This window comes from Pseudoalteromonas sp. Z9A4 (genome assembly GCF_011378845.1).
Lineage (GTDB): Bacteria > Pseudomonadota > Gammaproteobacteria > Enterobacterales > Alteromonadaceae > Pseudoalteromonas > Pseudoalteromonas arctica.
On record NZ_WTLA01000009.1, the window covers coordinates 57,672 to 143,044 of the forward strand.

The window sequence follows — 85,373 nt, forward strand, 5'->3', positions numbered from 1 at the left end:
TAAAAACGCTTCTTGAGGCACTTCAACATTACCTACTTGCTTCATACGTTTTTTACCATCTTTTTGCTTTTTAAGTAGCTTTTTCTTACGACTCACATCGCCACCGTAACACTTAGCAATTACGTTTTTACGTAACTGTTTTACCGTAGTACGTGCAATAACGTGTTGCCCAATAGCTGCTTGAATCGCAATATCAAACATTTGACGAGGAATAAGCTCTTTTAATGCATCAGCTAATTGACGACCACGAGACTGTGCACCATCGCGGTGAACAATAATCGCAAGTGCGTCAACACGCTCACTATTGATTAAAATATCAACACGCACCATATCTGATGTTTGGAAGTGTTTAAAGTTATAATCAAGCGATGCAAAACCACGGCTTGTTGATTTTAATTTATCAAAAAAGTCCATTACCACTTCAGCCATAGGTAGCTCATACGTAACAGCTACTTGCTTTCCGTGATAGGTCATTTTTGTTTGGCTACCGCGTTTTTCAATACACAAAGTAATAACATTACCTAAGTATTCTTGTGGTACCAAAATATTAGCTTCAACAATCGGCTCACGAATTTCTAAAATATCGTTTACTGCAGGTAAGTCAGACGGGTTATCAATCTGGAATGTACCTTCTTTAGTAACTATCTCATAGATTACCGTAGGTGCCGTTGTAATTAAATCAATATCGTATTCACGCTCTAAACGCTCTTGAATGATTTCCATGTGTAGCATACCTAAAAAGCCACAGCGGAAACCAAAACCTAATGCAGTTGAATTCTCTGGTTCAAAGAATAACGACGCATCGTTTAAGCTTAGTTTATTAAGCGCATCACGGAATGATTCATACTCATCTGATGCAATTGGGAACATGCCTGCATAAACCTGAGGCTTAATTTTTTGAAAACCAGGTAAACGAAGTGGAGCCGCATTTTTTTGATGAGTTATAGTATCGCCTACTGGAGCACCATGTATCTCTTTGATGCCAGCAATAACAAACCCTACTTCACCGGTTCTTAAAATACCGGTGTTAGTTTGCTTAGGCGTAAATACACCCACTTGGTCGGCAGTATGTATATGCTCGTTCGACATTATTTTTATTTTATCGCCAGTACGTAATTCACCGTGCTTAATACGCACTAGTGATACAACGCCTTGGTATGGGTCAAACCAAGAATCGATAATAAGTGCTTGTAGAGGTCCATCTGTATCGCCTACTGGCGGCGGAACATCTCTAACAATCATTTCAAGAACTTCGGCAATACCTACACCCGTTTTAGCGCTACATTGCACTGCATCAAGGGCATCAATACCAATAATTTCTTCAATTTCTTCTGCAACGCGCAAAGGATCCGCTTGCGGTAAATCGATTTTGTTAAGTACTGGAATTACTTCTAATTCCATTTCAATAGCAGTGTAACAGTTAGCTAATGTTTGTGCTTCAACGCCTTGGCCTGCATCAACAACGAGTAGTGCACCTTCACATGCAGCTAAAGAACGCGATACTTCATACGTAAAATCAACGTGTCCTGGAGTATCAATGAAATTAAGTTGATAAGTTTCGCCATCGTTCGCTTTGTAATTCAACGTTACACTTTGCGCTTTAATGGTAATACCACGTTCGCGCTCAATATCCATTGAATCCAAAACTTGTTTTTGCATTTCACGGTCGGTTAAACCGCCACAAACTTGGATCAAACGATCTGAAAGGGTCGATTTACCATGGTCAATATGGGCGATGATCGAAAAATTACGGATATGCTTCATAAACTGGATTCTATACTTCTATTTTAATGGACTAAATATGAATACCTAAGTGACTTGAAAATACTTGCTGTAGGATGCCATAAGCTCAGTTTGTAAATTACAAACATCACCAATGCTTTTTAATATTGATTAAAACCATTTTATTTATTGAATAACAATAAGTTAAATTTATTTAACTTATATAATTCAGCTAGATAAAATAATTTAAAAAACCACTATTCCCTGTATTTCCAAGTTACTTTGGTATAAAACGGCAATTTTACATTTAATTGGCGTCAATCACCATCTATTTGAGTTAAAGGGATACTAATTGGGTGAATTTTTATAACTTTTATATCGTGCTTTAGCGATTTCACGCGAGTTTTAGCTATAAAGAAACCAGTAACACCACCTAAAGCTGCAGCTAAAATTTGCCAACCTTCACAAGCCATAAATAATTGCGCTGCAATCAGTGCAAAAACCAGACTTAAAAGCAGTGGCAGTATGTATACCGCAAATGCATGCTTAACGACGTGACTATCATCAAGTGACAAGGTTACCTTTTGTCCTACTTCAACAGAGGATTCAAATTTATAAGGGAAGGTTTTTTTTGCAGTGCCAAACAGCTTACCAAACACTTGTGAGCCGCAACGACCATTGCAGCCTTCACAAGCTTGTTTTTGTTGTGCTTCTAAATGAGCAATGTGGCCATCGAGGGCCACAACAGTGAGGGTTTGTTCAATCATAACAATCCTTACGAATCGTTTATAATGCGCGGGTAACTGACTCAGCAATCGCTTTTGCGGTCATACTCGGTACATTACCAACAACCGATACATCAAAATTACCGCCATTATGCACATATACTGTCGTTGCACCAGAGGTTAGTGCACCACTTAAACGCTTACCCGGCAATGGACGCTGAATAAATACCGAAATTTCAACAAAACCATCAGAGAACAAGTAATAGTCTGTTAATTCGTTATTTAAATCGAGCTTATGTCTGTCTGATTTTAGTAATTCAAAGCCATCCGGTAACCAACTAATTTGCCAGTTAGTAGCTGTACTGTCTTCGTTTATAAGTGCATCGTTTGGTAAAGGCGTTGGAAAGTTTCGATTGAGCACTTCAAGTAACATACCTGCTGGCTGCTCTGTCACACTAATGTGAGTAAGCTGTAACTGCTCTAAGGCCTCACCTTCATGGTTAACGTACGCGGCTTTTAGTAATAACGACGACTCCATATCCAGCCAAATCCAATAATTATATTTATACTCGTCTTTAGATTCTATGCGAACTAGTTGTGCAGCACGCCCTGCAATACGACCTTTACCGCCTAGTACAAAATCATAGTGCGCGCTTAAGCGATCTATATCTTTAAAAAGTACTTCAGGGATTGGACCCGCTATTGAATCTGTTTTTAGGGAGTATGGTTCTGACTGAGGTTCAAAATAAGTAACTTGGTTGTCAATACGGACCATTTCAAGCCCAGCACCGTTAAGTAAACTTAAATGCTCAAGTTCTGTATCACCTTGTAAAGCATGCACCCATCGGTAGGGTTCCATTGTTTTACCTTTGACAACCACAAACGAAGCGTCAAAATTACGGGTGTGAACGGCATTAGCCATTTTTAGTAATAAATCTTTGGCAGGATTTGTGTCGTTGGCAAATGCATTAAAGCTTACTACCAACGACAGAACAAAAGTGATTACTTTCATTTAATTAGTTTTTTTCCTCAGACGCTTTGGTATTAGTTTGCGCTGTTTCTAAAGAATTCGCAACTCGTGCTTGGCGTTGATGCTCAAGAACTAATGCACCAATGCGTTGTTGCTGTAATTCACGTAAACCTTGCTCTGCATTTTCAAGCGCAGGCTCAGATGAGTAACTTACTGGCGATGCCATACCTGTCAGCGGTGTGGTTTGTAGTAATGGAATTTCGCTTTGTTGCTCGTTGTTACTTTGAGGAAGCGTATTAACTCCCACAATAGCAAACATTGCCACACTGGCTGCAATTGCTAGTTGAGCAACGGGTTTGCGCCAATTAAAAGCCACTACTTTATTATCTTGTACCGTCTCAGTGATTGCTTGAGGCTGTGTTTTTGACTGACTAAAGTCAGCATAAACAGGCTCGCTTTCAAGTGCTAATGCAACGCGATCGCTAATATCAATATGTATGTCGTTATTATTTTTTTGAGCACGCATCGCATCACCAATTAACGCATAACGGCCAAACGTAGTTACATCTTGCTCTGCAATTTTTGCATCAGTCAGATGTTGCTCGCCATCAAGTAATGCCGATAACGCTTCGTTATCTAACTTGTTAAGGTGTGCTTTTGTCATACTAAGACTCGCCTATTAATGGGTTTAATTTGTTATCTATTGCTTCACGGGCACGAAATATACGCGAACGCACAGTCCCGACCGGGCAATCCATTACCACTGCTATTTCTTCATAGCTCATCCCTTCGATTTCTCTAAGGGTGATTGCGGTTTTAAGATCTTCAGGCAAACTATCAATCGTATTAAAAATAACAGCGCGTACTTCTTCGCTTAAAAGTAGGTTTTCAGGAGATGCATTAGATCGCATTGAATCTGCACAATCATAAAACTCGGCATCTTCAGCGTCTATATCATTTGCTGGCGGCTTACGCCCCTGGGCTACTAAGTAATTTTTAGCACAATTAACGGCAATACGGTATAACCACGTGTAAAAGGCGCTGTCACCTCTAAAGTTTGGAAGTGCACGGTAAGCTTTAATAAAAGCCTCTTGTGCTACATCAGCAATATCGCCTTGGTTTGATACATAACGTGAGATCAAACCTGCAATTTTGTTTTGATACTTCTTTACTAATAGGTTGAAGGCGTTTTTATCTCCTTGCTGGACCCTTTTTACTAGCACTAAATCTAATTCCTGCTCGCTCATTCGAGCCGGTACTCCTATGTCTGATTTTTGCTTGTTATTCATATTGTCGTCATTGTTCACAAATACTCTGACCTCTTTATGAATAAAAAGTTCTGCTTAATATTATTTTTTTATAAAATAGATGATAAATAACGGCGCTAAGCCTTTAAAATCACTACGTAGTAGTATGACAAATATGGTACAACTACAGATATTAAAAACAAATATTGCTCTATACGAGCATTGTAACCGCAAAGTACCTCTGACATGAACCAAAATAAACATCACATTGCAGATGTCGCTATTATAGGTAGCGGCGCAGCAGGCTTATCACTTGCATTATCTCTAGCTAATTATTGTAACGTTACCGTGATCAGTAAAGGAGCGCTTACAGAAGGTTCTACTTTGTATGCTCAAGGTGGTATAGCAGCTGTATTTGATAAACAAAACGACAGCATAGAATCTCATGTTGAAGATACACTCGATGCGGGCGGCGGTTTATGCGACAGAGACGCTGTTCATTATACTGCCAGCAATGCTCACGATTGCCTACAGTGGTTAATCGACCAAGGTGTTCCCTTTGATATGGAGTTTGATAGCAAAGGAAAAGAGCGTTTTCATTTAACACGTGAAGGCGGTCACAGCCATCGTCGTATTTTGCATGCAGCCGATGCTACTGGCAAAGCTGTGCAAACCACGCTTATTAGCCAAGTTAAAATTCATAAGAATATAACGCTCTTAGAGCAATACAATGCTATTGATTTAATTACAGATAAAAGCGCCGGAAAAACAGGATCACACATTGAAGGTATGTATGTGTGGAACAAAAAAGCTAAAAAGGTAGAAACCATTTCAGCTAAATTTGTTGCTCTTGCCACTGGTGGCGCAAGCAAAGTGTATTTGTATACATCTAATCCAGATGTATCAAGTGGTGATGGCATTGCAATGGCATGGCGCGCAGGCTGTAAAGTTGCCAATATGGAATTTAATCAATTTCATCCAACGAGCCTTTATCATCCAGAGCTACAAAACTTTTTAATTACAGAAGCTATGCGCGGTGAAGGAGCTTATTTAAAACGACCTGATGGCACTCGTTTTATGAAAGATTTTGACAGTCGTGAAGAACTTGCTCCACGCGATATAGTGGCACGCGCAATCGATTTTGAAATGAAGCGTTTAGGTGCTAATTGTGTTTATTTAGATATTAGCCACAAAGATAAAGACTTTATTATTGAGCACTTTCCTACTATTTACGCAAAATGCCTAAGTGTAGGGCTTGATATAACAAAAGAAGCAATCCCAGTTGTACCTGCTGCGCATTACACTTGTGGTGGCGTAATGACCGACTTTAACGGTAAAACAGATCTCGATAACTTGTATGCTGTTGGCGAAGTCGCTTACACAGGCCTACATGGTGCAAACCGTATGGCAAGTAATTCATTATTGGAATGTATTGTATTTGCCCACGCTGCAGCTAAAGATATTTTAAGTAAAATTGAACATGCACCAGAGCCAATGGCTCTACCTCATTGGGATGAAAGCCGTGTTAGTAACTCTGATGAAGAAATTGTTATTACCCATAACTGGCATGAACTACGTTTATTTATGTGGGATTATGTAGGTATTGTACGCTCTACTAAACGCTTAGAACGTGCACTGCATAGGGTTGAGTTGCTGCAGCAAGAAATACATGATTATTATGCAAACTTTAGAGTAAGTAATAACTTGCTTGAGCTTCGTAACTTAGTACAAGTGTCAGAACTCATTATTAGAAGTGCAATGGAGCGAAAAGAAAGCAGAGGCCTACATTATACTATTGATTACCCTGAGCAAAATAAAAATCCAACACCGACTATTTTGACTCCAAAACGCAATTAACCGCGCTTAAAGTAGCGCGTTTTAGACGCGCATAGCTTTGTTCATTAACACCATTGGCTGAAATTATAAGCCAATGGTTGTTACTAAAACCTTTAATATGTAGCCATATATTATTGCCATAAAAACGGCTTTTTTTACTAATTTCACCCTGAATTTTTAAGCCCTCTCCCTCAAACCTAAATAGGTTGGGTTCTAGTATTATAACGCCATGATTTGGATGAATTGCCAACACTTTTTGCCACACTAAAAAGCCAGCTAATATATTAATTATCAAACAAAAAAGCATAGCTAGTAGAGAATCTAAAAATAAACATAATATTAAAATGAGCATGCAAAAAAAGACCACAATAGGTTTGTGGTCAGCGTTATTATTAGTAACTGTAAACCTATACACGAACTCGGTCTAAGATCAGCGAAACCATACCGTTTAACTGCTCATCTTTACATTCTTGATGACCCATAAACCATGCAAATAAGTCAGGGTCTTCTTCTGTTAGCAAACGCTGAAAAATAGCCTGTTGCTCTGCGCTTAAAGAGTCGTATGCTTCTTCAACAAACGGCATAAACAAAACATCAAGCTCTAACATGCCACGACGGCAAGCCCAACGAATACGTGCTTTACTATGAATTTCAACCATTTTAAACCTCATACTTAATTGACTCGAGTTTAACAAACACAAGCCTATTTAGCAGCTATTAATCTCTCATTAAAGAATAAACCCGCACCAATAAGCGCTTGTCTGTACCATACGTAACAACTGCGTTATTATGTCACTTCATTTATATTGCAAAGAAGGTTTTTATGTCGAGCGTTTATGCATGTCCGTTATCTCATCAACTTATTAGCCTCTGCGGTGCTGATAAATTATCTTATTTACACGGGCAAATCACTCAAGATCTAAATAAATTAACCAGCAGTAATTATTTGTGGGCTGGCCATTGCAGCGCTAAAGGTAAACTTTGGGGCGTATTTAAATTATTTTCTTATCAAGACAGCTACTACCTTACAGGCAGCGAAAACGAAGTAGAAAAATCGTTAGCTGAGCTAAAAAAGTATGCCGTATTTGCAAAAGTTGACATTAGTGCATGCTCAAAGCGATTAATTGGTCTCATTGGTGATGATTTATCGGGTGTACTCGCACAACTTGATATTAACTTTGAAGGTGATGCGAGCGCGTGTGACTTTGAAAACGGTAAAGCACTAAAATTAGCTGATAACCGTATTTTATTGATGGTCGATAGCCAGTTTAGTATGCCTGATGACGTATCTACACTTGATAACGAAGCTCCTTGGCAACAAGCATCTATGCTTGCAGGTGAACCTCAGTTAAGTGCAGATGCAATTGGCGAGTATGTTCCTCAAATGGTAAACCTACATGCTATTGGCGGTATAAGCTTTAAAAAAGGATGTTATACCGGTCAAGAAACTGTGGCTCGCATGAAGTACCTAGGTAAAAATAAGCGTGCAATGTATATAGTCTCAGGTCAAAGCGAAGGGATACTTTCAGAGCCCGATTTAGAAACCCAATTAGGCGAAAATTGGCGCCGTGCGGGTAAACTTATTGCACAAAGCTTTAATGAACAAACAAATAAATTAACAGGCCTTGTTGTGTTGCCAAACGATACTGATGTAACTCAGGTACTTCGTGCAAAACACACACCTCAGGTGGAGCTAAGCATTCTGCCTCTACCCTACTCTCTTGAAGATGAATAAATAGGAATGACTATGATCGTTGCGGCAAACAAAGTGGTAAAAATGCATTATTCGGTAATGGATAATGATGGCAATAGCATTGATAACTCGTTCGGTGGTGAGCCACTACACTTTATCATTGGCACAGGCTACTTAATTTCAGGCCTAGAAAATGCTTTGCAAGGTAAACAACCAGGCGACACACTTAGCGTAAAAGTTGAACCTGATGAAGGTTATGGCGAACGCCACGATAACCTAATGCAAGCTGTACCTAAGTCGATGTTTGAAGGTATGGAAATTGAAGTCGGCATGCAATTTCGTGCATCAACAGATGATGGTGACCAATCAGTAATGATCATCGATATCCAAGATGAAGAAGTTATTGTAGATGGTAACAACCCACTTGCAGGCATAACACTTAACTTTGATGTAGAAATACTAGAAGTACGTGATGCAACCGAAGAAGAACTCACTCATGGTCATGTACATGGTGAAGGTGGGTGTGGTCACGACCACTAATACACTGTTAAACCAAGTAAAAAAGCGCCTAGGGCGCTTTTTTTATATCATATTGTTGCGCTTAACCGTTTCAGTTTTTGCCTTACTAGGCAGCGCGATTGATACATTATTTTCTTTTAGAGCGGCTAGTAAACCTTTTTGATCGTTTGTGCCAACTCGATATAAAGTGCCATCTTTAAGCGTTAGCTGTATTGCACTAAAGCCAGATACTGTATACACCCAACCATCGTGAGTAATTCGCATACCAATACCGTGCCTGTAAGAGTTTTGAACTGCCTTAGCTTCTATTACTTCGCCAAGCTCAATGCTTTGCCCTGCAACGCCAGGACCAAACGCCCAGCTAATTTTTTTATCATCTACTTTTACTGTTAGACCATGGAACAAAAAGCCCACCAGCACTAAAATCCCAGCAAATATCATTAAAGGTCCATCAGCGCCTAACAAGTTCCATGCAAGCGCTACAAAACCGCCTATCCACGCTAATACAAAAAAGATAAACACCGCATACTGTTTATGCTGATACATAATATTCTCTAAATTAAATAAATACTTAAAAGCTGTACACCAATGTAGCACTCAGCTCCGAGTCAAACTTGAGTTTATCATCTTCGGGTTTTGAATTATAACGATACATGTAGGCAAATTTAAGCGATACGGCACCAATCACTTGACTAATAAGCGCCGTTTCCGATTTTAAGCGAGAATTAAGCCCTGAAAGCGACTGCTCTATACTCACATCTTGATTAAAACGAGTACGCTTGGAAACCAAACGTTCCCACTGCATTGCAACACGTACTAAATAACCAGTTTTATTAACTTCATCTTCGCTCACATCCGAATCTTCATCGGCTACTGAACGGTACAAACCAGGTCCTATATCAATGTCTACTTTGTTTTTAGAGCCTTGATATACACGCGCACCATAGCCTGTCGCCACCGTACTTTTGAAATCAAGTCCACTAAATTCATCTTCTTCGTAATCACCGTAAATAAAAAATGAGGAGTTTTTAACACCTACTTTATAGTTACCTTGTGCTGAAACGAAGATACGGTTTGCAGTGACATCTGTTTCATCTGTTTCATCATTATGATCACGCTTGTAAAGGGAGTCTATTTTGAATTGATTCCGCCAATTTTCAAAGTCTTGATATAAATTCCCTTTGAGCTTAAAGCTAGTTGAATTGGTATTCCCTTTGCTTAGAATAAAGCCAAATTCAGTGTCACCGTAGAACATGTCACCTTGATGTAACTCATGAATTTCTTCCTCAGAGAGCTTGCCATATTCATGAAAATCCTCAAAGGGATCAACCGCCCAACAAGGGCTACTAATCATCACAAGAATTAAAAATAAATACTTAAGCACAGCACTCTCTCTGATACACAGTTACAAAAACAAGTAAAATATATTTACTCTGTTTCTTTCCATAAGATATGACAAAACGGAGCATCTTTATCAAGGCTAATCAAAATCTTAGCAAACAAAACATCATCATTTTCGAATTCTAAACCAACCAACACCTGAATAAAATGCTCTGGCTCTATCTCAAGGGCTACAAAGTCTTGCCACTGTTCATCTGGCTCGTCTTCTTCAATGAAGCCTAGGTCTTCTCTAAACTCATTAAAGTCTTCAACATCTTTTTCACTCAAGTTATTTGGCGCTAACTCTAAAAAAATATCATAAGCTTGGTGAGTAGCTTCTTCTACCGTATATAAACGTGGACCCGACATATGTGCTTAACCTTAAGCTTTTAAGTTGCGCTATATTATCAAATATCATCATCATTTTGATAAAAAAAAGCTTAAAACACTGACTTTTTTGTAACCGAGTCATGCTTTATTCAGTATATAACTAAAACGACGAGCAACAACTAAACTAATCTACTGAATATAAAGATTAATTTTTATTTTTTGGTTGAAAATAACAACGTGAAATATTTTTATCATCTTAGGTTCTAATTGTTTAGCTTTTTATCATCTAAAACCAATCCTTTAAGACTACGGCTTTAGCAATAAATTCCATTTATTTAAAAAATACCGTAACTTTACTTAATTCTTATAACAACATAAGCTCAATAAACAGGTCAGAGGAGTGTGTAATGATAAAACTAGAAAAACAAAATGGCATTGCAACCGTCACGCTTAGCAGAGCAAAAAAACAAAATGCATTAAGCTTTGAAATGTTTGTAGAGCTACATAAAGCCATTAAAAATATAAAAAGAGATCGCAGTATTCGTGCTGTGGTAATAAAAGGCGATGGCGAGCATTTTTGTGCAGGTCTTGATATATCCGCAGTAATGGCTACACCAATGAACATAGCAAAATTATTGTTTAAGTGGTTACCTGGTAATCAAAATTTAGCGCAAAAAGCAGTATTAGGCTGGCAGTCACTGAGTGTGCCCGTTATTGCACAAATTGATGGCAACTGTTTAGGGGGTGGTTTGCAAATAGCTTTAGGGGCAGATTACAGGGTTGTTCATATTGATGCCAAACTTGCCATTATGGAAGCGCGTTGGGGATTGTGCCCCGATATGGGAGCGAATGTAATGATGAGCAGTTTAGTTAAGCGCGACCAAGCACTTTGGCTTGCAAGCCACGCAAACCAAATCACAGCACAACAAGCAAATGAGCTAGGTTTGGTTACTCAGCTTACCGATGATACTCAGCAAGCAACGCAAAACATGCTCGATACATTACTTGAGCGTTCACCAGATACGCTTGCTGCTATTAAACGTGTTACACAACTTAGCTATAAACCAAACCAACGAAAAATACTCGCTAAAGAAACCTTCAGCCAAATTCGCTTATTGCTAAACCCAAACACTAAAAAAGCAATTGCTAAAGCAAAAGGAAAAGCGGATATAACCTACGCAAATATAAAGCACTGGTAGGCTATTGCACAATGCATAAAAGAGTTTGATTTGTTAAAGTTAAGCTCTTATCTTTTCTGTGAGCCAATTTGATGAAATATCTGCTCAGTAGCGCTATTATTTTACTATGTTTAGCCTGCGCTAAACTCATTATGCACTTTATTGGTGGAAGCTTTCCTGCACCGTTACTCGCTATGGTTATTTTATTAGTTTTACTCTTATCGGGTATTGTAAAAGAGCAACATGTAAAACCATGCGCCTCCCCTATTTTAAATATTATGCCTATATTTTTCATTCCTGCGGGTGTGGGATTTATTGAACATCTCGGCCTTATAAAGTCGCACTGGGCATTTTTAGCCTCAGTTGTGGTGCTAGTCCCTATAACTACCTTGTTGCTTGTTAGCAGTGTAATTGCGTACTTTAAGGGAAGAGAAAATAATGACTGATTTTACTTTTTCCGCTATTTCAGAGCTACAGCCTAATTTATGGTGGCTAAGTATTCCTTTTATTATTGTATTGTTTTTAGCACTAAGGGCCGTAAACCAAAGTATAAAAAACAGCGTATTTAAATCGCTCACTAACCCCGTATTTTTAAGTATTAGTATTATCGCTTTATTACTAATTAACCTAAATCTGCCTTATACACAATTTGCCTCGCACAGCAAATTATTAAGCTGGTTATTAGAGCCCGCGATTGTGGCTTTAGCACTTCCTTTATATCAGCAGTTTACACACGTACGAAAAAATCTATTGCTCATAGTCGCAACATGTAGCTTAGGTATTGTTAACGCAACCGTTGTGGCATTTTTGCTAAGCATATTATTTAATGCGCCTGTGCAGCTAAGTGCATCTGTTGCCGCACTCAGTGTCACAACCCCAATATCTTTAATTGTTACTGACTCATTAGGGGGGATTAGCTCTCTTGCTGCGGCTTTAGTTATTTTTATTGGTTTACTAGGCGCTTTATTTGGCTTTATGCTTTTTAAACTCATTAATATTTTTAATCACGAATCTCAAGGTGTTGCCATGGGCACAGCTTGTCATGCAATTGGGACTGCTGCTGCTATTGCTGAGCATCCAAAAGTAGGCGCTTACTCCTCAGTTGCAATGGCGCTAAGTGCTTTATTAACAGCAATTATAGTGCCGCTGTTATATCCATTTTTAGTCAACATTTTGCTATAGTTGGAAAAATACAACATAGCCCTAACATAGAGCGCTTTATGATCAGTTCTGAAATCGAACAGTTTGAAAAATATTACACCATGCTTACTGAGTATATGGTTACCTACAGTATGCAAATTGTTGGCGCTATTTTTATCGTCCTCATTGGTTTGTGGATAGCACAAAAGCTTGCCAAATTTGTAGCCGCGTTAATGACCCGCCATAACGTTGACATTACGCTTACTAACTTTGTCAGTAGCGTGGTAAAAGTACTGCTAATTGTAATGGTTATAATTATTGCACTTGGCAAAATAGGTATCAGCGTTACGCCATTTGTAGCAGCCATTGGTGCTGCGTCTTTAGGTGCAGGTTTAGCATTGCAAGGAATGCTCTCTAACTATGGTGCAGGCCTTGCGATTATAGCCACTCGACCTTTTGTTGTTGGTGATACTATTGAAGTTAAAAATGTAAGCGGCCAAGTTAAAACTATTGAGCTTGGCTACACTATTTTAATCAATGAAGAAAAAGTAGAAATTACCATTCCAAATAAGCACATAGTAGGTGAAATACTTCATAACTCATTTAGTTACTCATTGGTCAAAGGTGAAATAGATATAGCCTATAGTGCTTGCTCTGATAACGCGATTAGTCTCATTGAGGACGTACTTAAAGCACATGAATTAGTTGCACAAAATCCGTTATCACAAGTGGGTATTGAACGTTTTGCCGATAGCGGTGTTACAATAAGCTACCGATATTGGGTGCCTACTACTAAAATTATCGAAACTAAGCTGGCTATTAACGGTGGTGTTTATAAAGCAATTAATAATGCTGATATTGAAATCCCATTCCCTCAACGCGTAGTTACCATAAATAAAAGCGATATAGAGTCATAAAACTCAGTGGGTAACTCAATATTGAATTACCCACATCAATAAACCACTTTTACTGCGTAAAAACTCTTTATCTGTTTGTTATTTTATCTGTAATATAAAGACTTGGTTAAAAAAGTCGGCAAATCACTCGCTTTAATTACATAATAACAATAATGAGCAATTATGAATCGCAGCCCTTTTTATTTAGGTGATTGGCAAGTCAACCCCCTGTCAAAGACTCTTCAGCGTGCAGAAAAAACTAAACAGTTAGAACCAAAAGCCATGGATGTATTAGTCCATCTGTGCTTACAAAAAGGCGAAATTGTTACGAGTGACGAGCTATTAGATCAATGCTGGAAAAATGTTGAGGTAGGCGATAACCCGCTGCATAAAACAATTACGCAGTTACGAAAAGCCCTTGGTGATAAAGCAAGTGAGCCCACCTACATAGAAACTATTCGCAAACGTGGTTACCGCGTTATTGCAAAACTAGAGTTTCCTCTAGCTGAAGACATAAAAACAACTGAAAACACATGGCAAGGAGGCTCTCCTTTTTTAGGGTTAAGCGCCTACAACCCAAGCGATACACACCTATTTTTTGGCCGCAATCAATCTATAGAAACGTTACTCAATAGAATATCGAGCCAAGTTAAATTTGGTCGCGCGTTTTGTTTAATACTGGGTCCAAGTGGCACAGGTAAATCATCACTTGTTAATGCGGGTATATTGCCTAAATTACTTGATGAGCGAGGCTATAATGGCATTGGGGTTATTTCTTATAGCCAACTCGACTTTGCAGATGTTCATAAAAATAGACTTTTTTTAGATTTAGCTTCTACATTGCTTGATTGGGATATAAACGGCCTTCCTGTGTTTGAAGGATTAAGCGCGCAAACACTGGCAGAGCAACTAGAATTGACAATCGATGGCGTAATCAACTCCATACAAATTGCACTTAGCAAAGCCTCTACACAACTTAAAACACCACAGTTATTTTTATTTATTGACCGCTTAGAAGTACTGCTTTCTTCTCTTTTATTTAGTAGCGAAACACGCAGCCATTTTTTATCGGTTATTGAGCGCTTAGCAACCTCTAAAACAGTGATTGTATTTAGTGCGTGTCGTAACGACTTTTATCCTTTAGTGGTTGAACAACCCAGCCTAATGGCAGGTAAAGCTCATGGCGCACACTACGATTTAACACCACCAAACAGGCACGACCTACAACAAATTATTCGCCTGCCAACGTTAACCGCTAATTTAACATTCTCGAATGACCCAGAAACCCAAACGCCACTGGATGAAATACTTTGCGCCGATACAGCCAATAATCCCGATGCACTGCCCATGCTGCAATACACATTGCAAGAGCTGTACTTGCAGCGCAGTGATAATAACGAGCTACTGCACAGTGTTTACACAAAACTCGGTGGTATTGAGGGAGCCATAGGCAAAAAAGCAGAAGATATATTTATTGACCTCAGCAACGAGCAACAACAGCAACTAAAAAGCGTGTTATCACAACTGATCACTTTAAATCCAGATGGTAAAACCATTACGAGCCGCGCTGCCCGCTGGCACGCATTAACCAACACAAGCCAAGAAGAGCTTGTGCAAGCCATGGTAGAAAGCCGTTTATTTGTATCACACTTACAAAATGGCGAAGCCTGTTTTAGTCTTGCTCACGAGGCACTATTACGCCAATGGCCTCGTGCAAAAAACTGGATTAATGACCATAAAGATGCACTAGCAATAAAAAGCCGCTTACAACACCAAGCACAAAACTGGATTAATGAAGGTAAAAGTAATGCTTACCTTTTGGCGCCGGGTAAACCACTGCAAGAAGTTATTTCACTACTCAACGATAATGTATTCGAGCTTGACGATAACGAACATGCACTTATTAAAAGATCCATTAAAAGCACTAAAACTAAAACAAACATAAAACGTGGCACAATATTTTCACTCTGTTTACTCACATTTATTGCGTTATTAATGAGTTTCACCAGTTTTAAAGCACAACAGCAGGCACAGCAAAAGCGACTTGAAGCTGAAAATTTGCTCGGTTTTATGGTCGGTGATTTTGCCGATAAATTACGTAGCGTAAAGCGAATGGACTTACTTGACGGTATTAGTAATAAAGCACTTGAGTATTTTACTAATCAAACTGACGAATCAGGTTCACTTTTTAGCTTTAGCGATGATAAAGCACAATTTAACAACCGTTTTCAGTACGCACAAACTCTTGAAGCAATGGGAGAGGTAGCTTATTCACGCGGTAAAACCGACGAAGCCTTCACCGCCTTTGAAAATGCCCGCACCCGCCTTGAGGCATTATTAAAAATCCAGCCAAACAACTTAGAGCTACTCACGCTTGCGGGTGCCAATGCCTTTTGGTTAGGGCAGCTTAGTTACGATAAAAGTGATTACGCCGCCACTGAGCCATTATTTAAAAAGTACCACTCTTATAGCGAAAAAATGTATTCATTAGCACCCAATGATTTTAACTCGATTATGGAATTGTCATATTCACATAATTCACTGGGTTCTTTATACACAGAGAAATTTGACTATATAGCCGCGAAAAAAAGCTTTACAGAGTCACTTATGCTTAAGAATAGGGCCATTGAACTAAAACCGGATAGTAAAAATTTATTACGTGATAAAGCAGATACAATCAGTTGGCTTGCAAAAACTGAAGGTAACTTAGGTAACTTTAATGTCGCAATGAATATGCTGGAAAATGCAGTTTCTGTGGTGAAAGAAATGACTAATCACTACCCTGATGACGCCAGTCTTTTTTATATGTCAGCAAATATACATATGCAACAAAGTTATTTACTAAGTTATTTACCTGATAAAAAAATGGCCTATTTAAAAGCTCGCTTTGCGAATGAAATTATAAATGAGGCTTTAAAGCAAGATCCGGAAAATAATGAATTTCAACATATGTATTATCGCTCATTAGCGCAATTGATAATGTTGTCTTATGACAAAAAGATTGATTCAAGGACAGAAAAAATTATTAGCTTCTTAAAATCACAAGGTCTTAATAGTATCAATTCTATCAATACACAAATTAGTCTAATTCACTATTTTATTGACAGAAACTTCCCCCTTAAAGCGCAAGAGTTATTAACGACCCTTGAGAATGATGGCGAATATAAACGGTACATAACCAATAAAATGAAAAATAGAGATAACTTAGCCCCCATAAATATAAACCTACTCAAAGCTAAATTAGCTGCGACCAGTGAACAACGAGAGCAATTTTGCTTAAATGTGCTTAAAGCTATTACTAAAACAGTAAAAATAAACCAAAGTATTCACGTAAAGTACCCGCAGGTACAAGCGTATACCTGCTTAAACCGAGCAAACGAAATACCAACAATAACAGCAAGCCTGTTAAAACTAGGCATTACTGACTTTAAACTGTAAAACTAAATACAAAGGAAATTACATGACTACGACTATAAACAAAGTCGACATTCAAGTGCATATTGAGTTTAACGATAAAAAAGAGGCTATTTTTAGCTACACAGAAAATGGCAAAGCCGTTGATGGCGGCGGTACAGTAAGAACCGAAACTGCAGGTACTTACACTTTAACTCCTGCTGCAGTTGGGCTAGGCTTTTTTTTCACAGGAGCTACAGTTACTGATAAAATAGGAACATGTGCCCAAGACTTCAGTTATGCACTTAGTGATAACCACCAAGCAATCACTATCACCGATACAGCAAAAAACTCAGGCACTGCGTGTTTAATATTTAACGTTGAATGTAATGATAAACCTTATTCAAGCCCTGACCCACAAGTTATAAATAAAAAAAAATTAATCAACAACGATTAATTATTGATTTTAAATTGCACTGGGCTGATTTATTCCTGTGCAATTTATTTAAACCCAAAAAATAAACATTAAGAACAACAACTTAGAAAGGAAGGTTACCGAAAGGTTTCAAACCCATAAATTAAATAAACTACTAGACATAAAGTTTCATTAAGAATAAAAATGAGCAACACCATGTCTAACAATAATGAAAATAGCAGAGCAAACAACACCGACAACGCTGTATCTGCATTAATGAGCAGCATTTCTAATACCGTTAACAATGAAAAAATAAGTGCAATTATTAATGTCACTAATGTCATGGCCGATGCTATTTTTATTGTTAATGCAGATGGCGTGTTTGAATCAGTAAATCCCGTTGCAGCTCGTTTTTTTAATGTTACGTCTGACTCGTTAATAGGTAAAAAATGGCAAGATTGTTTACAAGAACAGTATCGCGATGACTATGAATACATGTTTGAAAGTTGGAAAAACAACTATCAAACACCACTCAATCATGGCCCGAAAGAAGTTAAAATAATAAAAAACAATGGTAACTGTTTAGATATAGAGCTCTCAATTTCTTGTATACCCGCATCAACTACAAACAATATCCCTCTATTTATTTGTATTATGCATGATATTTCTAGGCATGTTAAAAAGTATAAAATACTCGAAAACATAGCCAAAATAGATCACCTTACAGGCGTCGCTAATCGCTGCACTTTAGAAAAGGCGATTATTAAAAATTGGCAAGAATGCATAGTAGACAAACAGCCTTTGAGTTTTATCTTGATCGATATTGATTTTTTTAAACTGTTTAATGATAATTTTGGTCATGTAAAGGGTGATAAATGTTTGCAAAAAGTAGCTCAAACAATTGAAGACTGCCTCCCCTCAAAAGATAGTTTAGTAGCACGCTATGGTGGTGAGGAGTTTGCTGTTGTATTACCCCGCTCACATGTCTCAAATGCAGAAATGATCGCAAAACGTATTCAAGAAAAAATACTCAACATTAATTTTAGAGATATTGGTTTGCCAGCGAATGTAAAGATAAGTGTAAGCCAGGGTTTAGCGTGTGAATACGATAATCAGTACAGAACATCTGAGGCATTAATATGCGCGGCTGATACGGCTTTATATAGAGCGAAGTCGGAAGGTCGTAATAAATTATGTATAAGGTGATGTACTAACTATTTGGTATAGCCTTTATCTACTAAAATAAAAAACCGCAATTGCGGTTTTTTATTACTTGAGAAAAGCTTAAATGTCGATTAGCAGCCCTTCGTCTTTTTTAATCTTTTCGATCACCATATAAGTATGATGAGTGCCCACGCCGGGAATATCGACTAAGTCGCCAAGAACTTGTCTATATTCTTCCATATTAGAAACGCGGATTTTTAATAAATAATCATAACCGCCTGCCACCATGTCGCATTCAACGACTTGTTGTATTCTTAGTATATGCTCTCTAAATACCTTAAATACTGCTGTATTTGAAGCAACAAGCGACACTTGAACATGTGCTACTAAGCTTTGATTAAGCTTTGCTTCGCTAAGCTTAGCGTAGTAGCCTTCAATATAGCCTTCTTGCTCTAATCGTTTTACACGATCAAGACACGGGCTTGCACTCAAATTAACCTGTTTTGCGAGGTTAACATTTGAAATTCTGCCGTTCTTTTGTAGAACGTCTAGTATGGCTAAATCAATACGATCTAGCATGCGTAATCTATTTGGAATTGTCATAACAGAATTTTATGCGGATAAGTTAAATTTATGCCCTGTAAATTATCGTAAAACGCGAAATTTAACCAGCATATTCTGCTGAAATTTAATTAGAATGCACTCACAATATCACTGGTAATTTATTGGTAATTAATTTTACTTTAATTCTTAACACTCCTGAGGGTTGCTTATGTTATTCAACGGCGATTTAACAACGATTTGTCCTATTAGACAAAGAATCCGTGACTTCTACCGCATAGATGAAAATGCGGTTATTGATCATATTTTACCGCTTGCAGAAGTAGGCGTAAAAGCACGAAGTCGTGCCTGGGAAAGAGCCCGCCAGATTGTTTTAAACATTCGTAAAGAGCAAGATGGGCAAGGCGGTGTTGATGCGCTTTTAAATGAATTTTCACTCTCTAGTGAAGAAGGCGTTGTATTAATGTGTTTGGCCGAAGCGCTGCTTCGCGTACCAGACAAAGCAACTCAAGATGTACTGATTCGTGACAAGTTAGCGAAAGGTGATTGGAGCTCTCATTTAGGCAGCAGCGATTCTTTATTCGTAAACGCGTCTTCTTGGGGATTATTAGTTACCGGTAAAATGGTTAACTACACAGACAAAACGAAAGAACAACAGTTCGGCATGCTTAAAAAGACCATTGGTCGTTTAGGTGAGCCAGTTATTCGTAAGTCTGTAAATTTTGCTATGAAAATTATGGGTAAGCAATTCGTTATGGGTCGTACCATTGACGAAGCAATTGAACGTGCTGCCGATACAGAGCAAAAAGGTTATGTATATTCTTACGATATGCTAGGCGAAGGCGCGCGCACAATGAAAGATGCGAAGCGTTACTTTGACAGCTACATGAATGCTATACACTCGATTGGTAAAGCGGCAAATGGTCGTGGTCCAATTAAGAGCCCTGGTATTTCAGTTAAGCTTTCTGCTATTCATCCACGTTATGAGTTCACTCATAAAGACCGTGTGATGGAAGAAATAGTCCCTAAGTTAAAAGAACTTGCGCTTGCTGCTAAGAAATACGATATCGGCTTTACCGTTGATGCTGAAGAAGCTGACCGTTTAGATATTTCATTAGATGTCATTGAAGCGGTATTTAGTGATGAAGATCTTGGTGATTGGCAAGGATTTGGCTTAGCGGTTCAAGCGTACCAAAAACGCGCTATTTTTGTAATTGAATGGCTAACAGACCTTGCAACCCGTGTTGGTCGTAAAATGATGGTACGTTTAGTTAAGGGCGCGTACTGGGATACTGAAATCAAAACCACACAACAAGATGGTTTAGAGCATTTCCCTGTATTTACTCGTAAAGCAACAACCGATGTTTCTTACAAAGCATGTGCAATTAAAATGCTTGAAGCGCGCGACGTACTTTATCCACAATTTGCTACACATAACGCTTACACTGCCGCGACTATTTTAGAAGTAGCGAAAGGCGACAACACCGGTTTTGAATTTCAACGTTTGCACGGTATGGGTGAATCATTATTCGACCAAATCGTTAACGAAGAAAAAATTCAATGTCGTGTATATGCCCCAGTTGGTCAACACGAAGACCTACTTGCTTACCTTGTTCGTCGTTTGTTAGAAAATGGTGCTAACTCATCATTTGTAAACGCGATTGTAGATACAACAAAACCTGTTGAATCATTACTACCAGACCCTGTAGAAACACTGCAAGGCCTGCGTAACAAGTACAATACGCAAATCAAAATGCCAATTGATTTATACGGTGAAGAACGTGCTAACTCTAAAGGCATGGATTTAACCGATATTAATGTTATTACCCCTTTCAAAGAGAATCTTGAAACATGGTTTAATGAGCACTTAATTGAGCAAAGCCAAGTACCAGAAGGCTCATTGGCTGTTAAAAACCCAGCAAATCACAAAGAAATCATCGGCCACGTTAAGTTACAAACTGGCGAAGAGATGAAAGTATTACTGGCTAACGCTGAAGCGGCACTTAAATCATGGTCACAAACACCAGTAAAAGAGCGAGCTAATTTACTGCGTCGCGTTGCTGACATTTTAGAGCGTCATCATGATGAACTAGTCGCTATCTGTATTAAAGAAGCGGGTAAAGTAGCGCAAGATGGTATTGATGAAGTACGTGAAGCGGTTGATTTTTGTCGTTACTACGCAGCGCGCGCTGAAGAGTTATCTAAAGATGAGCGTTTTGAAGCCCGTGGCGTTATTTTATGTATTAGTCCGTGGAACTTCCCGCTTGCAATATTCTTAGGTCAAGTTGCTGCTGCGATTGTTACAGGTAACACTGTAATTGCCAAGCCTGCTGAGCAAACAAGTTTAATCGCCCTTCGTGCCATTGAACTAATGCTATCTGTTGGTTTACCTGAGCACGTTGTTCAACCTGTTATTGCTCGTGGTTCTGAAGTAGGTAAAACAATTGTTCCTGATGAGCGCATTCAAGCGGTTATGTTTACAGGTTCTACTGAAACAGGCACATTAATTTCCCAAACACTTGCTGCACGTAACGATATTCAAGTACCGTTAATTGCAGAAACAGGTGGCCAAAACTGTATGATTGTTGACTCAACGGCGCTTCCTGAGCAAGTAGTTGACGATGTGATCAGTTCTGGTTTTCAAAGTGCTGGCCAACGTTGTTCTGCTCTTCGTGTTTTATTCATTCAAGATGACGTAGCAGATGGCATTATCGAAATGCTTAAAGGTGCTCTAGCTGAGTTACACATTGGCGATCCATCGTTACTATCAACTGATGTTGGTCCTGTAATTGATGAAAAAGCACTTAAAAACTTAAATGAACACGTTGAGTACTTAAAAGGTAATTCTATACTTCATTACGAATGTAAAATTCCTGATAATACTCAAAATGGCGCATACTTTTTTGCTCCTCGTTTATACGAAATCAAAGACTTATCAGTACTTAAACGTGAAGTATTTGGCCCATGTGTTCATATTGTTCGCTTTAAATCGAATGAACTTGATGATGTGATGGATCAAATAAATAACACGGGCTATGGTCTGACAATGGGTGTTCATTCACGTATTGAAGAGCGCTGTGAGTACCTTGCTAAAATGTCACGTGCAGGTAATGTTTACATTAACCGAAACATGATCGGTGCCATTGTTGGTGTGCAACCGTTTGGTGGCCGTGGTTTATCAGGTACTGGCCCTAAAGCCGGTGGCCCTAACTACCTACAACGTTTAGTAAAAGAAAAAGCATCACCAGATAACGTACAGATGACTAATCTAACGCCTGACGAACTTGATTTACACCACTACAGCGGTGCGAATGAGCAAGTTAAAAAGCTAATGATTAACTCAATGCGCGATGAGAAAATTTGGCGTGCAACACCACTGAATGACCGTGTTTCGGCTGTACGTCAGTTGCTTGCTAAAATCGCGACGGTAGAAATTATCGACGATTTAGCAGACGACTTAGCATTAACATTATCAGAAGCACGTGCACAGCTTAACCGCCTTGAAAAGCACATGCGTAAGTTTACTACCCTGCCCGGGCCAACGGGTGAGTCTAATACACTTCATCTAGAAGCACGTGGTTGTGTAGTGTGTTATGCAGATAAGAGCACATCATTTAACTTCTGGGCATTGTCTATCATTACTGCTATTGCCGCAGGTAACACCGTAATTACGGTAGCGTCTGAGTTATTTTATGATGAAGCCGTCGCTTTTAAAGATAAATTTATCTCTACAGGGGTTGCTGAAGGTGTTTTCCAGGTAGCTAAACCTAACCAGTTACAAGCTATTTTGGCTCACCCTCATTTAGCCGGTGCGGTAGTTGCTGCTCGCTCGTCTCGCTTAGGCTACTTTAGCCAGCAGCTTGCACAGCGTAAAGGTGCAATTTTACCAGTAATTAGCTCTGAGTATTACGATACGTTAATCAAACGTCTTATTACTGAAAAAACAATCAGTATTGATACAACAGCATCAGGTGGTAACACATCACTAATGACGCTTGTTGAAGACGATGAATAAGCGCTCTAATACTATTTAGCTTATTTTTTATAAAAGGCACTGAAAAAGTGCCTTTTTTATTAGATAAAAATGAATATATTTGTTAATTTAGAGAGAGATTAGCAACCGAAGTTGAAAAATTGAAAACTATTCCTATCTCAAAGCTACTACCTGGTATGTTTGTGCAAAGCGTTACGAAGCAAACAGGCTCTATTAAAGTCACAAATCAAGGCTGGGTTAAAACGCCTGAGAGTATCGATAAGCTTAAAAAGGCAGGAATTTTAGAGGTAATAATAGATCCCAATAAAACACTCATTGATACAGTCCTTGAAAAAGATCCAATCGCGATACCTCAAGAAAAAATAAAACGTGACCCTTGGCAAAAGACGCTGAGTAGCGAGCAAGAAATGGGGAAAGCAAAAAAGCTCTACGATGAAGCAAAAACACTACAACTAAAAGCATTTAAAGATATTGAAGCAGGCCGTAATATAGATATAGCTCCTTTTAGAGAGCTTGCGAGTGGCTTCATGGACTCTATTTTTAGAAATCAAGATGCGCTAGCATGTCTTACGCAAATGCGTCAAAAAGATGCTTATCTTCTAGAGCATTCTATTAATGTTTCGATTTTAATGAGTATTTTTGCAAAGCATTTAGGTATAGAAAAAGAAATTATAGAGCAGCTAACAACAGGAGCTCTTTTGCACGATATTGGTAAAATAAAAATCCCTGATGAAGTACTTAATAAGCCAGGTCGTTTTACTGAAGCTGAATTTGAAATAATGAAAAAACACTCTCTTTTTAGTAAGGAGATTTTAGAAGAGGCCGGCTTAACCGGTATTGCTGTTGATATAGCTGGTATGCATCATGAAAGATTGGATGGCAAAGGCTATCCGTTTGGTAAGAAAGGCGACGAGATAAGTCAGTACGTACGTATGGCGTCAATTGTAGATGTGTATGATGCACTTACAGCTGAACGCGTCTATAAAGCGGGTATGGAGCCAATTAAAGCATTCAAAATTTTAAAAGAGGGGTGTCCGGATAGTTTTGATACTGGTCTACTCACCAAGTTTATTCAATGTATTGGTATCCATCCTGTAGGGACGTTAGTTAAACTGTCTAGTCAAAAGGTGGGGTTAGTGATTGAAAGCAACCCAGCTAAGCCGTTAAAGCCGGTGGTTAAAGCATTCTATAGTGCTAAACATAGCCGCTATACGCAAATACAGAACATTGATTTATCAAGCAAAAAAAATTCAGATACGATTGAATGTGCTATTAAACCCAAAGAATATAATATTGATTTAGAGCGTTTTTACAAAAACTCTATTTTACCTTAGGCATATAAAGCTACTTCATTAAAATGATTAATTGTATATTGAAGTAGCCTCAATAATTTTTATTCAGGCCAGTCTTGTAGTGCTTTGAGACTAAATTCATAACCATCAAAATCAAGTACACTTTGCTCAGGTGTAATCTCTCTTACAGTTAGAACACCAATGCTCTCCCCTTCATGTAACTCTCGGCCATTTAGCTTGATCCAACGCTTATCAGCACTCGATGAATAAATATGCGCTTGATATTTAATACTAGGTAACATTGATTGCAAACCATCAGGTAGCAATTCTACAGGCTCAACACGTGATGACGTTTTTGATGCGTGGGTAACCTCATAATCTTGGTTTTTTTCGACATCTTGTATAGCTTGCGCAAATGCATTTTTAAGCGTTGTAGGCACTCCATCAAGCTCAGGGTCATCCGTCTGTTGAGATTGGGTGCTGCCATTAATTGGCTTACCCAGCACTTTATACTTACTCATATCTAATTGAGCTGATGCCGTATTTTGACTTTGATTTTGCCCAAATGCCGAAACGTTTTGTGTATTATTTGGATTATAATTATTTTGTGGATTAAATACTGGCTGATTATAACCTATTGCGCTCGTGACCTGACTCGATGGCATAGGGATATATTGCCCATTAGGCGTTAGTAACATTTGCTGTACACCATTAGGTGTTTGCACATGTACAATTTGCCCTTCAATCGTCGCAGTATTTGTTGGGGCCACTTTAGCGGGTTCTAACTTAGCTACTTGCTGATTTTCAGCTTCAGCATCTTCCTCTTTAACTTCTTTGTTAGGCGATGATTTTTCGCTTTCCACCACCTTAATTACAGCGGGTTCCGCTGCGTTTAATAAAGTAGTACTTTGAAACCACTTTCCGGCGGTAAAGCCACCAGCTACAGCAATAAAAGCAGCTAAGCTTGTACCAAATACTAATGCTAATCGTCTATAACGCTTAAGTGCTTGCTGTTGCTTTAACTGCTCAGATTGTAAGTCGTACTGTTCAGCACTCATATCTGATTGCTGCGACTGCTTTAGCGCATCTAATAAATAAGACATAACTTACCTAACTATAAAATAAATGAAAGCCCAATACCTACGGCAAATAAAGCAGCGAATGCAAGGCTATATGATACAAATGATGTTCCCTTGTTCGCTTCGTTAACCGGTGCTACAAAATCCATGGGTAATGACTCATGTGCTGATTTTTTTATTATATCGCTATCAACTATCAACTGCTGCTTTGCAAAAGTCCCAACTAAAGCACGCTCACATACCAAGTTCATTAATCTTGGCACACCGCCAGTTAATTGATGAACAGCTTGCATGGCATCCATCGAAAAAATTCCTTTATCACACCCTGCAACATGTAAACGGTGCTTTATGTAAGCAACTGTTTGGCCTTGCGTAAGTGGCAATAAATGATAACGAGCTGTTATTCTCTGGGCGAGTTGCCTTAATTCATTGCGTTTTAAAAGCTCTTGTAGCTCAGGTTGACCAACCAATACTATTTGTAATAATTTTTTATGATCGGTTTCTATATTTGTCAGCAAACGTAATTGCTCAAGCACGTTAGGGGCCAGTAATTGTGCTTCGTCAATAATAAGTATCGTGTGCCCGCCCGATTTATTATTAGTCTCTAAATGCTTTTTTATAATATCGGTAAGGCTTTTTAGCGTAGCATTACTGGCATCGTAATTAATGTCGAGCTCATCACAAATACTGGCTAATAACTCCAGCTCTGAAAGCGCTGGATTATGGATCATCGCTACTTGAGTGTTTTCAGGAAGCTGCTCTAACATACTGCGGGTAATTGTCGTTTTACCAGTACCTACTTCACCTGTTAATAATACAAAACCACCGTCTTCACCTAATCCATAGGTAAGGTGTGCTAAGGCTTCTTTATGTCGTTCACTTAAAAATAAGTAATGAGGGTTGGGCGAAATCGAAAAAGGTTTTTCGTTCAGGCCAAAATAGCTTAAATACACCGTGATGTTCCTTCGTAATTAAATCACGGCCTATAATGGCAAAAAAACGCGCTTAGTGACAACGTTGTAAGCGCTTTATTATTGAAATAACGTAAATTTATGTAAAACAAAAAAATGCAGCGGTTTAAAGCTGCACTTTCATCTATCTAATCTTAGTATGTACTTTATTCTTCGTAGCGAACTAACCGTAAATACACATTACTGGTTTTAGCATGCAAGCTATTCAACCCACTATCAAATTGATAAACCCACGCAGAGCTCATAGTGCTCACACCTGATGTATTTGACCAATAGTTTTGAAGCTTAGTGCCAAAAAACACCTCTTCATTAATACTCGGCTCGGTGCAACTGTGCTCTAAAATACTCGCCAGTTCTTTAATGTTAGGCATTTGCCAATCATAGTAATCTGCGGTTGTATCATTTTTAGCACCACGTAGTGCTTCTTGCCAAGTAAGAGAAGGTGTAGAGCCTTCACAAAGCTGCGTCTCTGTATTATAAGTTTGCCCATAACTACAGCGTTGCCACATTAAACCTGTTTCGGTATCAGACACGGTACCATCAGTATTTATTGTAAATCTATCTGTCGGTGTTGTGGTATCTACACCATCGTAGCAAGTTTGCGCCGCTGTAATATTAAAGCTCAAGCTTATAGTTGTTAGTGCATAGAGTAATTTCAATTTCATTATTTTCTCCTAACGGCTTCTAACTAAACGTACATAAGCGGCATTTTCTTTTGGATAAGCAAGGTCATTACCATCACTCATGTCAATAATGTACGCTTGCGATAAACTTGTACCATCGGCTGCAGTTTGCGAGGTCCAATAAGGTAAATTAACGCTGTTTATTGCACCAGAGACAGGGATATTAGGAAAGAAACTTTCATCTATTAATACTCTTTGTCCTTGCTTACCATAATCAATTAGGCCTAGCAGTTCATTATAAGTAGGTACTCGCCAATTTGTACCTCCACAAAAATCAAGCGCATTAACTTCATCAATATAAGTTCGTAAACCACAGTCCGTATTACTAGGACAAGTTGTATTTGCCCCACCTGCAGTTGTAACTCCTGACGTTGTATCTCCTATATCCCAAATATAATGATTTTGTCCATCTCGCAAAACCGTACTTGGCACTACACCCGATGCAGCACTTTTTACTTCCCAAACTAAACCAGTTAGATTATCGCGAATACAGGTAAAGTCACTACTATCATCACCAACTTCATCAGCAAATTCATTTAGTTTTGTGTAATCGAATGCTAAATTACCTTTCCCTGCTTTTTCAAGGTCATTGGCGTAACTATCACGGCCTAGTTCAGCATCTTGTGCTGGGAAGTCTTCGTCACCGCAATTAATACGTTGCGCGTTATTAAAGCACTCGCCAACACCACTGTCGTTTATAAGCCCGAGTGCTTTTGGTGATACATCAATAAATAAAGAGTCTGTATCGTTACGCCCTTTTGAGTCAGTTACCGTTACTTCAAAGCTCAATGTGGTTTGTGTATCTACATCAGAGGCAATAAATGTCGCTGTACATTGGTCACTATTGATTAATGTTTCAGCATTACCGGTAAGTTGTTGCCATTTACACTGATAGGTATCGGTAACAGTTTCGCTATTAGTTGCATCAAGCGTTACTTGTTCAAACTCTTCGACATTTTTATCAGCGCCCGCATTTGCATCCACTAACTCATTTGTTTTGTTAAGGGTCATTGAATATTGAGTACTCGCCTCACCACCTTCATCATCAGTGACCGTTAGCTGCCAAGATAAATTTGCGTTACTTTCAAGCAATGGATGAGAAAAGCTAAGAGTTGACTCATTAAAGCTGGCAATATCTAAATCAGGACCTGATAGCAGTTGCCACAAATAACTATCAATTTGGCCATTATCATCAGGATCGCTCGACTCAAGGCCGCTCAAAGTCACTGTATCTTTGTATACAGAAGGAAGTGTTTCAGGAGATGTTTGGGTAACAACAACAAGTGGGAGTTGATTATTAGAGCTCACTAAAATAGAAATATCGTCACTAACAGCGCTACTACCCGTACTTTGATAGCTTACTCTTAAGATTATTACACTGTCAGTTTTCACATCAGGTGCTTTCAATGTTTGCTCAGCGCCATCAAGCACAAAGCCATCTAAGCTTGGGCCGCTAACTTGCTGCCATGTGAACGTACCATCAGCGGGGGAACCTTGTGCTGTGATAATAAATTCGCTTTTTTCAGTGATTTGTAAATCAATACCAGCATTAACAGACGTTTCTACAACTGTATTATTGCTATCACCACCACCGCCACATGCACTCAGTAAACCACAAAAAATGAGAGAAATTGAAGCAAACGCTTTCATACGCAACACCTTGTTATGTCAAATAATTACTATGGCGTAATTATAAGCAATAAAGGTGCCATCAAAGCGTTACATGTAGGCATCTTGATGGATACGCACAAATAGCTTTGTGCCTACCTTGCTGTAGTCAACTTTATACTCTCGCCCATCTAAAGCTTGAATAAAAAGCAACTGTTTCTCTTCTCCAAATACATCGGCGCTAGCCACATGAACCAGTTCTAGGTAGCGTTCTTTTGCATCGCGACGGTTCTTAGGAAGTTCTTCTTTAAAAGGCTCTAAACCATGTTGCGTTACTTTAATTCGAGGATGAATTTCAGAGTTTATAATTACTAAATCATGCTTTCTATCTTTATGTATTATGGTGTTTCTACCACTTTTTAAAAAGGCTCTGTCTTGGCTCATTTTCTTTCCTACAGCCGCAGCTTAATTATTAATTTGCGACGCTATAAACTGACTAGGTTCGCGCTTCCACTTATTTAAGTTAGCACTGAATACCCAAATATCTCTATCTAACACACTGGCTGGTAATAATAAATCGTAACCGGTTAACAGTTGAAGGTGCTTAGTCCTGTTAGCAAACATAGCTATAAGCCCAGTATAGCTTATCCCTTTATGGGATGTATAATGTGTATCTTCTATTAGCCATTCTGATGGGCAATTACCATATTTGCAATGTTTTTGAACAACTTGCATAAATAAGTTGCGCTGCTCTATTAATAACTTTCCGGCAATTCGAGGCGCTATACTTGTTAAAAAGTCATCTATGTCGTTTACCTTAACACCAACCGCATTTAATTCTAAATAATCAAAGCCATCTTCTACTTTGGGTATACCACTGTGATGAAAGTTACTGTGAGGCATACACCAAGCTCCGTACTTATGGCAATAAATGAGCTCAGATTCACTTAATATAAGGCTATGATATGGCTCTTGGGTTTTTAAAAAGCCAATAAAGATAGCAGCAAGGCACAAACTCACTAAAAAAACTTCAAGGATACTGATCTCCCCTGGCCTTAGTAAATTAAATAGCATAATAAAGACTAAGCCTATTGCACCTGCAATAAGCACCTCAATTGCGTTTCGCGCACCTTGTGCCCGAAACTTAATGACATTGTTAGATTTATCCATGTTGGTAAAACATCATATAAAAAACAAACATAATAATAGCCCAAATTATGAGTTTTCTTGTTGTTATACATAAGTTACAGGTGGTTTTAAATTTCATACATTACCGCTTTTTCCTCAACAAAATAGGAACAATGAATAAATCTTATTTACTTTTACGCTTAACGCACAAATTTATGAGACACATAACCGCCTTTTCCCGGTCTTATTTCGTACAATACATATAATTAATTTTCAGGTATGAAAACGATGTACTCAAGACAGTCAGGTAAAGCACTTTTTCCATTTATTATTACGTTACTACTAATATTTAGCGTTTATTTATATTTACCCGCTAGCCACGGCGAACAAGCCGATTTATCACAAATGTCTACTCAAGTAACAGCTCATACTGTTACTTCTCAGGAAAACGCAGTGATGATAGAAGCGATCGGTAGCGCGCGTGCAAACCAAGCAATCTATATAAAAAGTGCGCAAAACGATTATGTCACAGATATATATTTTAAAGACGGCGACTTAGTCAGTAAAGGACAAAAGTTAGTACAGTTACAGAGCCAACAAGAACAGCTTGCAGTTAAAGAACTTGGCATCAACTTACGTGAAGAACAACGCCAGTTAGATCGCCTTACCGAACTTTCACGCTCGCAATCAACGGCAAAGTCGTTACTTGAGGAGCAGTTATCTCGTGTTGATGCCACTGAAGCTCAACTAGAAAGCGCTAAAACTAAATTAAACGAAATGACTATTAGTGCGCCCTTTTCAGGCCTGTTAGGTAAGCGTGAAATATCAATAGGTGCCTACGTAAGTAATACAACAATAATCACAACACTTGATGATATTAGTATTATTAAAGTTGACTTTAAAGTACCTGAAAAATATTTAGCACAATTAAATATGGGCATGAAAGTGCTTACGCAAAACGATGCCTATCCGGGGCAAACATTTAACGGCAAGGTAACGCATATTAGCTCGCGTATTGATTCGGTAACACGCAGTGTTGAAGTAACAGCAAGTTTTGCTAATAAATCAGGATTACTTCGCCCTGGTATGTTACTAAATACAGCACTTGAGCTAAGCAGCAACCAAGCTTTAATGGTGCCAGAAAAAGCGGTTATACCTTTGCAAGACAAACACTTTGTTTTTCAAATTCAAGATGGGATAGCTAATAGAATTGAAGTGCATGTTGCTAGCAGAAATAATGGCTGGGTTGCTATCGACGAAGGCCTAACTGATGGCGAGCAAATTGTTACTGAGGGGCTAATAAAAATTCGCTCTGGAAGTAAAGTAAGCGTAAAGGGGTAATACGTGAAAATTACTGATACTAGCGTTAAACGCCCCGTTTTTGCCATAGTAATTAATTTACTGCTTCTTACTTTTGGACTGGTTGCGTTTACTATGCTGCCACTTCGTGAATACCCGGATATTGAAACGCCGATTGTAAATATCAGCACTGAATACACAGGTGCTTCTGCCGAAATTATAGAAACCAAAATAACGCAAATAATAGAAAATCGAATTTCGGGTATTGAAGGTATTAAAAGTATTGACTCATCGAGTCGTAATGGGCGTTCAAACATTACCATTGAGTTTGATATTAACCGTGATATAGATGCAGCATCTAACGATGTACGCGAACGTGTAGCACGTGCACTTGATAGTTTGCCTGATCAGGTACGCCCGCCAGAAGTATCTAAATCAAATAGTGATGAAAGCCCTATTGCATGGTTTGTATTAAACAGCGAAACAATGGACTCGTTACAGCTATCTGATTACGCGCAGCGTTTCATTGTTGATCGTTTAGCTGTGGTAGATGGCGTATCTAATGTGCGTATTGGTGGTGAGCGTCAATACGCCATGAAAATTTGGCTAAACCGTCAAGCAATGGCTGCACGCGGTATTACTTCAAGCGATATTGAAAATACACTGCGTACAGAAAACGTTGAACTACCCGCCGGCGAAATAGAATCAATAGATCGTGACTTTACCGTGCGTACTGCTCGTAGTTATAAAGATCAGCGCGATTTTAAGAATCTGGTAATTAAACGTGGTGATGAAGGTTACTTAGTACGTTTAGGTGAAGTTGCCGATGTACGTTTAGAAGCTGCCGATGACGAAAGCTTATTTCGTGGTAACGGGCGTAATATGATTGGCTTAGGTATTGTAAAACAAGCTAAAGCAAACACACTAACCGTAGTAGATAACGCACGCAGCGAACTTGAAAAAATCAAACGCAACCTACCTGAAGGCACCACAATTCAAGACAGCTACGATTCATCTGTATTCATTAAAGAGTCTATTAATGAAGTTTACAGCACACTTGCCATCTCTATGGGTTTAGTCGTACTCGTTATATTTTTGTTTTTAGGCAATATACGAGCAACGCTTATTCCTGCGGTCACCGTACCGGTCGCACTTGTTGGTAGCTTTATGTTTTTATTGGCAATGGGCTACTCAATTAACTTACTAACTTTACTTGCCTTAGTACTGGCCATTGGTTTAGTAGTAGATGATGCCATTGTAATGCTTGAAAACATTCACCGCCGTATTGAACTGGGTGAGCCGCCGTTACTAGCTGCATTTAGAGGCGCGCGTGAAGTAGGTTTTGCCATAGTAGCAACCACTCTTGTACTTATATCTGTGTTTGTGCCATTAGTATTTATGGATGGTCGTATAGGTGCATTATTTACTGAGTTTGCTATGGCGGTAAGTGCTGCCGTATTTTTCTCAAGTGTTACAGCGCTTACTCTCGCACCAGCCTTGTGCTCAAAAGTACTTAAAGTATCAGACAAACCAAATAAATTTAGCCAATGGATGGACCGTCAATTTACTAAAATTGAAATAAGTTACCGTAATTCACTCTCCACTAACATAACCCGTAAATGGGGCTTAATGGTGAGCTTATTATTAGCTGGCTTTGTTAGTTACTCATTGTTCTTACAAGTTCCTTCTGAGCTAACGCCAAAAGAAGACCGTGGTACATTCTTTATTATGATGAGCGGCCCAGAAGGCGCAAGTTACGAGAACAATGCTGCTAATATGGCTAAAATTGAAGAGCGCTTAATGCCTTATTCGCAAGCTGGTGAGCTAAGTCGCGTACTTGTTCGAGTACCTGGTTGGGGTGGCAGCGGCGGTGTTGCGATTGTGGGTATGGCCGATTGGGATAAACGCAAACGCTCAACATGGGAAGTAATGGATGAAATAAGCGGTAAAATGCAGGAAGTTACCGATGTTCGTGCATTTGCCATTATGCGCCGTGGTATTGGCGGTGGTGGCTCATCTCGCCCTATTGAGTTTGTATTGCAAGGTAATGATTATGCACAACTAGCCGATTGGCGTGACCGTATAATAAAGCGTGCTGAACAAAACCCTGGTTTAGTAAGAATCGATCATGATTATAAAGAAACCTTCCCGCAGTTTTTAGTCAGCATAGATAAAAACAAGGCTGCTGATTTAGGCGTTTCGGTATCTGATGTAGGCCGTACACTAGAAACAATGTTGGGTCAGCGCCGTGTTACGACCTTTATTGACCGTGGTGAAGAATATGATGTGATTTTAAAAGGGACAAAAGAAGATTTTACCAATCCTACTGATATTTCAAATATATACCTTAAATCACGAAGCGGTGAACTAGTTCCACTTGATAGCCTTATCAGCTTAAAAGAAGAAGCAACCGCATCGCGCTTAAACCGTTACAACCGTATGCGCGCAATTACATTAAGCGCCAACTTAGCCGACGGTTATACACTTGAGCAAGCGCTTAACTTTTTAAACGAAGTAGCCGCGCAAGAAAACGATATAGATGGCGCAGTAGATTACAAAGGTGAATCGCAGCTTTATTACGAAGGCGCATCAGCGATGACCTACGTATTTATACTTGCACTCACCGTTACCTTCTTGGTACTTGCTGCACAATTTGAAAGCTTTATGCACCCATTTGTAATTATGCTTACCGTACCGCTTGGTTTAATGGGTGCTATGTTTGGGCTTTGGGCTACAGGACTTACCTTAAATATTTACAGCCAAATAGGTATTGTCATGCTCATAGGCTTAAGTGCTAAAAATGGTATTTTGATTGTGGAATTTACTAACCAATTACGCGATAAAGGCGTTGAGTTTAGTGAAGCAATACTACAAGCTGCTACCCAGCGCCTTCGCCCAATAATAATGACCTCACTAACAACCGTTATGAGCTCTGTTCCTTTGGTTTTTGCCTCTGGCCCCGGCGCCGAAAGCCGTATGGTAATTGGTGTAGTTGTGTTTACAGGGGTTATTGTATCTACCCTGCTGACTCTTTTTGTTGTACCTGCTGCGTATTATGCTCTATCGAAAAATACACAGTCACCTGAGTTTTTACAACAAAAGCTGAATAAACAAGCTGCTGATAAACCTTTCGAAGAGATCTAATCTCTTTATTGCGCCGTAACCTTGTTGTTGCGGCGCATACAATTTATGCTCGCCTTTAAACTCCATATACATTTTAGGAATACTTATGAGCTCAACAACGCAAGTAGCAACATTTGGTGGCGGCTGTTTTTGGTGTATAGATGCAGCATTTAGACGTGTAAATGGCGTATTGGATGTGAGTTCTGGCTATACCGGTGGCGAAACCGACACCCCTACCTATAATTCTGTATGCTCTGGCAAAACCGGGCACGCTGAGGTTGTTAAAATTGAATTTGATACTACTGTAGTTAGCTTTGAAACACTGCTAGCAATGTTTTTCACTTTGCATGATGCAACACAATTGAATCGCCAAGGTAACGATATAGGCACACAGTATAGAAGCGTTGTTTATTATCACGATGAAGCTCAACTAAAGCAAACCAATGAAATGATAGCTCAACTGCAAAGCCATGTGAGTGAGCCAATTGTGACAGAAGTCAGCCCTGCCACTACGTATTATCCAGCAGAGCATTATCATCAAGATTACTATAACGAAAACCCACAGCAGGGTTACTGTAGTATTTTAATAGCACCTAAATTACATAAGTTTGCAACCGTATTTAAAGAGTTCTTAGCTGATTAATACCAATCAGCATAAGTATAGAAGCTATTTAACGATAATAAAATTGCGCTCTAACTAGGCAAAAATTTTATATCTAGTGGTTCTAAATAAAAATTTATAACGACGTTAGCGTATGATTTAATCGGTTAAACTGTTTAGAGGTCTATGCAAATTGGTATAACTTAAAAGTAAACAGAAAATGCAAAAAGCCCGATAACTTATCGGGCTTTTGTATTTTTTATAACTAAATAATAAACTTAGAACTGGTAGCTAATCCCAGCAAATACTTGTCTGCTGGGTGCGCTGTAACCTAAAAGCTCACCACTTGCGGCAAAGCCAATACCCGCAGTGAAGTACTCTTTATCAGTTAAGTTTTCAATACGTGCATGTAGCGCTAGATTATCTAAAAGCTGATAGTTAGCAGCAATATTAAACACAGTAAACGCTGCAATTTCTGTATCGTAGTATGAAATTGAATCGCGAGATGAGCGATATAGCATGGTTAGATTGGCGTCAAAATATCCCCAACTTTTAGTAAGTGTATAATTAAATGCTTCAGATGGACGACGCGCTAACTCTTTACCCGTAGTTTCATCTTCTGTATCTAAGAAACTTAAGTTAGCGTTATGTTCAAATCCTAATGCGCTAAACTCAGCACTAATTTCAACCCCTTGCATAGACACACGCGCAACATTTGAAGGGACATATTTTCCCAAATTAGCGTCATATTGGTTTTCAATTAAGTTTGTAATATTATTATCAAAAATAGTAATATCGTAACGACCCCATTTTGTTGTAAGCGTAATGCCCAGCTCATTATTCACAGCCTCTTCGGGCTTAATATCGCTGTTACCTACATAATAGAGGCTATTCGTTACAAACGCGTTCACCAATGATGGTGCTCTAAATGCTGTACCGTGACTTGCACGAACACTAATATATTTATTAGCTTTATAACCAACACCTGTGCTATATGTATTAGCGCGACCGTGGTAATCGTAATCATCGGTTCTAATAACAGCACTAGCAAGCCATATGTCATCGTCATAAAAAGCACCAATAAATAATGCTTTATTATCGCGTTTTTCATGTAATGAAGTTGCTGTAGAACCGGATAAATCTTCTTGTAATAAATTAACACCGCCACTTAATTCTAGTGTTTGAGTTAAAGTATATAGACCACGATATTCTGCTTCAAAACGTTCAGTACTATAAAAAGTATTTACTGCAGTCCCTGTTTGCTCATTTTCTTCTTGCGATAAACTGACTGAAACACCTTGATTATAATTTTGAGAGCTTTTTTCCCAACCTAATTTAGCTATATAGTTTTCAAAATCATAAGCGTCGCTAGAGTATGCCGAGTCGTATTCACCCTCACCTTCACTATACTGTGCTTGTGCGCTAAATTGACCCAAATCTTCAGTATGATAGCTTAAGTTAAAACCAATATTTTTATTTCTATAGCCATCATCATCATGATCTTTAGTAATTGCAGCAGTAGGGTCTTTTTCAGTAACATCAAAGCCATCTGTTTCTTCATAACCTGCATTGTATTTAAAGCTCAACGCATCTTTAGCTACCCCACCTGCTAGCTGATAGTTTGAGTAACTATTGCTACCAAATGTTGCAGATAAGGTATTATTAATTGCATCACGAGTAATGATGTTAATAACCCCTGCGATTGCATCTGAACCATAAATGGCCGCGCGAGCACCTTTGATAACTTCGATACGTTCAATGCTATTAACAGGGATATTAGTAAGCGACACACTCCCCGAAGTCGCATCACTTATCCTAACACCATCCACCAAAACCAATGTGTATTTTGCCGACGCGCCACGTACAAATACATCCGCTTTTTGCCCAAAGCCCCCATTACTTACAATATCAAGACCAACAACTGTATTTAAAAGAGAGGGTAAGTCGCGTACGTTGCTTGCTTCTATTTCTGCACGCTCAATAACATTTACACTTGCTAAAACGTCATTGATTGATTGCTCAAATTTATTAGCTGTAACGGTTATTTTTTCAATTGATTGCTCTGCGCCAGACACAGAAAATGAAAGCGCAGCAGAAATAGCAACGCCTAAAGTTGTTTTGTTTAACATGATGTCCCCTACCTTTGCCCACCGCAAAGATTTAAGTAAGTAAGATTGCATCAAGGCCGGTCTCCGGACTCAGTAAGCACATCAAAATATGCAATACTTTACCGTTGCGGGGGCAGTGTTGGGCTTGTAGTCATCATGAAAACGCACCAACTTCCCGATTATCCTGCTAAAAAAATCATTACATGAAGTGGCTAGCAAGCACCTTGAAAATATGTCGCTATTGTGAGTATTTTGTTTACAAATGTCAATGGACGTCTATATAGCTAAAGCTAGATTTACCTATGATAAATACGAAAAATAACCTCACAGAAAAAAAGCCAAACATTACTGTTTAGCTTTTATTAATACATTCAACACACTCGTTAGCTAGGTTCTAGCAGGTGCACTTTAGTCACGAAAGTTTTTAAACTGAAAAGGCTGACCTAGCTCAGCGCTGCGCACTACTTGCATAGCCTCTTGAAGATCGTCACGTTTTTTACCCGTTACACGTACTTCTTCGCCTTGAATAGCAGCTTGAACCTTAACTTTAGAGTCTTTAATGGCTTTAACTACTTTTTTAGCCATGTCCTTTTCGATACCTTGCTTTAAGCCAACGTTACGAAATACATTTTTACCTGCACGGGTAATATCTTGAAGCTCTAAGCTTGATACATCCATACCACGCTTAGATATTTTGTTAGCTAAAATATCAAATAATTGCATAACCTGAGAGTCTGCTTCAGCTTTAAGCTTAATTGTTTTGTCATTTAGCTCAATAGATGCATCAACGCCTCTAAAGTCAAAGCGAGTCTCTAGCTCACGATTTGCATTATCAACTGCGTTTTTAGCTTCGTTCATTTCTACTTCAGATACAATATCAAATGAAGGCATTGGTTTGCTCCTAACTATTTAATCTTAATTTTATGTGGTAATTATAACGCTAAAATTATAAATCTTTACATTTTTCTGCATCTTGTTCAGGTGCGATATTAAATTAGTTTGATATACTTGCGCCTCTTTTTTAAGCGATTTTAGGATTTGTCGTGACAAGGCGTGTTTATCAAGCAATTTTTTTAATCAGCATAGTAGCTTTTACCTTTTTATTTGCCAAAGAAATAAAAGGTGGCGTTGTAAATTTATTTCCTCATGTTGATAAAGTCGCCCATTTTGGGATTTTTTTTATACTAGCCATAATAATGGATAAAGCGTTTAAGCTTCCTTTATATGCGCAAATACTTTTATTGGCAGGTTATGGTGCCTCTATAGAAATAATGCAAGACGCACTTCCATATAGGCAAGCATCACTCGGTGATTTTTTTGCTGATTTTGCAGGTGCCGCAAGCTACTTTTTACTTAGAGTAATTTTTACACCTCGAAAAAAGAACCCATATGGCTAATATTTTAATTGTCGGCGATGGTGCTATTGGCTTGTTACTTAGTCATTTTCTAAGTGCGTCGCATAATGTCAGTGTTTTAACTCGCAAAAGCCCAACAAATACCCGCTTTTATAGTCGAGGAAAGGGCGCATCAAAAAAAATTGACGCACAATTTATTACATTAAATCAGCTAAATAAAGCAGCTGAATTTGATGTTGTTTTATTTACCGTTAAAGCCTTTCAAGTACTTGATGCATTTACGCAAATAAAGCCATTTTTACCAAATCATTGCTCTGTTGTACTTTCGCATAACGGAATGGGTAATGTTGATGAGGTAAATAGCCAACTAAGCACTCACCAAGCACTCTACTTTTTAACGACAAGCATAGCGGGCTTTAAATCAAACCAATACATTGTGCAGCACACTGGTGAGGGACAAAGTGTTATTGGTGCTTGTAATGAATTAGCTTTTCAAAATAGCGCGCCAATAGCTGATATTTTTAAAGTGATACCCAGCCTAAAGTTTACTAATAACATTCAGCAGCTTCGTTTTGAAAAACTACTCGTAAATATTGCCATTAACCCATTAAGCGCTTTAAGTAATGTAAAAAATGGTGAGTTACGCACACCTAAGTACAACGCTATAATTTTTAATGCACTCACTGAAGCATGCAATATAGCAAACGTACAAGGGCTTAATATCCCATTGATTAAAGCACTAAATACCGCTTATAAAATAATGGAATTAACGTCTGACAATTACTCTTCAATGCAGCAAGACGTAGCGCATTGCAGAGAAACTGAAATATCAGCTATATGTGGCTATATTAGCCAACAAGGTAAACTTTACGGTATTCCTACACCTTACAATGATGAGTTGTTTGTCAAAATTCAGGCAAAAAAAAGCGTGGTATAAACCACGCTTATATTAATTCTTAACTTTAAGACGACAAACCTTATGGGCGGTAAACTTTTACCGTTTCAAAGCCTTGTTCGTGCAGCATAAGTGCCTGTAGTTGGCTCATTACGCCTCTATCACAATATAAATAGTAGTCAGTGTCTTTTGGTAAATCACCAAACTTAGTCGCCAGACGGAAGAATGGTAAATGCACCACTTCAATACCATCAATAACTAACGGTGCAGCTTCTTCTTCCTCTGGTGAGCGAATATCAACTACCACAGAGCCTACAGGTAAATCAGCAACCGATTCAGCTTCTTTAAGTTCTTGTTTGGCTTCAACGTCAATATCACGCACATCCATTATACGTGCGTTGTTTACAACGGTATCAAGTACATCAAAGTCGAACTTTTCTTCTTCACCAAGAATAACGTCTATTTTGGCTTTAACCGTTGGCTTTTTAGAAATAACACCACAGTATTCAGGCATTGTTTCTGCCATTTCGGCCGTACCAATTTGACGAGCAATATTAATAATTTCTTGCTTATCGTGTTGAATAAGCGGCCGTAAAATAAGCGTTTCAGTAACACGGTCAATCACGCTTAAATTCGCTAATGTTTGACTAGATACTTGGCCAATACTTTCGCCAGTCACAAGTGCTTGAATGTTTAACTTTTGCGCAACCACACTCCCTGCGCGCATCATCATACGTTTAAGTACAACACCCATTTGGCTGTTTTCAACGTTTTCTAAAATTTCAGCAACAACAGGTTCAAAATCAACCGTTACAAATTTAACTTTATGTGTAGAGCTGTATTTTTTCCATAAGTAGTAGCTTGCTTGCTTAACGCCAATTTCGTGCGCTGCGCCACCTAGATTAAAGAATAAAAAGTGTGTGCGTGCGCCTTTACGAATCATTTGGTAACTTGCTACGCCAGAGTCAAAACCACCAGACATAAGCGAAAGCACATCTTCTTGAGTTGGCAGAGGAAAACCAGCCATACCAAAATGTGTATGAGAAACAATGTAAGCTTTATCGTCTTTTACTTCTAGGCGTATTGTTACTTCTGGGCGGCTAAGCTTTACGCTTGCGCCTTCGATATGTTGATTTAATCCACCACCAACATAACGCTCTAAATCAGTTGAGGTAAAATCGTGTTGCCCTATGCGCTTAGCACGAACACAAAAGGTTTTACCCACAATAGTATGACCAACTAAAGCGATGGTTTTTTGATAAATATCATCAAGAGTTTCGAATTGTGTTTCGGTTACTTCAATAAATTGAACAATGCCAGGGATGCGTTTAAGGCTATCGATAAAATCAAGGCGAACTTGCGCGTCTTCAAGCTTTGTAACAACTGAAATGTTATCCCAGTTATTTCTTACTTGTACTTTTTCGTCAACACGGCGCAATACAATTTTAATGTTATTTTCTAACACTTTAGTAAAGCGTTTACGGACTGAACGGCTTTTAATGGCTATTTCAGGGTGTAGTTTGACGATAAATTTAAGCATAGTTCACTCTTAGACTGCGGGAATTCGCGCTCCCAGGCATTTGGCGCGGGATTATAGCAAAAAATTCAGCGCCTAGGAAACAGCCTATTACTATCGATTAAACTACAGCTAGGGCCTGTTGCGCTAATTCAGTATATTTTTCACGTAGCAGGTTCATTTTATCAATGCTTTTATCGGTACTGTACGCTCTAAATAATGTAAGTACTTTTAAAATGCCATGATATATATCTTGCTCGGCTAGTGTGCCACTTGGTCTACGCGCTTTAATGTAAGGCGTCCAAAAGCTAACCGTTAATTTTAATGTATGCGCTAATTCAATTACATCTTGCTCATCAATAGCAATCATTTCACTATCGCGTAAGCCAATAATTATTTTACGAACTTGCTCTAACAACTCCAACTGAAAATCAATATAAGCTTGTTTTAAATCAGCATCTCTAGAGAGAATATCCCCGAGATTGTCGTAAAAAAAATGATAGCGCCACATCAGCTCAAATAACGAATCTAGGTAAGCCGTTAAATGATTAAATGCATCATCATCTTTATTAATAGGTTTAAAGTGAGTATTTAAATGATCGCGATACAGCGCAAAAATATGACGGATAATGTCTTCTTTATTTTTAAAATGATAATAAAGATTACCCGGGCTCATCCCTAAGTTTGATGCAATATGATTTGTCGTTATTGCACGCTCACCATTTTCGTTAAACAACAAAATACTGGTGTGTATTATTTTATCCTTGGTATTCATATGCTAATACTCAAATTATCTATAGGCTACATTACACTCAAAAGAGGTAAACAGTATAAACAAATATGAATCATTAAAACACTCCCACCATGGACTGACCTGTTTAAAGAAAGTAAGTGTTTATATGCTTTTTTAGCTAGGCTGCTTTGTGGCATAAACACTGTTAAACTAGCGCTAAAATAATAAATAGTGAACATTATGAAAGTTATTGCAATTTACCCTGGCACCTTTGATCCACTAACTAATGGGCACACAGACCTTATTCAACGTGCAGCTAAAATGTTTGATACTGTATTAGTTGCCGTTGCTAATAACCCAAGTAAAAAACCCTGCTTTAACCTTGAAGAACGTGTTGAGCTTGCAAACACTATTTTAAGCCACATAGATAATGTTAAGGTAATTGGTTTTTCTGGTTTATTGGCTGACCTTGCGCGCGATCACAATGCTAATGTGCTTATTCGCGGTATTAGAGCGGTATCTGATTTTGACTATGAATTTCAATTAGCTAACATGAACCGCCGCCTGAACCCTGACTTAGAAAGTGTATTTTTAACACCCGCAGAGCGAAATTCATTTATTTCATCAACGCTCGTTAAAGAAGTAGCACGTCACAATGGTGATGTAAGCGAGTTTGTAGACCCTGTAATTGTCAAAGCTCTAAAAACTAAACTGGGCTGTGGTGCCCAATAGCACTTCGAATTAGCACATAACTTATATGCGCTAATTCGGCTTTGGTCTAAATAATGGTTTTAATTTTTTAATTAACCAAACTAGTTTTAGCAAGACTTTATTTATAATTAGTATTAATACCATAGTAAAGTCGAAAGTACATACCGAATGTGTAAATGGCCCAAAACTAATGGGGGCTGGCTTTTTACATAATGCTCGCCAAGGTAATAAAGTAGAATCAAAAATAAAAACAATTTAAGTGAGGAGTCGCTGTGCAAGCGTTCCATACAAAGACTTGAAGTATAAGAAACCAGCATAATGAGTGATAACTGTAGCAGGTTTTTATCTGCCTTATTTATACTTGCTGATAGATTATATAAAAATGAGATTAAAAAGAACCAAGTAAATAATAGTCCTATATTATCGCCTAAATCGACAAGGCTCCAAAGTAGATCAGCCACCAACCGTCCTTTTCAAACTAGTAATCAAACCATTTTTTAATTTCATCAAACATAGAAAATCTTTGTTTATAAAAAATATAGCTACCATTATAAAATCCACAGCGTTGATCCCAATTGCGTAAGCATTCCAAAGCCACCAATAACTTATATTATTTAATATATAGATGTCGTAATGCATGAAGAAATGTAAAGCTGAGTTTATAGCTAAACCAGTAATAATATATAGATGGGTAACACCATCATGCCAAAGCTGCCTAAGAAAAATAATAACTAAGAGAGTTAGAATATCGGAAAACAAAAAATCTAGATAAGTTACCGTATCCATATTTGTAAATATACTAAATGAATATGAAACACTCATAACCAAAGACAAATACACTCTTTCTTTATTGAGCTTATTAATCGAATGAGTAAGGGAGTACAAAAAGGCCATAAGGAATCCCCATTGTACAAGCCCTCCAATGTAAAACGATACTGTTGGACTAACTATAAGTTCACTCATTATTTTTAATATTTTTGGAATTTAAAGTAATAATTTTAAAAGGTGACATTTGTACAAATTTTTTATTCAGTATCAGCGAAAGCATCATCAATATATCTATTAAAGTACTCCCAACAGAATAAAAGCTCCAATACCACCACTCATCTAAGTGGTAAAGAATATACAGATCGTAATGCATTATTGATGCGAGAAGGCTATTAATAGCTAAACCTATTAGAATAAAATTAGCACTTGGGCAATATTTAATAAGGTCAATTTTTTTAAAAAAAGTATTGCTACTATGGTAAGTAAGTCATATAAAATCCAATCTAAATAAGGATCATTCAATATAGTAAAGTATCCACTCAAAAAATATGAACACAACATAATGCTTGATGTAATGAGAAGGGATTTATTTTTAATATTGACACTAGATACTAAGCAATACAAAAAGGCCATTAAAAAGCCCCATTGTGTAAAAGCATTTACATAATCTAGGAAAGCACCTGTAAAGTACATTCTAAACTAAATTACTTTGCGGGTATCGTTTGAGTTGAAGTAGCTGAGGATTTTGTTCTTTAATTTATGAAGACCGAGGAAGTCTCTATCTACAATTAGTACAACAATCATAACTAAGTCCATTAAGTTAACTGTATATGTGTAGGCATCCCATAAAAACCACGGTTCTCTATTCTCAAAAATGTATATATCGAGATACATACAAAAGAAAAAAATCGAATTTATAGACAATCCAATAATTAAATATAAAAAAGAAGGGGTTGTTTTATTTATTATTTTATAAATACACATGAGTGCAGCAATAGTAACAATATCGTAAAAAGCCCATTCAATATATACTGAATTCCTCATAGATAGCCATGTATAGAAGTAATCAGACAAGGTGTAAGATATCATCATAATAAATGAACTGAGCAAAAGGGTTGTACCCCTTTTAACATCTAATGAGTATACGAAGACATTAAAAAAGAATGTCATCAAAAAAGCCCACATCGTAAAAGCAGACAGTGAGAACAACCCAAAAAACTCAGTTAAAATCATTTAAAACCTTAAAATATTACTTTGGTCTGGTAGGCACTACGGTACCACCGGCACGCTGTAAATCAGCACTCGCAGCACTCATCGCTTCTGGAGAGAAGCTTACTGTATCAGATTGCAGGGTTTTAGGGCTAGCAGTTTGTTCCATTGCAGGCTTTAATTGTTGTGTTTTGTTGTATGCTTGCATTTGTACTTGGCTATTAGCTGAAACTTGCATGTGATTGATCCTTGTAAAAGTTTTAATTATATTTGGTGCAACTTTTAACCACATTATTATGTAGATAAATGCATCACCTGTTTAAAGTAGTGATAGCTATTTTGCTATCTACTTTATACAAAGCAACCAATGTGCCAACTTATTTTGACGCGCTAAATATACCTATAAAATATTTATACAACCAACCAAGCAAATAAAACAAACAAAAAAACTCAGACCAGACCAAATTACTGCAGACATAAAAAAACGCACAGGGGTAACCGTACGTTTTTTGTATCCAGGGAGTTTAAGCTACGTATTTACACGGGATCTCCGTACTTTTACTTAGCTTTAAAATATATTCCATTGCTACCTCGTCACAATTTTCTTTACGAAGGCATAATTCACAATCTTTCATTACTTTTTCAGGCAGGCTCTCTTTAGAGCAAAACGTAAAACGCTGCTTTTCAAAAAAGTCAGGGACACGTGTTAATACGATTACCCGATTTAGCGCCAATTTTTTGGCTTTAACTAATAAGTGCTCAACTAACTGCCTACCCTGCCCTGAAACAGCGCTTTGAGGGTCTATACCCAATGAGCGTATTTCAGCAAGACCAGTATCGTATATATACAACGATGCACACCCAGTTACTCTGCCGTTAATTTCAGTTACAGCAAACTCATTTATAGAATGCACCATATCACTTTTAGCACGCGGTAGGTTTTCGCCTACGGTTGCCCAGTGTTGAACCAATTTAGCTATTGATTCAACATCATCTAAGTTGGCATCACGAACCGTTATTTGCTGTTTTTTTTTCGCTTCTTTTATTGCATTTGTTACTTGCTCAATAGACGTGCCGCCAAGCGCTTGACGTGCTTTTATACACGCGTCAATTTCAAGTACAGGATAAACATCATCCTCAAACACGTCGCTTACAGATTTATATTGCTCAAGCGAAAGATCTTCAAGTGTTTTGCTTTCGCTAATAGCAAGCTGAACTAGCACACCTACAATATGATGCCCTTCTCTAAAAGGTACGCCTTTAGCAACAAGGTAATCGGCAAGTTCAGTTGCATTTGCATGACCCCCTTTAGCTGCGGCAAGAGTGCGATCGCCTCTTACCTTAACGCCTTTAATACAAGCTTGTGCCATGTGAATACACGCAAGCCATGTTGGCATTGCGTCAAATATGCCTTCTTTGTCTTCTTGCATATCTTTATTATAAGCAAGTGGCAACGCTTTTAACGTCATCATCATCGCGCTAAAGGCACCAAACACACGTCCAGTTTTACCACGAATAAGTTCTAATGCATCTGGGTTCTTTTTTTGTGGCATGAGCGATGAACCCGATGTCACGTTATCTGCAAGCTCTATAAAACCAGCTTCACCAGAGTTATAAAATATTAAATCTTCTGACATACGTGATAAGTGAATCATCGAAATAGAAGCACAGCTTAATAACTCTACAACAAAATCGCGATCAGACACGCCATCAAGACTATTTTTAGTCGCGCCCGTAAAACCTAAACCTTGTGCAAGTATTTGGCGATCAATTGGATAAGCAGTACCGGCTAATGCACCACTTCCAAGTGGGCAAAAGTTCATGCGTGCTTTTGCATCTTGTAAGCGGCTTTCATCACGCTCTAGCATTTCTACATAAGCCATACACCAGTGACTAAATAATACTGGCTGAGCGCGTTGTAAATGAGTATAACCAGGTAAAATTGTACCCAGTTCACGCTCAGCTAAAGATACAAACTCACCTTTAAGTTGCTCAATTGCTTTTAAAATATGCTCTGCGGTATCACGACACCATAACCTAAAGTCAGTGGCTACTTGGTCATTACGGCTTCTGCCTGTATGTAATTTTTTAGCTAAATCACCTACTTTTTCGATTAATGCAGCTTCAACATGCGAGTGAATATCCTCTGCACCCGATGTAGCTACAGCGAGTGGATCAGCTTTTACTTCTTCAAGTAACTCATACAATGCTGCAACAAGTTCTTTGTGCTCATCACTCGTTAACACATTTACTTGCTCAAGTGCGCCAGCCCATGCCACAGAGCCAATAATATCTTGCTCTGCTAACTGGTAATCGAAGGGAAGAGAGTCGTTAAATTGCTTAAACGCCTCATCTGGACCCGTAGAAAAACGTCCGCCCCATAATGCCATGAAATCTCTCCAAACCCTGTAGTGCCCCTTTTAAAGGGGCGTAATAATTTACTTTTTAGCGAGTGCTGAAATTCTGCTTGAAAGCGAGAATAAACGAATAAAGCCTTCAGCGTGTGATTGGTCGTACACATCGTCTTCACCAAATGTAGCGAATGCTTCGCTGTATAAGCTATTTGGTGACTGCTTTTGTACTGCAGTTACTTGACCTTTATATAGCTTAAGTACCACTTCACCTGTTGCCGCTTTAGAAAGTGCTTCAGCACCGGCTAAAATAGAATCTTTAAGCGGCGTAAACCAACGGCCGTCGTATACTAAATGCGAAAACTCACCGCCAAGTACTTCTTTCCATTTACGGCTTGCTTTATCAAGCACTAGCTCGTCAATGGCTTGAAGCGCAGCCATAATTACTGTGCCACCTGGTGTTTCATAACAACCGCGTGATTTCATGCCAACTAAACGGTTTTCTACAATATCAACACGTCCAACACCATGAGGCGATGCAATATCGTTTAATTTAACCAAACAATCATAAGGTTTAAGCTCTACGCCATTTACAGCAACCACTTCGCCTTCAACAACTTTTAATGTTACTAGTTCTGATTTATCTGGTGCTTGCTCTGGAGAGTTAGTCCAAGTCCATACTTGTTCAGTTGGTTGACACCATGGGTCTTCAAGCTCACCACCTTCGTGCGAAATATGCCATGCGTTAGCATCACGGCTATAAATTTTTGTAGCAGATGCTGAACACGGAATGTCACGCTCTGCTAAATAATCAAGTAATGATTCACGGCTCGATAAGTCCCACTCACGCCATGGCGCAATTACTTTTAAATCAGGGGCTAGTGCTGCAAAACATGATTCAAAACGAACTTGGTCATTACCTTTACCAGTACAACCATGAGAAAGTGCATCAGCACCTACTTTACGCGCAATTTCAACTTGTGCTTTAGCAATAATTGGGCGCGCCATAGACGTACCTAATAAATAAGTACCTTCGTAAATTGAGCCCGTTTTAAGCGTTGGGTAAATGTAATCACTTACCATTTCATCTTTTAAGTCAACTACGTAACATTCAGATGCACCAGACGCGATTGCTTTAGCTTCTACGCCTTCAAGTTCTTCAGCGCCTTGACCTACATCGGCAACAAACGCGATTACTTCACAACCGTAGTTTTCTTTTAACCATGGCACGATAGCCGACGTATCAAGACCACCAGAATAGGCTAAAACAACTTTTTTAATTGAACTCATAGGTGTTCCTTAACAAAATTTGGATTTAGTAATGTAACTAGCAAAGCATTTTGCGCATGCATGCGATTCTCTGCTTGTTGAATAATTTTTGATGCTGGACCATCCATTACCTCAGAGGTAATTTCAAATTCACGGTGTGCCGGTTGGCAATGTAATACCGTAGTCGCACCTGTTTGATCTAGCAATGCCTGATTTAATTGATAAGGCATGTATTTTTCTTTTACTTGCTCAAGCGGCGTTGTATCACCCATTGATACCCATGTATCTGCGTATACAACGTTTGCACCAACTGCAGCTTCAACTCTATCGCTCACCATGACTGATGCGCCATTCATTGCTGCAATTTGCTCTGCTTTTTTTAGTATTTGTGAATCTGGCGAACACCCTTTTGGTGTTACAGCAACAAAGTCAGTACCTAGCGTTGCGGCAAGTAACATCAATGAATGAGTTACGTTATTGCCCTCACCTAAGTAAGCTACTTTAAGCTCACTTACATCGCCATGTACTTCTTGAAGCGTTAAAAAGTCAGCAAGTGCTTGGCAAGGGTGGTACAAGTCACACAAGCTATTTACCACAGGTACCGATGAATATTCACCTAACGTGGTTAATGTGCTGTGCTGATTTACACGCGCCACAATACCGTCGGCCCAAGTAGAGATATTAAGTGCAAAATCTTTAATTGATTCACGTGCACCCATAGCGCCATTTTGCTGATCTAAATAAACAGCATGACCACCAAGGCGATTAATACCTATATCAAACGATAAACGTGTACGTAAACTTTGCTTTTCAAACAATGTTACGATTGATTTACCCGATAATACTTGGCTGTATTTTTCTGGCTTTGCTTTTATATCTTGCGCTAACTTTAATAAATTAAGTGCGCCTTCTTGGTCTAATTCTAAACCCGTTAAAAAATTCTCAAACATAATAAACCTATGGTGTAATCTTTGTTCCGACATGCTCACCTTGCAGCAGAGCAGTTAAATTTTCTGGCTTTTGCCAGCTGGAAATATACACACCGCGTCGTAAATGTTGGGCAGCGTGAAGGCTGGTCTTAACTTTGACCTCCATCCCGCCCACAATTACTCCATCTGTAATTAAAGTATCAATGTGTTTTGTGTCAAGTTGATGTAACGGTTGTTTATTTGCGTCAAGTACCGCTTCTACATCCGTCATAAAAATTAGTTCTGCATTTAAATTACTGGCAATAGCCGCTGCAGCTTCATCTGCATTTACGTTGTACCACAAGCCTTGTTCATCAAAGCCGATAGAGCTAACAATTGGCAAACGTCTAATTTTAAGTAAATCGTTGATGATAGAATCGTCGTTACTTGTGCATTTACCTACTAGGCAAAGCGCTTTTAATTTTTGAGTTGCAGTAACACCTGCCTCAAAAAGGCTTAATCCAACCGGTTTATGCCCTGCGCTTATAGCCTGTGTCATTAATTGTTTATTAGCGCAACCTGCAAGTGCGCCAACTATATAAGGCATTTGCTCTGCGGGACTAATACGTAACCCTTGGTGTTTAGCACTGGCAAAACCCGCTTGCTTTAGCCATGTATCTACTAAAGAACCACCGCCATGCACAATGACAAACTCATCATTTTTTTGCTCACTTAGCACATCAAATAATGCTTTTGCTGCATTTTCTGCATTAAGTACTGCACCACCGAGTTTAATAACCCACGTTTTTTTACTCACTTAAAACGCTCCTTTTAAGCCGGTAGTGTGATCTAAATTCATAGAAATATTAATACACTGCAAAGCTTGTCCAGCAGCGCCTTTTAATAAGTTATCAATAGCAGACATTACAATTAACTGTGTGCCTTGTTGCTGCCAACCAATATCAACAAATGGTTGCTTAGCAACACCTTTAATTGACGGTATTTTATCGCCTAGCAAACGAATTAATGGCTCGTTAGCAAGTACTTGATAAGCCGCTGTAACGTTTTCCTTGGTAACGCCTGGCTTAAGCTGTACATAAATAGTTTCTAAAATACCGCGCGCAAAGCTACCTAAATGTGGAGTAAATAATACTTTGTGGCCAAGGTGTTGTTCAATTTCAGGACCGTGGCGATGGTTAAACAAACCATAAGGGGTAAGCGATACTTCACAAAAGTGAGTACCTACACTCGCTTTACGCCCAGCACCCGTAACACCCGATACTGCATTAATAATAATACTTTCGCTGCTCAATAAGCCGGCTTGTTTAAGTGGTTTAAGTGCATTAAGCGCAGCAGTTGGGTAACAACCTGCAACAGCTATTAGTTTTGCGTTAGCTATAGCATCATGGTTCCACTCAGCTAGACCGTAAGCGGCTTCATTTAAAAGCTCTGGATGTTGATGTTCAAAACCATAGTAAGTAACGTAGTCGTCATTGCTTGCTAGGCGATAGCCACCTGATAAATCAAATACCTTTTTACCCATAGCTAAAAATTGCGGCGCTAAATCAACACTTACTTTGTGATCGGTACATAAGCATACGTAATCAGCATCACTTTGAATGTCATCAAAAGCTGATACGCTAAGAGGAAGTAAAGGGCAGTCTAGTAAGCCAAGGTGCTCTGGGTATAAATCACTTAGCAATTTATTTTTATCTAAGCTACCCTCAGATACATAACAGCCTGTTAAAGTTAAGTTTGTATGCTTAGCAACTAAACTTGCTAACTCTGCGCCGCTATAACCGCTTGCGCCAATAATCACTACATTCATTTGTTACTCGTTATCTTAAAATTAGTTACTAGTTATCTATAATGTTCGCTTAAACTAGCTTAGACGCTAATTAAGTCTTTTTTATTAATGAATTTTGATTATCGTCGCATTCTTTTCATGGCGTTACTTACAATATATTTATGCTTAAAAAGTGAATTGATATTCATCATAAATACTTTTATATTGTTATGCAATTAAATTGAATACTTATTTTGGATTTTTTTATGCCTTTACCTTCGTTTATTTCCATGTACCAACAATTGATTGCAGCCCCTTCTATTAGTGCTATTGAAGACAACCTGTGTATGAGCAATAAAAATGTAATCGAACTCCTAGCCAGTTGGTGCGAAACACTCGGTTTTACGTGTGAAATTATAGAATTAGAAGGAGGTAAGGGACGCTATAATTTATTAGCGAAACGCGGAGAAGGTGATGGCGGACTAATGCTAGCTGGTCATACCGATACAGTGCCTTTTGATGACAGTCGTTGGAATCATAATCCGTTTAAACTTACCGAACTCGATAATAAATTGTATGGATTAGGAAGTATTGATATGAAAGGCTTTTTTGCCTTTGTATTGCAAGCAATTAGTGAGCTTGATGAAAAGCAGCAAAATCAGCCTATTTTAATACTTGCCACAGCCGACGAAGAAACAACAATGGCTGGTGCACAACAAATATGTAAGCATCCCAATTTAAAACCTGCGCGCTGTATAATTGGTGAACCTACTGATATGACACCAGTATTTATGCACAAGGGCCATATGAGTACAGCAATAAGAGTAGTTGGTCGCTCTGGCCATAGCTCCGATCCCGAACGTGGCCTTAACGCCATTGAAGTTATGCATAAAGTAATTACAAAATTGATGATCTTAAAAGAGCAATTAAAGCATAAATATTCAATAGAACACTTCGAAATACCTTACCCTACATTGAATTTGGGTAATATTCATGGTGGCGATAACGCGAATAGAATTTGTGGTTGCTGTGAAATGCACATAGATATGCGCCCATTACCGGGTTTAAGCATTAAAGAACTACAAGCATTAGTACACGATGCAATGAAAGAAATTAATGATCAATACCCTAATGCAGTGAGTGTTATTGATTTACACGAGCCCATTCCGGCATTTAGTGGCAGCACCGACAGTGCTTTAGTAAAAATGGCTGAAAAAATAGCGGGACAAAAAGCAGTCGCGGTAAATTACTGTACTGAAGCTCCTTTTATACAACAACTTGGTTGTGAAACAATTGTAATGGGCCCTGGCTCAATTAACCAAGCGCATCAACCTGACGAGTTTTTAGCGATGGAAAAAATAAAACCATCACAACAAATAATCACCGACATAATAAAAGCAAACTGCTTTAGCAATCAGAGCCACTAACTGCTTATAACAACACAAATAATAAAGGCGCCAATTGGCGCCTTTATTAATACAGAACTAAGGCCTAATCACCTTTAACTTCTAAATTAATAAACTTAACTAGCTCTTCAGGTTGCCCTACTAGCATCATAACTTGTTGATTAATTTCCATCATGGTTTTGCCTTCAGGTAGCTTTGCAGATACGCTGAATGAATTTAAACCTTTAGCAAAGCTAGTTAAAGCTTCAGCTATGTCTTCAGTAACAGGCGCTTGTTGCAACTGCTGATCTAACATCATTTGCATTTGCTCTAGCGTCATGCCCTGCTTTTCAAGCTCACTTGATAGTAAGTCTTTTAACTTACCTTGGTTATTTAAGGTAAAGCTAACATTGCGCGGCTCTAACTTACTCATTGCTTGCATAACAAGTGTTTGCTGCTGTAACTCTTGCTCATAAGTAAGTGGCTGGTTACCCGCTTCTTGCTGCGCTTTACTAATCGCTAATGAAGCATCCATTAATGCTTTTGAATTAGCCAAGCCCATATCCATATTAAAACTAACAATGTCTTTTGCATCAAGCTTAACTACTACATCGCTATTGCCAGACTCTTCATCGTAATCAAGTGATGAATGTAAGTCGTAACTTGCCGACGCTAGCATTTCGTTTGTATCTGCAGGTAATTTTGATACAAAGTTTTTATCAAACTGAAAGCTTTTTACATCAAACGATGTATGAGGTGATATTTTATCTGGCTCGTAACCTGTTATTTCAATGCTTTGAATATTAGCAACATTGTCGCCCTCAGGGCTTATTACTTCCATGTTTGTTATTTCTACGCTTTTTGAAATAACACTTGCCGATAAACCAGCATATTTAAATGTAGCGCCAGTTTGCTCGCTTACTAGAGCAAGTTGCTTATCTACTTCTGCACGCACTTCTTGTGTAGCTACATAATTTGCATAGCTCACGCCACCAACGCCCGCAGCTACAATCGCTGCAACTATTACTAACTTTTTCATGTTATTTCCTTATTCTATTCTTTGTGTAAACCGAGTTTTATTAAGAGTAACATTACACATTAACACCCGTAAGTGTTAATTAATCAAACTAAGTAACTCGTGCACTGTTTTTACTGGGATAATTTTAGCGCCAAGCCCTTCCATTGATTTATGATAATTACGAAATGGGATATATATTTCAGTAAAACCATGCTGAGCGGCTTCTTTAACGCGCGGAACACCGCTATCGATTGGGCGTACATCACCGTTTAAACTCAACTCGCCCATAATACAAGTGGTTCGCGGTACAACAAACTCATTTAAGCTGCTAAGTAGCGCGGTAACCAATGCTAAATCGATACAGGTTTCTGTTTCATCAATTCTTAGCCCGCCAACAATATTAAAAAAAGTATCGTGAAATATTTTAGTTTTAGTGTGTTTGCGTAATATACCGGTCAGCATTTTTATACGATTCATGTTTAAACCAACGCACACACGTTGCGGAAACTCAGCCTCGGTTTCGGTAGTTAAACATTGAATCTCAAGTAGTAAGTTACGGTTGCCTTTACGTATACAGGTAATTGTAGAGCCTGGCGAATCAGTTGTAGACCCCGATAAGAATATTTCGCTCGGATTATCAACGCTTAACATCCCGCGTTCGCACATTTTAAAAATGCCAACTGTATCAATATCGCCAAAGCGGTTTTTATTTGCCCTAAGGGTACGTATTTGCCCATCGTTGGTGTCTATATGTAGCAGTGCATCTACAATGTGTACCAACGTTTGCGGGCCCGCTATTTCATTATTTTTATTTACGTGAGCAATAATGAACATGGTTACATCGTTTTGCTTACAGTATTGAGTTAATGCTTGGGCGGCACTTTTTACTTGCGAAGGCGAGCCTGGGCTACCATTTGCCGTTTCGGTTACAACTGCTTGAATAGAGTCGATTACAGCAAACTTAATCTTATTTTTTTCGAGCTCTTCAATGATGGTTTCAACGCTCGTTTCTGAGAGTAAATAAAGCTCGTCAGGGTTATAGTTTAATTTTAAACGGTTAACCCTGTTTTTAAACTGCGATAAAGACTCCTCTGCCGTACAGTAAAGTGACGGCATACGTTGCGACATTCTCGCTACTAAATCAGATAATAGAGTGGTTTTACCTGCACCTGGGTCACCCGAAATTATATTAACAGAACCGGTAGTTACACCACCGCTTAGCACGCGATCGAGCTCGCCTATTTCAGTTAGCTGTTTTTCGGCCTCTGATGTAGCAATATCATTGATTTTTTTAGAACCACCACCAGCGCCGCCAGCATAACCGCCTACATTCGCTCGAACTGATGTTTTTTTACTTTGCCCTGCTGAAGGTTTAAATTCTGCTAATGTGTTCCACGCACCGCAGCGGCATTGACCCTGCCAACGTGGGTAGTTCATGCCACATTCGGTACACACAAACTCTATTTTTGCCGCTTTAGTCATTTATAACCTTATCTACGATTCTTTAATTTTAAAAACATTTACTGTTAATAACTTATTTTGCCACTTCAAGCATTTATTTAGCAACAAACTCTTGCCTGCATAAAAATCTAACGCCACAATCATTAAATACAAATGATGTTTCTTTTTAGCGATAATTTAGGGCATACTTTTTGCTTTGAAATAGTTTAAAGTAACTTGCCAACAAAATGGCATATACCACATAATAATAAACTTTAAATGATCCTTACTGAAATAACCTTAATCATATTAACAAGATATAACAGTTTAGTATTTAATGGGATTTCTAATAAAGAGACATAACAGTATACCTACTTTTCAATTAGACGGTGATAGTTTTATAAATGACTGATGACATAATGCTCAAACATGAAGACCTCGTGAACGAGTTAAAAACATATTTAGGCAATACTAAATTTGACTTAATTTTCAAATCAAAAACAGGGAAATTAACTAAACCTGAGCAATTTCTGATGAAAATGGAGATGTCACGTTTATCTCAGCCAGTGGAACGCTCTATTGACTTACGTGGCGCGGTTAATGGGACTGTAAAATCCTACGAGCACGATGGTAAGCAACACTTCATGGATGATGCAGCTATTGAAGCATTTGAAAAGGCACTAAAGCAATATGGTGGATACACTTTGGCGGTTTACGAAGCCGTACTAAATACAAAAAACCATAACCGTAATATTCAAAGTAAAGAGCAGCAGCAAGCACTAGACAGCTTATTAAGTATCAATGTAGTAAAATTTGCCTCTTACGAAAGCCGTTGTGAAGAACGGATGAATTACTCAATAAAAGTAACAATTGAGTATAATAATAAAAAAGATATATCCGCTAGTACCTCAGATATTTCTTTAAGCGGCTGTAAAGTAAAGCTCGCTAAAGAACATATTATAAAAAAAGGTCAACTTATAGCAATGCGTCTAGTTGGTCTTGAACAAGATTTTGAATTAGGTTTAAAAAATGGAATTCAGTATGAAATTGTTGCTATTGAGAACAGAACATCTGAATTCAATCATGTTAGATTAAAGCGTACCTATATAGAAAAAAATGATGTATTCGATAACTTTTTAAACAGTTTTATCAATGGCAATAAACGCCGCTATAAAGTAAATCTAGATAACACACTAGATGCTGTGATTTCTAAAGGTTACGAACAGTTTTATATTCCACGTGTAACATCGCTATATGTATTTTTAAGTGAAAAAGATGAACAACTTTATCCTAGCCTTAATTTAACTACTGAAAACAACATTTTTATTCAACGCTACTTTACTGATGAAAGAAAGGTGTCACGTTTGTACAGCGTGCTAAACCACAAGCGTGTGAAAAAAATACTTGTTCAGCCTACGGCTATAAAAGAAGATTACCTTTATACATTTACCCATATTGTACATGGGAAAATTTATTATTATTCAGCGACCCGTAATGAACTTAATAATAATGCTGAATTAAGAAAATTATTTTTAGGCCTAGGAAGCCAAAAAGAAAATTGGCAGTGCTTTAAAATTCAAATTATGCCAAGTCACCCTGCTGATTCATATATTCCTTTATCACTGCCAGATAGCGTAAACGCAAACATTGCAAAACTAAATAGCCCTCCGATCCCACGCGTTGAAGGTCTTATAAAAAACGTTAAATATTTAGTTATTTTAACAAGTATTGGTAATACCGTAGAAAAACAAAATTATCAAAGAACCGATTACGATAAGTCACTTGTTAACCAACTAAAGTTATTTGGACATACAAAACACAAAGCTCCTCCACATTTAGATACAGTCGCCCTTGAGTATATAAATTTACGCTCACAAAAACGCTACCTTCACCGAACGTCTGTAGAAATGAATATTAATGGAGTGACTATTCTCGGTCATACTCGAGATTTTTCAGTAATGGGCTTGCATTTAGAGTGCGAAAAAGCTACCACATTTAACAAAGGTGATATTGCGTTACTCTCATTCCCAGAGCTACAAAAGATAACAAAAAACTACAATCTAAAAGAGTTAAAATACGAAGTTATGGCCGTTGGGGAAACGCTCGTCACATTAAATTTAAAAGCAAATAAGGAAGCAAACTCCGAGCATATTGGAATTGATTTTTTCACCCAACTAATTGAAAAAAACAAAGATAAGTTAAAAGCGTCTGAGGAAGAACCTAAGGTTGAAGGGATCTCTACGGCTTTAAGGAATATGGTTACTAAAAGTATTTGCCAATTTCCTTTATATCTAAATAGAGAAGCTGCTCATTTTAAGGTTGGCGCTGTAGGTTTTGGCTTATACGCAAGCCCACTCCATACAATTTTGCAGAATTTTGGTTTACTAAACAATAAAACAGACTTATCAAGTATATTAAGTAAAGAAGATATTCTTAACGTTATTACCCCAAATATAAAAGATCGTAGTCGAAAAGATATACCTTTACCATTCACCCTTATTCTTAACTTCAACCCTCGCATAGGCAACATTGAAGATGCAATTACAAGCCAATGTATATTCGGTGAAGATTACCAAAAAGGCTTTATACAGATAAAAAATGGTATAAAGTCTGAACTTATTTTCGTTATGCGTTTGTTTATGTCGCGCACAGGTCGCCCCGATACTGACTATCTTTCAAATGAGCTAAAATACGTAAGCCAATATGCAATGCATAAAGCAAAAGATTTAGAAGAGGCATTATGGGCAGTTGCGGGCGTGGGTGACATAGTAGATATAACAGAAGAAGCTTTAAGCCATTTAGAACTTGAAAAAGAGCAAGTTGAACAAATGGGCCGCCGTAAACTAATCTGGTTAAACCGCTTGCGCTAAGCGGTTTAACTCTATTTGTATTATGGTGTTGGCTCTTTTACTAACGGAATAGCCAGCATGTACAATAATTGCAATAGTGACCCCTCACAAATAGCGGCTTGCGCTTGCTCAACTACTTTTGGCTTACCATGTACAGCAACTCCAAGACCAGCTTGAGCCATCATTACTAAATCGTTTGCGCCATCACCTATAGCTACTGTTTGTGTTTTTTCAAGTCCTAGCTTTTGCTGAAGTGACTCTAAAAAAACCGCTTTTTGCTGCGCATCTACAATTGTACCCAGTACCTTACCTGTTAACTTATCGTCTTGAAATTCTAGTACATTAGCGTGTACTTCATCTAAATTAATAAGCTCTTGTACGCGCTCTGCAAAAGGCATAAAACCACCAGAAGCTATTGCTAAATACCAATTGTGTTGCTTTAAAATTTGGCACAGTACCTTAATACCAGGCATGAGTGGTAATGTACTTTTCAATTCTTCAATTAAGCTTTTTTCAATACCTTCAAGCTTAGCCACACGCTGATTTAAACTCTCACTAAAATCAAGTGTACCTGCCATTGCAAGCGCAGTTACTGAAGCTACTTCATCGTATACATTCGCAAGGCGTGCTATTTCGTCTATGCACTCAATAGTAATAGCTGTTGAATCCATATCCATGACCAACAAACCAGGCTCATATAAATTAGGCGGCGTAGCAACTTGCACTAATTGACAATCTAAAGTGTTTGAGAACTCTTGTAGCACTAACGGATTTATAGCTTGATCGGAATTTTGCGCGTAAAAACACAATGCTGGAGCTAATCCTAAATCTGGTTGATATTGGCATATAGCACTAACTGTTTGGTTATGCGTAGCTAAAAAATCAGTAATGCTCGCGATATGCTTTTCTTCAAAATCCCCCGCAAACGCGATACTAAATAACCCAAATTTTTTCTCAGGAACATGATCGAGAGGTGTAAATATACCACCACTATAGCTAAACCATTTATTTAGAGTTAAGTGTTGTAATGGTTGCTCAGCAGCTGGCTGTGCCATGTTGATTTGCGACATGGGATCTCCGTGTTTATTTTTATTTTCCTGATAGTTGAAATATCAAACTTGGTATTCTCAACACTAAATTCGCCATCAGGTAGGGTTTAAGGTTATAGTTGGTATAGTTGTAACATCAAATCAAAATGCTGTCAGTAGCATAAACGGTGACTATGAAAAATAACCATCTTAAAAATCCAATATCTCCATCTCAAAGAAAGCGACTTGCTCGCTTAATAATTGCGGCTGGCTGTTTTGTATTACTAAGCTGGGTGGGTGTAAATAGTAGTTTTCAGAGTCACCAGTTACTTTACGATAGCGCCGGTAGCACTGCAAAAAGTCTCACTCAATTTATGGCTTTAAATGCTAAAACACCTTTAATTGAAAAAAACAAACCACGGCTAAATGCAATTTGTAACGATATAAGTAAAGATGAATTTGTCCTTTCAGCTACCATTTACGATCAACAGGGTATTTTATTAGCCAGTAGCGATAATTGGCAGTCGTATCATATTGATGGTCAACTTTCCGACTCAACGCCTGGTATAAGTAAGTTAAAAACACCTTTTATGGAGCCTGTAATAAGCAATGATGACCGTCCTATAGGCTTTGTGTCGGTTACTTATTTAACTCGCGCCGCGATAGCTAAAAGCCACAATCATTTTCACGATTTAGGTCGGCAAGTACTATTAATGCTAGTAATTGCTTGTATTTTTACGTGGCAATTAGGCCGAGGGTTAAAACGCTGGCAAGTAAACCGTTATATGCAAAAAACATCTGAGCAAGAATCGTAAAGCTGTTTTGCAAGCGCCTCTCTTTCGCTATGTGGCTTTAAATCACATAATGCGTTAAACACATCAGGTATATGTAATGGCGTGTTAACTTCACCCTGATAGCCGCTTAACGGCATTGAGGGCGAATCGGTTTCAAGCACTAAGTGCTCTGGCTCAATAGCAGCAATAACAACACGTGTTTTAACTGCACGTTCATAGGTAATAACACCGCCTACGCCAAGCTTAAAGCCTTGTTTAATATAATACTGCGCTTGTTGGATTGATCCCGAAAATGCATGAATCACTCCCCCATTTTTTGGCTTACACCGTTTAAACGATTGCGCAATTAAATCATGGCTTTGTCTATGGTGCACAATAAGCGGTAGGTTAAGCTCGTTAGAAAGCTTTATTTGCTGTTCAAATAAATAAGTTTGTTTAGAAAGGTTTTCAATACTTCGATCAAGCCCGCACTCTCCAATTGCAACCAGCTGATGCTTATTTTCAGTCGCAAAATCAAATAACGCTTCTATGTGCGATTCTTTATGTTGCTCTAAAAAGTAAGGATGTAGCCCTGCGGCTATTTTTATACTTGGGTAGGTTGCTTTAAATTTTATGAGAGTATGCGATTGAGCAAGCGTAATACCCGGCACAACAAACTGATTAACTCCCTTTGCTACACACTCGTTTATGAGTGATTCACGATTCGAATCAAACTCGCTAAAGTCGAGGTGGCAATGAGAGTCAATAAATTGCACGGTTACTTACTCGTCTATTTATTAAGGGTTTAAGCGTGTAATTTGCCAGCTATTATCTGCTTGGCGCTGATATATAAAGCGGTCATGCAAACGATGCGCCCCGCCTTGCCAAAACTCAATTTTAGTAGGTACTACACAATATCCGCCCCAAAAGTCAGGCAATGGAATTTCACCTTTAGCAAACTTGTTTTTCATGTTAGCGAAGGTTTCCATGAGTACTTTACGTGATGACACCGGACGACTTTGCGCTGACGCCCACGCGGCTAATTGGCTTTCTTTAGGACGAGATAAAAAGTACTTTGCCACAGCAGAGGTAGGCAATGGTTTAGCCTCGCCATACACAATAACTTGGCGTTCCATGTGGTGCCACGGAAAATGCAGCGATATTTTATTATTACCTTTAAGCTCTTGCGCTTTACGCGAGCCCGTATTAGTAAAAAACACAAAGCCGTTATCATCCAAATGCTTTAAAAGCACAATGCGCTGTGAAGGTTGACCGGTTTCGTCAACGGTTGCTACAACCATTGCTGTTGGATCGGGTAGTTTGCTTGCCACTGCATGCTCAAGCCATGTTTCAAACTGCTTGAATGGATCATCTTGCAAGTTATCTTCGCTTAACGCGTCTTGCAGGTATTCACGGCGGATATCTTCGAGTTTCATAACAAATCCTTTAAATAAAGCCTTAGAAAAGAGCTTAGAGTAGCGAGCTTAAAACAATAGATGTTGAGTAGTAACAAATATTAAGATTCAGGTGTATGCGATAGCAATAAACATAGAGTCTCAGGTGTATCGTTGGGTTTCGTTTCACTCAGCCCAACCTACAATGTAAAACATTACATCTGCAAGTGTAGGAGTGCTAGCAAGGCGGTAAAACTATTTATGCCAAGGAGCATACGGTTTGTATGTGACTTAGGCTAAATAGTTTTACCAACGCAGCTAAAGCGAACTACACACAGCAGAAGGTTCACCTAAGTAGTTTAGCCTAAGACAAGGCGTCCAATCCGGCTTATCCCTATGAGCATACGGTTTGTATGTGATTAGGGTAAGTCGGATTGGATAACGCAGTATTAGGTTAAAATACGACGGTGATTACATTTGCTCCATAACTTCGATGCCTAGCAAATCTAATCCCGTTTCTAATGTTTTAGAAACCAAATTACACAACACTAATCGGCTATCGCGCACGCTTGGCTCTACGCCTTCTTTAAGTACTGGGCAGGCTTCGTAAAATGTCATGTATAAGCTTGCTAGCTCATATAGGTAACCACATAGTACGTGCGGTGTTGCTTCGCTGATCATTAAATCAAGTACTTCTTCAAGCTGTAGTAGCTTAAGCGCTAGTGCTTTTTCTTGAGGCTCAATAATTGCAACATTTGAATTTAATGTAGCTGCATCAACGCCTGACTTACGGAAAATACTGCGTATACGTGTATAAGCATATTGTAAATAAGGAGCGGTTGCGCCTTCAAAGCTTAGCATGCTGTCCCAGTTAAAAATGTAATCGCTGGTACGGTGCTTAGAAAGGTCGGCGTATTTAACTGCGCCAATACCTACTTTACGTGCAATCTCGCTGCGATCGCTATCACTTAAATCCGATTCACGTTCAGCTAGTTTTGCAGCTGCACGGTTAATTGATTCTTCCAATAAGTCAGCAAGTTTTACTGTGCCGCCAGTACGTGTTTTAAATGGTTTGTTATCGGCGCCCATCATGGTGCCAAACGGGCAAAACTCGTAACTTGTTTCGTCTCGTAATAAACCAGCTTTACGCGCTGTAAGCTCTACTTGATTAAAGTGTAGATTTTGACGTGCATCTACAAAAATTAAGATACGATCAGCACCTAATTTATTTGAACGGTAATCACATGCCGCTAAATCTGTTGTTGCATATAAAAACCCGCCGCCAGATTTTTGTACGATAAACGCAGATGGTTCACCATCTTTGTTGGCAAGCTCATCTAAAAACACAACTTGCGCGCCTTGCGACTCTACTGCAATATTTTTATCTTTAAGTAGGCTAATAATGTCGTTAAGTTCTGCGTTGTATGCGCTTTCAGCCATAATATCGGCTTGAGTAAGCGTTACATTTAAACGTTTGTATACTTCTTCAGAGTGCTTAACTGAGGTTGCTATAAATAGTTTCCAAAGTTTTTCACAGTGCGCGTCGCCGCCTTGTAATTTAACAACGTAATTACGTGCTTTATCTGCAAAGCCTTCTTCGTCGTCAAAGCGTTTTTTAGCATCGCGATAAAAGGTTTCTAAATCAGCAAGCGCTACCGAATCTAAATCTACACCTTCGCTAATTTGATCTTCTAAATGCGCGATTAACATACCAAATTGCGTGCCCCAATCACCCATGTGATTTTGACGTACAACCGTGTCGCCTCTAAATTCAAGCGCACGCACAATTGAGTCACCAATAATAGTTGAACGTAAATGGCCTACGTGCATTTCTTTAGCAAGGTTTGGTGATGAATAGTCAACAACTACTTTTTGCGGGTTAGCATGCTCGTTTACAGCAAGTTTTGCATCACTGTTAGCTGCTTTAACGCTTTGCGCTAAAAATTCAGGCTTTAAATGAATATTAATAAAACCTGGGCCAGCAATTTCAGTCTTTTGAGCAATATCGCTTACATCAAGATTATCTATAATTTTTTGCGCAAGCTCACGTGGGTTGCTTTTCATTTTTTTAGCCGCGCCCATTGCTGCATTAATTTGGTAATCACCAAATTGTGGACGTGTGCTTTGTGTTACTGCTGGGTTTGTATCTTCAGGTAAGCCTGCGCCCGCCATAGCGGCAATGGCTTTTTCGATTAAAATAGTACGAATATTCATATTTTTTACCTTTGTAAGCCCGCCAAAGCAGGCTTTCAGTTAACTGTAGTCAGTCGATTCTAGTTTTCGCGAGTGTGGTTAAATGTCACTTCTGGGTAACGCTCTACTGATAAATTAAGATTTACACGGCTCGGCGCAATGTAAGTTAAGTTATCGCCACCATCGAGTGCTAAATTACTTTCGCACTTACGCTTAAAGTCTTCAAACTTTTTCACATCGCCGCTGCTTACCCAACGCGCTGTATTTACGTTTACACCTTCGTAAATAGCATCTACGTTATATTCGGCTTTTAAGCGCGCTACAACTACATCAAACTGAAGTACACCTACTGCGCCCACAATTAAATCGTTGTTTATAAGCGGTCTAAATACCTGCACAGCACCTTCTTCAGAAAGCTGTACTAAGCCTTTTAATAATTGCTTTTGCTTAAGCGGATCGCGAAGACGAATACGGCGGAATAATTCAGGCGCGAAGTTAGGGATACCACTAAATTTAAGTTTTTCGCCTTGCGTGAATGTATCACCAATTTGAATGGTTCCGTGGTTGTGCAAACCAATAATGTCGCCGGCGTAAGCGTCAGCCGCGCGCTCGCGGTCGCCCGCCATAAAGGTTACCGCATCAGAAATGCTCACTTGCTTGCCAATTCGCACGTGATTCATTTTCATGCCTTGGCTGTACTTACCCGATACAATACGCATAAATGCAATACGATCACGGTGTTTCGGGTCCATGTTGGCCTGAATTTTAAATACGAAACCGGTAAAGTTCTCTTCAGTTGCAACAATAAGTCTGTCTTCTGTTTCGCGCGGTAATGGCGTTGGAGCCCATCTAGTCAAACCATCTAAAACGTGGTCAACACCAAAGTTACCTAGTGCAGTACCATAATAAACAGGCGAAAGCTCACCAGCTAAAAACAGATCTAAATCAAATTCGTTTGATGCGCCAATAACAAGCTCAAGCTCATCACGTAATTGCGCAGCTAAATCTTCACCAATCGCAATATCTAGCTCAGGGTTATCAAGACCTTTAATTGTACGAACTTCTTGAATTTTATGACCTTGACCTGATTTGTATAAAATAGCTTCGTCATTGTGGATATGGTAAACACCTTTAAAATCCTTACCACAGCCAATTGGCCAAGTAATAGGCGCACAGGCAATTTTTAGTTCTGTTTCAACTTCGTCTAACACTTCCATTGGGTCGCGAATTTCACGGTCACATTTGTTCATAAATGTAACGATTGGCGTTGTACGCAGGCGTGTTACTTCCATTAACTTGCGGGTACGATCTTCTACACCTTTTGCTGCATCAATTACCATTAAACACGAATCTACTGCGGTTAATGTGCGGTAAGTATCTTCAGAGAAATCTTCGTGCCCTGGTGTATCAAGTAAGTTAACTAAAGCGTCTTTATACGGAAACTGCATTACAGAGGTAGTAACTGATATGCCACGCTCTTTTTCCATTTCCATCCAGTCAGACTTTGCATGTTGGTTAGAACCACGGCCTTTTACAGTGCCGGCTCTTTGAATAGCTTGTCCGAATAACAATACTTTTTCGGTAATAGTTGTTTTACCAGCATCCGGATGAGAGATGATAGCAAAGGTACGTCGTTTATTAATTTCACTCAGAAGATTTTGATCTGCCATTAAAAAATTTCTTTTAGTTTGTATACGGATATTATCCACTTTAAGTATGCTGAGCTTTCAAGGCTTAAATAATACCAATTGCATTAAATTAGTGATCTATTATAACGATAAAAAACAGTGCAATAACAAGGCAAAATTATGACACGGAGTTGTTCTCTATGAATAACTTTTAACGTAGTTAGTGAGTTATTTAATACGCTGAATGATCATATTTTAATATAGTTGGTATAAGGTAACCTCGAAAGCTCAACACACCATCAGAAAAGCCCTAAATTGGCCCCTCACATGCGATCCGTTATGTTAATCGTAATTAAAGACTATTTTCGCTGATCTTGGCCTTATAAACAATCAATGGTTAGTTATTAGCTGATCTTTTTTATTAATATGGATTTTGGGAAGCCTAACTGTAAATGAGGTACAAAAAGATTAAGTAATAAGCTAAATAGTAGGAGCAGTACACAATACACCAAATCTCTACACACCATTATAATTATTAAGCCTTGCTCGAAAACATAACCTAGTAGGCCAGATAACAGCCCAGCGTTAATCCACTGGTATTTGTAACTAAGAGTAAATTAGATAATTCAATTTTAAGTGATACCACTTATTTCTAAAAAAATGACTTTAAAAGATGTAAATGTATGTAAACTTTTTAGAACAACTAAATATCTGTTATAAGTCTGTAACTTGTTAAATTAAAATAACTTAATGACATAAAAAAACCTCAACATAGAGTTAAATACCATACAGTTAATGGTTGTAATTTAGCCACCAAGACCGCCGTAAGCTTGTGTAATAAAGTCGTAACGCATATTATTGATAGATTGCATGGAGGATAAGTCGTTTGGTCATGAAAACCAGTAAGTTAAGTATTAGATTATTGTGGTATATAACACCCCTTGTTATTCTACCTTTACTATTTTTAGGTGGCTTTACGCTCACCAATGTAACTAATTCAACACAGAAACAAGCTGATTTAATAATGAGCCGTTTTGTTGAACAGCAACAGCAAAAAATATTCAACTATATCGACTCTTTTCACTCTACAGCAAAACTACTTTCCACCTCGCCAGTACTTAGCGATTTTTTAACAAATGACATTCGCGCCAACGGGAATTACACCCGAAAACTTGGTGCGCTTATGGATGTATTTGCCAGTTATAGTGAAGCCTACCCAGATATAATTAGCATTAATCTAGTTTCAACAAGTGGGAAAAGCGATGCCTACTATTCTAACAACCTAACAACAGCACCTAAAAGCTATCCATTTTTTAATCAAGTATTGCAAAGTAATTTAAGTAAGCAGCAATTTATGATTCAAAAGGAGGATGGCACTACTAGTTTGTATTTTATTCAACGAATTTATAGCGTTGATTACTATTTAAAACGCCCACAGCAACTTGGTTTTATTGTAATACATATAGAGCCTTCAATACTTAACTCCAGTATTTTAGAAGCGCCATATAACAACACGCTTAATTTAATGTTAACCAAAGACGGTAAAATTTTATTTAGTTCTGACTACAATATGCGCGGCCAATACATAAGCGAATATGAACTTAACCAAGTACACGACCTCGCCGATATCGGCATGCTTTCAACTATTGAGCTTTCAAGTATAGATAAAATAGAGCGAATGATTTTTGCCGTACAAATGCCCGGCGGATATTATTACGTTTCGACCATTCCCAAAGGTGTGCTTTATCAATCAGGTAAAGCGATAAGTTTAATAACTGGGTTAATTGTTATTATTTCGGTGATAACCCTACCAATATTAATTTTTGTAGTAGTACGTAATTTATTACTTAACCCAATTGAGTTACTAGGTGCAGCAAGCCACCGTGTGGGGGATGGTGATTTGTCGGTGCACTTGCCTGCACATACTAACGATGAAATGGGGGTTTTGTTTAACGACTTTAATCACATGGTTAATCAAATAAGACACTATCAACAACAGCTTGAAGAGTATAAGCACCATCTTGAAGACAAAGTAGAAAGTCGTACTAAAGCACTTGAAGCCATGAACAGCCAACTAGAACTTGCAATTGGCCAAGCCGAGCAAGCTAATCAGCTCAAGAGTCGCTTTTTAGCAAATATGAGCCACGAAATACGTACGCCGCTCACGGCTATTATGGGCTTTACAGAACAGTTGCTTCACAACGATAAAGTAGCTAACGACAAACAACATCTCAGCACTATTTTACGTAATTCAAAACACTTATTAGAATTAATAAATAACATACTCGATTTATCTAAAATTGAAGCTGAAAAGCTAGCAGTTGATTTATCAGTATTAAACGTAGTACAGCTTGTGCACGACATTGAATCAATTATTCGACCACTGGCACAAGAAAAAAAATTAACCCTTAATATCGACTACCAACTACCGCTACCTCGCAGCATTTATAGTGATGTGACCCGCTTAAAACAAATACTTATAAACATTGCTAACAACGCTGTTAAATTTACCGAAAATGGCAGTGTAACTATTTGTGTGCATTATTTAGAAGCGAGTCAAAGGCTTGAATTTGTAATTAAAGATACCGGCATTGGTATGTCTGAGCATCAAATAGAGCGTGTATTTAAACCGTTTGAACAAGCCGACGCCACTACCACGCGTCGTTTTGGTGGTACAGGTCTAGGGTTGTGTATTTCTAAAAACTTAGCACTGTTACTTGGTGGTGATGTAAATCTTGAAAGTGAAGTGGGTGTTGGTAGCCGCGTTACAATTAGGGTAGCGTGTCAGTTATCTGATGATCAACCCATGCTTGAATTCTTAACGCAAGACAGCCAGTTAATACCAGAGAAAGACCCTCTATTATCGTTTGCGACTAATAGCTTCGACGCCAATATATTAGTTGCCGAGGATAACCCAGATAACCAACTATTAATTAAATTATTACTGCAAACCTGGGGTCTTGAACCCGATATTGCCAGTAATGGCGCACAAGCTGTAGAAATGGCGCTCGTAAACGACTACCAACTTATTATTATGGATATGCAAATGCCTGTAATGGGTGGGTTAGAAGCGACTAAAATGCTTCGTCATGCAGCCTACGATGGCCCTATCATTGCTCTTACTGCCAATGTAATGAACCATGATATAGGGACTTATCTAGAAGCGGGTTGCGACAAAGCACTTGCTAAACCCATTGATAAAGATGCTCTTGAAAATGTACTCGTAAGCTACCTGCACCTTGAAAAAGATAATCAAAATAAATGGGATAGCTTATTAAATAGCGAAAAGTTTCAGCAAATTGCTGATAATTATTTAGCTAACTTACCTACATATTTAAAAGAAGTTAAAGCTCTGCACAATCGTGATGATTGGGAAGCATTAAGAGGCATAGCGCACAATATTAAAGGTAGTTCTGGGTGCTTTAACTTTGATAAAATTTATCAAAGCGCTGCGGCACTTGAAGAGAACTTAAAAAGTAACAATAAAGTGCCAAGAGACGAGCTGGTAAATGATTTAATAGCAGCAATTGAGCAAGCAATTAGCGACAAAGTAAGCTAAAAGTTAACTTGCATAGCGGTGCAATTACTCTGTTTTTAGCAGCTCTGTATTTTAAATGCCAATTACCGACTTTAATTATGAAAAGTTTAAACCTAGCGCCATACCCATTAAAATAGCGTCTTCAAAGCCATTTTTAGCAGGGTTATCACTTGGGTAGTAGTTTTTACGCACTGACATTTCAGCAAAGCCTGCGCGCTCGTACAGAGCAATAGCACGCGTATTTGATTCGCGTACTTCTAAAAAGAGGTTTTCAGCATTTTGCTGCTCACCATATTCAATAAACTGCGCTAACAACTGCCTTGCAATACCCTTACCCTGGTGACTTGGTGTTACACAAATATCCATAAGTGTAAAATCAGGCCCTGCTTTTTCACCAATATAAAAACCAATCATGCTCGCCTCATCAAATGCGGCAACATTAAAATAGCGCCCACCTATACATGAACCCATTGTATTTAAAGTCCACGGATGACTATGACACGCTGTTTCGATGGCCATTAATTGAGGTATTGCAGTTTCATCTACTGATTTAAAGTTTATCAAGGTGTTCACTCATTAAAGCCCATAAAGCACGCTTCTCAGAGGCGTTGAGCTGTGGGGTTGGCAATGTAAGCTTATTGTCGTTTAATTGCATCTCACTGCCCTGTACAACGCTATTTATAATAATAGGCTCTGCACTGAGTTTAATGTCTGCAAGTAGTTGCTCATTTAGCGTTAAAGAACTAGCTATCGTGCTTTGCGATAAAGTATTAGCTTGATCATTTATTTTTGGACAATAATGCTGATTGAGTTCAAGATTTTCTATATCAAAAATAGCTGCGTAACGTGGATGCATAACAACTCAGTAGATTAGACATTTGAACAATATAAGAAGTAATAAAAACGATGTAAAGAAGAAATGGCAGGGGCGGAGAGATTCGAACTCCCAACCATCGGTTTTGGAGACCGCTGTTCTACCAATTGGAACTACGCCCCTGCAATGACGACGAATTATAGAGAAGTTTCGCCAAAGGTAAAGAGAAAAATCACTCTTTTAGTTTAACTGCTTTTTAAATAAACAAAACGACGAATTAGCATGCTAATCCGCCGTTTTTTAATCACTTAAAATTAGTTAATTAAAACTAAAATTAATTATTCCCATTCGATAGTTGCAGGTGGTTTACCTGAAATATCGTAAACAACACGAGAAATACCATCTATTTCATTAATGATACGGTTTGAAACCACACCTAAAAACTCATAAGGTAAATGTGACCAGCGCGCTGTCATAAAGTCGATTGTTTCCACACAACGAAGTGATACAACCCAATCGTACTTACGTGCATCACCCATAACCCCTACCGATTTAACAGGTAAGAATACAGTAAACGCTTGGCTTACTTTATGGTAAAGCTCAGCTTTGTGAAGCTCTTCGATGAAAATCGCATCAGCGCGGCGTAATAAATCACAGTATTCTTTTTTGATTTCGCCAAGTACACGCACACCTAAACCTGGTCCAGGGAAAGGATGACGGTAAAGCATATCGTACGGTAAACCTAGCTCTAGGCCAATTTTACGTACTTCATCTTTGAATAATTCACGTAATGGCTCAACAAGGCCCATTTTCATGTCATCTGGTAATCCGCCCACATTGTGGTGAGATTTAATAACATGCGCTTTACCAGTTGCAGATGCCGCTGATTCAATTACATCAGGGTAAATTGTACCTTGCGCTAACCATTTTGCATTTTTAAGCTTTTTGGCTTGCTCATCAAATACATTAATAAACGTGTGACCAATGGCTTTACGTTTATCTTCTGGGTCTGACTTACCCGCTAGATCATTTAAAAACTGCTCTTCAGCTTCAACTTTAACAATGTTTAAGCCAAATTTATTACCAAACATGTCCATTACTTGTTGGCCTTCGTTTAAACGAAGTAAACCATTATCAACAAATACACATGTTAGTCTTTCGCCAATTGCACGGTGAATAAGCATAGCCACAACCGATGAATCAACACCACCAGAGAGGCCTAAAATAACTTCGTCATCGCCAACTGTTTCTTTAATACGCTCGATAGCATCATCGATAATTTTTGCAGCAGTCCACAGTTTTTCACAGCCACAAATATCAATAGCAAAACGCTCTAATAAGCGCTGACCTTGATGCGTGTGCGTTACTTCTGGGTGAAACTGTACGCCATAAAAACGTTTTTCTTCGTTAGACATTGCAGCATGTGGACAAGTAGATGTTTTAGCTGTTGTTGCAAAACCAGCTGGAATATCCATTACTTTGTCGCCATGACTCATCCATACGTCGAGTATGCCGTTGCCGCCATCGGTAATGCTGTCTTCAATTGCATCAAATAATGCACAGTTGCCTACTTTTTCTACTTGTGCGTAACCAAACTCTTTTTTATCCGAGCTGTGTACACTTCCGCCAAGTTGAGCTGCCATTGTTTGCATACCGTAGCAAATACCTAGCACAGGCACGCCTGCATTAAATACATACTCAGGAGCGCGCGGGCTGTTTTCAAGTGTTGTTGATTCTGGACCACCAGAAAGAATAATACCTTGTGGGTTGAACTCGCGGATTTGCTCTTCAGTCACATCCCATGCCCAAAGTTCACAGTAAACACCAATTTCACGCACACGGCGGGCGATTAATTGAGTGTATTGTGAACCAAAGTCTAAAATGAGAATTCGTGAATCGTGAATATCTTTGCTCATGGAGTATCTCGTAAAGTCTGATGCTAAATGCCGCTTTGAATACCAATTTTATTAAACATTACTAATTCTTGCAGGCTAAATAACTCTCTAACCACGTTAAAAACTTCTTATTTAGAAGAAACTAAAAATCGAAATTTTTGCCTCGTTATTGAGCCATTTATCTGTCGCAATAATTGACCACTTTATTAATGCAATTGGTATTTATATAAACGACTAAAAAGAGGGCTTGCAAAGCAAGCCCAGTATATTAAATTAATTACGCTGCTTAACCTAAGCGGTAATTTGGTGCTTCTTTAGTGATTTGCACATCATGAACGTGCGACTCACCCATACCTGCTGAAGTAACACGTACAAATTGTGGTTTTGTATTTAGCTCTTCAATTGTTGCACAACCCGTTAAGCCCATAGCGCTTCGTAGGCCGCCCACTTGCTGATGAATAATCGTTGCAATAGGACCTTTGTAAGCTACGCGACCTTCAATACCTTCAGGTACTAACTTGTCTGCTTCGTTTGATTTTTGGAAGTAACGATCTGATGAACCTTCTTTTTGATCCATCGCGCCTAATGAGCCCATACCACGGTAAGATTTGTAATAACGGCCTTGGTATAATTCAACTTCACCTGGTGCTTCTTCAGTACCAGCAAGCAGTGAACCCACCATTACACACGATGCACCAGCAACAAGTGCTTTAACAATATCACCAGAAAAACGAATGCCACCATCAGCAATAACAGGAATGTCGCGACCTTTTAAGCCTTCAACAGCATCTGAAATAGCGGTAATTTGTGGAACGCCACAACCGGTAACAATACGTGTAGTACAGATAGAGCCTGGGCCGATACCTACTTTAACTGCGTCGGCACCCGCATCAGCAAGTGCAATCGCACCTTCAGCTGTTGCTATGTTGCCTGCAATAATTTGTAAGTCTGGGTACTCTTTACGTGTTTTAGTAACACGGTCAATAACACCTTGAGAGTGACCATGCGATGTATCGATAAGTAAAACATCAATACCCGCTTCTACTAATGCAGCAATACGCTCATCAGTACCTGCACCAACACTTACAGCTGCACCTACACGTAAACGACCTTGGTCGTCTTTACATGCGTCAGGTTTGTCTTGGGCTTTTTGGTAATCTTTTACTGTGATCATGCCTTTAAGTTTAAATTCATCATCAACAACAAGGATTTTTTCAATGCGGTGTTCGTGCATTAAGCCTAAAATTTCTTCGCGTGCTGCGCCTTCTTTAACGGTAACAAGCTTTTCTTTTTTAGTCATAACGGTAGAAACAGGCTGTTCAAGCTTAGTTTCAAAACGCATATCACGACTAGTAACAATGCCTACAAGCACATTATTGCTATCGGTAACCGGAAAGCCTGAAAAACCTTTTTCGTGCGAAAGCTCAATTGCATCTGCAATTGTTAAATCGGCAGTAACCGTTACAGGGTATGAAACAATACCTGCTTCGTAGGTTTTAACTTTACGTACGTTTTTCGCTTGTTCTTCAATAGTCATGTTTTTATGAATAAAACCAAGACCACCTTCTTGCGCAAGGGCAATAGCTAAACGAGCTTCTGTAACAGTATCCATAGATGCTGAAATAAGCGGCAAGTTAAGTTTGATACCACGCGTTAAGCGAGTTGAAATATTTGCCGTGTGTGGCAAAACAGTAGAATGACCAGGTACTAAAAGTACGTCATCAAAGGTAAGAGCTTCTTTAGCGATTCTAAGCATTTTGGCAACTTCTCACATGTGGATCTAAGATAAGGAATTGCGGCCAAATTTTAACAGCGTTGTTGGCATGAGTAAATAATATTTCGCAAATATTTATGATAAAGTAGTGCAATAAATAGTTTTAGGTTGTTTTTTATGTTTTCGAAGCCTTCGCAGGCGGTTTACACCGTTTCACGCCTTAATAGAGAAATTCGCACAATCCTTGAGCAAGGTTTTGCATCTTTAGTGCTCACGGGCGAAATTTCTAACTTTATTACCCCTGCATCTGGACATTGGTACTTTTCGTTAAAAGACGATAAAGCACAAATTAAAGCCGCAATGTGGCGAGGCAATAATCGCAACCAAAGCTACCGCCCTGTAAATGGCGCACAAGTTACAGTAAAAGCGCGTGTATCGCTTTATGAACCTCGCGGTGACTACCAGCTTATTGTTGAGCATATGGAACCCGCAGGCGAAGGTCAGCTAAAACAAGAATTTGATGCGCTTAAAATGCGTTTAGCCGCCGAAGGATTATTTAGCTCTGCTCACAAACAGCCATTACCCCAAAATATTAATCGCATTGGTGTTATTACCTCAGCAACCGGCGCTGCTATAAAAGATATTTTAACGGTGCTCAAACGCCGTGCACCGCAGCTAGAAGTCATTATTTACCCTGCTATGGTACAAGGCAAAGAAGCGCACGTGCATTTAATTAACCAAATTGAATTAGCCAACACTCGTGATGAAGTAGACGTACTTATTTTAGGGCGAGGCGGCGGATCACTTGAAGATTTATGGTGTTTTAATCACGAACAGCTCGCCCGCGCTATTTTCAAAAGTGAATTACCGATAGTAAGTGCGGTAGGCCACGAAATAGATACCACTATTAGCGATTACGTTGCTGATGTTCGTGCAGCGACTCCATCAGCCGCAGCTGAGCTTGTAAGCCCAAATACGCAAGAGTTACACAATAAGGTAACGCAATTAGTTAATCGTTTATCTAACGCGTTTAAGCACGGTATTGCCGACAAACGCGCACTAGCAACGCAGTTACAGCATCGTCTTAATTTGTGTCATCCGCGTAATCAGCTCAATCAAAAATCACAACGCTTAGATGAGCTAAGCATTGCACTGCAACAAGCTATGCGTAATCGTTTATACCAGCAAGAACGCACACTCAATAACTTAACGCCGCGCTTAATGCGCCAATCACCCGACAAAAAACTCGCTACAGCAAGCCATCAACTTACGCAAATACAAGCAAGGCTTAATCAGGCTATACAACATCAATTGCAACAAGCTAATAATAATTTGGCGTTACAAGCGAGTAGATTAGACTCAGTAAGCCCACTCAACGTATTAGCACGTGGTTACAGCATTACAAAAAATGAGAAAAACAAAGTGGTTAAATCGGTAGGAGATGTAAAAGCTGGCGACACGCTAATTACAGAATTTGTTGACGGCGTGGTGCACTCACAAGTACATAGCTAAGGCTGTTAAAAAACATTATAAAGTGCGTATACTTATTCTTTGATACTTACTACAAACTCTATTTTCTCGTCGTTAGAGCTTGATGTAGTTAGCTTAAATTGCTGCCACCAGGGCATTGCTGTTAGCTTATCGTTAAGCTCACGCCACTGCGCATGTCCTTGCTCATTACTTTGCTCATTACTTTGCTCAGCAACAATCACAAATTTACACAGTGTTTGCTTGCACTCCAAATCACTTAACTGTGCTGAGTTACTCAAGTTGCTGGTAATTAAAAAATCGGTAAGCGCCGTTTCTATTTCATAACTCCACTGAGTATTTTCACTTTCATTATCAAATTTTTCATCAAGTTGCTTAGAAAAATCAACATCATCTAATTGCGCTAACTGAGTTGACTTTAATTGTTGTTCGGCACGCTTTAGTTCCTTGGTTTTAACGGCAAGTTCGTCGGTAAGCGTACTTATTTGCTGAGTATACTCTTGTTCAACAAATTGCCGTGTAGCATTTTGGTTGGCCGTAATTAAAGCGCTATTTAGGTTTGAGTCATTGCTAACATCATGACTACTAAGTTTATTATTGCTACTGACTTTAATAGTAACATTCTGACGCGTATTTTCTGACTGAGGATATGCGTCATTAGATATTTTATTAAAAAACAAAAAGTAACTACTAGCCAACCCCACACCAGCAATAAAACTTAGCAACATTGAAAGTGAGTTACTTTTATTAGACATTATTTTTACCTAAGGCTACAGCATTGCGCTAGTATGCGATGCGTTTTCTGGCTCTTGTTGAGTCAAAAAGTTTTGGTTCATACTTTGTGCCGGACACTCACAATCCGGTCGACCAATAATTTTAGCTGGTACGCCAACAGCGGTTGTATGTGGTGGAACATTGCTAAGTACAACAGAGCCTGCACCAATTCGTGCGCCCTCACCTACTTCAATATTACCAAGTACTTTAGCGCCGGCGCCAATTAACACGCCCGCTCTAATTTTAGGATGACGATCGCCCTGCTCATTACCCGTACCGCCAAGCGTTACAGATTGCAAAATTGATACGTTATCTTCAATTACTGCTGTTTCACCAATAACAATACCAGTTGCGTGGTCAAACATAATGCCTTTACCTACTTTACATGCTGGGTGAATATCGACCCCAAACACTTCAGAGTTACGGCTTTGAATAAAGCGCGCTAGCTCTTTGCGGTTTTGTTGCCACAAGCAATTAGCCAAACGGTGCGCCTGAATAGCATGAAAACCTTTTAGATTTAATATAACCGTAAGATAGGTTTCTGATGCAGGGTCGCGGTCTTTTACTGCTTTAATATCCTCAGCAACAAACGAGAGCATACGGTCACATTTTACAAATGCTTGGTCGAACAATTCGCGGATAGTGAATGCAGATACCACCGCATCAGCCAACTTATTAGCAACAATAAAGCTCAATGCCGAACCTAAACAATCATGATTCAAAATGCATGAATAAACATGACTTGCTAATAATGGTTCACGTTTTACTACATCGTTAGCTTCGTCGCGAAGCTGTTGCCAAATTGCATGACGCATAATACTGCACTGCCTTAAGTTGATATAAAATAGCCTTTTCCCAAGTCTAACGGATTTAACCACTAAGGTGTTAATCCCTTAGTTATTTGTTCTGGTTATTAGGTATAACTGTTTATTAAGTTTCATTATTAAATAATAAAAATGCCTCGGTGCTTATAGCACCGAAGCATTATTTTAACGCTTAAAAACCACTTAAATTATTGAAATACTTTATCGACTTTCATCACTTCAATATTTTTTGCAGGAATTGCTAATTTATAATCAGCAATTACTTTATCCTCAGCAACCAGCTCAGCAGGTTTATTGGTGTTATAAACCATTGGCGATGTTTGCTGCGATGCTAAACGTTTTTGCATATCAGCGCCGTCTGCGGTTATAAACACATATTGAACATTGTCTGTTTGTAAGTTTTCTTTAATAACGCGATTAACATCAGCAACGCTTAGCGTTTTAAGTTTGTTAGTTACGTAACTTACAAAGCTATCTGTGTTGTAAAATTCGCTATCAAGTGCGTAACCTAATTGGCGGTTTTGACTTGCAACCATTTGCGGCACAAAGTTAATTAAAAAGTTACGCGTGGCTTCAAAGTCATCTTCGCTCATACCATTTTTAATTAACTTATCTAACTCAAACAAGGCGGTACGTGTTGCAAAGTGCGCATCGTTATTAGAGCGAAGTGGGCGTAACCACACTTGAAATATTTGCTCAGAGCGCCCTAGGTTTGCATCAGGCTTGGTTTGAAACATACCACGTGGGAAATATTCAATGTATGCGTAATCGCCATAGTTCATGCCGCGAGTTTCACGAATGCGCTCATACAAAAAGCTGTTAGAACTACGGTGCTCACCAAAGTACGAACGCACAAGCCAAAGGGCTGTCCAGTCTTCGCTACTTCTTATTGTATCAATAGGAAAACCAAACGATACCGCAGTTGATTGCGCCGACTTTTCTACAATAGTTGCATGATGACCTTTAAGTACTGGTGCATCAGGAATACTTAAACGGCTTTGCTCACCCTTTGGTAACGTTGCAAAATCGCTCATCATTTTAGCTTTAAGGTTTGCAGGTACAGCCCCAATTAAGCCAACCGTAAGTTTAGATTGCGTAAGCTCACTGTTATAAAACGCTTTAACATCATCCAGTGTCAGCGCTTCTAAATCCGAAATGTCACCGTAGTTGTAACTTTCGTAAGGATGATTTTTGTAAAGCGCACTGTAGAGCACTTCTTTGCCTAGCTCTTCATCATTAGAGGCTTTTAAGCCAGACTTAATGCCGTCAATCATTTCTTTTTTAAGGCGCTTAAAGTCATCGTCTCTAAAGCCTGGGTTTAGTAATTGATCGCTCACAAGTGTATACCACTGCGCCGCATTATCTTTATGAATACGCCCTTGGAACGACAGCATTTCTTTATCTATTTGATAACCAAAACTACCCGCAAGCGGATAAAGTGCTTTTTGAATATCTTTATAGCTTGTCGCCTCTGAGCCACCTTGTGCAAGCATAGCCGCAGTTAACGCAGCAACACCTTTTTTGCCTTGTGGGTCGGCAGCCGCACCGGTATTGAATAAAAAGTTAACATCAATTAATGGCGAGCTATTCGTTTTATCAAGTACTTTAAATACAGGTGCCGCAGGTGCTTGTTCAAGCTTTGCAGTAAGCGCATTTAAATCAACTTCTTGCTCAAAACCTGGGGCTTTATCAAGTGCCGACATTGTTAATGTGGTACGTGCGTTATCAGTAAAGTATTTATTAGCAACGGCTTTAATATCTGCGCTGGTAATGTTATCTGCCGATTTATACAGCTGGTTTATAACCTCAGGATCGCGCTCAAAATGCATGTAGCTGGCAAGGGTTGATGCAATCGCTTGCGACGAGTCTAAGCCATTTATAAAGCTGTATTTAAGGTTCGATTTTAAATCACTCAGCTTTTGCTCATCAACAAGCTCAGTGCGTGCTTTTGCATAAGTTCGGTTAATGGCATCGCGCGCAGTGGCTAAATCGTCTGCGTTTTCTACTTTAACAAATACGTGTAATAAACCCGGATCTTTTGTCTCTGGGTTATAGGTAAACATTTGGCTGGCAATTTGTTTGTCGACCACTAGCTCTTGATATAAATCTGAATTACTAGAAAAATAAAGCTGTGAGATTAAATCAAGCGCCGCTCTGTCTTTTTTAGCAGGCTCCCACGCAGCGCCTTTGTAGGATACAAGTAACCAATGCCCTGGTAGCGCTTCATCTTGCTGGTGCAAATATTTTGGTGCTTGTTGAACAGGCTCTGCTTTAATATCAGCAACATAGTTACCCTTTTTCCAGCTGCCCCAATGCTTTTTAACCATTGCCATTGTTGCTTGTGGGTCTACATCGCCCACAATAACAAGTGACACATACTCAGGCTTATAAAATTTAGCAAAAAACTCTTTACCGTACGCCATTTGATCAGGCATGGCTTCTATGTCTTTAAAAAAGCCCATAGTGGTGTGTTTATAAGTATGCTTATCAAACGCTTCTTCGCGTACAGCGCTTAATAATTTACGAATTGGGCTCGCGTTGTTTTTTAAGTACTCACCTTTTACCGTTTGTGCTTCGGTTCTAAATTGCTCTTCGGTGTATGTTAAGTTTTGAAAAATATCAGCTTCAAGCTCAAGTACTTTATCAAGATGCTGCTTTGAAAAGTTTAAATGGTAGTTTGTAAAATCGTTTGTTGTATAGGCGCGGTTATCAACACCTGAATTTTTTAATATGTCTGAGTACACATCTTCAGGGTATTTTTGTGAGCCTTTAAACATCATGTGTTCAAAAAAGTGAGCAAAGCCTGTTTTGCCCTCTTCAACTTCGTTACGCGATCCAACCGATACCGGAATTTGCAGCGACACTACATCAGGGTAATCAGTTTTAACAACCATGACACGTAAGCCGTTTTCTAGCTCTTCAATTAAATAATCTTGCGAAAAAACACGATCATCAGCTTTATTTACTTGTTCTTGTTGTGCTGTTGTTTGCGTGCTTTGGTTTTGTTGCATGGCGCAACCTGTTAACGCCAGCGATACCGCTAAGCTGGTTGCTAATAATTTAAATTTCATTGTTGTCCCTTTTTAAATTGAGCAAATTTGTTGTCAGATTTAACTCTTTAATTATGCCCCAAAGCCAATAAATATAAGAGCCCCAAGGGAATTTATTATGTAAACAACTGTGTCAATTATAAATTATGGGAACAGGCCCTATGAATAAACATCATGTTAGTTGAAAAACTTTCACTAAATAAATCTATCTAGACGTCTAAATGGCTGCTATATTAAATCCATCAAAACAAACTTAGCTGGAATGAGGATTATGGCTTTATCACTAAAAGAGAAGATAGTGGACACCAATCAAGGTGTTTATCTTATTGGTACTACCCCGCCTAAAATTGGCACCGATAAAGCGCAATTAAAAACCATTGCAGAAAAGCTATTAGGTCGCTTACACGAAATTGAATACGACGGCGTGATAATTTACGACATTCAAGACGAAAGCAGCCGCACTAATCAAGACCGCCCATTTGCGTTTAAACAAACCGTTGATCCGCGTGAATACAGCCATTTACTTCGTAATTTATCTGCACAAGATGTGATTACTTATAAAAGTGTGGCGCAGCGTGGCGTAGGCGAATTTAAAGATTGGCTAAGTGAAACTAAAAACGACTACGATTTACAAAATGTTGTTTTAGTAGGTAGCCCGTCATCGATAGGCGATATAAAGCTAAGCCTGCCAGATGCGTATAAAGCGATGGCTGAGCAATCAGATGATTTCTTTTTAGGTGGCGTTACTATTGCCGAGCGCCATTCAAGTAAACGAAATGAGCACGAACGATTAATAGAAAAAACAGCACAAGGTTGTCAGTTTTTTATATCGCAAGCTGTTTACGACGCACAAGCGACTATAGAGCTAATTACTAGCTACGCACGTACATGTAAAGCACAAGGGATTACACCTCAACGTATTATATTAACGTTTACCCCGTGCGGCGGCGAAAAAACCTTAGACTTTATGCAATGGTTGGGTATCTCAGTGCCAGAGGCAACTAAATGGCGCATGCTTGATGCAGACAATACATTAAGCGAATCAGTCCGTATTTGCCGCGAAAACCTCGACTTAATACTTAAAAGCTGTGCGCATTTAGATGTACCTCTGGGCCTAAATATTGAAAGCTTAACAAACCGTAAAGAAGAAATTGACGCGTCAATTAACTTATACCGTTTATTAAAAGCCATTATGGAATTGAACCTTGCGGAAAAGCTAATAGCTTAAAGGCTAGGTAAGAGCTAATTAACACCCTTCTTGGCAAGCCTAATGGCTTGCTTTTTTATGTCCGTTCTTTGAAAAATTAATTAATAAATACAAGTAAAGATTTGCAGCTTAAGCTATTTATTGAAGGTGTTTTTGGTTATTACTCTCAAGCCTTTTTAAGGCAAACCCCATAGAGGAGCACATAACACCAAAAATTATTCCCTCATTAGATATAAATCTAATGCTAGGGACGTTTCAAATAAGCTTATTATTGCTAAGGAAAAAATAAAACCCATCGCAGAAGAAACCAACCAAGTTTGTGTGGCATGAGTCATGACGAACCTCCTTTTATTATTGTGCTTTTTTAGCGAGCTTATACGCTTGTTTATTTTTATACATTGCGTGGTCTGCATCATTTAATAGCGCTTCAAAGGGCTGCTTTTGTTTATTAGTAAAACTATAACCAATACTAAGCGATAAATCGCAAACGTCTTCTTTGAGTAAAGCTTTTGAATACTCAGAGGATATTTTATCCATAATGTAGTTAATTTTACTCTTATCGCTTACTTGCATTACTGCAACAAACTCATCGCCACCTAAGCGTCCTACTATATCAGCATCTCTTAAATGCGTTTTTAGCGTATCTGCCAATATAATTAAGGCTTTGTCGCCCACCTCATGTCCGCAGGTGTCGTTTAATTTTTTAAAGTCGTTTATATCAATAAACAAACAGCATACGTCAAAGCCTAAACGCAGTGCTAAGTTAAGTTTTTGTTGAGCGAGTAAGCTAAGTGCCCGGCGGTTATAAATATTCGTTAATGAGTCTAACATGGCTATTTCGCGCATTTGCTCATAGCTATACACAAGCGCTAAGTCGTCTTCAATTAAATCACGTAGTTGTTCTATGAGTTCAAAATATTCATCGGTATAGCTTGTTATTTTAGTGTCTTTTAAACATAACGTGCCAAACACTTCGCCTTCAGGCCAATGAATAGGTAAACCTAGGTAGGATTCAACACCGTCTTCAACGACTTCTGGTAGGGTATTCCATGTATCGTTATTACTTGCATCATTAACATATAATGTATTGTTAGTTTCAGCTACGTGGCGACAAAACAGAGGAGTTTGAGGAGGGAGTATAGGGTTGGTCTCAAAGTTAGATCCACCCTCGTTACTTCTAATAACAACGCGATAGCCTTTGCTTGTTGCCTGAACTATATAACCAGACGGGGCTGAAAAAAGCCCCGTTATAAGGTCGATTGTTTTTTGCCATTTATGCAAAGATATTTGGCCATCAATACCAGAAAATGCCCATTGATCAATTTCAAACATTGCTTTACCTCGGCTATTTAGTAGCTCCAGTATAGGCAAAAAAGTAAAGTAAAAGCTATTATTTACGACGTCTACTTGGCTCTCTTTTACCAGTGATGCGTTTTTTATCGCGATCTTTTCGCGACTTGTTAGTATTTTTACGATTATCTTTTGGCTTTTTATTAGGATCTGGCTCGTAACCTTCTAACCACTGCGGCGTTAAACGCGTATCGAGTAGTACTTCAATTTCTTCTAGCAGCCATTGCTCATCAAGACTTACCAGCGACATAGCAAGTCCTTGTTCGCCAGCACGCCCTGTACGGCCAATACGGTGCACGTAATCCTCGGCAATGTACGGTAGTTCAAAGTTAATTACGTATCTAAGTGTAGAAATATCTAAACCACGCGCAGCTACATCGGTTGCAACAAGTACGCGTGTAATACCTTCTTTAAAGTTTTGCAATGCACGGTCGCGTGCGCCTTGCGATTTGTCGCCATGGATTGATTCGGTTTTTAAACCGTCTTTACACATTTCTTTAGCAAGCTGATCAGCCATTTGTTTTGTGCGAGTAAAAATAAGCACTTGGCGCCAGTTTTTCATACCAATCATGTGCGATACAAGTTCGCGCTTACGATCCTCATCTACAGCGTAAATAACTTGCTCTACTTCAACAGCTGCTGAGTTACGTTTATCAACTTCAATTAGCTCTGGGTTTTTAAGTAACTTTTTACTGAGTTCAAACACGCTGTCATCAAACGTAGCTGAAAATAGTAAAGTTTGGCGATCGCCCGGGATATGTCGCAATATACGTCTAATTTCATCAATAAACCCCATATCAAGCATGCGGTCAGCTTCGTCAAACACTAAGGAGTCTACGCTTGAAAGTACCACACTGCCTTTAACTATATGATCAAGCAAACGCCCAGGTGTTGCCACTATAACTTGCGCTGTTTTAAGTGCTTTTATTTGAGGGCCAATACTTGCGCCACCATAGGCTAAAGCGCCATTGATATTAGTGCCTTGTGCGTACTTTTCAAAGCTTGCAAATACTTGCTGAGCAAGCTCACGGGTTGGCGTTAAAATTACAACGCGGGCAAGGCCTTGCTCATCTTTTTTAGGGGTATTTAAAAGCTTATGTAATAAAGGTAAAACAAAGGCGGCAGTTTTACCCGTACCTGTTTGCGCGCTGCCCATTACATCACTTCCGGCTAAAATAGGCGGAATAGTTTTAATCTGAATTGCGGTTGGTTGAGTGTAATTATTTTGCTCAATCGCTGTTAATAATAACGGGTCGAGATTAAGTGATGAGAACGTAGTGGCAGACATAGGTTTAGCTTTAAAATAACAAAGAGCGCTATTGTACGCATATTACTGTACTGCGTAAATTATCCAGTCCAGAAAAGTATTTAATCGTGGTTGCTCACTTTCACTTTAGCGCTAAAAACAATAAAAAAGGCGCTAAATAACAGCTGTATTTAGCGCCTTTTATAGTTTGCTGTAGCTTTAAGCTGGCTTTAGTGTCGCTTTACGCTCGTTGTAAAACGCTATTAAATCGTCAACTGTTGCTTGGCAGTATTCGCGTATACCCGAAACTACCATATGCTTTTCACCACTACCCACTTTAACGCCGTTTTCTAACAGGTTAAAACGTAGTGTAATTTTTCCGCGCTTACCGGCATACTCAAAACTAGGCTCTGCAAACTCAAGTTCTGGTTCTGTAATATCAAGATTATCAAGATTGATAAGCATTGATTCGTAAATAATCATTGGGCGAGCAGGGTTTATCATTACCTCTTGCTTGCCCATTAATGGAATAATTACATGCGGAAAAGTAGTACCAGAAAACTCAACATAATTTTTTATAAGACTATTAGTTAGTGCTGGGCATTGGCTGGTTTTACCGCTGCGCTTTACCTTTAAAATAACTTTTTCGCCATTGGTTACATCAAACTCATCAGCCCCTTCAGGGAAGTTAAGTTTGGTGTTTTCATCAACCATACCGGCAAAAGTAAATTCCATTTGTTCACTAATACCGTAGCGGTCTAGTACCAATGAAAAAAGTAAGTCTCCTGGCGCGCAAAACTTTTTGGCATCTTTGTCGTGAAGTGGATTGTAATCGTCAGCAACGCATTTAGCGAATCGACAACCTTGCTCACGAGAGATAGAAACATAATCAGCATGCTGCTGAAAAAAAGGACTTAACATAGTTTGTTCACTGCTTAAACTGCTTATAACCTATCTATATTACCAGAAAAAAAATACTGAGAGGTCGAATCTGTTAGATTAGTTGCTAAATAAAACAGAGCAATAAAAAACAATGACCTTTTATTTATTAGCGCTATCAATTATATGTGTTTTTCCGTACTGCAAAATATCAATAATGCGGCAACCCCTTTGGCACTACTTACTAGCTTTAAGTGTTGTAAGTGCATATTTTCAAGGTTATATAAATTTATATGCCCTGCTGTTAACCGGGCTTTACGTTGTTTTATACTACTGTGCGCTAAATACAAAGCAGGCAATAATACGCGCTACTTTAAGTACTGTTTTTATAGTTTCCTCATTAGCATTAGCACTTCATTGGGTACCTGGTTTTAATAACCTCCCTATTGTTATAAACGAGCGTATTACAAGCGATGCGATTGCTTTTACCCTTTATGCTAACTTTGATAAAGCTATGGCTGGGTTATTTCTTTGTGCTTACTTTTATTCGAATAAAAAAACTTTAAAAGCAGACTCTAATAAAGCAGACCCATTAAACGTTAAACAAGCTACTTTAATAATTATTACTACTGTTTTAGCTTCGCTCACTGCGGCTTTAATGCTTGGACTTGTAAGCTTTAACCCTAAGGTTCCTGGCTTTTGGTTAGCCTTTATGGCTATTAATCTTTTATTTACCTGTGTTGCCGAGGAAGCTTTATTTCGAGGTTTACTACAAACTAAGCTTAGCAAAATAATTACACCGACCCGTTTAGCAATACTTGCCCCTGTAATTACTGCAGGTATTTTTGCTTTGGCACATTTTGCTGGAGGAATTAACTATGTATTGGTTTCATTTATTGCAGGCTTGGGGTATGGCTATGTTTTTTATAAAACGCAGCGCTTAGAGTGGGCTATTTTATGCCATTGGTTGGTTAATGTTTGCCACTTCTTTTTGTTTACTTACCCGATGCTCAATAAAATCTAAATACATTTACAAATGCTAACAATTTACTTAGTAGTAAACATTGCCCGCATTTGATTTTGTTAGTAATTTACTATTTCAAATAATAAATTAAGGGACTAATAAATATGCTACGCTTTATAATGGCAATAACAGTACTGGCCACAATAACTGGTTGTTCAGGCATGACTTATCGTACAGATATAGACAACGGCGTTTTATCTCAAGAAATTGGCACCTACGTTAATAAAAGAGATTTACAGCAGTTTTATAGCGACCAAGAAGCACACGAAAGTGGCGCAACACTTTTAGGGCGAATAGAAGGTGAAAGCTGTGATGGCGACGGTATGGGCAGCAATAATGTAAGTTACAATCGCTCTAAATCAAACGCGATTGATTTACTTAAAGCTGATGCTATGCGCAGAGGCGGGAATGCTTTTACTATTAATTCTTGTAGTGAAACGTCTGTATCGTATTGCGACCTATCTGTTTTATGCACCGGACAGGCCTACGACTATTAATAAGTAAAAGTGCAAATTATATATTAAGCGCAAAGCTAAGTAGTACGCGCTTTCCAGACTCGATTTTAGATACGCTGTGTTCGTACTTATCGGGTCTGAATAAATACACGCGATTAAATAAATTTATAATGCATTTTGAGCATTTAAATACCCCACCCGCTTTAGGTTTTTCTAATACAAAGTTGAGCTTGTAATAGCGCCCTTGCTGCACAGGGTCAATATGGTTCATTACGCTGTGATTAGTTGGGTAAGTAACAAGGTTTATCGAAAATGTATTACTGCTAAAAATAGCTTTGTTTTTAACGGTTGCAATCATACTGCCTCCATATTGTTTATGTGTCTTATTGTATCATTGGGCTGGATCTTACTTCGTTTTTAAACGAGACTAAAACGCCATGATATATAGCCAATCAGACTAGGGTCTGTTGTTCTTTGCGGATTAAAATTCATTCAAACTAGGGGCTATTTAATCGCGGCGCGAGATTTGTAACCTAGTGGGCTAAGTAAAAACCGAGCAACAAAGAGTAAGTAGCCCCTAGGAAGAACCCTTTGGGCAGCGCCTGTTTGGCATTAATGCTACGTTATCGCCCATTTATGGGGAATAACCACACTGCATAGGCTCTGCCTTGCCTAAATACCAAACAGACTGCTGTAAATTCAACCTTGAAAGAACAACAGACCCTTATATAAAACTATCTGACACAAAAAAGCCGAGCTTAATAAGCTTAACACCACTCGTTTAAGAACGAGTGGTGTTTTTTCGTTTATACCTAACTGGATATTTTTGTGTCTTTGCGAGCACCGTTCGC

Annotated in this window: 72 protein-coding genes, 1 tRNA gene and 1 riboswitch (1 of these 74 only partly in view); of the genes, 26 read left to right on the forward strand and 47 right to left on the reverse strand. The window is 38.7% G+C overall.

Features of this window, described 5'->3' with window-relative positions; all coding sequences use genetic code 11:
• The 5 genes from lepA to rpoE all read right to left on the reverse strand — a co-directional run.
• On the reverse strand, positions 1-1,764 hold the 5' portion of the coding sequence (gene lepA, locus GQR54_RS08985; RefSeq protein ID WP_007581724.1) for a translation elongation factor 4. 24 nt of this gene lie to the left of the window's left edge; only the first 1,764 of its 1,788 coding nucleotides appear in the window; its start codon is at positions 1,762-1,764; its stop codon lies off the left edge, out of view.
• Positions 1,765-2,039: 275 nt separating this feature from the next.
• Positions 2,040-2,489 (reverse strand): SoxR reducing system RseC family protein, encoded by a 450-nt coding sequence (locus GQR54_RS08990; protein WP_166377269.1) that lies wholly within the window; start codon positions 2,487-2,489, stop codon positions 2,040-2,042.
• 19 nt (positions 2,490-2,508) lie between these two features.
• Positions 2,509-3,459 carry a MucB/RseB C-terminal domain-containing protein gene (locus tag GQR54_RS08995; protein ID WP_007581719.1) on the reverse strand — a complete coding sequence of 317 codons (951 nt, stop codon included), beginning with the start codon at positions 3,457-3,459 and terminating at the stop codon, positions 2,509-2,511.
• A gap of 4 nt (positions 3,460-3,463) precedes the next feature.
• Complete coding sequence (locus tag GQR54_RS09000; RefSeq protein ID WP_007581717.1) at positions 3,464-4,081, reverse strand: RseA family anti-sigma factor; 618 nt, start codon at positions 4,079-4,081, stop codon at positions 3,464-3,466.
• A gap of 1 nt (position 4,082) precedes the next feature.
• Positions 4,083-4,664, reverse strand: coding sequence for an RNA polymerase sigma factor RpoE (gene rpoE, locus GQR54_RS09005; protein ID WP_002958721.1), 582 nt, complete (start codon positions 4,662-4,664; stop codon positions 4,083-4,085).
• Between the two features lie 246 nt (positions 4,665-4,910).
• Between rpoE and nadB the strand changes: the two genes are divergently transcribed.
• Positions 4,911-6,521 carry an L-aspartate oxidase gene (gene nadB / locus GQR54_RS09010; RefSeq protein WP_165734537.1) on the forward strand — a complete coding sequence of 537 codons (1,611 nt, stop codon included), beginning with the start codon at positions 4,911-4,913 and terminating at the stop codon, positions 6,519-6,521.
• Here nadB and GQR54_RS19580 read toward each other — a convergent pair.
• Both GQR54_RS19580 and GQR54_RS09015 read right to left on the reverse strand, forming a co-directional pair.
• Positions 6,496-6,852, reverse strand: a complete 357-nt coding sequence (locus GQR54_RS19580; protein ID WP_231609300.1) for a hypothetical protein — start codon at positions 6,850-6,852, stop codon at positions 6,496-6,498. The two genes, nadB and GQR54_RS19580, sit on opposite strands and share 26 nt — an antisense overlap.
• Before the next feature lie 55 nt (positions 6,853-6,907).
• On the reverse strand, positions 6,908-7,159 hold the full coding sequence (locus GQR54_RS09015) for a succinate dehydrogenase assembly factor 2 (RefSeq protein ID WP_007581709.1): 252 nt from the start codon (positions 7,157-7,159) through the stop codon (positions 6,908-6,910).
• 164 nt (positions 7,160-7,323) lie between these two features.
• Between GQR54_RS09015 and GQR54_RS09020 the strand changes: the two genes are divergently transcribed.
• Positions 7,324-8,235 (forward strand): folate-binding protein YgfZ, encoded by a 912-nt coding sequence (locus tag GQR54_RS09020; protein ID WP_166377271.1) that lies wholly within the window; start codon positions 7,324-7,326, stop codon positions 8,233-8,235.
• 12 nt (positions 8,236-8,247) lie between these two features.
• Positions 8,248-8,733, forward strand: a complete 486-nt coding sequence (locus GQR54_RS09025) for a peptidylprolyl isomerase (RefSeq protein ID WP_007581704.1) — start codon at positions 8,248-8,250, stop codon at positions 8,731-8,733.
• 42 nt (positions 8,734-8,775) lie between these two features.
• Here the strand turns inward: GQR54_RS09025 and GQR54_RS09030 are convergent, their stop codons facing one another.
• From GQR54_RS09030 to GQR54_RS09040, 3 genes are read right to left on the reverse strand one after another with little or no spacing between them, the layout of a single operon-like run.
• Entirely contained in the window at positions 8,776-9,258 is a 483-nt protein-coding gene (locus GQR54_RS09030) for a hypothetical protein (RefSeq protein ID WP_166377273.1), read from the reverse strand.
• Positions 9,259-9,283: 25 nt separating this feature from the next.
• Positions 9,284-10,096: a DUF481 domain-containing protein gene (locus GQR54_RS09035; RefSeq protein ID WP_166377275.1), complete on the reverse strand. Its 813-nt coding sequence runs from the start codon at positions 10,094-10,096 to the stop codon at positions 9,284-9,286.
• 44 nt (positions 10,097-10,140) lie between these two features.
• Complete coding sequence (locus tag GQR54_RS09040) at positions 10,141-10,461, reverse strand: HI1450 family dsDNA-mimic protein (RefSeq protein WP_166377277.1); 321 nt, start codon at positions 10,459-10,461, stop codon at positions 10,141-10,143.
• 368 nt (positions 10,462-10,829) lie between these two features.
• On the opposite strand from GQR54_RS09040, the gene GQR54_RS09045 reads away from it, so the two are divergent.
• From GQR54_RS09045 to GQR54_RS09075, 7 genes are all read left to right on the forward strand, one after another.
• Complete coding sequence (locus GQR54_RS09045; protein ID WP_166377279.1) at positions 10,830-11,621, forward strand: crotonase/enoyl-CoA hydratase family protein; 792 nt, start codon at positions 10,830-10,832, stop codon at positions 11,619-11,621.
• A 71-nt stretch (positions 11,622-11,692) separates the two neighbouring features.
• Entirely contained in the window at positions 11,693-12,046 is a 354-nt protein-coding gene (locus GQR54_RS09050; RefSeq protein WP_010553207.1) for a CidA/LrgA family protein, read from the forward strand.
• Positions 12,039-12,782 (forward strand): LrgB family protein, encoded by a 744-nt coding sequence (locus tag GQR54_RS09055; protein ID WP_166377281.1) that lies wholly within the window; start codon positions 12,039-12,041, stop codon positions 12,780-12,782. The genes GQR54_RS09050 and GQR54_RS09055 overlap by 8 nt, the downstream gene beginning before the upstream one ends.
• A gap of 38 nt (positions 12,783-12,820) precedes the next feature.
• A complete protein-coding gene (locus tag GQR54_RS09060; RefSeq protein WP_024598766.1) occupies positions 12,821-13,657 on the forward strand; it encodes a mechanosensitive ion channel family protein in 837 nt (278 codons plus the stop codon).
• A 162-nt stretch (positions 13,658-13,819) separates the two neighbouring features.
• Entirely contained in the window at positions 13,820-17,074 is a 3,255-nt protein-coding gene (locus GQR54_RS09065; RefSeq protein WP_166377283.1) for a winged helix-turn-helix domain-containing protein, read from the forward strand.
• Between the two features lie 22 nt (positions 17,075-17,096).
• Entirely contained in the window at positions 17,097-17,486 is a 390-nt protein-coding gene (locus GQR54_RS09070; RefSeq protein ID WP_166377285.1) for a DP-EP family protein, read from the forward strand.
• Positions 17,487-17,660: 174 nt separating this feature from the next.
• Positions 17,661-18,650: a sensor domain-containing diguanylate cyclase gene (locus GQR54_RS09075; RefSeq protein ID WP_166377287.1), complete on the forward strand. Its 990-nt coding sequence runs from the start codon at positions 17,661-17,663 to the stop codon at positions 18,648-18,650.
• Between the two features lie 78 nt (positions 18,651-18,728).
• On the opposite strand, the gene GQR54_RS09080 is transcribed toward GQR54_RS09075, so the two are convergent.
• The gene (locus GQR54_RS09080) at positions 18,729-19,211 is read right to left on the reverse strand and encodes a winged helix-turn-helix transcriptional regulator (protein ID WP_024590009.1); all 483 of its coding nucleotides are present in this window, start codon (positions 19,209-19,211) and stop codon (positions 18,729-18,731) included.
• A gap of 169 nt (positions 19,212-19,380) precedes the next feature.
• Here GQR54_RS09080 and putA point away from each other — a divergent pair, with 169 nt between their 5' ends.
• Together putA and GQR54_RS09090 are read left to right on the forward strand one after the other, a co-directional pair.
• On the forward strand, positions 19,381-23,184 hold the full coding sequence (gene putA / locus GQR54_RS09085) for a bifunctional proline dehydrogenase/L-glutamate gamma-semialdehyde dehydrogenase PutA (protein WP_166377289.1): 3,804 nt from the start codon (positions 19,381-19,383) through the stop codon (positions 23,182-23,184).
• 119 nt (positions 23,185-23,303) lie between these two features.
• Positions 23,304-24,497, forward strand: coding sequence for an HD-GYP domain-containing protein (locus tag GQR54_RS09090; RefSeq protein ID WP_166377291.1), 1,194 nt, complete (start codon positions 23,304-23,306; stop codon positions 24,495-24,497).
• Positions 24,498-24,556: 59 nt separating this feature from the next.
• Here the strand turns inward: GQR54_RS09090 and GQR54_RS09095 are convergent, their stop codons facing one another.
• From GQR54_RS09095 to GQR54_RS09120, 6 genes are all read right to left on the reverse strand, one after another.
• Positions 24,557-25,558 carry a general secretion pathway protein GspB gene (locus tag GQR54_RS09095; RefSeq protein WP_166377293.1) on the reverse strand — a complete coding sequence of 334 codons (1,002 nt, stop codon included), beginning with the start codon at positions 25,556-25,558 and terminating at the stop codon, positions 24,557-24,559.
• An 11-nt stretch (positions 25,559-25,569) separates the two neighbouring features.
• Positions 25,570-26,487, reverse strand: a complete 918-nt coding sequence (locus GQR54_RS09100; protein WP_166377295.1) for an AAA family ATPase — start codon at positions 26,485-26,487, stop codon at positions 25,570-25,572.
• A gap of 164 nt (positions 26,488-26,651) precedes the next feature.
• The gene (locus tag GQR54_RS09105) at positions 26,652-27,170 is read right to left on the reverse strand and encodes a DUF1566 domain-containing protein (RefSeq protein WP_166377297.1); all 519 of its coding nucleotides are present in this window, start codon (positions 27,168-27,170) and stop codon (positions 26,652-26,654) included.
• A gap of 9 nt (positions 27,171-27,179) precedes the next feature.
• Positions 27,180-28,838: a DUF1566 domain-containing protein gene (locus tag GQR54_RS09110; protein ID WP_166377299.1), complete on the reverse strand. Its 1,659-nt coding sequence runs from the start codon at positions 28,836-28,838 to the stop codon at positions 27,180-27,182.
• A 69-nt stretch (positions 28,839-28,907) separates the two neighbouring features.
• Positions 28,908-29,240, reverse strand: coding sequence for a hypothetical protein (locus GQR54_RS09115; RefSeq protein WP_166377301.1), 333 nt, complete (start codon positions 29,238-29,240; stop codon positions 28,908-28,910).
• 21 nt (positions 29,241-29,261) lie between these two features.
• The gene (locus GQR54_RS09120; RefSeq protein WP_166377303.1) at positions 29,262-29,966 is read right to left on the reverse strand and encodes a DUF2982 domain-containing protein; all 705 of its coding nucleotides are present in this window, start codon (positions 29,964-29,966) and stop codon (positions 29,262-29,264) included.
• A gap of 246 nt (positions 29,967-30,212) precedes the next feature.
• Here GQR54_RS09120 and GQR54_RS09125 point away from each other — a divergent pair, with 246 nt between their 5' ends.
• The 3 genes from GQR54_RS09125 (at position 30,213) to msrA (ending at position 34,989) form a co-directional block, all read left to right on the forward strand.
• Complete coding sequence (locus GQR54_RS09125; protein ID WP_166377306.1) at positions 30,213-31,265, forward strand: efflux RND transporter periplasmic adaptor subunit; 1,053 nt, start codon at positions 30,213-30,215, stop codon at positions 31,263-31,265.
• 3 nt (positions 31,266-31,268) lie between these two features.
• A complete protein-coding gene (locus GQR54_RS09130; protein WP_166377308.1) occupies positions 31,269-34,367 on the forward strand; it encodes an efflux RND transporter permease subunit in 3,099 nt (1,032 codons plus the stop codon).
• Positions 34,368-34,452: 85 nt separating this feature from the next.
• Entirely contained in the window at positions 34,453-34,989 is a 537-nt protein-coding gene (gene msrA / locus GQR54_RS09135; RefSeq protein ID WP_166377310.1) for a peptide-methionine (S)-S-oxide reductase MsrA, read from the forward strand.
• A gap of 236 nt (positions 34,990-35,225) precedes the next feature.
• Here the strand turns inward: msrA and GQR54_RS09140 are convergent, their stop codons facing one another.
• Both GQR54_RS09140 and GQR54_RS09145 read right to left on the reverse strand, forming a co-directional pair.
• Positions 35,226-37,076 carry a TonB-dependent receptor gene (locus tag GQR54_RS09140; protein WP_166377312.1) on the reverse strand — a complete coding sequence of 617 codons (1,851 nt, stop codon included), beginning with the start codon at positions 37,074-37,076 and terminating at the stop codon, positions 35,226-35,228.
• A gap of 36 nt (positions 37,077-37,112) precedes the next feature.
• Positions 37,113-37,297, reverse strand: a riboswitch (cobalamin riboswitch).
• 166 nt (positions 37,298-37,463) lie between these two features.
• Positions 37,464-37,946 (reverse strand): YajQ family cyclic di-GMP-binding protein, encoded by a 483-nt coding sequence (locus GQR54_RS09145; protein ID WP_007377833.1) that lies wholly within the window; start codon positions 37,944-37,946, stop codon positions 37,464-37,466.
• Between the two features lie 152 nt (positions 37,947-38,098).
• Here GQR54_RS09145 and GQR54_RS09150 point away from each other — a divergent pair, with 152 nt between their 5' ends.
• Complete coding sequence (locus GQR54_RS09150) at positions 38,099-38,452, forward strand: VanZ family protein (protein WP_007581666.1); 354 nt, start codon at positions 38,099-38,101, stop codon at positions 38,450-38,452.
• Positions 38,445-39,347 (forward strand): 2-dehydropantoate 2-reductase, encoded by a 903-nt coding sequence (locus tag GQR54_RS09155; RefSeq protein WP_166377314.1) that lies wholly within the window; start codon positions 38,445-38,447, stop codon positions 39,345-39,347. The genes GQR54_RS09150 and GQR54_RS09155 overlap by 8 nt, the downstream gene beginning before the upstream one ends.
• Positions 39,348-39,387: 40 nt before the next feature.
• Here the strand turns inward: GQR54_RS09155 and thiI are convergent, their stop codons facing one another.
• Both thiI and GQR54_RS09165 read right to left on the reverse strand, forming a co-directional pair.
• Positions 39,388-40,845, reverse strand: coding sequence for a tRNA uracil 4-sulfurtransferase ThiI (gene thiI / locus GQR54_RS09160; RefSeq protein WP_166377316.1), 1,458 nt, complete (start codon positions 40,843-40,845; stop codon positions 39,388-39,390).
• 97 nt (positions 40,846-40,942) lie between these two features.
• Positions 40,943-41,596: a TetR/AcrR family transcriptional regulator gene (locus tag GQR54_RS09165; protein WP_166377318.1), complete on the reverse strand. Its 654-nt coding sequence runs from the start codon at positions 41,594-41,596 to the stop codon at positions 40,943-40,945.
• Positions 41,597-41,794: 198 nt separating this feature from the next.
• Between GQR54_RS09165 and coaD the strand changes: the two genes are divergently transcribed.
• Positions 41,795-42,286: a pantetheine-phosphate adenylyltransferase gene (gene coaD / locus GQR54_RS09170; RefSeq protein WP_166377320.1), complete on the forward strand. Its 492-nt coding sequence runs from the start codon at positions 41,795-41,797 to the stop codon at positions 42,284-42,286.
• A gap of 1,446 nt (positions 42,287-43,732) precedes the next feature.
• Here the strand turns inward: coaD and GQR54_RS19585 are convergent.
• The 7 genes from GQR54_RS19585 to argC all read right to left on the reverse strand — a co-directional run bounded on the left by GQR54_RS19585 (position 43,733) and on the right by argC (position 50,598).
• Positions 43,733-44,266: a hypothetical protein gene (locus tag GQR54_RS19585; RefSeq protein WP_231609301.1), complete on the reverse strand. Its 534-nt coding sequence runs from the start codon at positions 44,264-44,266 to the stop codon at positions 43,733-43,735.
• 16 nt (positions 44,267-44,282) lie between these two features.
• Complete coding sequence (locus GQR54_RS09175) at positions 44,283-44,480, reverse strand: hypothetical protein (RefSeq protein ID WP_166377322.1); 198 nt, start codon at positions 44,478-44,480, stop codon at positions 44,283-44,285.
• 286 nt (positions 44,481-44,766) lie between these two features.
• Positions 44,767-46,632 (reverse strand): argininosuccinate lyase, encoded by a 1,866-nt coding sequence (argH, locus tag GQR54_RS09180; protein WP_166377324.1) that lies wholly within the window; start codon positions 46,630-46,632, stop codon positions 44,767-44,769.
• A gap of 48 nt (positions 46,633-46,680) precedes the next feature.
• Positions 46,681-47,883: an argininosuccinate synthase gene (locus tag GQR54_RS09185; protein WP_165725569.1), complete on the reverse strand. Its 1,203-nt coding sequence runs from the start codon at positions 47,881-47,883 to the stop codon at positions 46,681-46,683.
• Complete coding sequence (locus tag GQR54_RS09190; protein WP_024590034.1) at positions 47,880-48,812, reverse strand: ornithine carbamoyltransferase; 933 nt, start codon at positions 48,810-48,812, stop codon at positions 47,880-47,882. The genes GQR54_RS09185 and GQR54_RS09190 overlap by 4 nt, the downstream gene beginning before the upstream one ends.
• A 7-nt stretch (positions 48,813-48,819) precedes the next feature.
• The gene (gene argB / locus GQR54_RS09195; protein ID WP_166377326.1) at positions 48,820-49,587 is read right to left on the reverse strand and encodes an acetylglutamate kinase; all 768 of its coding nucleotides are present in this window, start codon (positions 49,585-49,587) and stop codon (positions 48,820-48,822) included.
• Positions 49,588-50,598, reverse strand: coding sequence for an N-acetyl-gamma-glutamyl-phosphate reductase (gene argC / locus GQR54_RS09200; protein WP_166377328.1), 1,011 nt, complete (start codon positions 50,596-50,598; stop codon positions 49,588-49,590).
• A 224-nt stretch (positions 50,599-50,822) separates the two neighbouring features.
• On the opposite strand from argC, the gene argE reads away from it, so the two are divergent.
• The gene (gene argE / locus GQR54_RS09205; RefSeq protein ID WP_166377329.1) at positions 50,823-51,983 is read left to right on the forward strand and encodes an acetylornithine deacetylase; all 1,161 of its coding nucleotides are present in this window, start codon (positions 50,823-50,825) and stop codon (positions 51,981-51,983) included.
• Between the two features lie 64 nt (positions 51,984-52,047).
• On the opposite strand, the gene GQR54_RS09210 is transcribed toward argE, so the two are convergent.
• Both GQR54_RS09210 and radA read right to left on the reverse strand, forming a co-directional pair.
• Positions 52,048-52,980: a hypothetical protein gene (locus GQR54_RS09210; RefSeq protein WP_166377331.1), complete on the reverse strand. Its 933-nt coding sequence runs from the start codon at positions 52,978-52,980 to the stop codon at positions 52,048-52,050.
• A gap of 75 nt (positions 52,981-53,055) precedes the next feature.
• Positions 53,056-54,441 carry a DNA repair protein RadA gene (gene radA / locus GQR54_RS09215; protein ID WP_166377333.1) on the reverse strand — a complete coding sequence of 462 codons (1,386 nt, stop codon included), beginning with the start codon at positions 54,439-54,441 and terminating at the stop codon, positions 53,056-53,058.
• 362 nt (positions 54,442-54,803) lie between these two features.
• On the opposite strand from radA, the gene GQR54_RS09220 reads away from it, so the two are divergent.
• Entirely contained in the window at positions 54,804-57,269 is a 2,466-nt protein-coding gene (locus tag GQR54_RS09220; protein WP_166377335.1) for a PilZ domain-containing protein, read from the forward strand.
• Between the two features lie 20 nt (positions 57,270-57,289).
• On the opposite strand, the gene serB is transcribed toward GQR54_RS09220, so the two are convergent.
• Positions 57,290-58,318, reverse strand: coding sequence for a phosphoserine phosphatase SerB (serB, locus tag GQR54_RS09225; RefSeq protein WP_166377337.1), 1,029 nt, complete (start codon positions 58,316-58,318; stop codon positions 57,290-57,292).
• Between the two features lie 152 nt (positions 58,319-58,470).
• On the opposite strand from serB, the gene GQR54_RS09230 reads away from it, so the two are divergent.
• Complete coding sequence (locus GQR54_RS09230) at positions 58,471-59,091, forward strand: AhpA/YtjB family protein (protein WP_166377339.1); 621 nt, start codon at positions 58,471-58,473, stop codon at positions 59,089-59,091.
• Here the strand turns inward: GQR54_RS09230 and GQR54_RS09235 are convergent.
• From GQR54_RS09235 to prfC, 4 genes are all read right to left on the reverse strand, one after another.
• A complete protein-coding gene (locus GQR54_RS09235) occupies positions 59,058-59,825 on the reverse strand; it encodes a TatD family hydrolase (protein ID WP_166377341.1) in 768 nt (255 codons plus the stop codon). The two genes, GQR54_RS09230 and GQR54_RS09235, sit on opposite strands and share 34 nt — an antisense overlap.
• Positions 59,826-59,846: 21 nt before the next feature.
• Complete coding sequence (gene pdxH, locus GQR54_RS09240; protein WP_033028926.1) at positions 59,847-60,485, reverse strand: pyridoxamine 5'-phosphate oxidase; 639 nt, start codon at positions 60,483-60,485, stop codon at positions 59,847-59,849.
• A gap of 429 nt (positions 60,486-60,914) precedes the next feature.
• On the reverse strand, positions 60,915-62,657 hold the full coding sequence (gene argS / locus GQR54_RS09245; protein ID WP_166377343.1) for an arginine--tRNA ligase: 1,743 nt from the start codon (positions 62,655-62,657) through the stop codon (positions 60,915-60,917).
• A gap of 59 nt (positions 62,658-62,716) precedes the next feature.
• Positions 62,717-64,306 carry a peptide chain release factor 3 gene (prfC, locus tag GQR54_RS09250; RefSeq protein ID WP_166377345.1) on the reverse strand — a complete coding sequence of 530 codons (1,590 nt, stop codon included), beginning with the start codon at positions 64,304-64,306 and terminating at the stop codon, positions 62,717-62,719.
• An 850-nt stretch (positions 64,307-65,156) separates the two neighbouring features.
• Here prfC and GQR54_RS09255 point away from each other — a divergent pair.
• Complete coding sequence (locus GQR54_RS09255; protein ID WP_166377347.1) at positions 65,157-67,823, forward strand: ATP-binding protein; 2,667 nt, start codon at positions 65,157-65,159, stop codon at positions 67,821-67,823.
• Between the two features lie 75 nt (positions 67,824-67,898).
• Here GQR54_RS09255 and rimI read toward each other — a convergent pair whose 3' ends face one another.
• From rimI to guaB, 5 genes are all read right to left on the reverse strand, one after another.
• Positions 67,899-68,366: a ribosomal protein S18-alanine N-acetyltransferase gene (rimI, locus tag GQR54_RS09260; RefSeq protein ID WP_007581622.1), complete on the reverse strand. Its 468-nt coding sequence runs from the start codon at positions 68,364-68,366 to the stop codon at positions 67,899-67,901.
• Positions 68,353-68,658, reverse strand: coding sequence for a hypothetical protein (locus GQR54_RS09265; RefSeq protein WP_166377349.1), 306 nt, complete (start codon positions 68,656-68,658; stop codon positions 68,353-68,355). The genes rimI and GQR54_RS09265 overlap by 14 nt, the downstream gene beginning before the upstream one ends.
• Before the next feature lie 64 nt (positions 68,659-68,722).
• A tRNA-Trp gene (locus GQR54_RS09270) sits at positions 68,723-68,799 on the reverse strand.
• 155 nt (positions 68,800-68,954) lie between these two features.
• Positions 68,955-70,532 (reverse strand): glutamine-hydrolyzing GMP synthase, encoded by a 1,578-nt coding sequence (guaA, locus tag GQR54_RS09275; RefSeq protein WP_008170177.1) that lies wholly within the window; start codon positions 70,530-70,532, stop codon positions 68,955-68,957.
• Between the two features lie 265 nt (positions 70,533-70,797).
• Positions 70,798-72,267, reverse strand: a complete 1,470-nt coding sequence (gene guaB, locus GQR54_RS09280) for an IMP dehydrogenase (RefSeq protein ID WP_002958783.1) — start codon at positions 72,265-72,267, stop codon at positions 70,798-70,800.
• Positions 72,268-72,402: 135 nt separating this feature from the next.
• On the opposite strand from guaB, the gene xseA reads away from it, so the two are divergent.
• Complete coding sequence (gene xseA / locus GQR54_RS09285) at positions 72,403-73,737, forward strand: exodeoxyribonuclease VII large subunit (protein ID WP_166377351.1); 1,335 nt, start codon at positions 72,403-72,405, stop codon at positions 73,735-73,737.
• A 32-nt stretch (positions 73,738-73,769) separates the two neighbouring features.
• Here the strand turns inward: xseA and GQR54_RS09290 are convergent, their stop codons facing one another.
• The 3 genes from GQR54_RS09290 to GQR54_RS09300 all read right to left on the reverse strand — a co-directional run bounded on the left by GQR54_RS09290 (position 73,770) and on the right by GQR54_RS09300 (position 78,382).
• Positions 73,770-74,468, reverse strand: coding sequence for a hypothetical protein (locus GQR54_RS09290; RefSeq protein WP_166377353.1), 699 nt, complete (start codon positions 74,466-74,468; stop codon positions 73,770-73,772).
• Positions 74,469-74,483: 15 nt separating this feature from the next.
• Positions 74,484-75,302 carry a serine O-acetyltransferase gene (gene cysE / locus GQR54_RS09295; RefSeq protein WP_121955565.1) on the reverse strand — a complete coding sequence of 273 codons (819 nt, stop codon included), beginning with the start codon at positions 75,300-75,302 and terminating at the stop codon, positions 74,484-74,486.
• Between the two features lie 197 nt (positions 75,303-75,499).
• On the reverse strand, positions 75,500-78,382 hold the full coding sequence (locus tag GQR54_RS09300) for a pitrilysin family protein (protein WP_166377355.1): 2,883 nt from the start codon (positions 78,380-78,382) through the stop codon (positions 75,500-75,502).
• 250 nt (positions 78,383-78,632) lie between these two features.
• On the opposite strand from GQR54_RS09300, the gene GQR54_RS09305 reads away from it, so the two are divergent.
• Positions 78,633-79,589, forward strand: coding sequence for a methylenetetrahydrofolate reductase (locus GQR54_RS09305; protein WP_024593278.1), 957 nt, complete (start codon positions 78,633-78,635; stop codon positions 79,587-79,589).
• Positions 79,590-79,919: 330 nt separating this feature from the next.
• Here the strand turns inward: GQR54_RS09305 and GQR54_RS09310 are convergent, their stop codons facing one another.
• The 3 genes from GQR54_RS09310 to GQR54_RS09320 all read right to left on the reverse strand — a co-directional run bounded on the left by GQR54_RS09310 (position 79,920) and on the right by GQR54_RS09320 (position 83,085).
• Complete coding sequence (locus GQR54_RS09310; RefSeq protein WP_166377357.1) at positions 79,920-80,900, reverse strand: sensor domain-containing diguanylate cyclase; 981 nt, start codon at positions 80,898-80,900, stop codon at positions 79,920-79,922.
• Positions 80,901-80,958: 58 nt separating this feature from the next.
• Positions 80,959-82,206, reverse strand: a complete 1,248-nt coding sequence (locus tag GQR54_RS09315; RefSeq protein ID WP_024593280.1) for a DEAD/DEAH box helicase — start codon at positions 82,204-82,206, stop codon at positions 80,959-80,961.
• Positions 82,207-82,383: 177 nt separating this feature from the next.
• The gene (locus GQR54_RS09320) at positions 82,384-83,085 is read right to left on the reverse strand and encodes a DUF3581 domain-containing protein (RefSeq protein ID WP_166377360.1); all 702 of its coding nucleotides are present in this window, start codon (positions 83,083-83,085) and stop codon (positions 82,384-82,386) included.
• A 112-nt stretch (positions 83,086-83,197) separates the two neighbouring features.
• Here GQR54_RS09320 and GQR54_RS09325 point away from each other — a divergent pair, with 112 nt between their 5' ends.
• Together GQR54_RS09325 and GQR54_RS09330 are read left to right on the forward strand one after the other, a co-directional pair.
• Entirely contained in the window at positions 83,198-84,067 is an 870-nt protein-coding gene (locus GQR54_RS09325) for a CPBP family intramembrane glutamic endopeptidase (protein WP_166377362.1), read from the forward strand.
• A gap of 104 nt (positions 84,068-84,171) precedes the next feature.
• On the forward strand, positions 84,172-84,564 hold the full coding sequence (locus GQR54_RS09330) for a hypothetical protein (protein WP_166377364.1): 393 nt from the start codon (positions 84,172-84,174) through the stop codon (positions 84,562-84,564).
• A 16-nt stretch (positions 84,565-84,580) separates the two neighbouring features.
• On the opposite strand, the gene GQR54_RS09335 is transcribed toward GQR54_RS09330, so the two are convergent.
• Positions 84,581-84,880, reverse strand: a complete 300-nt coding sequence (locus GQR54_RS09335; protein ID WP_021032137.1) for a hypothetical protein — start codon at positions 84,878-84,880, stop codon at positions 84,581-84,583.
• Positions 84,881-85,373 lie beyond the last annotated feature (493 nt).

Coding starts and splice junctions, on each gene's coding strand:
- GQR54_RS08990 (WP_166377269.1), bottom strand. CDS start 2,489: ATGATTGAACAAACCCTCACTGTTGTGGCCCTCGATGGCCACATTGCT.
- GQR54_RS08995 (WP_007581719.1), bottom strand. CDS start 3,459: ATGAAAGTAATCACTTTTGTTCTGTCGTTGGTAGTAAGCTTTAATGCA.
- GQR54_RS09000 (WP_007581717.1), bottom strand. CDS start 4,081: ATGACAAAAGCACACCTTAACAAGTTAGATAACGAAGCGTTATCGGCA.
- rpoE (WP_002958721.1), bottom strand. CDS start 4,664: ATGAGCGAGCAGGAATTAGATTTAGTGCTAGTAAAAAGGGTCCAGCAA.
- nadB (WP_165734537.1), top strand. CDS start 4,911: ATGAACCAAAATAAACATCACATTGCAGATGTCGCTATTATAGGTAGC.
- GQR54_RS19580 (WP_231609300.1), bottom strand. CDS start 6,852: ATGCTCATTTTAATATTATGTTTATTTTTAGATTCTCTACTAGCTATG.
- GQR54_RS09015 (WP_007581709.1), bottom strand. CDS start 7,159: ATGGTTGAAATTCATAGTAAAGCACGTATTCGTTGGGCTTGCCGTCGT.
- GQR54_RS09020 (WP_166377271.1), top strand. CDS start 7,324: ATGTCGAGCGTTTATGCATGTCCGTTATCTCATCAACTTATTAGCCTC.
- GQR54_RS09025 (WP_007581704.1), top strand. CDS start 8,248: ATGATCGTTGCGGCAAACAAAGTGGTAAAAATGCATTATTCGGTAATG.
- GQR54_RS09030 (WP_166377273.1), bottom strand. CDS start 9,258: ATGTATCAGCATAAACAGTATGCGGTGTTTATCTTTTTTGTATTAGCG.
- GQR54_RS09040 (WP_166377277.1), bottom strand. CDS start 10,461: ATGTCGGGTCCACGTTTATATACGGTAGAAGAAGCTACTCACCAAGCT.
- GQR54_RS09045 (WP_166377279.1), top strand. CDS start 10,830: ATGATAAAACTAGAAAAACAAAATGGCATTGCAACCGTCACGCTTAGC.
- GQR54_RS09050 (WP_010553207.1), top strand. CDS start 11,693: ATGAAATATCTGCTCAGTAGCGCTATTATTTTACTATGTTTAGCCTGC.
- GQR54_RS09055 (WP_166377281.1), top strand. CDS start 12,039: ATGACTGATTTTACTTTTTCCGCTATTTCAGAGCTACAGCCTAATTTA.
- GQR54_RS09060 (WP_024598766.1), top strand. CDS start 12,821: ATGATCAGTTCTGAAATCGAACAGTTTGAAAAATATTACACCATGCTT.
- GQR54_RS09065 (WP_166377283.1), top strand. CDS start 13,820: ATGAATCGCAGCCCTTTTTATTTAGGTGATTGGCAAGTCAACCCCCTG.
- GQR54_RS09070 (WP_166377285.1), top strand. CDS start 17,097: ATGACTACGACTATAAACAAAGTCGACATTCAAGTGCATATTGAGTTT.
- GQR54_RS09075 (WP_166377287.1), top strand. CDS start 17,661: ATGTCTAACAATAATGAAAATAGCAGAGCAAACAACACCGACAACGCT.
- GQR54_RS09080 (WP_024590009.1), bottom strand. CDS start 19,211: ATGACAATTCCAAATAGATTACGCATGCTAGATCGTATTGATTTAGCC.
- putA (WP_166377289.1), top strand. CDS start 19,381: ATGTTATTCAACGGCGATTTAACAACGATTTGTCCTATTAGACAAAGA.
- GQR54_RS09095 (WP_166377293.1), bottom strand. CDS start 25,558: ATGTCTTATTTATTAGATGCGCTAAAGCAGTCGCAGCAATCAGATATG.
- GQR54_RS09105 (WP_166377297.1), bottom strand. CDS start 27,170: ATGAAATTGAAATTACTCTATGCACTAACAACTATAAGCTTGAGCTTT.
- GQR54_RS09110 (WP_166377299.1), bottom strand. CDS start 28,838: ATGAAAGCGTTTGCTTCAATTTCTCTCATTTTTTGTGGTTTACTGAGT.
- GQR54_RS09115 (WP_166377301.1), bottom strand. CDS start 29,240: ATGAGCCAAGACAGAGCCTTTTTAAAAAGTGGTAGAAACACCATAATA.
- GQR54_RS09120 (WP_166377303.1), bottom strand. CDS start 29,966: ATGGATAAATCTAACAATGTCATTAAGTTTCGGGCACAAGGTGCGCGA.
- GQR54_RS09125 (WP_166377306.1), top strand. CDS start 30,213: ATGTACTCAAGACAGTCAGGTAAAGCACTTTTTCCATTTATTATTACG.
- msrA (WP_166377310.1), top strand. CDS start 34,453: ATGAGCTCAACAACGCAAGTAGCAACATTTGGTGGCGGCTGTTTTTGG.
- GQR54_RS09140 (WP_166377312.1), bottom strand. CDS start 37,076: ATGTTAAACAAAACAACTTTAGGCGTTGCTATTTCTGCTGCGCTTTCA.
- GQR54_RS09145 (WP_007377833.1), bottom strand. CDS start 37,946: ATGCCTTCATTTGATATTGTATCTGAAGTAGAAATGAACGAAGCTAAA.
- GQR54_RS09155 (WP_166377314.1), top strand. CDS start 38,445: ATGGCTAATATTTTAATTGTCGGCGATGGTGCTATTGGCTTGTTACTT.
- thiI (WP_166377316.1), bottom strand. CDS start 40,845: ATGCTTAAATTTATCGTCAAACTACACCCTGAAATAGCCATTAAAAGC.
- GQR54_RS09165 (WP_166377318.1), bottom strand. CDS start 41,596: ATGAATACCAAGGATAAAATAATACACACCAGTATTTTGTTGTTTAAC.
- coaD (WP_166377320.1), top strand. CDS start 41,795: ATGAAAGTTATTGCAATTTACCCTGGCACCTTTGATCCACTAACTAAT.
- GQR54_RS19585 (WP_231609301.1), bottom strand. CDS start 44,266: ATGATTTTAACTGAGTTTTTTGGGTTGTTCTCACTGTCTGCTTTTACG.
- GQR54_RS09175 (WP_166377322.1), bottom strand. CDS start 44,480: ATGCAAGTTTCAGCTAATAGCCAAGTACAAATGCAAGCATACAACAAA.
- argH (WP_166377324.1), bottom strand. CDS start 46,632: ATGGCATTATGGGGCGGACGTTTTTCTACGGGTCCAGATGAGGCGTTT.
- GQR54_RS09185 (WP_165725569.1), bottom strand. CDS start 47,883: ATGAGTTCAATTAAAAAAGTTGTTTTAGCCTATTCTGGTGGTCTTGAT.
- GQR54_RS09190 (WP_024590034.1), bottom strand. CDS start 48,812: ATGTTTGAGAATTTTTTAACGGGTTTAGAATTAGACCAAGAAGGCGCA.
- argC (WP_166377328.1), bottom strand. CDS start 50,598: ATGAATGTAGTGATTATTGGCGCAAGCGGTTATAGCGGCGCAGAGTTA.
- argE (WP_166377329.1), top strand. CDS start 50,823: ATGCCTTTACCTTCGTTTATTTCCATGTACCAACAATTGATTGCAGCC.
- GQR54_RS09210 (WP_166377331.1), bottom strand. CDS start 52,980: ATGAAAAAGTTAGTAATAGTTGCAGCGATTGTAGCTGCGGGCGTTGGT.
- radA (WP_166377333.1), bottom strand. CDS start 54,441: ATGACTAAAGCGGCAAAAATAGAGTTTGTGTGTACCGAATGTGGCATG.
- GQR54_RS09220 (WP_166377335.1), top strand. CDS start 54,804: ATGACTGATGACATAATGCTCAAACATGAAGACCTCGTGAACGAGTTA.
- serB (WP_166377337.1), bottom strand. CDS start 58,318: ATGTCGCAAATCAACATGGCACAGCCAGCTGCTGAGCAACCATTACAA.
- GQR54_RS09230 (WP_166377339.1), top strand. CDS start 58,471: ATGAAAAATAACCATCTTAAAAATCCAATATCTCCATCTCAAAGAAAG.
- pdxH (WP_033028926.1), bottom strand. CDS start 60,485: ATGAAACTCGAAGATATCCGCCGTGAATACCTGCAAGACGCGTTAAGC.
- argS (WP_166377343.1), bottom strand. CDS start 62,657: ATGAATATTCGTACTATTTTAATCGAAAAAGCCATTGCCGCTATGGCG.
- prfC (WP_166377345.1), bottom strand. CDS start 64,306: ATGGCAGATCAAAATCTTCTGAGTGAAATTAATAAACGACGTACCTTT.
- GQR54_RS09255 (WP_166377347.1), top strand. CDS start 65,157: ATGAAAACCAGTAAGTTAAGTATTAGATTATTGTGGTATATAACACCC.
- GQR54_RS09265 (WP_166377349.1), bottom strand. CDS start 68,658: ATGCATCCACGTTACGCAGCTATTTTTGATATAGAAAATCTTGAACTC.
- guaA (WP_008170177.1), bottom strand. CDS start 70,532: ATGAGCAAAGATATTCACGATTCACGAATTCTCATTTTAGACTTTGGT.
- guaB (WP_002958783.1), bottom strand. CDS start 72,267: ATGCTTAGAATCGCTAAAGAAGCTCTTACCTTTGATGACGTACTTTTA.
- xseA (WP_166377351.1), top strand. CDS start 72,403: ATGTTTTCGAAGCCTTCGCAGGCGGTTTACACCGTTTCACGCCTTAAT.
- GQR54_RS09290 (WP_166377353.1), bottom strand. CDS start 74,468: ATGTCTAATAAAAGTAACTCACTTTCAATGTTGCTAAGTTTTATTGCT.
- cysE (WP_121955565.1), bottom strand. CDS start 75,302: ATGCGTCATGCAATTTGGCAACAGCTTCGCGACGAAGCTAACGATGTA.
- GQR54_RS09300 (WP_166377355.1), bottom strand. CDS start 78,382: ATGAAATTTAAATTATTAGCAACCAGCTTAGCGGTATCGCTGGCGTTA.
- GQR54_RS09305 (WP_024593278.1), top strand. CDS start 78,633: ATGGCTTTATCACTAAAAGAGAAGATAGTGGACACCAATCAAGGTGTT.
- GQR54_RS09310 (WP_166377357.1), bottom strand. CDS start 80,900: ATGTTTGAAATTGATCAATGGGCATTTTCTGGTATTGATGGCCAAATA.
- GQR54_RS09315 (WP_024593280.1), bottom strand. CDS start 82,206: ATGTCTGCCACTACGTTCTCATCACTTAATCTCGACCCGTTATTATTA.
- GQR54_RS09320 (WP_166377360.1), bottom strand. CDS start 83,085: ATGTTAAGTCCTTTTTTTCAGCAGCATGCTGATTATGTTTCTATCTCT.
- GQR54_RS09325 (WP_166377362.1), top strand. CDS start 83,198: ATGACCTTTTATTTATTAGCGCTATCAATTATATGTGTTTTTCCGTAC.
- GQR54_RS09330 (WP_166377364.1), top strand. CDS start 84,172: ATGCTACGCTTTATAATGGCAATAACAGTACTGGCCACAATAACTGGT.
- GQR54_RS09335 (WP_021032137.1), bottom strand. CDS start 84,880: ATGATTGCAACCGTTAAAAACAAAGCTATTTTTAGCAGTAATACATTT.